This is a genomic window from Nocardioides sp. NPDC047086 (genome assembly GCF_040643685.1).
Classification (GTDB): Bacteria; Actinomycetota; Actinomycetes; order Propionibacteriales; family Nocardioidaceae; genus Nocardioides.
Map to the genome: position 1 here is coordinate 1 of NZ_JBEYUV010000010.1, position 115,343 is coordinate 115,343.

At 69.5% G+C, this 115,343-nt stretch carries 92 protein-coding genes and 2 pseudogenes (1 of these 94 running past the window's edge); 27 read left to right on the forward strand and 67 right to left on the reverse strand.

The genetic code is table 11. The annotated features are described in order from the left end of the window. Positions 1–111 precede the first annotated feature (111 nt). The 20 genes from ABZ796_RS09740 to ABZ796_RS09835 all read right to left on the reverse strand — a co-directional run bounded on the left by ABZ796_RS09740 (position 112) and on the right by ABZ796_RS09835 (position 23,302). Positions 112–1,680 (reverse strand): glycosyltransferase, encoded by a 1,569-nt coding sequence (locus ABZ796_RS09740; RefSeq protein WP_357336500.1) that lies wholly within the window; start codon positions 1,678–1,680, stop codon positions 112–114. Positions 1,681–1,855: 175 nt separating this feature from the next. Further along, positions 1,856–2,812, reverse strand: a complete 957-nt coding sequence (locus ABZ796_RS09745) for a sugar phosphate isomerase/epimerase (RefSeq protein WP_357336501.1) — start codon at positions 2,810–2,812, stop codon at positions 1,856–1,858. Positions 2,813–2,843: 31 nt separating this feature from the next. Continuing rightward, the gene (locus tag ABZ796_RS09750) at positions 2,844–3,851 is read right to left on the reverse strand and encodes a sugar phosphate isomerase/epimerase family protein (RefSeq protein ID WP_357336502.1); all 1,008 of its coding nucleotides are present in this window, start codon (positions 3,849–3,851) and stop codon (positions 2,844–2,846) included. A 29-nt stretch (positions 3,852–3,880) separates the two neighbouring features. Continuing rightward, the gene (locus ABZ796_RS09755; RefSeq protein WP_357336503.1) at positions 3,881–5,251 is read right to left on the reverse strand and encodes a nucleotide pyrophosphatase/phosphodiesterase family protein; all 1,371 of its coding nucleotides are present in this window, start codon (positions 5,249–5,251) and stop codon (positions 3,881–3,883) included. Continuing rightward, on the reverse strand, positions 5,248–6,432 hold the full coding sequence (gene eboE, locus ABZ796_RS09760) for a metabolite traffic protein EboE (protein ID WP_357336504.1): 1,185 nt from the start codon (positions 6,430–6,432) through the stop codon (positions 5,248–5,250). The genes ABZ796_RS09755 and eboE overlap by 4 nt, the downstream gene beginning before the upstream one ends. Next, positions 6,429–7,283 (reverse strand): TatD family hydrolase, encoded by an 855-nt coding sequence (locus tag ABZ796_RS09765; RefSeq protein ID WP_357336505.1) that lies wholly within the window; start codon positions 7,281–7,283, stop codon positions 6,429–6,431. The genes eboE and ABZ796_RS09765 overlap by 4 nt, the downstream gene beginning before the upstream one ends. Continuing rightward, the gene (locus tag ABZ796_RS09770; RefSeq protein ID WP_357336506.1) at positions 7,283–8,035 is read right to left on the reverse strand and encodes an EboA domain-containing protein; all 753 of its coding nucleotides are present in this window, start codon (positions 8,033–8,035) and stop codon (positions 7,283–7,285) included. The genes ABZ796_RS09765 and ABZ796_RS09770 overlap by 1 nt, the downstream gene beginning before the upstream one ends. Then, positions 8,032–8,910: a sugar phosphate isomerase/epimerase family protein gene (locus ABZ796_RS09775; RefSeq protein ID WP_357336508.1), complete on the reverse strand. Its 879-nt coding sequence runs from the start codon at positions 8,908–8,910 to the stop codon at positions 8,032–8,034. The genes ABZ796_RS09770 and ABZ796_RS09775 overlap by 4 nt, the downstream gene beginning before the upstream one ends. Beyond that, positions 8,907–9,755 carry an SCO3242 family prenyltransferase gene (locus ABZ796_RS09780; protein WP_357336509.1) on the reverse strand — a complete coding sequence of 283 codons (849 nt, stop codon included), beginning with the start codon at positions 9,753–9,755 and terminating at the stop codon, positions 8,907–8,909. Before ABZ796_RS09780 ends, ABZ796_RS09775 begins: the two co-directional genes overlap by 4 nt. Continuing rightward, positions 9,752–10,915: an inositol-3-phosphate synthase gene (locus tag ABZ796_RS09785; protein WP_357336511.1), complete on the reverse strand. Its 1,164-nt coding sequence runs from the start codon at positions 10,913–10,915 to the stop codon at positions 9,752–9,754. The genes ABZ796_RS09780 and ABZ796_RS09785 overlap by 4 nt, the downstream gene beginning before the upstream one ends. Next, a complete protein-coding gene (locus ABZ796_RS09790; RefSeq protein WP_357336512.1) occupies positions 10,912–11,727 on the reverse strand; it encodes a ThuA domain-containing protein in 816 nt (271 codons plus the stop codon). The genes ABZ796_RS09785 and ABZ796_RS09790 overlap by 4 nt, the downstream gene beginning before the upstream one ends. Before the next feature lie 66 nt (positions 11,728–11,793). Further along, positions 11,794–12,969 carry a Gfo/Idh/MocA family oxidoreductase gene (locus ABZ796_RS09795; protein ID WP_357336513.1) on the reverse strand — a complete coding sequence of 392 codons (1,176 nt, stop codon included), beginning with the start codon at positions 12,967–12,969 and terminating at the stop codon, positions 11,794–11,796. Positions 12,970–13,069: 100 nt separating this feature from the next. Beyond that, on the reverse strand, positions 13,070–14,107 hold the full coding sequence (locus ABZ796_RS09800) for a substrate-binding domain-containing protein (protein WP_357336514.1): 1,038 nt from the start codon (positions 14,105–14,107) through the stop codon (positions 13,070–13,072). 67 nt (positions 14,108–14,174) lie between these two features. After that, on the reverse strand, positions 14,175–15,227 hold the full coding sequence (locus ABZ796_RS09805) for an ABC transporter permease (protein ID WP_357336515.1): 1,053 nt from the start codon (positions 15,225–15,227) through the stop codon (positions 14,175–14,177). 76 nt (positions 15,228–15,303) lie between these two features. Beyond that, the gene (locus tag ABZ796_RS09810) at positions 15,304–16,863 is read right to left on the reverse strand and encodes a sugar ABC transporter ATP-binding protein (protein ID WP_357336516.1); all 1,560 of its coding nucleotides are present in this window, start codon (positions 16,861–16,863) and stop codon (positions 15,304–15,306) included. Beyond that, on the reverse strand, positions 16,860–18,176 hold the full coding sequence (locus tag ABZ796_RS09815; RefSeq protein WP_357336518.1) for an ROK family protein: 1,317 nt from the start codon (positions 18,174–18,176) through the stop codon (positions 16,860–16,862). Before ABZ796_RS09815 ends, ABZ796_RS09810 begins: the two co-directional genes overlap by 4 nt. Before the next feature lie 195 nt (positions 18,177–18,371). Then, positions 18,372–20,501, reverse strand: coding sequence for a PQQ-dependent sugar dehydrogenase (locus ABZ796_RS09820; RefSeq protein ID WP_357336519.1), 2,130 nt, complete (start codon positions 20,499–20,501; stop codon positions 18,372–18,374). A 155-nt stretch (positions 20,502–20,656) separates the two neighbouring features. Beyond that, the gene (locus ABZ796_RS09825) at positions 20,657–21,862 is read right to left on the reverse strand and encodes an ROK family transcriptional regulator (protein WP_357336521.1); all 1,206 of its coding nucleotides are present in this window, start codon (positions 21,860–21,862) and stop codon (positions 20,657–20,659) included. A gap of 30 nt (positions 21,863–21,892) precedes the next feature. Next, entirely contained in the window at positions 21,893–23,032 is a 1,140-nt protein-coding gene (gene ftsY / locus ABZ796_RS09830; RefSeq protein ID WP_357336672.1) for a signal recognition particle-docking protein FtsY, read from the reverse strand. Positions 23,033–23,050: 18 nt separating this feature from the next. Then, a complete protein-coding gene (locus tag ABZ796_RS09835; protein WP_357336523.1) occupies positions 23,051–23,302 on the reverse strand; it encodes a hypothetical protein in 252 nt (83 codons plus the stop codon). A gap of 169 nt (positions 23,303–23,471) precedes the next feature. Between ABZ796_RS09835 and ABZ796_RS09840 the strand changes: the two genes are divergently transcribed. Together ABZ796_RS09840 and ABZ796_RS09845 are read left to right on the forward strand one after the other, a co-directional pair. Next, positions 23,472–24,464, forward strand: a complete 993-nt coding sequence (locus tag ABZ796_RS09840) for a glycosyltransferase family 2 protein (RefSeq protein WP_357336525.1) — start codon at positions 23,472–23,474, stop codon at positions 24,462–24,464. Positions 24,465–24,489: 25 nt separating this feature from the next. Then, positions 24,490–25,533 carry a methyltransferase domain-containing protein gene (locus tag ABZ796_RS09845; RefSeq protein WP_357336526.1) on the forward strand — a complete coding sequence of 348 codons (1,044 nt, stop codon included), beginning with the start codon at positions 24,490–24,492 and terminating at the stop codon, positions 25,531–25,533. A 93-nt stretch (positions 25,534–25,626) separates the two neighbouring features. On the opposite strand, the gene ABZ796_RS09850 is transcribed toward ABZ796_RS09845, so the two are convergent. The 11 genes from ABZ796_RS09850 to ABZ796_RS09900 all read right to left on the reverse strand — a co-directional run bounded on the left by ABZ796_RS09850 (position 25,627) and on the right by ABZ796_RS09900 (position 38,724). After that, on the reverse strand, positions 25,627–26,667 hold the full coding sequence (locus tag ABZ796_RS09850) for an FUSC family protein (protein ID WP_357336528.1): 1,041 nt from the start codon (positions 26,665–26,667) through the stop codon (positions 25,627–25,629). A gap of 50 nt (positions 26,668–26,717) precedes the next feature. Further along, positions 26,718–27,338, reverse strand: coding sequence for a maleylpyruvate isomerase family mycothiol-dependent enzyme (locus tag ABZ796_RS09855; RefSeq protein ID WP_357336530.1), 621 nt, complete (start codon positions 27,336–27,338; stop codon positions 26,718–26,720). A 67-nt stretch (positions 27,339–27,405) separates the two neighbouring features. After that, complete coding sequence (locus ABZ796_RS09860; protein ID WP_357336532.1) at positions 27,406–30,528, reverse strand: glycosyltransferase; 3,123 nt, start codon at positions 30,526–30,528, stop codon at positions 27,406–27,408. Between the two features lie 119 nt (positions 30,529–30,647). Further along, positions 30,648–31,100, reverse strand: coding sequence for a thioesterase family protein (locus ABZ796_RS09865; protein ID WP_350834662.1), 453 nt, complete (start codon positions 31,098–31,100; stop codon positions 30,648–30,650). Positions 31,101–31,118: 18 nt separating this feature from the next. After that, on the reverse strand, positions 31,119–33,182 hold the full coding sequence (locus ABZ796_RS09870) for an acyltransferase family protein (protein ID WP_357336534.1): 2,064 nt from the start codon (positions 33,180–33,182) through the stop codon (positions 31,119–31,121). After that, positions 33,179–34,918, reverse strand: coding sequence for a glycosyltransferase family 2 protein (locus ABZ796_RS09875; protein WP_357336536.1), 1,740 nt, complete (start codon positions 34,916–34,918; stop codon positions 33,179–33,181). Before ABZ796_RS09875 ends, ABZ796_RS09870 begins: the two co-directional genes overlap by 4 nt. Then, entirely contained in the window at positions 34,915–36,003 is a 1,089-nt protein-coding gene (locus ABZ796_RS09880) for a glycosyltransferase (RefSeq protein WP_357336538.1), read from the reverse strand. Before ABZ796_RS09880 ends, ABZ796_RS09875 begins: the two co-directional genes overlap by 4 nt. Before the next feature lie 215 nt (positions 36,004–36,218). Next, positions 36,219–36,893 carry a zf-HC2 domain-containing protein gene (locus tag ABZ796_RS09885; RefSeq protein ID WP_357336539.1) on the reverse strand — a complete coding sequence of 225 codons (675 nt, stop codon included), beginning with the start codon at positions 36,891–36,893 and terminating at the stop codon, positions 36,219–36,221. Then, a complete protein-coding gene (locus ABZ796_RS09890) occupies positions 36,886–37,431 on the reverse strand; it encodes an RNA polymerase sigma factor (RefSeq protein WP_357336541.1) in 546 nt (181 codons plus the stop codon). Before ABZ796_RS09890 ends, ABZ796_RS09885 begins: the two co-directional genes overlap by 8 nt. 82 nt (positions 37,432–37,513) lie before the next feature. Then, positions 37,514–38,011 (reverse strand): hypothetical protein, encoded by a 498-nt coding sequence (locus ABZ796_RS09895; protein ID WP_357336543.1) that lies wholly within the window; start codon positions 38,009–38,011, stop codon positions 37,514–37,516. Positions 38,012–38,121: 110 nt separating this feature from the next. Next, positions 38,122–38,724: a TetR/AcrR family transcriptional regulator gene (locus ABZ796_RS09900; protein WP_357336545.1), complete on the reverse strand. Its 603-nt coding sequence runs from the start codon at positions 38,722–38,724 to the stop codon at positions 38,122–38,124. A 254-nt stretch (positions 38,725–38,978) separates the two neighbouring features. Between ABZ796_RS09900 and ABZ796_RS09905 the strand changes: the two genes are divergently transcribed. The 8 genes and pseudogenes from ABZ796_RS09905 (at position 38,979) to ABZ796_RS09940 (ending at position 46,614) form a co-directional block, all read left to right on the forward strand. Next, complete coding sequence (locus tag ABZ796_RS09905) at positions 38,979–39,713, forward strand: helix-turn-helix transcriptional regulator (protein WP_357336547.1); 735 nt, start codon at positions 38,979–38,981, stop codon at positions 39,711–39,713. A 61-nt stretch (positions 39,714–39,774) separates the two neighbouring features. Then, positions 39,775–40,197 carry an NUDIX domain-containing protein gene (locus tag ABZ796_RS09910; protein WP_357336674.1) on the forward strand — a complete coding sequence of 141 codons (423 nt, stop codon included), beginning with the start codon at positions 39,775–39,777 and terminating at the stop codon, positions 40,195–40,197. A gap of 27 nt (positions 40,198–40,224) precedes the next feature. Beyond that, on the forward strand, positions 40,225–41,103 hold the full coding sequence (locus ABZ796_RS09915) for an aminoglycoside phosphotransferase family protein (RefSeq protein ID WP_357336548.1): 879 nt from the start codon (positions 40,225–40,227) through the stop codon (positions 41,101–41,103). Between the two features lie 353 nt (positions 41,104–41,456). After that, positions 41,457–42,551 (forward strand): ABC-three component system protein, encoded by a 1,095-nt coding sequence (locus ABZ796_RS09920; RefSeq protein ID WP_357336550.1) that lies wholly within the window; start codon positions 41,457–41,459, stop codon positions 42,549–42,551. After that, positions 42,548–43,018, forward strand: coding sequence for an ABC-three component system middle component 2 (locus ABZ796_RS09925; RefSeq protein WP_357336552.1), 471 nt, complete (start codon positions 42,548–42,550; stop codon positions 43,016–43,018). The genes ABZ796_RS09920 and ABZ796_RS09925 overlap by 4 nt, the downstream gene beginning before the upstream one ends. Before the next feature lie 2 nt (positions 43,019–43,020). Beyond that, complete coding sequence (locus ABZ796_RS09930) at positions 43,021–44,892, forward strand: hypothetical protein (RefSeq protein WP_357336554.1); 1,872 nt, start codon at positions 43,021–43,023, stop codon at positions 44,890–44,892. A 189-nt stretch (positions 44,893–45,081) separates the two neighbouring features. Next, positions 45,082–45,165 (forward strand): annotated as a pseudogene (locus tag ABZ796_RS09935) (SEC-C metal-binding domain-containing protein); the annotation flags it as partial. Positions 45,166–45,228: 63 nt separating this feature from the next. Further along, on the forward strand, positions 45,229–46,614 hold the full coding sequence (locus ABZ796_RS09940; RefSeq protein ID WP_357336679.1) for a hypothetical protein: 1,386 nt from the start codon (positions 45,229–45,231) through the stop codon (positions 46,612–46,614). Between the two features lie 57 nt (positions 46,615–46,671). Here ABZ796_RS09940 and ABZ796_RS09945 read toward each other — a convergent pair whose 3' ends face one another. Then, positions 46,672–48,951, reverse strand: a complete 2,280-nt coding sequence (locus ABZ796_RS09945) for a P-loop NTPase fold protein (protein WP_357336555.1) — start codon at positions 48,949–48,951, stop codon at positions 46,672–46,674. Positions 48,952–49,351: 400 nt separating this feature from the next. Here ABZ796_RS09945 and hrpB point away from each other — a divergent pair, with 400 nt between their 5' ends. The 3 genes from hrpB to ABZ796_RS09960 all read left to right on the forward strand — a co-directional run bounded on the left by hrpB (position 49,352) and on the right by ABZ796_RS09960 (position 54,545). Then, positions 49,352–51,901 (forward strand): ATP-dependent helicase HrpB, encoded by a 2,550-nt coding sequence (hrpB, locus tag ABZ796_RS09950; RefSeq protein WP_357336557.1) that lies wholly within the window; start codon positions 49,352–49,354, stop codon positions 51,899–51,901. A 155-nt stretch (positions 51,902–52,056) separates the two neighbouring features. Further along, complete coding sequence (locus tag ABZ796_RS09955; RefSeq protein WP_357336559.1) at positions 52,057–53,709, forward strand: helicase; 1,653 nt, start codon at positions 52,057–52,059, stop codon at positions 53,707–53,709. Between the two features lie 233 nt (positions 53,710–53,942). Beyond that, positions 53,943–54,545, forward strand: coding sequence for an antibiotic biosynthesis monooxygenase (locus tag ABZ796_RS09960; RefSeq protein WP_357336561.1), 603 nt, complete (start codon positions 53,943–53,945; stop codon positions 54,543–54,545). A gap of 52 nt (positions 54,546–54,597) precedes the next feature. Here ABZ796_RS09960 and ABZ796_RS09965 read toward each other — a convergent pair whose 3' ends face one another. Next, the gene (locus tag ABZ796_RS09965) at positions 54,598–55,545 is read right to left on the reverse strand and encodes an ATP-binding protein (RefSeq protein WP_357336563.1); all 948 of its coding nucleotides are present in this window, start codon (positions 55,543–55,545) and stop codon (positions 54,598–54,600) included. Between the two features lie 53 nt (positions 55,546–55,598). Further along, a complete protein-coding gene (locus tag ABZ796_RS09970) occupies positions 55,599–56,147 on the reverse strand; it encodes a CGNR zinc finger domain-containing protein (RefSeq protein ID WP_357336564.1) in 549 nt (182 codons plus the stop codon). A 26-nt stretch (positions 56,148–56,173) separates the two neighbouring features. Here ABZ796_RS09970 and ABZ796_RS09975 point away from each other — a divergent pair, with 26 nt between their 5' ends. Further along, positions 56,174–56,368 carry a hypothetical protein gene (locus tag ABZ796_RS09975; RefSeq protein WP_357336566.1) on the forward strand — a complete coding sequence of 65 codons (195 nt, stop codon included), beginning with the start codon at positions 56,174–56,176 and terminating at the stop codon, positions 56,366–56,368. 893 nt (positions 56,369–57,261) lie between these two features. Here ABZ796_RS09975 and smc read toward each other — a convergent pair. From smc to ABZ796_RS10050, 15 genes are all read right to left on the reverse strand, one after another. Beyond that, the gene (smc, locus tag ABZ796_RS09980) at positions 57,262–60,801 is read right to left on the reverse strand and encodes a chromosome segregation protein SMC (protein WP_357336567.1); all 3,540 of its coding nucleotides are present in this window, start codon (positions 60,799–60,801) and stop codon (positions 57,262–57,264) included. Between the two features lie 287 nt (positions 60,802–61,088). Beyond that, positions 61,089–62,204: a polysaccharide pyruvyl transferase family protein gene (locus ABZ796_RS09985; protein ID WP_357336569.1), complete on the reverse strand. Its 1,116-nt coding sequence runs from the start codon at positions 62,202–62,204 to the stop codon at positions 61,089–61,091. Between the two features lie 255 nt (positions 62,205–62,459). After that, positions 62,460–62,657: a hypothetical protein gene (locus tag ABZ796_RS09990; protein ID WP_141803713.1), complete on the reverse strand. Its 198-nt coding sequence runs from the start codon at positions 62,655–62,657 to the stop codon at positions 62,460–62,462. Positions 62,658–62,839: 182 nt separating this feature from the next. After that, positions 62,840–63,631, reverse strand: a complete 792-nt coding sequence (locus tag ABZ796_RS09995; RefSeq protein WP_357336571.1) for a DUF6576 domain-containing protein — start codon at positions 63,629–63,631, stop codon at positions 62,840–62,842. An 84-nt stretch (positions 63,632–63,715) separates the two neighbouring features. Beyond that, positions 63,716–64,864, reverse strand: a complete 1,149-nt coding sequence (locus ABZ796_RS10000) for a glycosyltransferase family 2 protein (RefSeq protein ID WP_357336573.1) — start codon at positions 64,862–64,864, stop codon at positions 63,716–63,718. Between the two features lie 47 nt (positions 64,865–64,911). Then, on the reverse strand, positions 64,912–65,718 hold the full coding sequence (locus ABZ796_RS10005; RefSeq protein ID WP_357336575.1) for an FkbM family methyltransferase: 807 nt from the start codon (positions 65,716–65,718) through the stop codon (positions 64,912–64,914). Positions 65,719–65,726: 8 nt separating this feature from the next. Further along, entirely contained in the window at positions 65,727–67,862 is a 2,136-nt protein-coding gene (locus ABZ796_RS10010; RefSeq protein ID WP_357336576.1) for an acyltransferase family protein, read from the reverse strand. Positions 67,863–67,878: 16 nt separating this feature from the next. Beyond that, positions 67,879–72,042 (reverse strand): glycosyltransferase, encoded by a 4,164-nt coding sequence (locus ABZ796_RS10015; RefSeq protein WP_357336578.1) that lies wholly within the window; start codon positions 72,040–72,042, stop codon positions 67,879–67,881. A 97-nt stretch (positions 72,043–72,139) separates the two neighbouring features. Further along, a complete protein-coding gene (locus ABZ796_RS10020) occupies positions 72,140–73,213 on the reverse strand; it encodes a glycosyltransferase family 8 protein (RefSeq protein ID WP_357336580.1) in 1,074 nt (357 codons plus the stop codon). Positions 73,214–73,653: 440 nt separating this feature from the next. After that, a complete protein-coding gene (gene mutM / locus ABZ796_RS10025; protein ID WP_357336582.1) occupies positions 73,654–74,523 on the reverse strand; it encodes a bifunctional DNA-formamidopyrimidine glycosylase/DNA-(apurinic or apyrimidinic site) lyase in 870 nt (289 codons plus the stop codon). Between the two features lie 11 nt (positions 74,524–74,534). Next, positions 74,535–75,233 (reverse strand): ribonuclease III, encoded by a 699-nt coding sequence (gene rnc, locus ABZ796_RS10030; RefSeq protein ID WP_141792610.1) that lies wholly within the window; start codon positions 75,231–75,233, stop codon positions 74,535–74,537. A 20-nt stretch (positions 75,234–75,253) separates the two neighbouring features. Next, entirely contained in the window at positions 75,254–75,439 is a 186-nt protein-coding gene (rpmF, locus tag ABZ796_RS10035) for a 50S ribosomal protein L32 (protein WP_008358292.1), read from the reverse strand. Positions 75,440–75,507: 68 nt separating this feature from the next. Next, positions 75,508–76,062, reverse strand: coding sequence for a DUF177 domain-containing protein (locus ABZ796_RS10040; protein ID WP_357336584.1), 555 nt, complete (start codon positions 76,060–76,062; stop codon positions 75,508–75,510). Positions 76,063–76,103: 41 nt separating this feature from the next. Continuing rightward, entirely contained in the window at positions 76,104–77,483 is a 1,380-nt protein-coding gene (locus ABZ796_RS10045) for a hypothetical protein (RefSeq protein WP_357336586.1), read from the reverse strand. Beyond that, entirely contained in the window at positions 77,435–78,442 is a 1,008-nt protein-coding gene (locus ABZ796_RS10050; RefSeq protein ID WP_357336587.1) for a lysylphosphatidylglycerol synthase domain-containing protein, read from the reverse strand. The genes ABZ796_RS10045 and ABZ796_RS10050 overlap by 49 nt, the downstream gene beginning before the upstream one ends. A 94-nt stretch (positions 78,443–78,536) precedes the next feature. Here ABZ796_RS10050 and ABZ796_RS10055 point away from each other — a divergent pair, with 94 nt between their 5' ends. From ABZ796_RS10055 to ABZ796_RS10075, 5 genes are all read left to right on the forward strand, one after another. After that, complete coding sequence (locus ABZ796_RS10055) at positions 78,537–79,643, forward strand: glycosyltransferase (RefSeq protein WP_357336589.1); 1,107 nt, start codon at positions 78,537–78,539, stop codon at positions 79,641–79,643. A 23-nt stretch (positions 79,644–79,666) separates the two neighbouring features. Further along, on the forward strand, positions 79,667–80,458 hold the full coding sequence (locus ABZ796_RS10060) for a class I SAM-dependent methyltransferase (protein WP_357336591.1): 792 nt from the start codon (positions 79,667–79,669) through the stop codon (positions 80,456–80,458). Between the two features lie 73 nt (positions 80,459–80,531). Further along, positions 80,532–83,294, forward strand: a complete 2,763-nt coding sequence (locus ABZ796_RS10065; protein WP_357336593.1) for a YfhO family protein — start codon at positions 80,532–80,534, stop codon at positions 83,292–83,294. A 147-nt stretch (positions 83,295–83,441) separates the two neighbouring features. After that, the gene (locus ABZ796_RS10070) at positions 83,442–84,494 is read left to right on the forward strand and encodes a glycosyltransferase family 2 protein (protein WP_357336595.1); all 1,053 of its coding nucleotides are present in this window, start codon (positions 83,442–83,444) and stop codon (positions 84,492–84,494) included. Further along, a complete protein-coding gene (locus ABZ796_RS10075) occupies positions 84,491–85,447 on the forward strand; it encodes a lysylphosphatidylglycerol synthase domain-containing protein (protein ID WP_357336596.1) in 957 nt (318 codons plus the stop codon). The genes ABZ796_RS10070 and ABZ796_RS10075 overlap by 4 nt, the downstream gene beginning before the upstream one ends. On the opposite strand, the gene ABZ796_RS10080 is transcribed toward ABZ796_RS10075, so the two are convergent. From ABZ796_RS10080 to ABZ796_RS10115, 8 genes are all read right to left on the reverse strand, one after another. Continuing rightward, the gene (locus tag ABZ796_RS10080) at positions 85,356–86,900 is read right to left on the reverse strand and encodes a phospholipid carrier-dependent glycosyltransferase (RefSeq protein WP_357336597.1); all 1,545 of its coding nucleotides are present in this window, start codon (positions 86,898–86,900) and stop codon (positions 85,356–85,358) included. The genes ABZ796_RS10075 and ABZ796_RS10080 overlap by 92 nt on opposite strands. A 98-nt stretch (positions 86,901–86,998) precedes the next feature. Then, on the reverse strand, positions 86,999–88,753 hold the full coding sequence (locus tag ABZ796_RS10085) for a hypothetical protein (protein ID WP_357336599.1): 1,755 nt from the start codon (positions 88,751–88,753) through the stop codon (positions 86,999–87,001). 658 nt (positions 88,754–89,411) lie between these two features. After that, entirely contained in the window at positions 89,412–91,175 is a 1,764-nt protein-coding gene (locus tag ABZ796_RS10090) for a hypothetical protein (protein WP_357336600.1), read from the reverse strand. A gap of 70 nt (positions 91,176–91,245) precedes the next feature. Further along, positions 91,246–91,944, reverse strand: a complete 699-nt coding sequence (locus ABZ796_RS10095; protein WP_357336602.1) for a class I SAM-dependent methyltransferase — start codon at positions 91,942–91,944, stop codon at positions 91,246–91,248. Positions 91,945–92,049: 105 nt separating this feature from the next. After that, positions 92,050–92,541 (reverse strand): pantetheine-phosphate adenylyltransferase, encoded by a 492-nt coding sequence (gene coaD, locus ABZ796_RS10100; RefSeq protein ID WP_357336675.1) that lies wholly within the window; start codon positions 92,539–92,541, stop codon positions 92,050–92,052. A gap of 54 nt (positions 92,542–92,595) precedes the next feature. After that, entirely contained in the window at positions 92,596–93,159 is a 564-nt protein-coding gene (gene rsmD, locus ABZ796_RS10105; RefSeq protein ID WP_357336603.1) for a 16S rRNA (guanine(966)-N(2))-methyltransferase RsmD, read from the reverse strand. Between the two features lie 9 nt (positions 93,160–93,168). Further along, positions 93,169–95,430, reverse strand: a complete 2,262-nt coding sequence (locus ABZ796_RS10110; protein WP_357336605.1) for an ATP-dependent DNA helicase RecG — start codon at positions 95,428–95,430, stop codon at positions 93,169–93,171. A gap of 13 nt (positions 95,431–95,443) precedes the next feature. Next, positions 95,444–97,078, reverse strand: a complete 1,635-nt coding sequence (locus ABZ796_RS10115; RefSeq protein WP_357336606.1) for a DAK2 domain-containing protein — start codon at positions 97,076–97,078, stop codon at positions 95,444–95,446. Positions 97,079–97,310: 232 nt separating this feature from the next. Between ABZ796_RS10115 and ABZ796_RS10120 the strand changes: the two genes are divergently transcribed. Further along, positions 97,311–98,339: a methyltransferase domain-containing protein gene (locus tag ABZ796_RS10120; protein ID WP_357336607.1), complete on the forward strand. Its 1,029-nt coding sequence runs from the start codon at positions 97,311–97,313 to the stop codon at positions 98,337–98,339. 125 nt (positions 98,340–98,464) lie between these two features. Continuing rightward, on the forward strand, positions 98,465–98,650 hold the full coding sequence (gene rpmB / locus ABZ796_RS10125; protein ID WP_141803692.1) for a 50S ribosomal protein L28: 186 nt from the start codon (positions 98,465–98,467) through the stop codon (positions 98,648–98,650). A gap of 168 nt (positions 98,651–98,818) precedes the next feature. On the opposite strand, the gene ABZ796_RS10130 is transcribed toward rpmB, so the two are convergent. Further along, positions 98,819–99,775, reverse strand: a complete 957-nt coding sequence (locus ABZ796_RS10130; protein WP_357336609.1) for a thiamine-phosphate kinase — start codon at positions 99,773–99,775, stop codon at positions 98,819–98,821. Positions 99,776–99,963: 188 nt separating this feature from the next. Between ABZ796_RS10130 and ABZ796_RS10135 the strand changes: the two genes are divergently transcribed. Then, positions 99,964–100,200, forward strand: a complete 237-nt coding sequence (locus ABZ796_RS10135; RefSeq protein WP_091049571.1) for an Lrp/AsnC ligand binding domain-containing protein — start codon at positions 99,964–99,966, stop codon at positions 100,198–100,200. A 37-nt stretch (positions 100,201–100,237) separates the two neighbouring features. Next, positions 100,238–101,194, forward strand: coding sequence for a D-alanine--D-alanine ligase (locus ABZ796_RS10140; protein ID WP_357336611.1), 957 nt, complete (start codon positions 100,238–100,240; stop codon positions 101,192–101,194). 138 nt (positions 101,195–101,332) lie between these two features. Here ABZ796_RS10140 and ABZ796_RS10145 read toward each other — a convergent pair whose 3' ends face one another. From ABZ796_RS10145 to ABZ796_RS10155, 3 genes are read right to left on the reverse strand one after another with little or no spacing between them, the layout of a single operon-like run. Further along, positions 101,333–102,448, reverse strand: a complete 1,116-nt coding sequence (locus tag ABZ796_RS10145; RefSeq protein WP_357336613.1) for a hypothetical protein — start codon at positions 102,446–102,448, stop codon at positions 101,333–101,335. A 20-nt stretch (positions 102,449–102,468) separates the two neighbouring features. After that, positions 102,469–103,959 carry a UDP-N-acetylmuramoyl-tripeptide--D-alanyl-D-alanine ligase gene (gene murF / locus ABZ796_RS10150; protein ID WP_357336614.1) on the reverse strand — a complete coding sequence of 497 codons (1,491 nt, stop codon included), beginning with the start codon at positions 103,957–103,959 and terminating at the stop codon, positions 102,469–102,471. Between the two features lie 23 nt (positions 103,960–103,982). Continuing rightward, a complete protein-coding gene (locus ABZ796_RS10155; protein WP_357336616.1) occupies positions 103,983–104,720 on the reverse strand; it encodes an alpha/beta hydrolase in 738 nt (245 codons plus the stop codon). 87 nt (positions 104,721–104,807) lie between these two features. On the opposite strand from ABZ796_RS10155, the gene ABZ796_RS10160 reads away from it, so the two are divergent. After that, positions 104,808–105,875: a PLP-dependent transferase gene (locus tag ABZ796_RS10160; protein WP_357336617.1), complete on the forward strand. Its 1,068-nt coding sequence runs from the start codon at positions 104,808–104,810 to the stop codon at positions 105,873–105,875. Here the strand turns inward: ABZ796_RS10160 and ggt are convergent. Beyond that, positions 105,872–107,690 (reverse strand): annotated as a pseudogene (gene ggt / locus ABZ796_RS10165) (gamma-glutamyltransferase). The gene ABZ796_RS10160 and the pseudogene ggt overlap by 4 nt on opposite strands. Before the next feature lie 175 nt (positions 107,691–107,865). Here ggt and ABZ796_RS10170 point away from each other — a divergent pair. Continuing rightward, a complete protein-coding gene (locus ABZ796_RS10170; protein ID WP_357336619.1) occupies positions 107,866–109,518 on the forward strand; it encodes a glycosyl hydrolase family 18 protein in 1,653 nt (550 codons plus the stop codon). Between the two features lie 162 nt (positions 109,519–109,680). Here the strand turns inward: ABZ796_RS10170 and ABZ796_RS10175 are convergent, their stop codons facing one another. Next, positions 109,681–110,694 (reverse strand): NAD(P)H-dependent glycerol-3-phosphate dehydrogenase, encoded by a 1,014-nt coding sequence (locus ABZ796_RS10175; protein ID WP_357336620.1) that lies wholly within the window; start codon positions 110,692–110,694, stop codon positions 109,681–109,683. Beyond that, positions 110,691–111,455, reverse strand: coding sequence for a lysophospholipid acyltransferase family protein (locus ABZ796_RS10180; RefSeq protein WP_357336622.1), 765 nt, complete (start codon positions 111,453–111,455; stop codon positions 110,691–110,693). The genes ABZ796_RS10175 and ABZ796_RS10180 overlap by 4 nt, the downstream gene beginning before the upstream one ends. A gap of 60 nt (positions 111,456–111,515) precedes the next feature. Here ABZ796_RS10180 and cofC point away from each other — a divergent pair, with 60 nt between their 5' ends. Next, complete coding sequence (cofC, locus tag ABZ796_RS10185) at positions 111,516–112,157, forward strand: 2-phospho-L-lactate guanylyltransferase (protein ID WP_357336623.1); 642 nt, start codon at positions 111,516–111,518, stop codon at positions 112,155–112,157. On the opposite strand, the gene ABZ796_RS10190 is transcribed toward cofC, so the two are convergent. Beyond that, positions 112,154–112,894, reverse strand: a complete 741-nt coding sequence (locus ABZ796_RS10190; protein ID WP_357336625.1) for a hypothetical protein — start codon at positions 112,892–112,894, stop codon at positions 112,154–112,156. The two genes, cofC and ABZ796_RS10190, sit on opposite strands and share 4 nt — an antisense overlap. A gap of 251 nt (positions 112,895–113,145) precedes the next feature. Here ABZ796_RS10190 and ABZ796_RS10195 point away from each other — a divergent pair, with 251 nt between their 5' ends. Beyond that, on the forward strand, positions 113,146–114,345 hold the full coding sequence (locus ABZ796_RS10195; RefSeq protein ID WP_357336627.1) for a hypothetical protein: 1,200 nt from the start codon (positions 113,146–113,148) through the stop codon (positions 114,343–114,345). 109 nt (positions 114,346–114,454) lie between these two features. On the opposite strand, the gene leuD is transcribed toward ABZ796_RS10195, so the two are convergent. Further along, positions 114,455–115,060 carry a 3-isopropylmalate dehydratase small subunit gene (leuD, locus tag ABZ796_RS10200; protein ID WP_357336628.1) on the reverse strand — a complete coding sequence of 202 codons (606 nt, stop codon included), beginning with the start codon at positions 115,058–115,060 and terminating at the stop codon, positions 114,455–114,457. A gap of 3 nt (positions 115,061–115,063) precedes the next feature. Beyond that, positions 115,064–115,343, reverse strand: partial view of a 3-isopropylmalate dehydratase large subunit gene (leuC, locus tag ABZ796_RS10205; RefSeq protein WP_357336630.1) — the final stretch only. Its footprint extends 1,133 nt past the window's final position; the window shows 280 of its 1,413 coding nt (coding positions 1,134–1,413); the start codon falls outside the window, past its right edge; its stop codon occupies positions 115,064–115,066.

A 115,343-nucleotide genomic window follows, 5' to 3' on the forward strand; every position in this document is an offset into this window, starting at 1 on the left:
TCGACCCCGCCTGGCTCGTCGCCGTCGCCAACCAGAGCCGGTCGAAGTCCCGCCCTGGTCTCGCCGTCCTTCGACTCGGCGGAAATTTGGGCGGCGACGGGCGGGCCAGGGTCAGCGGACGCCGTTGGAGTAGCCCTCGCGTACGTGCTTGTAGTTGCCCCAGCGGTTGTTGATGAAGTCCTTCTCCCAGTCGTGGACCGCGTTGTCGCGGCTGACGGACTCGAAGTGGAACAGGGTCACGTCGTGGAGCCAGACCAGGCGCAGGCCCAGTGAGCGACGCACCTTGAGGCACAGGTCGACGTCGTTGTAGTTGACCGGCAGCCGTTCGCTGAAGCCACCGGCCTCGAAGAAGACCTCGCGCCGCATCGCGACGCAGGCGCCGGTCAGCGCGGAGGTCTCCCGGTTGATGTGCAGCTCGCCGTGGTTGCCCCGCTCCTCGGGGCGGGCCCGGTAGTAGGCGTGGGTGATGGTGCCGCTGCCGTAGACCAGCCCGGCGTGCTGGATGCGGAAGTCCTCGAAGAGGAGCTTGGGGCCGGTCATCCCGACGTCCGGCTCACGCAGCGGCGCGATCAGGTTCTCGATGACGCCCTCGGAGTAGGCCTCCATGTCGTCGTTGAGGAACACCAGGACGTCACCGGTCGCGTGGGCGGCGCCGACGTTGCACTTGGCGCTGAAGCTGAACTTCTCGGTGAACTCGACGAGCTTGATGTCGGCGCCCTCGATCGCCCGCAGCGCCGCCAGCACCGGCGCCGGGGTCGGGGTGTCGTAGACGATCACGAACTCGACGTTGCGGTGCTTGGTCGAGGCGAGCACCGAGCGGACGGTCTCCACGACCATCGCGCGCTTCTCGCCCCACACGATCGCACTGGTGCCGATGGTCGGGATGATCACGCTGACCGGGGTGTCCAGGTCGGGCTCCCGCTCGACGCGGTAGAGCCCGGGCGAGACGCCGTGCGAGGCCGTGGCCCGGATCCCGAGGCGGTCGAGATGGGCCTGCACGGCGCGTACGCCGGCGTCCCATGCGTACGGCTTGGCCTGGTTGTCCGCGGCTGCGGAGCCCGGCACCTGGCGCCAGTGGTAGAGCGCGCCGGGGACGTGGACGATGCGCCGCGCGCGCTCGCTGACCCGCAGTACCAGATCGTGGTCCTGGGAGCCGTCGAAGCCCTCCTGGAAGCCGCCGACCTCCTCCACGACCGAACGGCGAAACACCGAGAAGTGGGTGCAGTAGTTGTGGTGGCGCAGCCGCTCCGGGGACCAGTCGGGCTTGTAGTAGGCGTCGCGGAGCTCCCCCGCGTCGCTCATCAGGTCCTGGTCGCTGTAGGCGTAGTCCAGGTCGTCGAACCGGTCGTAGGCGGCGACCATCTTCGCGAGGGCGTTCGGCTCGAGCACGTCGTCGTGGTCGAGCAGAGCGATCAGCTCGCCGCTCGCCTCGGCCAGGGAGGAGTTCGAGGCGGCCACGATCCCGCCGTTCTCCGCACGCTCCACGATGCGCACCCGCGGCTCCTGCGCGGCCAGCTCTCGCAGCCGTGGCAGCACCCAGGGAGCCGGCGAGCGGTCGTCGCTGAGGACCCACTCCCAGTCCTCGTGGGTCTGACCGAGAACCGACGCGATCGTGTCCTCGAAGGCATCGGCGGGCGGGTTGTAGACAGCGGTGATCAGCGATACCCGGGGCGATGGCATGGTCTCCAGCCTATGACCCTCACCGAAGGTTCGCGGGGCCCGACACGGGGCGCGCGACCGTTTGGGGGATGGTCGTCATCTCAACTTCTCAGAGGGTTCACCAAGTCTCTGAAGGGCGACGGCAGCCGCCCCGGAGGGAGGGGTGGGGCGGCTGCCGAGTCCGGCGTGGCGTACGTCAGAAGCGCAGGCGACGCAGGTAGGAGTAGCCCACCTCCGCGGTCTGGATCGGGGTGACGTCGGGGGTGTCGTTCTCCACGATGTAGTCCTCGACCTGGTGGGCGCGGAAGATCTTGGAGAAGTCGATGAAGCCGGTGCCGAGGTCGACGTGGTCGCCGGTGGCCTCGTTGCGGTCCTTGACGTGGTACTGGCGGACCTCGAGCGGGGCCCGGTCGACGACGTCGATCGCGAAGTCGATCGCCTCGTCGCTGGACATACCCAGGTTCACGCCGCCGGTGACGGCCCAGTAGAGGTCCACCTCGAGGTGGACGTACGCCGGGTCGAGCTCGCGCATGAACACGTCCCAGGGCGTGACTCCCCCACCGAGATCGGTGGTGAACTCGTGGGCGTGGTTGTGGTAGCCGTAGCGGAAGCCGCGCCGCTTGGCCGCCGCCGCCTCGTTGTTCATCTGGTCGGCCCAGGCCTGCCAGTCGGAGAGCGAGCTGGAGGCCAGGTAGGGCACGTTGAGATAGCGGACCCCGAGGGTCTCGGAGTTGTCGAACTTGGTCTCCAACGCCGCGAAGCTGCTGCTCAGCCCGTCGTGGCTGGAGTTGGAGCGGATCCCGAGCCCGTCGAGGACGCCTCGGATGTCCTCGGCGGTGCGCCCGTAGAGACCGGCCAGCTCGACGCGGTCGTAGCCGATCTGCGCCAGCTTCGTCAGCGTCGCGTCGACGCCGGCTCCGGTCATGACCGACCGCAGCGTGTAGAGCTGGATGCTGATCTTGTCGGCCGGGACCCGGCGACCGCCGTGCCCACGTCCGGAGCTGGCGGCGGCCTGTGCCGGCGCCGCCAGCGCACCGCTGACCCCGAGAGCGGCAGCACCCGCGGCGGCGCCGCGGAGGAGGGAGCGCCGGCTGAGGCCGCGCGCTTCGAGTGAGCGCTGCAGCGCACCGTCACCGTCGAATCCAAAACACATCAGGTAACTCCTTCTTCTTGGGTGTAGCAGGTCAGTCGGCGGTCGAGAACGCCGCGTCGAAGGACGCCTCGGGGGCGTCGAAGGCGAGCCGGCGGACGAACTCGAGCGCCTCGGGGGCACCGATGAGACGGTCCATGCCGGCGTCCTCCCACTCGATCGAGATGGGGCCGTCGTAGCCGATGGAGTTGAGCATCCGGAAGCACTGCTCCCACGGCACGTCGCCGTGGCCGGTGGAGACGAAGTCCCAGCCGCGGCGCGGGTCGGCCCAGGCGAGGTGGGAGCCGAGCCGGGCGTTGCGGCCGTTGCCGGTCTGCAGCTTCGTGTCCTTGCAGTCCACGTGGTAGATCCGGTCGCGGAAGTCCCACAGGAACCCGACCGGGTCGACCTGCTGCCACACCATGTGGCTGGGGTCCCAGTTGAGGCCGAACGCCTCCCGGTGGCCGATCGCCTCCAGCGTCGCGACGGTCGACCAGTAGTCGTAGGCGATCTCGGACGGGTGCACCTCGTGGGCGAAGCGCACCCCGCACTCGTCGAAGACGTCGAGGATCGGGTTCCACCGGTCGGCGAAGTCCTGGTAGCCGGCCTCGACCATCTCCTGGGAGACGGGCGGGAACATCGCGACGTACTTCCAGATCGAGGAGCCGGTGAAGCCGACGACGGTCTTGACGCCGAGGTTCTTGGCCGCCCGGGCGGTCATCTTCATTTCCTCGGCGGCCCGCTGACGTACGCCCTCGGGGTCGCCGTCGCCCCAGATCTTGGCGGGCAGGATGTCCTGGTGGCGCTGGTCGATCGGGTCGTCGCAGACCGCCTGCCCCTTGAGGTGGTTGGAGATCGCGAAGACCTGCAGGTTGTGCTTGGCCAGCAGGTCCAGCTTCGCCCGGACGTACGTCTCGTCCTCGGCGGCCTGCCAGGGATCGAGGTGGTCGCCCCAGCAGGCGATCTCGAGGCCGTCGTAGCCCCATTCGGAGGCGAGGCGGCAGACCTCCTCGAACGGCAGATCGGCCCACTGGCCGGTGAAGAGCGTGATCGGTCGGGTCATGGTTGTCCTTCCACGTGGGGTCAGAGGGTTCAGAGCAGGGAGGCGAGCAGGTCGCGGACCTCGGTGGCCTCGAACCGGTCGCGCTTGACGGAGGCGTCGGAGCAGACGAGCACCGGCCCGTGCTCGGGGTCGTCGGGCAGGCGGCCGTGGCTGCCGGAGACCGGGGCGGGATCGAGCGGCACCACGCTCATGGCGTAGCGCAGCCCGGCCGTCTTGCGGGCCAGCGTGGTGGCGGCACGCAGCTTGACCCAGCGGTCCTCGGGGTCGAGGAACAGCTCGGCGGGGTCGTAGCCGGGCTTCTTGTGGATCTCGACGCCGCGGGCGAAGTCGGGCGCGTTCGCGTCGTCGAGCCAGTAGTAATAGGTGAACCAGGCATCCGGCTCGGCCACCACGACGAGCTCGCCGGCGCGCTCGTGGTCGAGTCCGTACGCCGCCTGGCCGGCGCGGTCGAGCACCTCGGCCACACCGTCGAGACCCTGCAGCAGGTCGCGCACCCGGTCCACGTCGGCAGGGTCCTTGACGTAGACGTGGGCGATCTGGTGGTCGGCGACCGCGAAGGCCCGCGAGGTCCACGGGTCGAGGAGCTCGCCGGTGGCGTTGTGATGGACGTGCAGGAGGCCTTCGCGGCGCAGCAGCCGGTTGACGTCGACCGGCCGGGTGGCGCGGGTGATGCCGTACTCGCTGAGCAGCACGACGCGGACACCTGCGGCCTCGGCGTCGTCGAGCAGCGGCGCCAAGGTGGCGTCGACGTCGCGGGCGGCCTGGGCGGCCTGCGGGCTGTCGGGGCCGAACCGCTGCAGGTCGTAGTCGAGGTGCGGGACGTAGACCAGGGTGAGGTCGTGGTCGGGCATGACCTTGCGGGCGGCCGCGACGATCCATGCCGAGCTCTTGATCGAGGCGGTCGGCCCCCAGTAGGTGAACAGCGGGAACGGGCCGAGCTCCTCGGTGAGGGTGTCGTGGAGCTCGGGCGGCCAGGTCCAGCAGTCTGGCGACTTCTTGCCGTCGGCGTGGTAGGCCGGGCGTGGGGTGATGGTGGTGTCGACGTCGGCGCCCATGGCGTACCACCAGCAGATGTTGGCGACCTTCGCGCCGGGACGCCGTCGGCGGACGACGTCCCAGAGCTTCTCACCCTGGACCAGCGCGTTGTGCTGGCGCCACAGGAGCACCTCGCCGAGGTCGCGGAAGTACCAGCCGTTGCCGACGATGCCGTGCTCGCGCGGCAGCGCACCGGTCAGGAAGGTCGACTGGACCGAGCAGGTGACCGCGGGCAGCACGGTGCCCAGCTCGGCGGTGAACCCCGACTCCCCCACCTGCCGCACCCGCGGCATGTGCCGGAGCAGCTCGGGGGTCATCCCGACCACGTCGATGACCAGCAGCTTCTCGTTCGGGTTCTCGCTCATGCCGAAGCCTCCTGCAGCTGTTCCAGACCGGACTCGAGCAGCCGGTCGCGTGTCCAGGCCAGCTCGGCCGCGATACCCGCGACCAGGCCGGCGTCCCCGTCCGGGCGGACCTGCTCGGGCAGGACCCCCCAGGTGTAGGTCTCGACCTCGAGATGGTCGGTGTGCGCCACCGGGCCGCCGAGGAGCGCGTCGAGCGTGCCCGCGAGGTGGTCGCGGGTGCTGCGCAGCGGCGGGGCCGGGTCGGCGTGGAGAGGTACGTGGAAGTGCACCCGCCACGGATGCTCGGCCGGCAGCGGGCGATGGCCACCGAGCGCCTCGGGCAGGTCGTCGCGGCTGTCCACCCGCGCCCCGCGGGGCTCACGGGTCTGGTGGAGGAAGCGGTCCTCGGAGTAGGAGGCCAGGGCCTCCCGCGTCGCCGGGTCGCTCGGGTCGTCGGCGTGCAGGGCCGCGGAGACCTGGACCTTGACCACCGGCAGCCCGGCCACCTGCAGCCGGTCGAGCGCCTCGGTGGCGTCCTCGAACTGGGTGGCGAGGTGGCAGGTGTCGACGCAGATGCCGAGATGCTCCGGGGCGAGTCCGGCGAGCCGGGTCACCGCGTCCCGGGTGGTCTCCACGACGCAGCCCGGCTCGGGCTCGAACCCGACCCGCACCGGCCGGCCGTGCTCGGCCTCGATGCCGGCCAGCCCGTCGGCCAGCTCCACGATCAGCTCTCGGGCGGCCCGGTCCCGGTCGGTGAACCAGGGGGTGCGCCAGCCCAGCGGGAGGGTCGAGATGCTGCCGCGGGAGGCGTCGTCGGGCAGCAGCGCCGCCAGCACCCGGGCGCAGTCGAGGGTGTAGTCGAGGCGGCGCCGGGTCGACCAGTCCGGGGAGTAGACGTCACGCTTCACGACCGGGGCATGGAAACCTGCGTACGGGAAGGCGTTGAGGGTGACGACCTCCAGGCCGTGGCGGTCCAGGCCGGCGCGGAGCCGGTCGAGGGTGGCCGGGTCACCGGCGAGCTCGTGCGCGGTCGCCGCGGGCAGCCACAGACCGAGACCGAGCCGCTGTACGCCGAGCCGGGCCCGCACCTCGCCGGCGTAGCGGCGCAGCTGGTCGAGGATGCCGTCGACGTCCTCGGCCGGGTGCACGTTGCTGCAGTAGCCGAGGTGGACGACCGTGCCGTCACGGTGCCGGAACCTCATCGCTCACCGCGCAGCAGCGAGTTGCCGGCGAAGGTCGCGCCCTGCTCGGCGGCGGGTACGTCGAGCAGCAGCCGCCCGCTCTGACCGAAGAACTCCACCGGGTTGCGCCACAGGACCCGGTCCACGTCGTCCTCGGTGAAGCCGGCCGCCAGCATCGCCTCGCCGGTCGCCCGGGTGCGCAGCGGGTCGCTCTTCCCCCAGTCCGCGGCGGAGTTGACCAGCACCCGGTCGAGACCACGGCGCTGGAGGATGGCGACCATCCGGTCGGGGTCCATCTTGGTGTCGGGGTAGATCGAGAAGCCCATCCAGGCGCCCGCCTCGTCGACGACGTCGACGGTCACCTCGTTGAGGTGGTCGACGACGACCATCCCGGGCTCGATCCCGGCCGCCTCGACGAGGTCGAGCGTGCGGCGGGTCCCGGCCAGCTTGTCGCGGTGGGGCGTGTGCACCAGCGCCGGCAGCGCGAACTCGCGGGCGAGCTCCAACTGGCGGCTGAAGGCCTTCTCCTCCTCCTCGGTCATCGAGTCGAAGCCCACCTCGCCGACCGCGACGACCCCGTCCTTGGCGAGGTAGCGCGGCAGCAGGTCGAGCACAGGCGTGCAGCGCGGGTCGTTGGCCTCCTTCGGGTTGAGCGCGATCGTGCAGTGGTGGGCGATCCCGAACTGTGAGGCCCGGAACCGCTCCCAGCCGACCAGCGCGTCGAAGTAGTCGACGAACGAGTCGACGCTGGTCCGCGGCTGCCCGAGCCAGAACGCCGGCTCGACCAGGGCCTGGACGCCGGCGGCCGCCATCGCCTCGTAGTCGTCGGTCGTACGCGAGCTCATGTGGATGTGCGGGTCGAAGATGCGCATCAGGACTCCCGGATGGTCTCAGTGGGGGCGGGCAGGAAGGGCAGCGCGTCGGCGGGCACCTCGCGGCCGACCGCGCGCCGCTCGGCGGCGTAGTCGGCGACCATCCGGCGCAGCTCCTCGTCGGACCCGGCCGGCCCGTCGAGGCCGGCCACCAGACGAAGAGGTACGCCGACGAAGAGGCACTTGAGGACGGCCTGGCGCCATGCGGCGGGATCGAGACGAGCGGCGTACGTCCCCAGGGCGGCTGCCACCAGCCGCGGGTCGTTGGTGCGCAGCGCGTCGTGGAGCAGGTCGACCGCGCGGTCGCCGAGCGCATCCTCGAGGTGGCCGAGGCCGAGCAGGACCGCCCGCCGCTCGTCGGCGTCGCCGAAGCGGTAGAGGTCGTGCACCTCGGTGCTCAACGTGTCGGCGTCAGCGGCGAGACCGCGGCCGAGCGCCTGCAGCAGGCTCACGCGTACGTCGTCCTCGACCCGCTCCTCCCCCGGCTCGGTAGCCGTGCCTGGGCTGCGGCCGATCTCGCGCGCCGCAGCCGGGAAACGGGTCCGGATCCGGGTGGGCTCGGCCTCGATCTCGGCGCACCACTGGTCGAGTGCCCGCTCGTCGGCAACCGTGTTGGTCTCGACACGCTCGCTGGCGCGAGGGTCTGAACGAAGTGGCCCTCGACCGACGGGGGCATCGCTGGTCGAGCCGCCGGAGCCGCTAGGCGGAGGCGTGTCGAGACCAACACGTTCACCTTCCGAAGGCCTGCTCATGACCGCACCTCCACGGATCCGGATACCCCCGCGAGCGTGTCGCGCAGGAACGCCAGCGAGCGCTCGGCGACGACCGGGGCGGCGTGGGACTGGCGGGGCAGCTCGAGCGCGGCGAGCCCGGTGTAGCCGATCTCGACGAGGGTGCCGAGCGCGGCGACGAAGTCGACCTCGCCGGTGCCCAGCTCCAGGTGCTCGTGGACGCCTTCGACCATGTCGTCGACCTGCACGTTGGCCAGCAGCGGACCGGCCCGGCGGATGGTCTCGGCCATCCCCCGCGGCTCGTTGCAGACCACATGACCGAGGTCGAGGGTGACCCGCAGCAGCTCCGGGTCGTCGAGGCGCCGGCGCAGCTCGAGCACGGCGTCGAGGGTGTCGACGAAGTGCCCGGGCTCGGGCTCGACGGCGCACACGACACCGCGGCGGCTCGCCAGGTCGAGGACCTGCCACACCCCGTCGCACAGGCGTCCCCAGGCCCGGTCCGCGTCCACGCCGTCGGGCAGGCTGCCCGACCAGAAGGAGACCGCCTCGGCGCCGAGGTCGGCGGCCACCTCGACGGCCCGGTGCAGATAGTCGACGCGACGGCTCGCCTCGGGGCCGGGGTGGAGCAGGGTCGGGTGGTGCTTGCGGAGCGGGTCGAGGATGTAGCGGGCACCCGTCTCGACGACGACCGACAGCCCGAGCTCGTCCAGCCGGCGGCCGATCTGGGCGACGCGGCTCGCCAGGTTCGGCCGATAGGGGTCCAGGTGGAGGTGGTCGAGGGTCAGGGCGACCCCGTCGTAGCCCAGGTCGGCCAGGACGCTGAGCGCGTCCTCGAGCCGGTGGCTGTGCATGCCGTTGGTGCCGTAGCCGAACCGCAAGGTGCTCGTCGTGCTCATGTCGGTGACACCACCTTCGAGGCGGCCTTGACGATCGGGCCGGCGGCCAGCAGCGCGACCGCGGCCAGCGGCGAGCGACGGGCGACGAGCGCGGCCTGGAGCGGGATCATGCCGCGGATCCCGGCGCCGGTGGCCCGCCGGACCGTACCGGCATCCGGCGAGGAGACCGCGGCGAGCTGCGCGGAGCCGACGCTGTGTGCGTACGTCGCGGCGAGGGCGACCGGGAGCGCCGCCCGTCCGTGGCCGGCGGCCGCGGCAGCGGTCGCGACCGTGACGCCACCGGCGAGGCTCGCGGTGAGGGGCCGGGTGCCGTGGACCTCACCCCGGCTGAGCAGGGTGACCCCGGCGGTGTGGGCGGCGAGGAGACCGGCCGGCACCAGCCCGGCCCGCGTACGTCCGCTCGCGCTGGCCCCGAGGAGCACGTCGAGGCCTCGGGCCGCGGCCATCGCGACCGGCCCGGCCGCGGTGTCCTTGAGGACGGTGTCATAGGCCCACACCGTCCCGGCCAGCGCCGCCGCCGTCACCGCGGCCGGACGCCCTCCGGCGAGAGCGGCCAGGCCGACACCGGCCGCGGTCAGCCCGACGGCCACCCCCAGCGCCTGCCGCGGGCCGACCCGGCCCGACGGGATCGGCCGCTCGGGGCGCTCGACGGCGTCGAGGTCGCGGTCGGCCCAGTCGTTGAGCGCCATCCCGGCCCAGTAGAGCGCCACCGAGGCAGCCGGCATCGCCACCGCGCGGGCCCCCAGCGGACCGGCCGCGGCCGCACCGGCCAGGGTGTCGCCCGGGACGGTGAGGGCCGCCGGCAGCCGGACCAGCTCGGCGAAGGCTCGGGCACGAGACGTCATGCGCCCACCCGGCCGACCCGGTCGCACCATGCGATCAGCTCTTCCCACTGCGTACCGAGTCGGTGCTCGGTGGAGCCCGCCGGGTCCTTGAAGAAGAACCCGAACGGAAGCGGTCCCGACTCCCCCACCTCGACGGCCCGCAGGACGAGCCGGGCCAGGTCGAGCACCAGAGGCGCCGCCAGCGCCGAGTCGCAGCCGCTCCAGGTGAACTGCAGCGACATCCGCACCCCGAGGAAACCCTCGAAGGAGACGTGGTCGATGGCGGTCTTCCAGTCGCCGTGGTCGGGGACGTAGTCGATGTGCATCGGCCCCTCCACCGGGTGACCGAGCATCGCCTCCAGCCCCTGGGCCTTGGTGGCGAGCTTGCTCTGCGCGTTGGCCGGGTCGGCGAGCGTGGCGCCGTCCCCGCCTCCGAGCATGTTGTACGAAGCCCAGGCGTTGACCTGCAGCGCCCGCGTCGAGAACATCGGCGCCAGCGCCGACTTCAGCAGCGTCTCCCCGGTCTTGCCGTCCGAGCCCGCCCAGGGGAGCCCGGCCCGCTCGGCGAGCGTGACGAGCACGGGCAGCCGCGGCCCGGGACTGGGCGTGAACGAGACCACCGGGCAGCCGGCCCGATAGGCCGCCAGGACGTAGACGGAGCTGGCTGGCAGCGGCGACTCCCCCGCGGCCAGCGCGGCGTCGAGGGCGTCGGGGTCGGCGAGCGGCCCGCCGGCCACGATCTCGGCCGGCGGCTCGGTGCTCGCCACGTCCACCACGACCACGCGCTCGAGCCGGTGCTCCTCGCGGAAGGCCACGAGGTCGGCGGTCAACCGCTCGACCGCGACACCTTGCGGCTCGGTCCCCGCCGGGTCATAGCCCGTACGCAGCCGCCCCTCGACCTCCTCCAGCTCGGACGCGATCGCCGGCAGGATCCCGGCGGGGACGACCCCGCCCGCGGCGAGCCGCTCGGCCCGCTTGGCCAGGTGCTCACCCGCCAGATCGTGTCCGCCGATCACCAGGTCGTCGAGGGAGGGCAGCCCGGCAGCGGCGATCTCAGGCTGTTCAGCGACCAGCCCTACCCGCCCGGCGAGCCCTGCCCGGACGGCCAGCGCGCCGACCGTCGTCGTGACCCCCACCGAGCCGCAGGCGCCGACCAACCAGAGCCCGACCCGCCCGCTCATCGGTCTCCCTCGCAGCGGAACCGCGCGACCCCGGCGACCATCTGGATGCCGCCGAGCACGTGGGAGAGGAACTCCGGCTCGGTGAACGACTCCGAGGTGTGGCCCATGCCGGTGTAGAAGGCCCGGCCGCCGTCGTAGCGGTGGCACCAGGCGATCGGGTGCGGGTTTCCCATGGCGAACGGGCCCGGGTCGTAGCTGCGCTCGTCGAGGTCGGCGAGGACCCGGATCGAGTCGGCCGGACGGTCGCGGAAGCTGTACCACTCGTCCCAGCGTGTCCACCGCTTCGGCAGCCCCGCGGTCGCCGCGGTGTTGTGCCCGTGCACCTTCACCGTCGCGGTCTGCTGGGCGGGGTGACCGGCGAAGTAGGCACCGACGAGGCCGCCGTACCAGGGCCAGTCGTACTCGGTGTCGGAGGCTGCGTGGACCCCCACATAGCCCCCACCGTGCTGGATGTAGCGCTCGAACGCCGCCTGCTGCCCGGCATCCAGCACATCGCCGGTGGTGGAGAGCCACAGCACCGCCTCGTACGCCGCCAGGTCGGTGTCGTTGAACACCGCCGGGTCCTCGGTGGCGGTCACAGTGAAGCCGTTCTCGGCCCCCAGCCTCTGGATCGCCGCGATGCCGTCAGGGATGGAGCCGTGCCGGAACCCGGCGGTCTTGGAGAACACCAGGACGTCGTACGGCCGCGCCTCCCCGCCCCCGCCGGGGCGGTCGGCGCTCGCGGCCGGTGACAGGCCCGGGGCCATGGCGGCCACCGCCACCAGCCCGATCGCCGCGATGAGTGTCCGGAACCTTCTTGATCCGTGCTTCATGATGCGTATCCCTTCTGTGCTCAACGGTCTGAACAGGCTGGAATCGGCCGAGCGGCCCCGGGTGGGTCAGGTGGGAATCTCCTGCCACGTCCTGGTGTCGGAGCTGGTCTCGACCGCGGCGAGGACCCGCTGCACCTGGAGCCCGTCGGCGAACGTCGGCTCCGGCTCGGCACCCTCGCCGAGCGCCCGGACGAGGTCGACGACCTGGTGGGTGAAGCCGTGCTCGTAGCCGAGGCCGTGGCCCGGGGGCCACCAGCCGGCCACCCACGGGTGCTCGGGCTCGGTGACCACGATCCGGCGGAAGCCGCCCTCGGCGTCCGGGATGGTCCCGTCGTGGAAGTGCAGGACGTTCATGTCCTCGAAGTCGAAGGCCAGGCTGCCCTTCGACCCGTTGATCTCGATCCGGATCGCGTTCTTGCGGCCGGTGGCGAAGCGGGTCGCCTCGAAGGAGCCGACCGCTCCCCCGGCGAAGCGCGCCAGGAAGAGCGCGGCGTCGTCGACGGTGACCGGGCCGCGATCGGCCCCGGCGGTGGCGGAGAGCCCGGAGGAGCTCTCGGCGACGGGGCGCTCCTTGACGAACGTCTCCAGCATCCCGGAGACCTCCAGGATCCGGTCGCCGGTGATGTGCTGGGTCAGGTCGATGATGTGGGCACCGATGTCGCCGAGCGCGCCCGAGCCGGCCTTGGCCTTGTCCAGACGCCAGCTCAGCGGGGCCTCGGGGTCGGCCAGCCAGTCCTGGAGGTACTGCGCACGCACATGGTGGAGCTCCCCGAGGCGACCGTCGGCGACCAGCTTCCGGGCCAGCGCGATCGCGGGCACCCGGCGGTAGGTGAACCCCACCATCGCCCGTACGCCTCGTTCCGCGGCCACCGCGGCGGCCGCGGCCATCCGCTCGGCCTCGGCCACGCTGTTGGCCAGCGGCTTCTCGCACAGCACGTGCTTGCCGGCCTCGAGCGCGGCGATCGCGATCTCGGCGTGGGTGTCGCCGGGCGTGCACACGTCGACCAGGTCGACGTCGTCGCGGGCGATCACGTCGCGCCAGTCGGTGACGCTCTCCTCCCAGCCGAACCGGGCCGCGGCCTCGGCCACGCGAGTCGCGTCACGGCCGCAGAGGACCTGCATCCGCGGGGTCAGGGGAAGGTCGAAGAAGCGGTGGGCACTGCGCCAGGCGTGGGAGTGGACGGCACCCATGAAGGCGTAGCCGATCATCCCCACACCGAGCGTGGCTTTCTGCTCGGTCATCGGAACTCGATCCTGTGTTTCGGTGGTGTCGCTCCGCGCCCGAGCGCGGAGCGACCTTGCGGTCTGGCTCTACCTGGCCCTGCTTGGCCTGTCGGGCCGGTCAGGACTCGAAGGCCGTGGGCAGGAACTCGTCCACGTTCTCCTTGGTGACGACCGGCGCGTCCAGCTGGATGGTGCGCGGCACGGTCACCTCGACCAGGTCGGACATGGCCTTGTCCTGCGCCAGGAGCCGGGCGAGCTTGATGCCGTCGGCGGCCTGGGTGGAGGGGTAGATGACCGTCGCCTTGAGGACGCCCTTGTCCGACTCGATCTCGCGCATCGCGTTGGCCGAGCCGGCGCCGCCGACCATGGTGAACTCGTCGCGGCCGGCGTTGTTGATCGCCGCCAGGACGCCGACGCCCTGGTCGTCGTCGTGGTTCCACAGGAGGTCGATCTTCGGCGCGGCCTGGAGCAGGTTGGAGGCCGCCTTCTCGCCGCCCTCGACGGTGAAGTCGGCGGCGACCCGGTTGTCGACGTCGAGGCCACACTTACCCAGCGCGTCCTTGAAGCCCTGGCTGCGGTCCTGGGTCAGGGGAAGCGAGTCGATGCCGGCGATCTCGGCGACGACGGCGTCCGTCTTGCCGTCGGCCTGCCCACAGACGTACTCACCGGCCGAGACACCCATGCCGTAGTTGTCGCCGAGCACGGTGACCCGGGCGGCGTTGGGGTCGTTGAACTCGCGGTCGACGTTGATGACCGGGATGCCGGCCTCCATCGCCTTGAGCGCGACCGGCGTCATCGCGGCGCCGTCGAAGGGCAGCAGCACGATGGCGTCGACCTTGTCGTTGATGAAGGTCTCGACCTGGCTGATCTGCAGGCTGACGTCGTTGGTGCCCTCGGCCAGGCGCAGGTCGACGTCCTCGTAGGCATCGGCGGCCGCCTTGGCCTGGTCGCTGATCGCACCCATCCAGCCGTGGTCGGCGGCGGGGGCCGAGAAGCCGATGACGACGGTGTCGCCCTTCTCGTCGTTGGAGCCGGCCTCGGCGTTGGAGGTGCCACCGACGTTCTCGGACTTCTCGGGCGTGTTGCTGATGCAGGCGGAGAGGGCGAGCACCGAGAGGCCGGCGACGACGATTCTTGCTGTGGACTTCAGTTTCATGGGAAGTGCTCCTAGATCGTTCGAGGGTGGAGAAGGGTTGAGTCCGAGAGCCGAGGACGTAGGCCGGTCATGACCCGGGCTGTCGTGAGAACCGCTTCTGCAGCAGCACGGCAGCGATGATGATCAGGCCCTTGGTGAAGGCCTGAGCGGAGATCGAGAGGTTGTTGATCACGAACACGTTGGTGAGGGTCGTGAAGATCAGCACCCCGAAGACGGTGCCGACGATGGTGCCGCGACCGCCGGCGAGCAGCGTGCCGCCGATGACGACCGCCGCGATGGCGTCGAGCTCGTAGAGCTGGCCGTGGGTCGCGCTGCCGGTCGTGGTGCGGCTGACCAGCATCACCGCGGCGATGCCGCAGCAGAGGCCGACGAGCACGTAGAGGAGCACCGTGTGGCGGCGTACGTTGATGCCGGCGAGGCGCGAGGCCTCCGGGTTGCCGCCGATGGCCAGGGTGCGCCGGCCGAAGGTGGTGCGGTTGAGCAGGACCCAGCCGATCACGGCCACGACGACGAAGATCCAGACCAGGACCGAGATGCCGAGCACGTCGCGGGAGAACGCGTCGGTGAAGCCCGGCACGCTGAGGATCTGGGTCTTGCGCGCCGAGATGATCTCGGCCAGACCGCGGGCGCTGGCCATCATCGCGAGCGTGGCGATGAACGGCACCACCCCGCCGTACGCCACCAGCAGCCCGTTGATCAGCCCGGCGCCCGCGCCGACCAGGAGGGCGGTGGTGACGATGAAGATCCAGTGGAAGTCGTTGGCCATCGCCTGGGTGGACAACGTCGTGCACCAGACCGAGGAGAGCGCGACCAGCGCACCCACCGAGAGGTCGATCCCGCCGCCGGTGATGACGAACGTCATCCCGATGCTGACCACCCCGATCACCGCGGCGAGGCGCAGGATCGTCATCACGTTGTCGACCGAGGCGAACCGCTCGCCACCGGAGACGACGCCGACCAGGGCCAGCAGCGCCAGCGCCAGGACCAGGCCGAGGTTGTGGCCCGCCCCGCTTCGCAGCAGCCGGCCGACGCCACCGGGATCGGCCCGGCGGGCCGCTTCCTTCTCGACCCGAGCCGTGTCCCCCTGGGCCACAGCAGCGTTCGTGGGCGTGTCGCTCATGCCGCCACCTCCGTAGGGCAAATCTGAGAATACGGACGCGGCGGCCTGAGGCTTGTTGCCGCTCGCTTGCGCTCGCTCATGCGACCTCTCCTTCCATCACGAGGTCCAGGACCTTCGACTCGTCGATCTCGGTGGCGGGTCCCTCGTGGACGACGGAGCCCTCGCTGATGACGAGGACCCGGTCGGCGAGACCGAGCACCTCCTCCACCTCGCTGGACACCACGACCACGGCGACACCTTCGTCGGCCAGGCGGCGGACGAGGTTGTAGATCTCGGTGCGCGCCCCGACGTCGACGCCCCGGGTGGGCTCGTCGAGGAGCAGCACCTTGCAGTCGCGCAACAGCCACCGGGCGAGCACGACCTTCTGCTGGTTGCCGCCCGACAGGTTGCGGACCGGCCGGTCCACCCCGGCCGGACGTACGTCGAGCGAGCGGCTGAGCTCCTCGGCGGCGCGGCGCTCGGCGCCGCTGTCGAGGAAGCTGGCCTTGGAGAACCTGCTCAGCGACGAGACGGTCACGTTGCGGTAGACCGCCTGGTCGAGCAGCAGCCCCTGGCTCTTGCGCTCCTCCGGAGCCAGGCCCACCCCGGCCGCGACCGCGGCGCGGACCGAGCCACGGCGCAGCCGGCGACCGTTGATGGTGACCGTGCCCGTGGTCGAGCGGCGGGCACCGTAGATGGTCTCCAGGATCTCCGAGCGACCGGAGCCGACCAGGCCGGCCAGCCCGACGATCTCACCGGCGTGGACGCGCAGGTCGACGTCGTGGAAGCGGTCGCCGGACAGGCCGCTGGCCTCGAGCACCGGCGCCGCGTCCCGAGCGGGGCGCGTCGCGGGGCGCTCGGGGAAGACGTACTCGATCTCGCGGCCGGTCATCAGCGTGATCAGCTCGCGGGTGGGGGTGTCCTCGACCGAGAGGCCGGTGGCCACCGTGCGGCCGTCCTTGAGGACCGTGATCCGGTCGCCGATCTGGCGGATCTCCTCGAGGCGGTGGGAGATGTAGATGATCGCGACGCCCTCCGCGGTGAGGCCGCGCATCACCCGGAAGAGGTTGTCCACCTCCTCCTGGTCGAGGACCGCCGACGGCTCGTCGAGGATGAGCAGGCGGGTGTCGTGGGACAGCGCCCGCGCCATGCTGACGATCTGCTGCCCGGCCGGCGAGAGGTCGCCGACCAGGCGGTTCGGGTCGACCTCGCTGTGACCGAGCCGGTCCAGGAGCGTACGCACCCGCTGGGTCGCCTCGGCGCGGCGGCTGAACCCGGCGGTGGCGAGCTCGTGGCCGAGGAAGATGTTCTCGGTCACGGTGAGCCCGGGCACCAGGTCGAGCTCCTGGTAGATCGTCGAGATGCCGCGCTTCATGGCAGCGACCGGCGTGGTCAGCCGGACCGGCTCGCCCTCCCAGAGGATCTCTCCCTCGTCGGGCTGGTACGCCGCCGAGAGCACCTTGATGAGGGTCGACTTGCCGGCGCCGTTCTGCCCGAGCAGGCAGTGCACCTCTCCCGGGCGGACGTCGAGGTCCACGCCGCCGAGGGCGAGCACGCCGGGGAACCGCTTCACGATCCCGGTCATCTGGAGCAGTACGTCACCCCCGTCTGCGCTGACGGCGGGGCCGTCCGGCGACGGCTTCGGGGTCTGGGTCATCGGGTTCCTCCGTGCAGTTCGGGCAGGTCGGCGAGGACGGTGGGGTCGGAGAGCACCGGCTCCAGGGAGACCAGTGCGCCGCCGCGGACCGCGGCGGTCGGGCCGAAGGCCGAGATCGCGACCCGGGTGCCGCCGGCACGCGGGGCGAGGACGTCGGCGGCGAGCCGTGCCTCGACGGCCGGGCGCAGCCACTCGCCGAGCACGGCGAAGTAGCCGCTGAGCACGACGGTGCCGGGGTTGAGCGTGTTGACCAGGACGGCGGCGCCGGTGCCGAGCCAGGTCCCGACCTCGTCCAGCGCCGCCAGGGTGCGGCCGTCGGCGAGGCGGGCCCGCTCGACCAGGGTGGCGAGCCGCTCCTCCAGGGTCAGCACGGGGTCACGTACCGGATCGTCGGAGTCGGTGGCCGCCTCGAGCAGCGCCCGCAGGCCGACCACGGTCTCCCAGCAGCCGGTGCGGCCGCAGCCGCAGAGGCGGCCGCGAGGGTCGACCGGGAGGTGGCCGATCTCCCCGGCCCAGCCGTGCCGTCCCGGGGCCACCCGGCCACCGCTGACGACCGCGCCGCCCAGGCCGACCTCGCCGTAGAGCACCACCATGTCGGCGCGGTCGGCGTCGGCGGGGTCCAGCTCGGCGGTGGCGGCCAGGGTGGCCTCGTTGGCCAGGCGCACCGGCGGCACCGGACGCCCCGGCTCAGCCGTGGCGGTCAGCCGGAGGCGTACGTCCTCGGCGGCGTCGATGTCGCGCCAGCCGAGGTTGGGGGCGAGGGTGACCCGCTGCGTGGCGGTGTCGACGAGGCCGGCGACGCCGACGGTGATGCCCGCGACGGCGACACCGGCGGTACGTGCCTCGGCGAGCGCGTCGGCGACGAGACCGGCGAGCTCGGCCAGCACGCCCTCGGGCGGAAGCCTCCGGCCGTCGATGCCGCGGCGGAACTCGGCGATCACCGACCCGGCCAGGTCGACGGCCACGACGGCGAGGTGGTCGACGTTGATCTCCGCGCCCACCCCGCAGACCGAGCCGCCGACGATCCGGACCTGGACGCCGGGGCGGCCGGCGCCGCGGCGACCGGCGTCCTCGCAGGAGACCAGCCCGAGCTCGGCGAGCTCGTCGACCAGCCCGGTCGCGACGGTGCGGGTCAGTCCGGTCTCCTCGGCCAGGCGGCCTCGCGAGCGCGGCCCGCGCTCGCGCAGCGAGCGCAGGAGCAGCCCCATCCGCGCGCTCCGTACGGCGGCCGGGTCGGCGGTGGCGGAGACCCGCACGGTGATGTCTGCGTCGCGCACGGTCGCCTCCTGTCCCGGCTCATGGGGATCACCCATCACAGACAGCCTGTGATGGCAGTCACAGAATTCCGTGACCGAGAGACAAACTAGTGACCCGACTCACGTTGTACAACCCTTTCGCGGCGGTTTCTGCAAAGTTTCTGTCGAACTTTGAAAAGTAATTGGACAAAGTAGCCGAAAGGGGCACCGGCCGCGGTTGGCCGGATGCCCCTTTCAGGTCGATCGCGAGGGTCACTCGCTGGGTGCGATCACCACCTCGTCAGTGCCGGTGAGCGCCGGGATGTCGCCGTCGCCGGGGTCGGTGTACTCCGCCACGAAGACGGCGTTGAGCTCGTCCTGCCCGGGGTCGTGGCCACCGGGGACGGTCGTCACGATGGAACCGCTGCAGCCGTTCGCCGTGGTCTGCGGGTGCCCGTGCTCGTCGTGACCCAGGACGTACGTCACCGAGACCCGGGAGCAGTCGACGGCCTGGTCGTCGGTCACCTCGACCTGGAACTGGACGGTGTCACCGAAGTGGAACGCCTCGCCCGGCGCCGGGCTGGTCATGAGGGTCACCACCGGCACGTCGTTGCCGACGATCACGTCGACATCGGCCGAGGCGTGCTTGCCGCGTCCCGCCTTGCCCTTGTCGGTGACGGTCAGGGTCGCTCGATAGGCACCCGGCTCCTCGTAGGTGTGGGTCGCGGTCTTCCCGGTGGCGTCGAACCTGCCGTCACCGTCGAAGTCCCACTGGTAGACGAGCTTGTCGCCGTCGGGGTCGGTCGTCCCGGCACTGTCGAAGGCGACGGTGAGCGGCGGCTGGCCTGCGGTCTTGTCGGCGCGGATCACCGGCTTCGGGCTGTGGTTGCCGGTGCGGGCGATGTAGTCGATCCGGGAGACCTGGGCCTCCTCGTTCTCGCTGAAGAACCCGTCGCCGTACTCGAGCATGTAGAGCGAGCCGTCCTTGCCGAACTCCAGGTCCATCACGTTGTCCGTGGCGAAGCTGGAGAGCAGGGACTCGATGCCGGTGAGCTCACCGTCGGCGTCGAGCCGCATGCCCTTGATGTAGTCCCGGCCCCACTCCGCGAACAGCGGGATGCCGTCGTAGTACTTCGGCCAGGCGCCGGAGAGCGGTCCCTTCGTGGCCGACTTCTGGTAGTCGTACGCCGGACCGGCCATCGGGGCGATGCCGCCGGTGCCGAGCTCGGGGAACTCCTCGGACTGGCTGTAGGTGTACCAGACGGTCGGCTGCGTGACCGGCGGGAGCTGGGTCAGACCGGTGTTGTGCCGAGAGTCGTTGACCGGGGCGTCACAGTCGAAGGCCGGCCCCGAGGTCCCGGTCGCGAAGTCGTAGTCGCGATAAGGCATCTCGGCGGTCGCACACAGCGGCCAGCCGTAGTTGGCAGGCTTGCTGACGACGGTCCACTTGCCCTGGCCCGCCGGGCCACGGTCCGGGTTCGCCGAGGAGGCGTCGGGCGAGTAGTCGGCCACGAAGACACGGTCGGTCTTGGGGTCGATCTCGATCCGGAACGGGTTGCGCAGACCCATCGCGTAGATCTCGGGGCGGGTCTTGTCGGTGCCCGGCGCGAACAGGTTCCCGGCAGGGACGGTGTAGCCGCCGCCCGCCTTCGGCTTGATCCGGAGCAGCTTGCCGCGCAGGTCGGCGGTGTTGGCCGCCGTACGCCTCGCGTCGAAGGCGGGGCTGCGGTTCTCCCGGTCGTCGAGCGGGGCGTAGCCGTCGGACTGGAACGGGTCGGTGTCGTCGCCGGTGGCGAGGATCAGGTTGCCCGCGGAGTCGAAGACGATGTCGCCGCCGACGTGGCAGCAGCGCCCCCGGTCCACCGGTACGTCGATGATCTGCTGCTCGGTGGACAGGTCGATCTTGCCGCCGGCGTACTGGTAGCGCGAGAGCCGGATCGCGCCCTTGAACGGCTCGAAGTCGGCAGGGGTGCCGAACTCCGGGGCGTCGCCCTCGTTGACGTCCGGCGTGGCCGGGTCGTCGACAGGGGTGTTCATCGGCGGTGAGTAGTAGACGTAGACCCACTTGTTGGTGCGGCCGTTGTACTTGGGGTCCAGAGCGATGCTCTGCAGACCCTCCTCGTCGTGCTGATAGACGTCGAACTCGGCGGCGACGCTGTTGACGCCGGTGTCGGCGTCGTTGAGCCACACCTTCCCGGCCCGGGTGGTGTGAAGGACGTCCCCATTGGGCAGGACCGCGAGGTCCATCGGCTCACCGGGGCGGTCGTTGAGGGTCACCTTCTCGAAGTCGGTGTCCGGCGGCGGGGCGGCCGTGGGGGCCGCGTCCGCGGACGTCGTGAGGGGGAGAACGAGGAGCCCTGAGACCACGGTCGTGGCGACGCTCCAGAGGGTGAATCTGCGCACGGTCCATCTCCTTCTCTCGCTGTCATGGAGGGGAGCGAGATCGTCCGCGAACGTAGCGATGTGACGCCGGTCACGTCAAGTGACTTGCCTACTTTCGCAAGAAGATTTCGAAAGATGGGACAAAAGTGCGCCTCTGGGGCGGTCGGAAGCGGGGTCTAGGCCTCGCCGCTGCTGGGGGCGTAGACCGAGGCGCTGATCAGGTGGGCGGCGCCGATGACGCCGCCCTCGTCGCCCAGCTCGCTGAGCACGATCGGGAGGTTGCCGGTCGCCAGCGGCAGCGAGCGGCGGTAGGTGACGCTGCGGATCTCGGCGAGGAGCCCGTGGCCCAGCTTGCTGACCCGGCCGCCGATGACGATCAGGCCCGGATTGAAGAACGAGACCAGGCTGGCGAGCACCTGGCCGATGCGGTGTCCGCTCTCCCGGATGAGCTGGACCGCCTGGGCGTCGCCCCGCGCCACGGCGACGGCGATGTCCTCGGCGCTCAGCTCGCCCTTCTCCGCGAGCAGTTCGGCCAGCACCGGGGAGCGCCCGGAACGGGCCGCGGCGAGCGCCTCGCGAGCGAGGGCCGCTCCCCCGGAGAACGCCTCCAGGCAGCCGGTGTTGCCGCAGGCGCAGGTGGGCCCGAAGTCCTCGACGCGGATGTGGCCGATGTCGCCGGCACAGCCGTCGACGCCGCGGTAGAGCTCCCCGTCGACGACGATCCCGCAGCCGATGCCGGTGCCGATCTTGACGTAGAGGAAGTCACGAGCGGTCCGGGCGACGCCGGCGTGCTGCTCCCCCGCCGCGAGGACGTTCACGTCGTTGTCGAGCACGACCGGACAGCCCAGCTCCCGGGCGACCGCGTCGCGCACCGGGTAGCCGTCCCAGCCCGGCATGATCGGCGGGGAGACCGAGACGCCGCGGTGGAAGTCGACCGGCCCGGGTACGCCGATTCCCGCCCCCATCGGCTCGGCGACATCGTGCTCGTCCAGGAGTGCGCGGACCTCCTCGAGCGCGGTCGCGAGCACCTTCTCCGGGCCGCTGCGGATGTCGCACGCCCGGGTGCGGGTGCCGATCACCGACAGCCGACCATCGGTGAGGCCCACCGACATGCTGGTCGCGCCGATCGAGATGCCGACGAACCGGATGTCCGGCGCGAGGTCGACCAGGGTCGAGCGCCGACCGCCGCGGGAGGCCGCCGGCCCCACCTCGTGGGCCATGCCCAGCTCGGTGAGCCGGCCGACCTCGGCCGCGATCGTGGTGCGGGAGACGTTCAGCCGGTCGGCGAGCTGAACCCGCGACAGCGGGCCCTCGTCACGGAGCTGGGCGAGCAGTCGTGCCTGCATGGAGGTCTCGGCCCGGCCGGCGAGTGAATGGCGCATAGCCGCGATCTTGCCATGCGGACGGGCGACCTAGCCCAGGAGCGCGTCGACGAATGCCTCGGGAGTGAACGGGGCCAGGTCGTCGGGGCCCTCACCGAGGCCGACGAGCTTGACCGGGACGCCGAGCTCGCGCTGCACGGCGACGACGATGCCACCCTTGGCCGAGCCGTCGAGCTTGGTGAGGACGATGCCGCTGACGGCGACTGCCTCGCTGAAGACGCGGGCCTGGATGAGGCCGTTCTGGCCGGTGGTGGCGTCGAGGACGAGCAGCACCTCGGTGACCGGGGTCTGCTTCTCGATGACCCGCTTGACCTTGCCGAGCTCGTCCATCAGGCCGGCCTTGTTCTGCAGCCGTCCTGCGGTGTCGACGATGACGGTGTCGACGCCGGTGTCGAGGCCCTCCTTGACCGAGTCGAACGCGACGCTGGCCGGGTCGGTGCCCTCCGGGCCGCGTACGACCTCGACGCCGACGCGCTCACCCCAGGTGGTGAGCTGCTCGGCGGCGGCGGCACGGAAGGTGTCGGCGGCACCGAGGACGACCTTGCGGTCCTCGGAGACCAGGATCCGGGCGAGCTTGCCGGTGGTGGTGGTCTTGCCGGTGCCGTTGACCCCGACCATCAGCACCACGCCGGGGGCACCGTCGGCGCCGCTGACCTGGAGGCGGCGGTCCATGTCGGGGTCGACCAGCTTGATCAGCTCTTCACGCAGCGCCGCCTTGGCGTCGACCTTGCCGCCCTCGACGCGCAGCCGGGTGCGCAGCCCCTCCACCAACTCCTGGGTCGGGGCGACGCCGATGTCGGCGGTGAGCAGCAGATCCTCGATGGACTCCCAGGTGTCCTCGTCGAGCCGGTCGGTCGAGAGCAGGTTGAGCAGCCCACGGCCCAGCGCGTTGGAGCCGGCCAGGCGCTGGCGCAGCCGCACCAGGCGCGACGCGGTGCTCTCCGGCTTCTCGATGACCGGGGCCGCCGGAGCCGTCTCGGGCTCGGCCTCTTCGACCGAGGGCTCCTCGACCGTCGGGGCCTCTGGTCGGGTGATGACATCGGTCCCCGCCTCGGCCGGCAGCGTACGGTCCTTGCGGCGCCGGGTGCTGGTGACCAGACCGGCGATGCCGCCGCCGATGATCGCGACAGCGGCGACCGCGATGATGACGATGAGGGTGACCATGTCCATGGCCCTCATCCAATCAAACTACGCCTTCTTTTCCGTAGTTCCTGGCTCGCGCTCACCGAGCAGCTCGGTGAGATGGTTCTCGCGGCGAGGCTGCAGACGCGTGGCCGGACCGAGCGTGGGGGCCGTGTCGACGGCCCGCTCCATCGCCTCACCGAGCTTGGAGGCGTACGGCATCTTCTGTCCGCGGTGGGGGAAGACCGTGTAGACGATCACGAGTCCGGCCAGCGTGACGATGAGCAGCATCGCCACGAAGATGACAAGGATGGTCAACACTGGCTCGGCCAGCCCCCTTCTGGATACGCACGGACGGCGCCAACCCTCGCACACCTCGGGTCCGGAGCACACAACGGCACGCGGGCACGAGCGCCCGCGCCACGGGCGTCCCGTCGTACGGCGCGGGATATCGACAACGTCGACCGGACCGGTAGTGTTTCACGGCATGAGGATCATCGGGACAATGATGGTCCGGGACGAGGTCGACATCGTCGCCGCGATGATCGAGCACCACCTGGACCAGGGTGTCGACACGTTGATCGTCACGGACAACGCGTCGGTCGACGGCACCACCGAGGTGCTCGAGCGCTACGCCGCGACGGGACGGGTCGAGCTCCACCACGACCCCGTCCACGAGAAGCAGCAGGGCAAGGTCGTCACCTCGATGGCCCGGCGTGCCCGCACCCACTTCCGCGCCGACTGGGTCCTCAACCTCGACGCCGACGAGTTCCTGGTGCCCAAGGACAAGGGCCTGACCGTACGCCAGGCGCTCGAGGCCACTCCGCTGTCGCTGAACGCATTCACCGTCGAGGTGGAGAACCTCGTCGGTCCGCCGGCCTGGAAGGGCGGCGGCATCAACCGGCTCCAGTGGCGAGACCGGCGCCCCGACGAGCGGCTCGAGGCGGTCGGGCTCCACGCCCACCCCACACCCAACGCGGTCCACCGCGGCGAGTCGGACATCAAGGTCGTCCAGGGCAACCACTTCGTCTCGCTGCGGAGCAACGGCCAGCCGGCCGACGAGGTCGCTCTCGAGGTTCTCCACCTCCCCTGGCGCTCCTGGGCCCAGCTCGAGCGCAAGGTGATCAACGCAGGCAAGGGCTATGAGGCCAACCCTGACCTGAAGCCGAGCCCGCGCCACCACGGGATGCGCGACTACCAGCGCTACCTGAACGGCACCCTGCAGGATGCCTACCTCGCGCGCACGCCCACCCGGGCCGAGCTCGCCGCCGGCGCGTTCTCGGGCGACTACTCCTTCGACGACTGGCTGACCAACCACCTGCACATCGTGCTCGGCCGCTCGCTCGTGGCCGATCTCATGCGTGACGTGCTCGACCCCGAGAACGACAAGGCCGTACCCGACGACGAGCACGCGCTCGGTGCCGAGCGCGGCCGGGCCGCACTGGCCGCCGAGCCCTACATCCCACCCCGCAAACGCTGAAACTCACTTCTCAGGAGGACCTGTCTTGCCCACCTTCAGGGGCGCCGTACGCCGCGGCCTCGCCGCCGCGGGTCTGCAGACCGTCCGTGCCGCCGATGCCGAGGCCGCGCGCCTGCACGGCCGGATCGACGAGCTCAAGCAGCGCAACCAGAAGCTGCGTACGAAGGTGGAGGGGCTGCAGGGCGACCGAAACCGCACCACCGCCGTCCCGGCCATCCCCGGTCTGGACCGGCTCGAGCTGCGTCGCGAGCAGGTGCTCGCCGGGGTCAAGCCCGACGCCCTGATCCTGGAGATCGGCCCCGCGCACAACGCGATCCTGCCCAAGCGGGACGGCTATGACGTACGCATCGTCGACTATCTCGACCGCGAGGGCCTGGTGCAGCGCTACTCGGGCTTCTCCCAGTACGACCCCGCCGACATCGAGGAGGTCGACTACGTCTTCCGGCCGGGAACTCCCTGGTCAGAGGTGATTCCGGAGCGGTTCGACCTGATCGTCGCCTCCCACGTCATCGAGCACACCACCTCGATGATCGAGTTCATCAACGAGTGCGAGAAGCTGCTGCGTCCTGACGGGGTGCTGGCGCTGGTCATCCCCGACCACCGCTACTGCTTCGACCGGTTCCGCGAGCGTGCCTCGCTCTCGCGCGTCATCGACGCCTCGCTCTACCCGACGTCGGTCCACACCATGGGTGCGGTCATCGAGGAGCGGCTCAACGCGGCCAAGCACGGCGGGATCACCGCCTGGGGTCCGCGCCACAAGGGCGACTACACCTTCGCCAACTCCTTGGAGACGGTGAAGGCCAACGGCGCTGAAGCCCAGCGCGGCGAGCGCTACATCGACACCCACAACTGGGTCTGCACCCCCCACCACCTCCGCCTCCTCCTCCAGGACCTCGCCGACCTCGACTTCATCTCGATGCGGGAGACGTCCTTCCACGACACCGTCAAGCACGAGTTCTTCATCAACCTCTCCCCCTCCGGCGAAGGCACCGGCCTCACCCGCGAGGAGCTCGTCGTCCTCGCCGACGACGAGCGCCGCGTACTCGACCAGGCAGTCTTCGAGAAGTAGCCGAGAAGTCAGTTACGTCGGGCGAGACGTCAGTTAGGTCGGGCGACCGGGCAGGGCGTGACGTCTCGGCCGACGTACGTGACGTCTCGGCGGTCAGCGGCGGCGGTACTCGCGGAGCGCGAGTGCGGCGGCGAGGCCTACGACGACACCGAGGAGGGTCTCGGCGAGGCGGGACCAGAGCAAGGCGTCGACCGGTTGCGGGTGGCCGAGCTGGACCATCAGCAGCGAGAGCGGGGTGATGACGACGAGGGCTAGACCGTAATGGCGTCCGACGAGCAGCTCGGTGACCGCTTGGAGTGCGGCGACGACCACCGCGAGGACGAGGGCGGGGAGAGCGATCGAGAGCAGTACGGCCGCGAGGAGCAGACCGACCAGGGTGCCGACCACGCGTTGCAGTCCGCGGGTCGTCTGCGCCAGCAGCCCGGTGACGCCGAACGGCACCGCCGCGGCCACCATCGCCCAGTAGGTGTGGCTGAGCCCGAGCGCGGTCGAGATCGTACCGGCGACCACGACCGCGGCGACGACCGCAGTCGCGTGGTCGAGGCGTACCTCACCACGACTCGCCTCGACCGCGGCTCCGCTGCCGACCAGCCGCTCCTCGAGCAGACCGAGCAGCACGGCGATCAGGGCCGCGGCGGCGGCCACGGCGACGGCCACCGCGACGCCCGACAGGGTCACCGGAAGCGCGGCACACGTCGCGACGGCGAACACCGGGAACATCGGTCCCGGCGGTCGCAGCACGAACCGGTCCGAGAGCATCGACCCGACCGCGGCCCAGATCGCGGCGACAGGGATGACCAGCCAGGCCCGGTGCGAGGAGGTCGCCACGAGCGCGCCGCACAGGACCGCGACACACATCAGCGCCCCGGCCGCGGTCTGGGTCCGCCACCGCCCTCGCAGCGGCTGGCGACGACCGTAGATCGAGGCGAAGGTGCCGAAACAGGCGTACGCGGCCAGCTCGATGTGTCCGGTCAGGGCCAATGCCACCAACCCGACGAGCAGCGTCACGCTCGCGCGCCAGGCGGGCGAGTGGCTCCCCGGAGCCGGTGAGACCCTGACGGACTCCTGCATCAACCGCTCGAGCCGACTCCCGTCGCTTCCCAACCCGTCTCCCCCATGCTGCTGTGCCGTCATCGCCAGCCGACACCTTACGGCGACCTGGACGAACCAGTTGGTTCGGAGTCTCAGTCCAGCCGGCGCCGGAGCTCGGGAACGCCCTCTCCCTTCAGGTCCTCGAGCACCTCGCGCCGTCCGGCCATCGCCATGACCAGGTCGAGCAGGCGGCCGCTGACCTCGAGGCCGTCGCCGGCGGCGTACTCCGCGTCGACCGCTCGGAGCCGGAGGCCCTCGACCAGCGACTTGCTGTTCACCGCGAAGTCCTTGGTGGCGAAGAAGGTCGCGACCGCGAGGAGTCCTTCGCGGTCGGGGTCGCGCTTGATGCCGAGCGGCCGCCGGATGTCCTCGCTGTGCACGATCATCTCGCCCAGCCCGCCGACGCTCTCCCGGCGGGGCAGCCTGATGGGACCGATCCCGGCGAACCTCGCCAGCGTGTCCTCGGGAGAGGATCCGCGGAACTCTTCGAGGCGCCTGCGGTTGTGTACGTCCGGGTCGAACCGTGCCCCGATCATGCTGCGCAGCCAGCCCGGGAACGAGAGTCGTGAGGCCGCGCCGAGGTGCGCCACGACCTCCTCCACGTCCCACTCCCCGCAGAGCGTGGGCGACCGCCACCGGTCGGGCGAGAGCGACCTCAGGTCTTCGACCAGCGCGTCGCGCTCGCGCGACTGGATCACGGAGAGCTTCGTCATGCGGACACTCTGACAGGTTCGGGCTCCGCGGGCAGTGACACCTCGGCCGACGTACGTGACGGCTCGGCTATCGCTTGGCGCGCTCCTCGAGCGCGATGTCGAGGAGGGAGCGGGCGCGGGCGTCGAAGCCGTGGTCGCGGTGGATGCGGGCTGCTTCGGCGCGGATGTGCTCGTCGGTGCCGAAGACGACCGAGGGGTCGGGCATGGAGGACCACTTCACCAGGTCCTCGGGGGTCTCGTAGACCTGCACGGTGTCACCGAAGACGTCGCGGAGGCCGACGACGTCGTCGGAGATGACGCGGGCGCCGGAGGCGACGGCGTCGAAGAGCCGGTTGGAGATGAATCCGTAGTCGCGCATGTCGGCCCAGTGATCGTTGAGCACGACCCCGGCGGCTCGGTACTCGGCACCGAGCTGGGTGTTGGACATGTGCTGGGCCTTGACGAAGTGGCGCGGGATGTAGGGCTCCCAGCCGTGGCCGTAGACCGAGAGCGGCAGCCCGACCGAGACCGCGTCGTGGATGATCGGGCGCTCGACATCGCGCGAGGTGCCGACGAAGAGTACCGGGTGACCGGAGTCGGGCAGCGCCCGGTCGGGGTTGAACAACTCGGGGTCGGTGGCCTGCAGCAGCGGGTCGATGCGGATGCCCCACCGTGCCGACATCCGCTCGGCCCAGGCCGGCCCGGCCGCCAGCAGCCGGTCGAACCCTGCCGCCTCGGCGCGGGTGACCGCGTCGGGGTGGGAGATCACCCAGCCGATGTTGATCCGGCCGTCGGGCGCGGGAAAGTAGCGCGACAGGCCGCGCAGGGTGACCACGACGTCGTCGTCGAGGGCGCTCGGCCGCTCCCACTCGTAGTGGTGGTCGACGACCGCCGACTGGCCGAGCTTGCGCAGCGAACGGGCCAGCGCACGGGCGAAGTGGGTGTCGCCCCACCGCTCGCCCTCCGGCGCTCCGGGCGCGGAGATCTTGATCGACCAGCGCAGCTGCGGGATCCCCTCCACCACCGACACCCGCGGCAGGGGCGCGATGATCGGGCGGGTGGCGGCGTACGTCTTCGCAGGTCCGGTCGGGTCCCCGGCCGTGGCCCGGCCGACGACCTGGTAGCCGCAGGCCGTCCAGGCGGCCACGTCGTCGCGAGGCTCGGTGCGCCCGACCCAGCGGTCGAGGTAGATCAGCCGGTTGCGCGGTGCGCGGGCGAAACGGCCCTTCGACTTCGACTCGTGGTGGACGACCTCGGCCGACGTCACCACCCGGAACGACCCTGGTCGCAGCGAGGCGAGCCGGTGGCACAGGTCGACGTCCTCCATGCCGTTGGTGAAGATCGGGTCGAACCCCTCGCAGGCGACGACGTCGCGGTAACGCATCACCAGCGCCGCGCCGGTCAGCGCCGAGAACCGGTGGCCCTCGAGGCCGGCAGCATCCTCGGGCGGGTACTCGGCGAGCATGTTGTAGGGCAGCCCGCCGTAGGGCGGGAAGACGACCCCGGCCGACTGCACCGACCCGCTCGGGTAGAGCAGCAGCGGCTGCACCGCGAGCACCTCGGGGTCCTCGAGCGCCTCGACCAGCGGCGAGAGCCAGCCGGCCAGCGCTGTGGTGTCGTTGTTGAGGAAGACGACGGTCTCGCCGGTGACGTACGGGATGGCGAGGTTGTTGCCGAGTGCGAAGTTGTGGTTGACGGTGCTGTGCACCACCTTGACCTCGGGGAACCGCAGCGGCAGCGAGTCGAGCACCGCCGAGACCCGGGCCGAGGAGCCGTTGTCCCAGACCACGATCTCGAGCCGCTTCTCCCCCGCGCCGTGCTCCATCACGGCCTCGACCGCGCCCACGGTCAGCAGCGAGTCGTCGTAGGTGGGGATCACCACCGAGACCACGTCCGGGTCGGGGGTGCGCGTGCCGAGCGCGGCCCAGTCGATGAACGTCCGGTTGCGTACGACGTCCTCCCACGACTCCACGTCGAAGGGGTCGAGCGCGAGCCGGTCCTGGCGCGGACGGCGCGGGTTGATGCCCTGGCGCCGCTCGACGCCGACCTCGGGGACGACCTCGACCGCCGCCCTCGAGGTCAGCCGCAGCGCGAGGTCGTAGGCCCAGCCGAAGCCGATGTCGTCACGAGGACCACCGACCTCCGCGAGCAGCGGCGCCGAGATCAGCAGTCGGGAGAGCAGGGTCCGCATCAGCGGACCCGGCACGTCGGGCCCCGGCGAGGTCGGAGGTACGTCCACGGCGAACCGCTGCTCGGGCTGCCACGGCCGCTCCAGCACGTCGGCGACCAGCGGCCTCCCGGCCTCGGCCACCGAGACCAGCCGCGCGAGACGACCGGGCTTCCAGATGTCTCCCCCGGCGACGTACGCGACGAAGTCGCCGCTGGCCTGCGCGAATGCGGCGACCACGCCGGGCTCACCACGGTCCGGGTCGCCGAGCACGATCCGGGCGTCGGGGATGGCATCGGCGACCGACGGGGTCAGGCCCCGGTCGATGACGATGATCTCGGTGCTCACGCCGCTCTGGGCGGCGACGCTGGCCAGCGTCGCCCGGGCGTGCTCGTCGGAGGCGCCGAGGTCGACGATGACGCTGACGGTGCCGACCGGCTCACGACCGGTCGGCACGGCGCGGGCAGGATCGATGGCCGGCCGCCAGGTCTTAGGGCCGCCCTGCCGGGCCTGCCATTCCGCGCGCCGGTCCCGGATCCAGTCACGCAGGTCCGGAAACCGGCCGTCGACCTGCTCCATCCAGTCGTTGGCCCGCCGCCCGTTGCGGGCGCCCCGGTCGACGTAGTGCCCGATCGCGCCGCCGTAGAAGTTCTCGGTCTTGCGGCGCTCGGTGTAGCCGTCGGTGTCGAAGAGCGGATGGGTCGGCTGCAGCCACAGCTCGGCGCGCAGCCAGTAGAGGAACGGGTCCTGGTCGCCCATCTGCTTGCGCAGCCGTGGGGTCAGCCGGGCGAGGAAGAACTCCGGGTCGAAGAGCGGGCTGGGCTGGGCCAGCGGCTTGGTGGGGTCCTGCTCGAGATAGTGCCGGGCGGCGCGCTTGCGGTCGAGGCGCTGGCCGACCTGCTCGGCGTACCACTCATGGTCGAACAGCGGGCAGTCGACGAGCAGACGCACGTCGTCGGCCCGGCTGTAGAGGGGCGAGTCGTTGTAGACCTTGCGGGCAAGGTCTCGCCCCCTACGCAGTCCGCCACGTGCGATGCGCTTCAACTCTTCGTCCACTAAAGGTCCCCCAAGACGCTCCAGGTCGTGCTTCGGCAGTGCGTCAGACTGTCACAGTGCCGTGTAGGGGTGAACAGGCACCACGCACGTTCACCCAACTGTCAAGGTCAATTCTGCCGCCACAGCGGCAGGACTGCCTCCCGGATCTCATCGGGCATCGGCGTCACCGGACGCGACGGGTCGGTGTTGTCGACGTAGACGTGCACGAACCGGCCCTCGGCGGCGGCTTCCTCGCCAGGCCCCTGGAAGAGCCCGATCCGGTAGATGACCGACGAGCTCCCGACCTTGTCGACGACCAGCCCGGCCTCGACCGGCTCGGGGAACCCGATCTCGCGCAGGTAGCGGCACGAGGTCTCCGCGACGATCCCGATCTTCGGCAGCTTCCGTACGTTCACACCCGTCGTCTCGAACAGGTAGGCGTTGACCGCGGTGTCGAAGTACTCGTAGTAGGTCGCGTTGTTGAGGTGACCGTAGGCGTCGTCGTCGCGCCAGCGGGTGGTGATCGTGCGCCAGTGCACGTAGTCGGCGCGGGTCGGGGCCTTGCGGTCAGGAGTGCTCATCGCGGCTGATCTTAGATCCTAGAGCTCGTCCTCGACCGCGCGGACCAGATAGGGCGCCAGCGTCATCGAGAAGGTCGCGGTGATGTGGCTCTGGTCGCGATAGGCCTGCACGTGGCCGACCACCAGGGGACACCGGTCCTCGTCGCAGTAGGCCGCAGAGAGGTCTATCAGCGAAGCGCCCGGCCCTGCCAGGCGGACCGCCTCGGCGAGCGGGTCAGAGGTGGCGTACGCCTCCTGGCGGGTCATCTCGCACGCGCCGGCGTCCGCGAGCGTCTCGATCCCGTCGAGGCAGGTCGCCGCCTCGGGGGTGAGGTACGGGTTGTCGGCGAGCGCGACGATCTTCGTTCCCCGCGCGAGGATCGGCTTCCATGCCTGCGCGAGCTGCTCGGCGACCGGGTCCGGCTCGCCGGCCGCGAGGTTCGGATTGCGGCGTTGGGTGACCAGCACGACGTCGTACGCCTCCTGGTCGAGCTGCTCGATCAGCGCCTCGCGGTAGGCGCGGCGCGGGTCACCCGCGGTGGCCGGGAGCAGCCCGCCGCCGTTGGCGACCAACGTGTCGACCGACCATCCTGAGCTCTCGGCGACCCGGGTCAGGCCGGGGATCAGCGAAGCGCCGTGCGAGTCACCGACCAGCGCGACCCGGAGCGCATCCGGGTCGTCGGAGCCGAGGTGGCAGACCTCGGGGCGGGCGTCGGCGGCGTACGTCTCGATCTCGGGGAGATAGCACCGGTAGGCCCGGCCGGTGTCGTTCTTGCGGGCGATCGGCGCAGGGAGAAGTACGCCGTCGAGCTCCGGGTTCCGGCACCCCTCCATCAGGGCGGCGGCGCCGAAGCACTCGGTGTCTCCCGATCCGAGCGCCTCAGCCTGGGCGCGACTCTCCTCGACCATGTTGCGTCCATGCAGGATCCCGGGGACCGCGACGGCGGCGACCAGGGCCGCTCCGAGCACCGCGAAGAGGAAGGCCCGCGGGGTGGTCCCCAGGATCGGTCCGGTGCGGAACGGCGTCTCCACGAACCGGTAGGTCAGGGCCGCGAGGCCGATGGTGACCAGGAGGATCAGCGGCTCGCGGAGCCAGGTGCCGAGCACGGGGCCGGTCTCGGGGAGCACGACCACGAGCGGCCAGTGCCACAGATAGAGCGAGTAGGAGACCGTCCCGATCCACTGCACGACCGGATGGCCGACGACCCGAAGCCCGAGGCCGCGGGGCGCGCCCGCCCAGATGACCAGCGCGGTGCCGCCGACCGGCAGCAGCGCCACCCAGCCCGGGAACGGCAGCGAGTCGTTGAAGAGCAGCAGCGCGCCGAGCATCCCGAGCCAGCCGGCCACTGCTGCGTACGGCGCCCAGCGCTCGGGCACCCGCGCGAGGGAGAGCGGCAGCACAGCGATGAGACCGCCGACCGCGAACTCCCAGGCGCGCACGTAGGTGACGAAGTAGGAGTCGGCGCCGTCCGTCGCGGTGACATAGACCGAGGCCACGAAGCTGACCACGAAGACGGCGAGGAACACTGCCCGGATCGCCGTCAGCCGCACATTCGGCCGTCGCCGGGTCAGGAGCGACACCGCGACGACCAGCAGCGGCCAGATGAAGTAGAACTGCTCCTCGACCGAGAGCGACCAGTAGTGCTGCGCCGGCGATGGCGGGTCCTCGGCGGCGAGATAGTCGACCGCCGCCCAGGACAGCTGCCAGTTCTCCACATAGAACGCGGCCGCGACCGTCTCGCGCAGGAACTGCTGCCACAGTGCCTCCGGCACCAGGACGTACGTCGCGCCCGCACCGAACACGAGCACCAGCAGCGCCGCCGGCAGCAGCCGCCGGATCCGGCGGGCCCAGAAGGCACCCAACCGCACCCCGCCGGGCTTGGCGGCCTCGCGGACCAGGTGGGAGGTGATCAGGAAGCCCGAGATGACGAAGAAGACGTCGACCCCGGCGTACCCGCCCCGGATCGCCCCCGGCCACAGGTGGAAGAGGACGACACCGAGCACCGCGGCGGTCCGCAGCGCCTGGATCTCCACCCGCTTGTCCCGGACCGGCGTCGACGTCCCGGTCTGCTCGGCGGCGGGCGCGACGACGGTTGCGGTCATCGGCGCACCCGACGGACGATCCGGCCGGCGACGCGGCGGGCCTTGCGTACGCCCCGCTCGCCGAAGCTCAGCGGGATCTCGATCCCGTGGCGCGGGCGGCCGGCGAGCTGGACGATCTGCGCCCGGTCGCCGATGCGCTCGCCGATGACGTCCTCGTGGATGATCACCGGACCGTCGAACTCGCCGAGCGCGTCACGGCCCTCGAACCGCACCCGCCAGCGACCGCCCGAGAGCGCGGCGGTGGGCAGCGCGACCTCGAGACTGCCGGAGGCGAGCTCGGTGGCGTCGTAGTCCAGCGTCCGGCGCCGACGGTCGTGGAGAAACACGACGCGGAGCCTAACGGACTCGACCATCGTGTGAGCCAGGTGAAGGTGGGCACGGCCGTCGACGAGCGAGAGTGAGGTCGCGGTCACCGGATCGGTGGCACCGGAGACGACCTGGCGCAGGAGCTCGGGTCCGTCCTCGAGGGCGGCCATGATCCGGCCGAGCCGCCAGGCGGGAACCCCCTCGGCCCCGACCGCCTCGGCGACCACGGTGAACAGGTCGCGGTGCTTGAGCACCAGGTCGGCCAGATCGTCCCCGACCAGCGTCTCGTCGCCCAGCGAGACCGACGCGACCGCGTTGACCAGCGGCCGCTGGAGCGTACGCAGCGGCACCACGCCGCTGTCGGCGACCAGCTGCAGCGTCTCCAGGATGTCGGCGACCGTCCGGTCGCCCCAGCGGACGCCGTCGCCGATCAGCCGCGCGGCGGTGGCCCACTGGCCCGACGCGACCAGCCGCCAGCCCCACCGCTTGTCGCGCTCCAGGTCGTCGATCAGGTCGTCGACGACTCCGTCGTCGAAGAGCGCGACGAGCTCGGCGACCAGCGCGCGAGCCGGCTCCAGGGCCACCGGGTCGATCACCGACATGCCTCGCAGCGCCCGGACGATCGCCATCCAGCCGTCGGCGTCGAAGATGAGGGAGGCGTACTCCGCGCGCACCTCCGCATCGCCCAGCGCGACGATCCGGCGGGCGCAGCGCAGCTCCTGCTCCAGGTAGCTGATGATCCCCGCCGGCGAGTGCGACCTCGCCGTCATCGACCCCGGCCCGGGCCGGTCGCGGTAGACGTAGACGGTCTCGGTCACGATGTCGAAGCGGGCCGTGGTAAGCGCGTGCACCATCGGCTCGATGTCGTTGGAGCGGGAGGCGTCGGGGAACGTGATCCCCGCGGAGTCCCAGAAGTCGCGCCGGAAGATCCGGTTCCAGCAGGCCCGGTTGCGCAGGGCGGACGGCGCCTCGGCCAGCCTCACCAGGGTGCGCTCCTCGTCGAAGGCCGGCCAGGCCCGCACCGGCCACCAGACCCGGTCGCTGAAGAGCTTGAAGAACCGGCCGACGACCATGTCCGAGCCGGTCTCCCGCGTCTTGCGCAGCATCGTGGCGTACGCCCCGCGGGGCACCAGGTCGTCGCCGTCGGCGAACGCGAGGAAGCGGCCCCGCGCCAGCGAGACACCGTGGTTGCGCGCCTGTCCCCCACCCTTTCCGGGCGAGCGGACCACTCTCAGACGCGGGTCACGGGCGGCGTACGCCTGGGCGATCTCGAACGTGTCGTCGCTCGAGGCGTCGTCGACGACGATGACCTCCAGATCCACCGGGTCGGAGGCCGTGGACTGGTCCTCGAGGATCGAGGAGAGCAGCTCGCCGACCCACAGGCCGACATCGTGCGTCGGGACGACGACGGAGAGCTCGGGTGTGGTCATCGGGCTTCTTCCTTCCGGTCGCCGGCCAGCCCGTCGAGCAGCCGCAGGTAGTCGCGCGACATGTCGTAGGGCGTGTACGTGCGGGTGAACTCATGAGCGGCCCGATGCCGCGACTCCTGCCCGTCGAGGGCCTCCAGGATCGCCGCCGCCAGGGCAACCGGCTCATCGGGCTCCGGGGCGTACGTCACCACCCACGGCTGGTCGGCGAACTGCCGCGCGACCGGGGTGTCCTCGGGGATGAGGGCGGTGCGGCCGAAGGTGCCGGCGGCCAGCAGCGAGCCGGAGTTGAGGATGCGGCGGTACGGCAGCGCCACCACGTCGCTGGCCCGCAGCCAGTCGGAGAAGTCGGCGGTCTCGACGAACCCGAGCCGCTTGACGATGTTGGGCGCCGAGAGCATCTCCTCGACCGTCTCCACGTCGGCGGCGGGCACCACCTTGCCGGCCACGACGAAGGTCAGGTCGGGCACCTGCTCGGCGGCGATCTCCACCGCACGGCAGAGGACGTCGAGCCCCTTGTACGCCCGGATCTGACCGATGAAGCCGACCGTCGGCACTCCCTGCGGGACCCCGATGCGCTCGCGCGAGGCGGCGTCGTCGCCGCCGTCGGGGTAGACACCGAGGTAGGACGAGTGCGGCAGGTCGACGACCTTGTCGGGAGGGAGCGTGTAGTAGGCCGCGGTCTCCTCGACGGTCGCCGGGTTGAGCTGGATGATCCGGGTCGCGTAGCTCGCCAGCGCCTTGGCGACCGCCAGCTCGACATCGACGTAGTCGGCCTCGTGGGCGATCGAGTTGTGCACCGTCCACAGCACGTCGGCACCGCGGTCGCGCAGGCCGCTCAGTACGTCCTCGAACCGGGCTGCGTTGACCCAGGCATCCTCGAGGCTCTCGCAGCCGGCGGTCACCGGCGAGGTCCAGTGGACGTGGAGCACGTCGCCCCGCCCCATGTGCTCCGCGCGTGCCTCGAGCCGGTGCAGGCCCTGCACTCCCTCGACCACGTCCCAACCCGCCGCCCGCGGTGCCACGGTGAGCATCGTCAGGTAGGGATTGCTCCGGTAGTAGGGGAACGACAGCAGGGTCGAAGGCATGTGTGGGGGTCCTCAATTACGTAAACCGTGACGATCCCCCGAACGTCGAGACCACGTCTCGCCGGTGCCCCGGTTGGCCGGTGACCGAAGGATTCTAGGCAGCCGAAAAGACCCACTTTGACCACTCGAAGGCCTTCTCCGCGTGCCTTCATCACGGGTTCATCGACGGTTCACGGAACCCACCCCTCCTGGTGGTCGAACCGGTCGAGACCGGCTCAACGGCGGAGGTTCGCGACCACGGTCGGGAGCCGGTTGCCGAACATCTCGACCCGGTCGACGGAGCGGATCGGCACGTCGACGGTGGTCCCCCAGGCCCCGGTGCCGTCTCGGACGGTGCATGTCCCGAGCCACCGGGTGCGCCCGTCGGTGCCGACCAGGCGTACGTGGTAGGTGCCGTTCGGGGCGTCCTCGACGGACATGAACAGCCAGGACGGTCGTCCTTGGTAGGCGAAGACGCTTCCGGCGCCGGCACCGTCGATCGTCAGGTCCGCGGCCCGCAGATAGCTCCCGTCGGCGGTGGAGAGCACCCCGCGGTAGTCGTCGGCGACGTCGCGGTCCTCCGCGCCCCGCCACCAGGTGAGTCCGGCGGCGAGAGTCGCGACCAGCACCATCGCCGCCGCGACGAGCAGGCCGGTGCGGAACCTGTGCCGGGGAGCATGCTGATCCAGCGCCGCCAGCACCTTGGCGTCGAACCCGGCCGGCGGCTCGCGCTCCGGGACGAGCAGCAGCAGGGCATCGACGGTGGCCGAGACGTCCTCGAGCTCGCGTCGGCAGCTCGCACAGCCGGCCAGGTGCGCCAGCCCCCGAGCCCGCGCCTCGCCGGACGCGACCCCCATCGCCAGCTCCGGGATCAGCTCTCGCACCTCCCGGCAGCGCTCGGACTCAGGCATCGCGAACCCCCATTCGTTGCCGCAGCTTCTCCAGGCCCCGGCGCACCCTGGTCTTCACCGTGCCCGCTGGTACGTCCTCACGGGTGGCGATCTCCTGGGCGGTCAGCCCGAAGTAGGTCATCTGCACGATCGGCGCGGCCATCTCGTGCGGGAGCTCCGCCAGTGCCTGCCGCAGCGCGAGGTTGGTGTCCAGGTCATCGCTCTCCCCGCTCTCGTCCCGCACCGTCAACAGCGCCACCAGCAGATCCGGGTCCATCGGATCGTCGTGGCGGTAGCGGATCGCGTCGATCGCCGCGTTCCGGGTGATGCTCAGCAGCCAGGTCGATGCCCGCCCACGTCTCGCGTCGTACGTGGCCGCGTGCCGCCACGCCTTGACGAAGGTGTCCTGGGCGACGTCCTCGGCGAGAGCGGGCAGCCGGACGATGGTGAGGGCAAGGCCGTAGACGCGAGCCTGATGGCGGCGTACGAACGCCGCGGCCGCATCCTGGTCACCGCCAGCCATCGCGGCCAGCAGCGACTCGTCCGACACGGCCCCCACGCCGGCCCTACCCTCCGGCCGTACGACGGCTGGTCATCCCCGCGGTCCCGCGTCGCGATGCCACGAACTGACCGTACTCCCGTCAGTAGCCATACCCGCCGCCCCCGTTGTCCTCCGGCGTCGACGACTTCGACGGAGTCGAGGACCCGTCGCTCCGCGCCGCCACCCACACGAACTCGGTGCCCTGGAAGTCATCCGTGAACCCGTCCCCCTTGAGCTCACCGGCCCCCTCCTGGGCGAACGTGTACAGCGGCAGCCCGTCGTGCGTCAGCTGGGTATCTCCGTCCGGCCGCTCCACCGTCCCGAACTCGCCACCCAGCGCGGACTTCGCCGCCTTCACATCACCATCCGACGCCACGACCGGCACCCAGAACTTCGTGCACCCGTCGACACAGTGGATCTGCCCATCCTTCTCGACCTCCGCGCTGTAGAGCGTGTGCCCCTTCGCATCGGCAAGCACCTTGGTCCCGTCGACCTCGGCCACCGAGACCGGCGCCGACCCGCCCCCACCGGCATCCGATCCACTCCCGCCGTCACCACTGCCGCACCCCGCTGCGAAGAGCACCGTCGCAGCAACCACAAGCACGGCCCTTGCCAAGTACGAAGTCGAAGCTCTCATGCCAGTTATACGGGCCGACCCACCCCGCGGGATTCATCGAATCAGGACCGCTTGTGCGACTGCATGTGGGATCAACGACCAGCTTGGACCGACTCGGGCAGCAGTTCGTCGGCGGCCGTACGAGCCGCCTCGATCGCTTCGTTCGACGCGCCGCACACTCGTAAACATGCGGCCGCCACGTTCTGAAGTTCGCGCTCGGTGACGACCCGCTTCTCGGCACGGGTGCCAATGACGCTCTCCACGAGCTCCATGACGATCCCGCCCAGTTGAGACCTGCCCACCGTGGCGGTCACTACCTCGGACGCGCACGAGACGGCAAGCGACCTGTAGACCTCTCGCAGCTCGCCCCGCGCGTTGGCGTACTCCCGAGCTTCCGGAGTCTGGGCAACGTCCGGGCACCGGGGCAGCATCCCGATGTTGTGCATGAGCCCGGCGAGGGACTTGGCGTCGTGGAGGGCGAGGAGGTAGAGCGCTGCCTCGGGACTCTCGATCTGGTCGAGGTCTACGACCCTGTCCAACGCTGGACGGATGGTCATCTGCAGCAGCTCGCCGAGGATCGCGGGCTTGCCGGCGAAGTGGTAGTAGAGGCTCGCCTGACGCATCCCCACCGCGTCGGCGATGTCGCGGGTGGAGGTCCCGGCATAGCTCCCGGCGACGAACAGCCGTGCCGCCACGGCAAGGATCTGGTCCTTCGGATCGGCCGCGGTATCAGCGGCCGGGATGTGCCGGGGTCGTCCCGGGCGAGGGCGTCGATTCTCTGCGGAACTCATGGTGCTCCGTCGCAGTTGTTGGCGAGTTGGATCCCGGGACGACCGCTTACGGAGGAGACCCTTCAGTCGCCCCGGGCTCTCTCAGTTTCGATCGACTCGCGGGGACGACAACACCTCGCTATAGGGACATTGAGGGACACTCATGACAGAGTTCTGGCATGGGTAATGTCCGCCTTCGCAGTGCGATGAACGCGCTCGGGCTCTCACCTGCTCGCCTCGGCGCTCTGGTCGAAGTCGATGCCAAGACAGTCGAGCGCTGGATCACTCAAGATCGGATCCCTCGACCCAAAGCGCGAGCCCGGGTCGCCGCCGAACTGGGCAAGGACGAGACGTACTTCTGGCCTGTCCTTCTCGGCACCGACCATGCCGTCAACCCAACTACGTCAGAGATCACCCGGATCTGGCCCACTCGCTCATCCGTGCCCCCGGAGGTGTGGCAAAGGCACTTGGACAACGCACGTGAGCGCATCGACGTCCTTGTCTACGCCGCCATGTTCCTCACCGATACCCACCGGCTTCCTGAGACGCTCGCCCGCCTGAGCAATGCCGGCGGCAGGGCACGCGTCCTCTTGGGTGATCCGACGAGCGATGTCCTGGTGCAGCGTGGGCTCGGTGAAGGGATGCCGAACGTCCCCGGTAGGGCAGCTTCCGCGTACGAGTTCCTCGCAGCGTCCGCGTCGCTGCCCGGTGTCGAGATCCGCCTACATGACACGACCCTGTACGCCTCGCTGTACCGATTCGATCAGACCCTGCTTGTCAACGTCCATAGCCACGGACTTCCGGCAAAGGACTCCCCTGTTCTCGAACTGGCCGATGTTCCTGGTGGTCACCTGCACAGCTACTACATGGGCGCCTTCGACCGCGTATGGAGCAGCGCTCGACGCCCTGAATAGGCTGGACGCCATGCCTCGGACCGACTGGCACGACGACCCAGCAGCCCCACCCGTGAACAGCATGAAGCCAGCAGCAGCAGCCTTCGTCGAACGCGATGGCGAGATCCTGCTCATCCAGCGCAGCGACAACGGCAAGTGGTCCATGCCTGGCGGCACCATGGAGTACGGCGAGAGCATGACCACCTGTGTGGTCCGGGAAACGCTGGAAGAGACTGGCATCCAAATCGAGTGCACCGGCCTTGTCGGCGTCTTCACCGATCCACTCCATCGGATCGAGTACGACAACGGCGAAGTCCGGCAACAGTTCGCCATCGTCTACCGAGCCGACTATGTCGCCGGAGAGCCGACCCGCAGCCCCGAGAGCCCGCGGGTCGAGTGGATTCCACGGACAGACACCCCCGGACTCACCATGGATCCGAGCCAGCGCATGCGACTCGACTGGGCGATGGAACATCCCGACACGGTTCGACTCGACCCCGCCTAGCCCGGACGTGTTGTGAGCGCGGCATCGATGCGCAGCGCGAACCTCGACGTGCTGCGAGAGGCAGCTTCGCAGGTCGGGCTGAACGCAGAGAACGCCCACTTGCTGAGGAACGGCTCCAACGCGATCTATCTGTTGCCGAGTGCCGGGGTCGTGGCCCGCGTCGGACGCCCCGGAACAGCCGAGAATGGCGCCCGCCAGGTGCAGATCGCGTCATGGCTGTCCGCCGGCGGGATCGAGGCAAACCTCCCGATCGACGGCCTGGATCTCGTCGTTGTCGCCGAGCGACCCGTGACCTGGTGGACACCGATCCCCGCGCACCGCCACGCCACACCGGCAGAACTGGGCGCCGTACTCCGCAAGCTCCACGCCCTCCAGGTGCCCCCCACCATCGACCTGCCAAACCTCGACATGATCAGGTACGTCGGCGAGCGCATCACATCAGCCCGATCGCTCCCAGCCTCCGACCGTGAATGGCTCCAGGGCCGCCTCATCGGTCTCGACGCCGGCCTCACATCCACAGTCGCCCTCCGATCCCGACATGTCGTTCACGGCGACGCATGGCAAGGCAACCTGGTGGTACCCGACGGCGGCCAACCGATCCTTCTCGACTTCGACAACGTCTCAATCGGACACCCAGCCTGGGACTTGATCCCACTCGCCGTCGACCACGAAGACTTCGCCCGCATCGACAGCGACGCCTACGCCGCCTTCGTAACCGCCTACGGCAGCTACGACGTACGCGACGAACCCTGGTTCCGAACCCTCGCCGATCTACAAGAGCTGCGTTGGACCGCGTTCGCCGCCGGCAAAGCAGCAACCAGCCCAGAGGCAGCGGCCGAGGCCTCCCATCGGCTCGCATGCCTACGAGGAGAGATCCCGCGGCCCTGGAAGTGGTCTGCCCTCTGAACGAGGCAGATTCCCGTCAAGTAGCCAGCTAGGCGCCTGACGATACTCAGCGCACAGCGTCGGGATGTGCGGCGACCAAGTCCCACCCTGTCCGCCGACACAGCATCTCCGACCGGCCGCCTACTGACGGTCGCCGACCTCGACATCCTGGCGACCGCGCCACAACTACGAAGTGCCCACGACCATGATCTGCGTCCACAGCGACGTGTCATTCCGCCCAGAATGACGTGACGAAAGTTGATCGCGAGTTAGCGGGCGGGCACGGCGATCGGTGCGAACATCCCGCGCGGCAAGTGGCGCCCCACTAGAGTGCTGAACCAGCAACGGTTGACGGCGCAGAAAGGGTGCTCTGGGTGACTGCTTCGACGTCAGGGGTAGTCCTCTCAGACCTACCCGAGCCCGTAGCCTGCCCGCCACTCGCTCTCGCTGGACCTCCGGTTCCGCCTGCTCATCGCATCTTCTTCTACTCCAGTGGTGAGTGGGAGGAGTTCATCAAGGAGTGGGCCCTCGGACTAGAGGAGACCTACGTTCAGGTCAAGCGGCTCGGCGGGAGTGGCGACGAGGGCATCGATGTCGCCGGGTTCAAGTCCGAACAGCAGTTGGAAGGGCCATGGGACTGCTTCCAAGGCAAGCATTATGCTGACCCGATTGGGCCCTCAGACGCATGGCCAGAAATTCTCAAGGTCTTCCTACATGTGGTCGCCAGCGACTATGTCATGCCAGATACATACAGATTCCTAGCACCGAAGGGCTGTAGTACGACGCTAAACCGGTTGCTGAGCAAACCGTCGAAACTGCGAACGAAGTTCCTCGAGGCGGTGGCGGACGGCCACTCCTTGGTGAAGGGCATCGATGCGGAGATATTGGGCCGGGTGCGTGGCCTTGCGCAGGAAACCGACTTCTCGCTGTTTAGATCCGTGGAACTGCACGAGGCGCTTGACACGCACAAGAAGACCCCGCACCACATAGCGCGTTTCGGCGGCGTACACCTGCCCACACCATCGGCCTTCTCTGAGCCGCCAGATGAGTTCGGAGAGCATGAGGCCACCTTCATCTCGGAGTTGCGCAAGGTCTATGCAGAGAGCTGCACAGATGACCTCTCCGACGCGAGCGCGCTCGGAGCGCACCCGACGTTTGGCGCGCACTTCAAACGGCAGAGGTACTCGTTCTACGCCGCTGAGTCTGTACGGATGGACGCCCGCGACGCGGTACCCGACGGCACCTTCGAGAGACTTCAGAATGACGTATATGACGGCGTGATTGAGACCGCTGCGGCGCAGCACGACTCGGGCATGACGCGTCTAACGGCCGTGCTTGAGCACTCGACGGTGGTCGACCTGAGTTCGCATCCCTTGGTGTCATGGGCGGCCCCCCAGGCCAGGAGAGGCATCTGCCACCAGTTGGCCAACGACGAACGCCTGACCTGGACCCCCAAGGAACAGTCGTGAACCCGCTCAACAGCCCTCTCGAAGTCGGCCTGCGGGTTCTGATGCTGCTGCAGGAGGTATTTCCGCAGCATTTGGACCTGAATCAGCTTGTTCTTCTCGACCACTCACTGCTGCACAGTGCCGACCTCGGGGGGCCAGATAGCCTTCATCCGGCCGCCCCGATTCGTGCCGGTGAACTCGGCGTCAAGCGCGAGGCGATCGAGGCAGGCTTGGAGGTCATGGTTCGGGCCGAGCTCGCGCAGGCTGGCGTGGGTGACAGCGGTATCGAGTTCTGGGCAAGCGAGTCCGCGGACGGATTCACCAATCTTCTGGAGACGGCGTACGCGAGCCAACTCCACCTCCGAGCCACCTGGGTCGTGGACTACTTCGGCACGCTTGACGAGCAGTCGCTCCGCTCGGCGCTGTCGTCGGTCGTGACGCACTGGTCGGAAGAATTCACGCCGCTTGTCGAGGAAGAGTTGTACTGAACATGCTCCAGTTGAGACTCCTTCACCTGACCTTCATCGGTGCGAACGTCGAGCCTGCGAGTGTCGCGTTCGGCCCGGCAGTGACGGTCGTGCGCGGCCCATCGGATACCGGCAAGTCGTTCATCGTCGATGCCATCGACTTTATGCTTGGCGCGAACGCACTAAAGGAAATTCCCGAACGCGCGGGCTACTCGACGGTGCTGCTTGGGCTCGAGTTGCCGGACACGACCGTGGTCACCCTGAGGCGGTCGGTCGACGGCGGAAACTTCGGAATCTATTACTCGGATGTCCGCGAGGTTCCGCTCGGTGTTCCAGACGACACGTTGGCAGCGAAACACAACCCGGTTGCGATAGGAAACGTCTCTCGTTACCTGCTGAACGCGATCGGGCTCGACGGGCGCAAAGTTCGGAAGAACGCGCGGAACGAGACGGACAGCTTGAGTTTCCGCAACGTTGCCCACCTGTGCGTAGTCGACGAGACTCAGATGCAAGCCGAAGTGCCGCCAGCGCTGACCGGCAGTTACGTCACGAAGACAAAGGAAATGTCCGTCCTGAAGGTGTTCCTTCAGGACGAGGATGACTCAAGTCTGATTGCGGTCGAGTCGAAGTCTGAGTTGGCGAAGCTCAGCAAAGCCAAGGTAGACGTTGTTGACCGGCTGCTTCGTGAACTCGAGACGCAGCTTTCCGATACACCCGATGCCTCTGAACTGCGAGATCAGTTGGCCAGGCTCAACGCCTCGATTGACCGGCAGAGTGGCTCCGTCAGCCAACTGGTTGAGCGCCGCGCCGTCGTCACAAAACAACTCGGCGACCAGCAGAAGCAGGTAACTGCCTACGAGGCGGAGTGGAGCGACACGCACGCGCTCAAGAACCGGTTCGAGATCCTTAGCCGGCGGTATGCCTCGGACCTCGCTCGCCTCGCCACGGTTCGGGAGACCGGCGTGCTGCTCGGCTACTTCACGGCCGGCACCTGTGTCTTCTGTGGCGCCGAGCCAGCGCATCAACACAAGAACACTGCGTGCGAGGGAGACACGACCAGTTTTGGCGCCGCGGTCGATGAGCAAACCCGGCGCACCCGTGCTCTTGCTGATGACCTTCAAGCCACAATCGCCGATGTCAGCGACCGGCGGCGTGAACTCCGACGACTCGCCGCCCGGGCGAAAGCATCGTGCGAGGAACTCGAGTCGAGCCTGGCTAACCTTGAGGAGTCGCTGGCCTCGGACAAAGGCGAGCTCAAGGAACTCGTGGGCAAGCGGGCATCTATCGAGCGGTCCCTGAGTCTTTATGACCAGGTGGAGTCGCTTGAAAAGATGAAGCGCATTGTCGTGGACGAGTCGACCGCTGAGACGGCTGCTGTTGCGGCGAGCGTGAGCTTGCGGGCTCAGCGCGAGTTCTCAGCCGAGTTGGCAGAGCGCCTCGCAGCGTGGGGATTCCCCACGCCGAACGAAGTGCGATACGACGCATCGTCGCAGGACGTCGTAGCAAGGGATCAGTTGAGGTCGTCACACGGCAAGGGTGTTCGCGCCATCCTCCACGCAGCGTTCACGCTCAGCCTGGCCAAGTACTGCGCTGATCGGGAGATTCCACACCCGGGTTTCGTGGTGCTTGATACGCCGGTGCTGACCTACCGACCACCTGACCAAGACCCTTTAGTCGACGGCGAGCCGCCCCGACACGTCGTCGATGGGTTCTATCGCGATATCCAGCGGCAGGCGACAGGGCAAGTCATCGTCATGGAGAACACCGACCCGGACGAACCGCTGGACGAACAGACGGTAGAGATCGTCTTCACGGCCCGGGACTACGGCAGGTACGGATTCTTCCCGGTCGGCGGACTCCGAGGCGCGACGATGCAGAGCGGCCCCCGCACCTGAATCACGAACCGCGTCATTTCGCCGCGTCGAATGCATTCGGATCCCGAGATCCGAGCGCGGCACGGTACACAACTCCGCCCACCATGACGCTCAACCGGATGACACTGGATGACCGGCTGGCGCGTCACCGTCTACGGCAACCGTGTGGGCTCGCGAAACGCAGATCATCTGCGAGAATCTTGCTCTGTGATGGGAGTAGATCTGCTGGCACCGTATGGACGCAATGAGCCATGCTGGTGCGGTTCGCGTCGAAAGTACAAGGCCTGTCACGGGATGCAGCGGCCACCCTCACAGCCGGGGGCCCCTCTGCCGCCAGACCACGAAGGAAGCAGGTTCTTGAGTCCATCGACGTCGATAGAGATGGACGCGATGATCGACTCAATGCCCGCTGGGACTGCATTTACGATGCCGCCGACGGGCCCGACTCCAACGTCGATCTCGTACACGAACTGGGAGGCCGATCTCGCGGGAGCGTTGAACGGTGGCGAGGACGCGCTCAGCGTGGAGGCACTCGGAGGCCTGCGAGTAGAGGTCCTGCGTCGGCTGGCGGGGATGCCAGCCAGCGACGATCCGCCATCTGACGACATCGCAGAGGCCGTATTCCAGCTCGCCGCAGAGACGGTTCGAACGGTGGCTCAGGTAGCGAACAGGACTCCGCGACCAGCAATGCTGTGGAACCAAGAACTCAATGTTACGAAGTTCCTCGGACGTACGCTGCTGCTCGCCGACCATGTGTTGTACCCGGACCATGTGTTCATTACTTTGCGCGGCAAGCCGACAGTTCGTAGGTTGAGGGAGGTCGCATCGGCCGAGCTTGTGAACGCCGAACTGCTCGCTGGCGGTATCGCGATCCCGGTCCCCGACGGCGTGGCGATGGCGTCCCAGGGGCCAACGGCTCAGGAGCTGACCGCGAAGGACTTAAGCGTCCCCGCGTTGGTGGCATGGGTTCGTAGCCAACTAATCGTGGAGGGACCGACAGCACGCGAGGCGCTGTTCGTCCGCGCCGCGGACGACCTGGCCCATGAGGCTGCCAATTTCTGGCTGCATGGACATATCGACCGGAACTCGCTCGACAGTGACAGCGGCAGTTTCACGACGCTGATGCTGCAGCCATACGACCCATCGTTCAACTATGTGCCGTGGATTAGCCAGGTGATGGACTCGGCCGTCGGGGCGCTGGTGCAACGCACGAACGAGCGTGTGGTCGCAGCGGACGTGTTCGGCTCGGAGTATGTGTCGGCGTCGCTGTTCGAAGCACGGCTCCTCCGCACTAGAGAACGCGATGCGCGGATGAGCCGATCACAGGCTGCACTGTGGGCTGACATCCCGGAGTTGCCCTCACTGGGCAGCCCGGATCTAGTGAATCTGTTGAAGAACGAAGACGCAATCGAAGACCTACGGCGTCAGGTACGCGCCTCCCTGAAGACCGCCAGAACCGATAGCGACAGGATCGACGCGATTACAGAACTGACTCATCAGCTGGAGGCCTCATCCCACAAGCTTCAGAAGACGGCGCGCAGTGATCGCGCATGGCAGGCGGTTATCCCGGGCGGTCTATCTGGAGCTGCCTTGATCGTCGGCGGCGTCAGCGGAGGCCTGTTGGGTGCGGGGATGGGTGCCGTAGGCACCCTAGCGACGCTCGCTCCGTACTTGAGCACTCGTCTCAGCAAGAGGCGCGAAGCCGCGTACCTATTCGTCGCTGCCCGGCGAGCCCGAAAATAGCCACCACCTCAAGCTAGGGCCTCGACGGCGACTGCTGACTATTCCCGCCCCATTGTTTCACGACGGATCGCCGTCAGGCCCGGCGTCGGCCTCCTTCACGCTCGAGTCAGTCGTATGCTCCGCAGTCATCCCCGTGCTCTTTACATACTTAGCAGCGAACCGCCGCCGGCGAGCCCAACTCGTGTCGGCCCACGTCTCGTGCTCGTTGTGGTCAGTCGAATCCGCCGCCACACCTGTGACCTTGGTGAACAGTTCACCGGCAAACGCCGCACTCGATGGAGCCGCACCCACAGGGCCACCCACAATATATGCGAAACTAACGAACCGGGCCGCGACATCTGCGACCGTAAATTCCTCGGCCGCGAGGCCAGCCTGAAGCTCCGCCTGCAGTTCCGGGAGCCGGCCGGCGTCATGGACCACCGAGTAGAGAAACGAACCACCGATGTCGGTATCACCGTCATCCCCCAACCGAAGGTCGGCGACCAGCAAGGGGATCAGCCGGTCGGCCTCATGGGTCAGCGCGGCCAGAAGCGCTTCGCGGGTGTCATTGTCGACGCCGTCCAAAGAGCCTGAAGCGGCCGAGACGACATGGGCGCGCCGCCTAGTCCTGGTGCACACCTCAAGGGCTGCGTCGACCCCCGTATTCGGGTCGGCGTCCAGAAGACGACGCAGCAAGTTTGCCATCCAGTACGTGGTCTGCTCGAGGGCTGAGGTCCAGGAGCCGGGGCGATCCGGAAGTTCGTTGACCAAGGCCATTCCAGCTGCCAGGAGCTCCACGCTGGCGGGGCCCTCAGGTGCTTGGTCTCGCATCCACTGTTGGCCGATATCGGGGTAGCGAACGCGAATCTTGCTTAGAGCGAGGGTGACCTGCTCGTCGTCCTCAGCGAGGATAAGGGTGCGGAGAACTTCGGAGTTCCCGGCGGCGGCCTCGGCCAGCGCGCGGGCAATTACCGCATCAGGAATGTCGCCCTCGGGGATCGACTGAGCGAGGTAGCGATCGAAGTAATCGGGGTGCGCGAACCGGCCTGCAGCGGCGCGCGCCGGGTTCCTCTCGGCTACGGCGGGGAACAATGCCTCGAGGGCGGCGCGGGCGTCCTGACGGTCCTGAACATCCTCGACCTTTTGGAGCAACTCGTCCCAGTTCGGGCCGGATTCGTTGCGGCTGGGATAGCTGATCCAGTCCGTCGCGCCGCGGGTGAGCTCGGTTCTCCAACGTTGCAGTTGCGCGAACAGGTCGGGGAACTGCACCCGAAGGAATGTAGCCAGAATGAGGTCGAGATCGTTCATCTCATTGAGGTCGTGAATCCGGAACTGTTCGCGAACCTGGGCAAGAAACCGTTCGATGGCTCGCGGGGTGGCCAGTTGGGAGGGCATCGTCGTGAGGACGATGCGGCCGAAGCGAGGCTTGTCGAAACCCCTCTCGACCCGTTCGGGTGTGATGATCTCAGTAAGCCCAGCGTCGAGCATCTTGACAATCTTGCCTGTGAGCAGCGGCGGCATGCTCAGCGGATACTGGACTATCTTCTCCATGAAGGCCCGTGCCCGTGCAGTGGAGACCGTCCCGCGAGCAGGGTCCTGAAGGGTCTCAACGAGGGTCTGCTCGTCATAAGCGAGCAGAAAGTCGACGCCCGGGAATCGACCGAGCAACCGGACAACCCTGAGCAGATCCAGCAACTCGACCGGCTGCAGCCGGTCGATGTCGTCGACGACAATCAGAATCGGCGTCCCGAGCTGGCGAAGTGCATCGGCGACCTCTGCGAATGCGATGTTCCACGGCTTGCGGAGGCGTGCCTCGACCGTGCGGCTGGCCTCGACCAGACCATTGCCGACACCCGGGATGAGCGCGGCGATCGGACGGGCGATCTCGGCGTATCCGGTGATCTTGTCACGCAGTCCCTGTGCCGCGCCGGCCTCCGGGACCGCTGCCGTGAGGGCTGCAAAAAACTCTGCGAGAAGCGCCTCCGATCCCGACGTTGCCCACGGCGTGAAAGGCACGACTCGCCAACCATCTTCCTTCACCCCGTCCCCCGCGCCATCGGTCGAACTCTTGGCTGGGACCAGGAACGCGGTGATCATCGTGATCACCGACGACTTACCACTCCCCCACGGCCCTTCCAACCCGTAGACGACACTCGAATCCACCGTGTGCGTCTCGGCGATCAGCCGCGCCGCATGCTTAGCGAACGAAGCACGGCCGAGCCGGTCCTGGTCGAGCGAACTAATAGGGTCGTCGTGCCAGCCCGGTCCCCGGCTCGACAAAATGCTCGAGTCGGCGTTCGGCCCACGCGATAGGCGCCCAGGGTCTAGATGTGCGGTCGGCTGCCGGTCGATGGTCACGACACGGAGTCTAAAGCTCGGCGCCGACAACCCAGATCGAGCGCAAACCGCCTGAGCCTCGTGACGCCGTCGCGACTCGGCGCTGATCAGTGCGTCATATCGGCGCCAGTGGGGCGCACCAACTGTGTCGAGGCTTGAGGCTGTGGTGGACGGAAGTGCGAGTGGCCGATGCTGCACCGATCGGCTGGAGCGCTGCGGACACCGGATAGCGACCGGCTGTGGACGCGACGAGCCCGAGACACATGGCCCTTTCAGAACCGCTTCCCACATCCGCCAGTCCCAGATCGTCACCTCCGATGCGATGCGTCGGACGATGGGCTCGTCTGCTCGGGCGTCGTCGTGGTGACAGCCCTCAGCGCCGACGCGACACCGGCCGAGGCACGTCAGGCACACTGCAGGAGTGTCCGACCCTCTGCGCAATCTGCTCGCCGCGCCGCCCGATCTCCCGGTCACCGCCGGCTTGGCCGCGCTCGACCAGGCGCTTCGTGCCCGCGGAGCTGCGGTGGTCCACGCACCGCCGGGCACCGGCAAGACGACCTTGGTCCCGCCCGCGGTCGCCGAGGTTGTCGCCGGACGGGTCGTCGTCACGCAACCCAGCCGCATCGCAGCCCGTGCTGCTGCCCGTCGGCTGGCGCACCTGCTGGGGGAACCGGTTGGTGAGACGGTCGGATACTCCGTGCGCGGAGACCGGCGCAACAGTCGACGTACCCGTGTCGAGATCGTCACGACCGGCCTGCTGCTCCGGCGGATCCAGCACGATCCCGAGCTGGCCGGGGTCGGGGCCGTCGTGCTCGACGAAGTGCACGAGCGCCACCTCGACGCCGACCTGACCTTGGCGCTGCTCATCGACGTACGGGCCCACCTGCGTGAGGACCTGTCCCTGGTGGCGATGTCGGCCACCATCGAGGCCGAACGGACCGCCGCCCTGCTCGGTGGGGCCGAGACCGCTCCGGTGATCCGCGTCCCGGGTGCTCTGCACCCGGTCCGAGCGGTCTGGTGCCCGGCGCCTGCGGGGGTACGCCGCACCGACGAGCGGGGCATCACCCCGGCCTTCCACGACCATGTCGCAGCGACCGTACGTCGTGCGCTCGCCGAGCACGAGGGTGACGTCCTGGTCTTCGTGCCGGGTGTCGCGGAGGTCGAGGCGACCGTACGCCGCCTTGCCGGCGTGGACGCGTCCGTCCACGCCCTGCACGGACGTCTGTCCGGCGCCGAGCAGGATCGTGCGCTCAGCGAAGGCCCGCGCCGACGAGTGATCGTCTCGACCGCGGTCGCCGAGTCCTCGCTGACCGTACCTGGGGTACGTGTCGTGGTGGATGCCGGATTCTCGCGCGAGCCACGCACCGACCACCGTCGCGGACTGGCTTCCCTGGTCACCGTCGCGGTGAGCCGGGCAGCAGCCGAGCAGCGGGCGGGTCGGGCCGGACGGCTGGGGCCGGGCGCCGTGCTGCGTTGTTGGTCCGAGGCGGAGCACGCACATCTGGCCGCTCACCCGGAGCCCGAGATCGCGACTGCCGACCTGACTGCCTTCGCCCTGGAGGTGGCGTGCTGGGGCAGTGACCACGTGCACGACCTGGCGCTCCTCGACCAGCCACCAGCGCATGCGTTGTCGGCAGCCAAGGAGGTGCTGGTGGATCTGGGGGCGATGACCGAGGAAGGGAGAGCCACCCCGCGGGGCCGGGTGATCGCCGGCGTACCGGCCGATCCCAGGCTGGCGCGTGCCCTCATCGACGGGGCTGGTCTCGTCGGGGCCAGGCGCGCTTCAGAGGTGGTCGCGATGCTGAGCGAGGACGTACGCGCTCCCGGCGGCGACCTGGTTGCCGCGCTCCGGTCGCTCCGTGGCAACCAGCGTGCGGGCTCGTGGCGCAGCCAGGCCACCCGCCTGGAGACGATCGTCGAGAAGCAGGGCACCACGGGTGGACGGAGCAACGCGTCGGACCATTCCCGAGCAGCCCGCGCACTCACCGATGACGTGGCGGTGGGCCTGGTGGTGGCCCTGGCGCATCCGGACCGGATCGCGCGCAAGCGTTCGAGCTCCGCGAGCTACCTGATGGCGTCCGGGACGGGCGCGGCGCTCGATCCGCGTGCCCCGGGGCCCTTGGACGGGCTGGAGTGGCTCGCGGTCGGAGACGCGGAGCGGCGGCCCGGGCAGCGTGAAGCCTGGATCCGAGCGGCGGCCCCGCTCACCGAGGACCTCGCGCTCGAGGCGGCCGGGTCCCTGTGGACCGAGGTGGACGAGGTCACCTGGACCGGAGGGCGGGTGCTGGCTCGCCGACGTACGCTGCTGGGCGCCATCGAGCTCCGCTCCGTGCCGCTAAGCGATCCACCGGCCCACGCCGTGACCGACGCGATCCGAGAGGCGGTGGCGAGGGAGGGAATCGCCCTCTTCGCCTGGCCGGACGCGGCCACGGCGCTGCGCGCCCGCCTCGACTTCCTGCACCGTGCGCTCGGTGACCCGTGGCCCGATGTGAGCGACGCGGCGCTGACGCAGAACCTCCAGTCGTGGCTCGGGCCGCAGCTGGCGCGGGTTCGCTCGGCCCAGGATCTTCGTCGCGTCGACGTGGCAGCCGCGCTGCGGGCGATGGTGCCGTGGCCGCAGGCAGGCAGGCTCGACGATCTGGCTCCCGAGCGAGTGCAGGTCCCCAGCGGGTCGAGCGTGCGGATCGACTACTCCGCCGAGCAACCGGTGCTCGCTGTGCGAATCCAAGAGGTCTTCGGCTGGACCGCAGCACCGGTCCTCGCGGACGGCCGGGTCCCGCTCCTGCTGCATCTGCTCTCCCCCGCGCGACGCCCAGCAGCCGTCACGGCAGACCTGGAGTCCTTCTGGGACACCGGCTACCCCGGCGTTCGTGCTGATCTGCGCGGGCGCTATCCCAAGCACGCCTGGCCGGAGGACCCCCGCAGCGCACCAGCCACCGCGCGTACGAACAACCCCCGCCGCCGAAGGTGAGCAGCGGGTCGACTCGCCGGCCGACGTGGGCGAGCCATCTCTGCACATGCAGGAGACCTCGATAGCGTCTGGGTGTGGCCAGTCCTCGCCGATCCAGTGCTCGTCGCCGCAGTGGGCGTCCGCGCCGGAGCGGGACGCGACATCCGAAGCGGCCGTTGCCGGCCGTCGGCCCGGGCGAGCGGCTGTGGGTGCTCGACGTCCCTTACGGCACCCAGGTCGAGGGCGCCACGTGGCACCCGGAAGTCAAGACCCACCTGTACGTCGGGCGCGTGCTGCCGACGCACCTCGCGCCCTACGCGCCGGGTCCCTACACGCTCGGTCGGTTCATCGAGAGCACCCTCAATCCCGACATGCCGACGCAGAGCCTCGAGCCGACCGACGCGCTCGAGCCGCGGCAGATTCAGTACGAGGCTGCTGACGCCATCGCGGCGCGCGCTGCGGCGGGTGGACGGCAGTTCCTGCTGGCCGATGAGCCCGGCGTGGGTAAGACGATCTCCGCGGTTCTCGGGGCGACAGCGGTGGGCGACCTCCGCGGTGCGCGACGGGTGCTGGTCGTGGCCGACCGTCCTGCCGCGATCACGATCGGCCACTGGTGCCGCACGATCGCCGCGCTGGGCGACGGCGGTCTCGAATGGGTCGTGATCACGTGGGACCGCCTGGAGAAGGTCAAGGATCACGCGTGGGACGTGATCATCGCGGACGAGGCACACGCGCTGCGACGTACGACGACGAAGCGGTGGAAGCTCTGGGCGCGGATCTCGGGCCACGGGCGGCCGCACGACAAGGCGCCCTTCGTCATCGCGACGACCGCGACGCCCGGGCACACGCCGCTCGACCTGCCCTACCTCGCCCCGGCCTATGCGCAGGTCCTCGGCGAGCCGATGCAGGAGTGGACCTCGGCGACCCAGCCCGGTGCAACGTTCGCCACCGCGCTCGAGCGCAACGGCGTCGGGGTCGAGCGGGGACGCTACGGCGCAACCTGGACCGCCGACCCGGCGCGCCGCGCCGCCGACCTCAAGCTGGTACGCGGCTGGCTCGAGGACGAGCGGCCGCCCGCGATGCTGCACCGCGCGGCGCCCTGGGGACCGGTGCCGATCTCCGGCATGCCGGTGGCACTCACGCCGTCGGAGCGGGCTGCGTACGAGGCCGAATGGGGAGAGTTCTGCCGCGAGATGGACATCGCCCGGCGTGGCCGCAACGTCGCGAAAGGGCGGGCAGCGCTGCTGCGCTTCCGGCAGAAGGCCGGGCTGATACGCGTCGACTCCACGGTCGCCTGGATCCTCCAGCAGGTCGAGGCCGAGCGACAGGTGGCCTGCTCGGTCGAGTTCGTCGCGACCGCCGCCGACCCGATCGCCGACCGGCTGCGTGACTCCGGCCTCGACGTCGCCACGATCTATGGCCGCGACCGGTTCGACGCAGAGGCCGAGCGGCTCCGGTTCCAGACCGGACAGGCGAAGGTCTGCGTCTTCACCACGGTCGCCTCGATCAGCCTGCACGCCGGCGAGACCCTCGCCGACGGCCGCCGGGCGAGCACCGAGCCGCGGGTCGGCGTCTTCCACCAGGCCCGCTTCTCGGGCATCGCAGGACGGCAGGTGACCGGCCGCACCCACCGCGACCACCAGCTCTCGCCGTGGCACATCGCGTACGCCGAGGGCACCGTCGAGGAGCAGGTCGGCAGGGTGATGGTCGAGCGGATCGCTGCGGCCTCTGCCACGGTGGGAAGCGACACCACGGGCCTCACTGCCCTCGCCCAGCTCCTCGGCGCCGACTGGCTTCCCTCCGCCACCCTGACCGAGGACGGCGCCTGACCTCTCGGCTCATGCAAGGCGCACCGGCACCGTGGAGAACCCCTTGGCGGTGGCGCGTCACTCCGCCGCGAGCGGACCTCCAAAGAGATCTCCATCAGCACAGACGAATGTCGGCCAGCCCGACGGGGCCGAGAACCACAGCTTGGGTATGGCATCGCTGCGCCCCGAGGAGTAGACAGGGAAGACCGGCGGTGCCGGTCCGGGCACTGCCCTGTCTCAGAAAGGAGCGGGCTGTGTACGCACGTTCCACTACGTTCCACGGGAGTCCCGGCAACATCGACGCGGGCATAGCTTTCGTCAAGAACGAGGTCGGGCCCATGCTCGACAGCGTCGAGGGCTGTCGCGGCCTCTCGATGCTGGTCGACCGCGAGACCGGTCAGTGCATCGCAACAAGTTCGTGGGAGGACGAGGCGGCCATGCGCGCCAGCGATGAGCAGCTTCGCCCGCTACGCGATCGGGGGAAGGACATCCTCGGCGGCTCCATGCAGGTCGACGAGTGGGAGATCGTCGTCATGCACCGTAGCCAGCACGGCGAGTGCGCCCGAGTCAGCTGGCTGCATGGTGACCTCGACGCCATGGCCGAGACCTTCCGGGTCGGGATCCTTCCCGAGCTCGAGCAGACCGCTGGATTCTGCAGCGCCAGCCTGCTGGCGAACCGGTCCTCCGGCCTGGGTTGCGCCACCACGGCCTGGGAGTCCCGCGCCGCGATGGAAGCCAGCCGCCCGGCGGCCGACGACATGCGCGGCCGAGCCGCGAGCGACGCGGGCGGCACGATCGTCGACGTGCACGAGTTCGACCTCGCGTACGCCCACCTGCACGTCCCCGAGATGGCCTGACGTCACGTCTCTTCGCCGAGCCCGCCTCTGACCGGGCTCGGCCGGCCATCCGTCATCTGGGGCCGCCTCTCGCCCGCACCCATTCCTCGTACGGCACCGGGTCGGCGTCGCTCTCCGCCTGGCCGACGATGCTCTCGGTGAACCAGGTTCGTAACGACACCATCTCCGGCGTGGAGCGCAGGGTGAGCAGCTGGTGGGTCTCGCTGATCTCGTCGGCCAGGTTGTCCGCGGCCAGCAGCTCAGGGAGCAAGGGCGCCATCTCGCGGGGAAGGGTCATCTCGATGTCGACGTACTCCAGCCCCGCCGCGGCCGCGTCCAGTGCGGTTCGGCGACCCAGGTGGCGCGCGAAGGCCGGTCGGGTGACCAGCCGTTCGATGAGCTCGCCGAGCTCGCGCGGCGGGGTCGGGCCGTCCTCGGAGTCGATGAGCTGGAGCTCACGGACCAGGTCGTCGAGGCGCTGGTCGATCTGGAGCCCGAGCTGCACCGGGCAGGCGGGCAGCTGGACGGTGACCCAGTCCGCGGGCAGGGCCGCCGGCTCGGGCATCGCCTGATCGCCGTAGGCCACCGTCGGAGGTCGTAAGTCGTGCTCGACGCCATCACCGGCGAGCTCGGCCCAGATGCGCCGCCCATCGACACGCTCCTCGATCCCCCACGACTTCGCCAGCACCGACACGATCGCCAGCCCCCGCCCGGTGGTGCCCTGACTCGCGACGGGCGGCGGGGCGACGGCAGGGAGCGGGACCAGCGCGCCGTCGTCCTCGACGCTGAGCCGTACGCCCGGCTCGAGGTCACGCAACCGGACCTGCATGTAGGGGCTGCCGCTGTGCAGGGCGGCGTTCGCCGCCATCTCGGTGACGCACAGGGCGGCATCGTCGACGAGGTGCCCGTGGCCCCACTCGGCCAGCCCGTCGGTGACGAATCTGCGCGCACCGGGCACGCTGACGGTCTCAGCGGCAAGGCGCAGCCGCAGCTCACGGCCTCCGTCCGGCACGGACTTCATGGGGCCAGTGTGCCCCGCGTCCACCCCGTCCGTCAGCGAACTCCGCAGGCCGATCAACCGGCGGTGACGGAGCGTCGGGCACGGTGCCGGCGGACCGCGGCACGGTTGGCGCAGCGGACCGAGCAGTAGCGCTGCCGTCCGTTGCGGGTGACGTCCACGACCACCGCCGAGCACGGGTCGCCCTCGACGTCCCCCGCGGCGCACCGGCCCAGGCGGTGGATGCCCCGGGTGGTCAGGTGCAGCGCTGTGCCCACGCTGATCACCGCTCGCAGCACGTCGGGAAGCGAGTCGTTGGTGTCGTCGCGGAAGTGGAGGTGCCAGCCCTCCCGGTCGTGGTCGGTCAGCCGCGGATACGCGGTCGCCTGCGCCATCAGGTCGTTGAGCAACCGCGCCCTCTCCCCCGGCTCGGGCGCATCGACGACGCGAAGCCACTCATCGATCACCTGCCGAGTGCGCCCGTGGTCATCCGGAGATGCGGCGAAGGCCATCGTCATCCCGAACTCCCGGGTTCGCGCCTCGATGCCGGCCCGGTCCGCCGGCCAGTCGTCGGCGAGCGAGGCGGCCATGAGCACGGCGTACTCCCCGTAAGGGTTGAGATGCATAAGACCATTACAGCAGAGTGGCGACCATGACCGACAGCGCAACAGAGCAGTCCCAGCGCGAGGACACCCTCCACGAGCACGGCTGGCTCACCGAGTCCAGCCATCAGACCTCGGAAGGCCTCATCCTCTATGTGCGCTGCGCCCACTGCGGCGTACGTCGCGTCGACCTCCTGCCTCATCCGTTCCTGCCGCCGCGGGCGCTGAGCCGCGAGCACGGGTGAGCGGAGGGGCGTCACTCTGCCGCGACCACGTGACGGGCGTCGTCGCCGGCCACATGACGATGGCGGCAAGGACGAGGAGCACGCCGGCGGGAGCTTCAGACCAAGGGGCCGTGTCGTGGGAGACATAGCCCGCAGCGATCGGGCCAACGAGGAGGTATGTCGGGAACACGGTCGTCGCCGCGATCAGCAGCGCTGTCACCACCATGCTCACGGGCCGTGCGGCAGACGGCCGGTCTTCGGAAGCCTCTGGCCACCCATCCGGGATGTACCCACCCGCTGCGATCGCGGCAGAAATGATCAACGCGGTGGGCCACAGCACGCCAGCGACAATGAGAGCCGTCAGGTCGAAGCCCGGAACCGAGACCGTCCTGCCCGCGATCCCAGATGCCAAGGCCAGCACGCCGATGCCTGCGAGCACGGCAGCCGGGATCACAGCGAGCGGCCAGAGGACGAGGCGACGAAAGGCGGGCATCAGCAGAAACGGCAGCGCGAACGCCGCGAGGGCCAGCAACAGGACCGAGAGCCCGTAGAGCTCGGCCGCATGCCCGATCGGACGCCACGGGCTGGCCGGCCACTGGTAGTCGTAGAGGTGGTCCTGCCGCTCGAGGCAGGCAGGTTCGTCGAAGCCGCCACGCGGGCACACCCCAGACCAGCGTTGCCACGCTGCCAGGTAGGCGAGAACCCCTGACCCGGCGAGTGCGGCCGAGGTGAGTGCGCGTACGCCGCGGTGTCCCGGCTTCATGCGCTCATGGGAACATGCCATTCAGGCGTTTGAGGTCGGTGCAGCCGTACCTCCTCGATGTTGAGGACGGTCTCGCAGTCGCCGCTGGTCGGCCCTTCAGGATCAAACGTCGTGCTCGCTCACCGCCCGTCGGCTCGACGAGCCGTAACACTCAGGCAGGCTGGGCGTCGCGCAGCCGCTGCGAGATGACGGTGGTGACACCGTCGCCGCGCATGGTCACGCCGTAGAGGGCGTCGCCGACCTCCATGGTGCGCTTCTGGTGGGTGATCACCATGAGCTGGGAGTTCTCGCGCAGCTCTTCATAGATCTCCAGGAGCCGGCCGAGGTTGGTGTCGTCCAGCGCCGCCTCGACCTCGTCGAGGATGTAGAACGGGCTCGGCCGTGCCTTGAACAAGGACACCAGGAACGCGACCGCGACCAAGGACCGCTCGCCACCGGAGAGCAGCGAGAGGCGCTTGACCTTCTTGCCCGGCGGACGCGCCTCGACCTCGATGCCGGTGGTGAGCATGTTCTCGGGGTCGGTCAGGACCAGGCGACCCTCACCACCCGGGAAGAGCCGAGCGAAGACGTGGTCGAAGGCGACGCGTACGTCCTCCCAGGCCTCGGTGAAGACCTGCTCGACGCGGTTGTCGACCTCCTTGACGATGTCCATGAGGTCCTTGCGGGTCTGCTTGAGGTCTTCGAGCTGCTCGGTGAGGAACTTGTTGCGCTCCTCCATCGCCGCGAACTCCTCCAGGGCGAGCGGGTTGACCTTGCCCAGCGCGCGTAGGTTCTTCTCTGCGATCTTGAGCCGCTTGGCCTGCTCGGCCCGGACGTACGGGATCGGCTCGCGCTCGTTGCCGTCCTCATCGGGGTGCTGCGGGACCAGCTGGTCGGGGCCGTAGTCCTTGACGATCGCCTCGGCGTCGAGGCCGAGCTCCTCGAGGATCCGCTCCTCGAGCTGCTCGATCCGCATCCGCTGCTGGGCGCGGGCCATCTCGTCACGGTGGACGGAGTTGACCAGCTCCTCGAGCTCCTTGCCGAGGTTGCGCAGCAGCGAGCGGCACTCGCGCAGCGCCTGCTCGCGCCCGGCCCGGGACTCCTCGATCTCCGTGCGGGCCCGGGCGGCCTGCTGCACCGAGACCTCCAGACGGTCCAGCGCGTACGCCACCGCGGTCCCGACCGCTCGCGCGGCCTCGCCCTCGCGACGCATCTGCTCGCGACGGGCCGCCGCCTTGGCACGCTGTTCCCGCTCCTGCCGGGCCGCACGGAGCAGCCCCTCGGCACGGCCGGCCAGCGCGCGGGCGCGCTCCTCGGAGGTACGCAGCGCCAACCGCGCGTCCATCTCGCGCTGCCGCGCGTCGCGGGCGGCCTGGGCCAGCTCCTCGCGGGCGCTGACGTCGGGCTCGTCCTCGGGGTCCTCCTCGGCCATCGCGAGGCGCTCCTCGAGCTCGGCGAGCCCGGCGACGGCGTTCTCGCGCGCCTCCTGAGCCTGCTCGACGGCCGCCAGCAACCGCTCGGCCTCACCGCGAGCCGCGCGCGACTGCGCACCGAACTGGCCGAGCTCCTCGGCCACCGCTGCCAGGGTGGCATCGGACTCGTGCAGCTTGGCCAGCGCGACGTCGACCCGCTTCTGCGCGGCCAGCCGCTCGGCCTCCAGCCGCGAGGTCTCGAAGGTGGCCCGCTCGGAGACCGCGTGGGCCTCGGCGAGCTGGGCGGTGGCCTCGTCGACCGCGGCCTGCACCTCGATCAGGCTGGGCACGCTGGAGGAGCCGCCGGAGGCGAAGTGGGCGCCGATCAGGTCACCCTCGCGGGTCACCGCGGTGATGCCGGGCTCCGCAGCCACGAGCGCCTGGGCGGCGGCGAGGTCCTCGACAACCGCGACCTTCTCGAGCAGCCGAGCCACCGCGGGCCGCAGCACCGGCTGGCACTCCACCACGTCCAGGGCGTACGCAGCATCGGCAGGCAGCGAGGGCCAGCCCCCTGTCTCCTCGGGCGACCCGCCCAGGAGCAGCCCGGCACGGCCGAGGTCCTCGGTCTTGAGATGCTCGATCGCACCGACGGCCCGCTCGGCGGACTCGACGACGACCGCGTCCGAGGCGGTGCCGAGCGCGGCGGCCACCGCCGCCTCGTAGCCCGAGCGCACCGCCAGCAGCGACGCGACCGAACCCAGCACCCCGGGGAGGTCGGAGCCGAGCAGCGCCCCGGCGCCGTCCTTGCGGTTCAGCCCCATCTCCAGCGCGTCCTTGCGGGCGGCCAGGGTGGAGCGGTCCCGGTCGGCCTGCTGAGCCTCGGCCTGCAGCTTGGCCAGGCGCTCCTCGATGTCCTCGAGAGCGGCGGCGGCGGCCTCGTGCTCGGCGTCGAGGCCCTCCTCCCCCGCGTCCAGCCCGGCAACCTTGGTCTCCAGTGCGGTGAAGTCGCGCTGGGCCCGCTCGGCGCGGGCCAGCGCCTCCTCGCGCGCGGCGGTCAGGCGCCCGACCTCGTCGTCGGCGGCTGCGGCGCGCGACTTGAGCGCGTTGACCTGACCGGCCAGGCGGGCCAGCCCCTCGCGACGGTCGGCGGCGGCGCGCTCGAGCCCCTTGACCCGGCGCTCCTCCTCGGCGGCAGCGTCTTCAGCCGACTTGCGGGACTCGACCGCCTCCTCGAGGGAGTAGCGCAGCTCCTCCACCTCGGCGTCGGCGGTCTCCTCCTGCTCGCGGGCGACCTCGGCCTGGGCCTCGAGCTCCTCGGGGTCGCGCCCCTGACGCACCTCCAGGTCCTCGGAGCCGGCTGCGTTGCGGACCCGCTCGGAGGCGAGCGACTGAGTGCCGCGCAGCCGCTCGCGCAGCGAGTTCAGCGCGAACCAGGTCTCCTGCGCGGCGGCCAGCGCCGGCAGGTCCTCGCGCAGCGCGGCCTCGAGCACGGCCTCCTGCTCGCGGCCCTCCGCGATGGTCTCCTCGACCTCGGCCCGTCGGGCCAGCAGCGCACCCTCGTCAGCGAGCTCCTTGTCGAGCTCGGTCTTGGCGGTGACCAGGTCGTCGGCGTAGATGCGTGACTTCGCATCGCGTACGTCCATCTGCACCGTCTGCGCCTGCCGAGCGACCTCCGCCTGTCGGCCGAGCGGCTTGAGCTGGCGGCGGATCTCGACGAGCAGGTCCTGGAGCCGGTCCAGGTTGACCTGCGTGGAGTCGAGCTTGCGCAGCGCCTTCTCCTTGCGCTTGCGGTGCTTGAGGACACCGGCGGCCTCCTCGATGAAGCCGCGGCGGTCCTCCGGGGTCGCGCGCAGGATCGTGTCGAGCTGGCCCTGGCCGACGATGACGTGCATCTCGCGGCCGATGCCGGAGTCGGAGAGCAGGTCCTGGACGTCGAGCAGCCGGCAGGGGCTGCCGTTGATGGCGTACTCCGAGCCGCCGTTGCGGAACATCGTGCGCGAGATCGTGACCTCGGCGTACTCGATCGGCAGCGCGCCGTCGGTGTTGTCGATCGTCAGCGAGACTTCGGCGCGGCCCAGCGGGGCACGCCCGGAGGTGCCGGCGAAGATGACGTCCTCCATCTTGCCGCCGCGCAGGCTCTTGGCGCCCTGCTCACCCATGACCCAGGCGAGCGCGTCGACGACGTTGGACTTGCCCGAGCCGTTGGGGCCGACGATGCAGGTGATCCCCGGTTCGAGCTCGAGGGTCGTCGCGGAGGCGAACGACTTGAAACCCTTCAGCGTCAGACGCTTGAGGTACATCGGCTTCTCCCCCGGCTCAGGACCACGTGGTCGTACACAGTTCGCAACACATCAGCGTGGCTGAGGTGAGCCAGCAAATCTAATCGCCGCTGCTCAGGGGAACCCCAGCGGGTCGAGGATAACCCGCCGGGTGTCGCGATCGGCGGACCTCGGCCCGAGCCGCCGGTCGAGCCGCCGTAGCCGCTAGGCGGAGGCGTGTCGAGACCAACACGGTCGGCTCGGCGCTCGAGAGGACCGTGTTGGTCTCGACACGCTCGCTGGCGCTCGCGGCTCGACCAGCGGGGGTCTCAGAGGCCGAGCGTCCGCTTCACCTCGGCGCGCAGCTCTCGCAGATGGGCGTCCGCGGCCGTACGCAGACCGGCGACCGCCTCCGGGTCCGGGATGACGCGCTCGGTGAACCTCTCGGCCAGGTCGGCGGCGTCGAAGGCGGAGACGTTGGCCTCCAGCCCGATGCGCTTCATGAAGTTGCGGTTCTTGTTGGTCGCGATCATCACGATCGACGGCACGCCGTACATCGTGGCCACCACCGAGCCGTGGAACTTCATGCTCGCGAACGCGGTGCACTCCCCGATCGCCCGGGTCAGGTCGTCGAGCGACTCGGTGTAGACGACCTCCTTGCCCGCGATGTCGAGGTCGTCGGCATTGGCCACGTCGCGGCGGCCGACGTCCATCGTGCCGAGGATGAGATGACGTACGCGCCATCCCTCCGCGATCGCCTTGCCGGCCATCTCCTCGACGCGCGAGTAGTCGTCGGGCTCGTCCAGGTTGGGGCGGTAGCGGGTGACGACGCCGAGGATCGGCGCCCCTTCGGGCTTGGTCGCAGGGGGAAGGTCGAGCGCGCAGACCATGTCGGGGGCGACCTCGATGTCCAGGTCGGCGGAGATGTTCGCGAGGACCCAGTCGGCGGTCGGCTGGTCGCGTACGCCGATGAACTTCACGTTCGGGTGCTCGAGGAACCGCCTGTGCTTCTCGATGATGTGGGGCTTGATCTCGGTGTTGCGGTAGATCGGCACCCCGATCCCGACCACGAAGACGGGCTTGGCCAGCATCTTGTGGTTGAAGTAGCGCGGGTCCGCCTGCCACGGCTGCAGGATGTCCCCACCGCCGATGAGAATGGCGTCGACCTCGTCGACGATCTCTGCCAGCGGGCGGTCGTAGTACGGCTTGGTCATGTTGTCGGCGAGCACCCGCAGCTCGAACTCCTCGCCGAAGTACTGCTGGTAGACCGACAGGAACAGCTCGTCGCCGTAGTTGCCCGCCCCGAAGAACCCGGCGAGCCCGATGACCGGCTTGCGGCCGCGTCGCTCACGGCGGGCCAGCGCCGCCTTGATCTGCTCCTTGAGCGGGTCGGGTAGGCGGCGAGCCGCGGACCGCAGGACCGGGTGGTGGCGCAACGAGGACAACGGAGAGCTCCTGGGGGATCACGAAACGGGCCACCGGCGGTGGCGAACCGCGCGAGCGTAGCGACGCCGGGAAGTCCGCGGCGCCCATCGGCCGAACCCGAGGTGAACGCTCGGCGACCATCTACATGCGGTGGTCGAGCTCGTCGAGACCCCCGAAAAGGTCGAAACCGACCCTGAGTACAGAGTCGGTTCCCCCTGAGCGAGGCCAGCCTTGAAAATAGCGCTCGCTCGTGGTGTTGCAGAGTTGCCCGCAGGTCAGGCGGGCTGCATCTCCTGCATCGAGGTGTCCAGGTCTGCGGTGTGAGCCGCGACCAGTGCGTCGTTCTCCGTCTTCAGAGTGAGAACGAGATCCTCGAGCTCACGCACACGTGCACGCAACCGAGCATTCTCGGCGGTGAGGTGGGCGGGAGTCCGCAGGTCGCTGCTCATGTAACCGATCAGCGCCTTCGCCATGAATACGTTTCCTTCGTTGGAATCACTAGAAGTTCCCGCGATACCGGGCCGTCTACAAGGGTGACACCGTTATCGACAAGCGTCAACGTCACGCGTCCAAAGCCGGGACCTACGTCCATGCATTCCCCGCGAATACGGCCGAAACCTGAGTGGATAACACTCAACTTCGGCTCGTTTCGGCCTCAGCCGCGGCGCCGGCGCTCCCGCAGCTGCATGAGCTCCTTCTTCTCCTTGCTGGTCAGCGAGTCAGCACCCTCGGCGTGGATCTTCTCGAGGAGCTCGTCCATCCGCTGGTCGTCCTTGGAGACGGTCGAGGACTCCCAGGGACCGGTGACCACGGTCGGGCCCGACTTGCGCTTCTTGGCCTTGGGCGCCTTCGGCTGCCCCGGCCCACCGGCCACCTGCGGGATCCACGGGAACCGGTCGAGCAGCCCGAACTGGCGCGCCACGAACGCGTTGATGCCGAGGCCGACGACGAAGACGAGCAGCATCACCCAGCTGCGGTAGCCGAGGTACTGGATCAGCTGGATGCCGACGAGGATCACACCGAAGAGCCAGGCCGGGATGTTGAACATGAACATCCGGTCCGGCCACTGCGCGATCCACAGCAGCACCACCATCATCTCGAGCATCCCGAGACCGAAGAGGGCGTACGAGGGGTCCAGCACCGCGCCGAAGAGGACGGCCAGGACCGAGAGCACCGCGGTGAACGCCACCAGCAGCCAGGCGAACCGGACCCGGCCGAGCTCGTTGCGCTCGAGGTCGGACCCGAAGTACCAGAAGAAGAAGATCGCCAGGACGTCGAAGATGCCGAACTGCGGGTAGGCGAACGGCCAGGTCAGCAGCGTCCACAGCTTGAGCTCGGCGATGTTGGGCTGGATCAGCGCCAACCCGGCGACGCCCGCGCCGCCCAGCACGGCGAAGAGGATCAGCCCGACGATGCTCGCAAAGACCACGAGCCACGTCGTGGTCACCCCCAAGGACCCGATGTGGAACCAAGGCTCGTGGGGGTGTCGGCCGCCAGGGGTCAACCGGAAACGTTCTCGCACGGGCCGAGCCTATCCACGCATTGGTTGCCGCGTCAGCAGGGCACTCCCACCGACTTTCTCGATGTTGCCCAGATCCGGGGGCAGCGCCGGATCGTTGCGCCACGGATGCCGCCCAAAGGCTGCCCTGGCGCCGTACCTGTCGATCATCGCGATCAGCGCGACGAGGTCCTCGGCCCGGTCCTGGGCGACCAGCCAGGCCATCAGCCGTTGAGCACGCGGAACCGTCGTGTGCTCGAACGGCACCCCGGCGTCGTACCAGAACTCCAGGACGGCGCCGCGCAGCAGCTCCCAGTAGCGGCTCGGCTCCTCGGTGTCGGGGTGAACGGCCGCACGGAAGTGCTCCCACATGTCGATCGGCAACACCTCGGCGAGCAGGGTCTCCATGAGCTTCGCCGAGCCCGCCGCGCGAACGAGGTCGATGGTCTGGCGCTTGGTGTCGATCCGCTCGACGAGGTTCGCGATCTGCGCCCGCCGCTGCGTCGCCGAGGACCGGTCGGCGCGGACCTGCCAGTCGTAGACGATCTCCGTCATGACGTCGAAGGAGTTCGCGGCGAGGAACACCTGCGTGAGCGCGACCTGATCCTGGTAGCGGGTGCGCTCGGGGAAGGCGATCGCGTTCTCCGTCCAGAACGAGCGCCGGAAGATCTTGTTCCACACGAAGATGTCGGCAAGCATCAACGGCGCATCCTCGATCCGGCACCGGAGCCGTTCCTCGGCGTGGTTGCGGCGCATCAGCGGTGTCATGAACCTGCGCTCCACCCCACCCTCGACGGCGACCCGCTCTGCCGCGCCGACCGCGAAGTCCGAGCCCGTACGCCGCAGCGACCGCACCATCGCCGACCAGGCGTCCTGCGGAAGCGTGTCGTCGGGGTCGACGAACGTCAGCAGCTCTCCGGTCGCCGCATCGATCCCGGTGTGGCGCGCACGCGAGACCCCCGAGTTCGGCTGGGTGATCACGGTGACGCAGCCCTCCTCGGCGGCCACGCGTCGCAGGATCTGTGCCGACCCGTCGGTCGAGCCGTCGTCGACGACGATCACCTCGAGCCTCGCGATCTCGCTCCGCGGCTGGTCCAGGATGCTGCGCAGGCTCTTCTCGACGTACTCCGCCACGTTGTAGACCGGCACGACCACGCTGAGCGTCGGCCTGCCACCCAGCATCGCTCTCGCCCGACGGACCCCGGCGTCCGTCCGCCGGCGCCAGCCCGTCACGCCGATCCGTTCTCGTACGCGCTGATCCGGTCACGAAGCGACCGCTTCAACGCATTGAGGCGGTAGATCTCCTCGGTCGCCGTCACCAGCGCGGCGCCCACCTCGGCCTCCTCCGGCGTCCCCGCGGCAGGGCGGAAGACATGGGTCGGCGTGAGGTTGTAGGTGCCCGTCTGGACGTAGCCCATCCGGCTCATCCACGAGGAGACCTTCTGATATCCCGTCAGCGTTCCGCACTCGACGTACAGGAGAGGGCGGTCGCGGCCGATGAGCTCGACCGCGCCCTCGAGCACGTCGATCTCGGCCCCTTCGACATCGATCTTGAGCGCCGCCACGCGGGCCGGAAACTGCTCCTCGTCGAGAGCGACGACCGCGAAGTCGCCCTCCTCGTCCGCGACCGCGACGGACTGCGCCCCCAGGTTCGTCGCATCGAGGTCAGCAAGCGTGCCGCGTGCGGACGTGGCGTGGACGCCGACGTCCCGGACGACGACCCGGTCACCGAGGTCGTTGGCCTCGAGGCTCGCGGTGATTCCCGCGACCAGCTCAGGATTCGGCTCGTACGCGACGACGCGGAGCCCTCCGACCACCGCCAGGTACAGGGTGTGGTTGCCGATGTTCGCCCCGACATCGACCACGAGGTCTCCCGGCTCGAGGGCAGCGACCATCGCCTCGAGCATCTGTTCTTCATAGGGGCGGCCGGTGCGTACCAGGTTCGACTGGATGTAGTCGATCTCGGCGTGTGGCACACAGACCGTGTAACTCCGCCCTGCGACCTCGAGCTTCGTCATCTGGGCCGGGGATGTCATGCCGTCAGTCATTCGTCGTTCTCTTTCGCAGCGCAAGGATGGACCCCAGCTGGCCTATGGGACTGCGGGGCAGAGTCTTTCGACGAGGCGTCACTACAAGTCATCTCGATGCGTTCGAGCGGGCCGAGTCGCTCGGCGAGGTCCTCGCCCACATGCTTCGCCCAACTCGCCGTTACGTGGTTCAGATCCTGGTAGAGGATCGATTCTCCAACGACCAGCGGGCAGCGTCGGTTACACATCAGGCCGACCGTCGGAACGAAACGAGCATCGGTCCCCTCGACCGCACGTCGGGTCAACTGGTTGCGTTCCACCTCGACACCGGCGGCTACGGTCACACACTCGTCGAGCCGGTCAGCCGACGCGAGGCAGTCGGCAGGATCCGGCCGCGAAGGGATATCGGCCAGAACCCGCACATCCGCCGATATCCCCGTCAGTCGATCAACGACGCTCCTCACTCCGGTCTCCCACTGCTCCCCGAGGTCCCTGGGATCACCTGGATGCGACTTCAGCCCGGCTCTGGTGCCGACGATGATGGTGTCGGGCTGGATCTTCGCCAACCGCCGCATCGTCCACTCACGGAACGCGTCGCACTCCGCGTCAGGCATTTTGTCGCTGGTCGTGGCAACGTCCCACGTCGGGCACGAGTGTTTGATGATGGCAACGAGCCGTACCCGCTCTCGCTGGGCGATCAGATCCAAAGCCGGCAGCCACATACCTGCGTGCGAGTCGCCGACAACGGCAACGACTCGATCAGCCTTCGCGTCGCCGTAGACGCAGTAGCGCGAAACCGTTTCCCCGTACGTCGCAGCACACCCGTAGCCGCTCCTAGCCCAAACATCGTCGACATCGACGGCCATACCTGGCGGAACCGGCGCACCCCTGTCGGCAAGCCCCAGGGCCGCGCGAAGCTGCGCACGCAGGGGCGCACTCTCATCGACGGCGTACGCCGCGTCGTCGTTTTGGAACCACGCCTCGGCCGCTACCGCACGCTGGTCGGCACGAAAGCCGGAGTAGGTCTGCGCGCCGAGTCCCGCGACCAGCGCGATCACCAAGGCAGCCGGCCACAGAGCCAGCGTTCGGGGTCCGCCCCTGAACACCGGGAGGCGTCGCTGCAGGAACGGCTGCTCGATCCAGTGGTAGCTCGCCATCGACAGCACGAGCACCAGCACGATCTCGACCAGCGCCACCGGCCAGCCACCGCCAGGCAGCAGCTCGGGCACCAGGATGAGCACCGGCCAGTGCCACAGGTACAGGGAGTACGAGAGATCTCCGAGGTACCTCAACGGCGCGACAGAGAGGATCCTGCCCGTCGGTGTCTCAGGACCCGCAACAAGAAGTGCTGCAGTGCCGATCACCGGAACCAGGGCCAGTGCGCCCGGGAACGGCAGGTGCTCGCTGAAGGTGACAGCAGCGAACACAAGCGCGCCGGCACCCAGCACGCCGAGGACCGCACCGACATGTCGGTTCAATGGCCCACGTCGCCTGAGCAAGCAGGCGAGGAGCGCTCCGACGGCGAGCTCGTGCGCACGCGCGAAGGTCGAGAAGTACGAGGTCGCGGGGCTGATCGCTGTGGCGTAGATCGACCAAGCGACCGACGCGACGACAACAGTCGCCGCCATCGTTGCGACCACGGTGGTGGCCGAGGCCCTGGTCGACGCCCGGACCAGCAGCGCGGCCACGAGGACCGCCAGCGGCCACACGAGGTAGAACTGCTCCTCCACCGACAGCGACCAGTAGTGCTGGAGCGGTGACGGCGCCTCGGTGTTGAAGTAGTCGACCGCATCCAGCGCGAAGTGGACGTTCGCCATGAACGCGGCCGACCACACCGAGTCGCCGGCGATCGACTCGGTCCGGTGTTCCGGTAGCAGGAGCGCGCTGGCCACCAGGACCGAGACCATGGTCACCGTCGCGGCCGGGAGAATCCTGAGCGCGCGCCGGACGTAGAACCTGGAGATGCTCACCCGACCGTCGCGATCGATCTCGCGCAGGAGCAGACCCGTGATCAGGAACCCCGAGATCACGAAGAAGACATCGACTCCGATGAATCCGCCAGGGGTGCCCGGCACTCCGGCGTGACCGGCGATGACCAGGCCGACGGCCAGTGCACGCAGCCCCTGGATATCGAGCCGTCTGAACGAAGACATGACGGTACGGTCCCTGCTAGATCAGCGGCGCCGTGTCGATGTCGTCCGGGCCGATCATACGACCGTCCTCCGCGACACCTCGGATGCGCTGCAGCAGGGCGTCGCGGGAAACGCCCAGGGAGTTCTGGACATGGTCGAGAACACGGTTGAGCGCCGCATCGTTGCCGCCTTGGAAGCTGTTCGCTCGCCACAGGCCCACCGACTGGACTTCCTCGATCGTCTCGTAGCCGGCCTCCTTGCGCGGCATCCACACCGGATAGCCGTTCATCGTCGCCATGACCTTGAGCCACAGGTCGTCCGCGCGCAGCGACGTGCTCTGGATGGCATCCACGTCGAAGGCTGCCTTTGGCAGCGCGCCCGGCGGATAGAGCACGCCGGCGATTCCGGTCGGCAGCAACTGGTAGGACTGCGTGCCACGGAGGAACTGGCAGTTGTAGATCCATCCGTCGTACTCTCGCAGGCTTCCGTCGGGTCGGAACATGACGAGGTTGGCGCGCTCGCTGATGATGGCGCGGGGATTCTCGAGGTGACCCTGATAGAGGCTCTCGACCAGGTTCTCGCTGTAGACGACATCGTCGTCGACAGTGATGACGAGAGCGTCGGGATACTTCTGCATCGCGTAGAAGTACTTCTTGTGGGGCGCGATGTCACCGTCGACCCAGGCTATGCGGAAGCCGTCGCCGACCCGGCCCACCAGGTCCTGGGGCAGGTCGGCTTCCTTGCGCGGGAAGTTCTGCGTCGAGAGCCAGAGCACCACCTGGTCTGCCGGCATCGTCTGCTGCAGCAGCGAGTCGATGCAGGTCCCCAGGACGTGGGTCCGCGTCGGGATGGACGTGAGGGAGACAATCAGCTGGGGCCGGTTCCGGACACCAGCCTTCGGCGACTTCGCCGCCACCTCGAGTCTCGCCCAGTCGCGTCGTCTACCGACGGCTCCCGCCTCGATCCTGCGGTTGAACATCGCTCCCAGGTCTCGGTGATACACGTCCATGCTCGCGCGCTCGTCGTACGAGCGGCGCGACGCCGCACCCATCGCGCGGACGCTCTGCTCGTCCTTGTCCATCATGGCGATGAAGGCGTCGCGGAGCGCCTCGACGCTGCCCGACTCGATCACCAGACCGTTGTCGTCATCGACCACGTACTTCGCGCCGACGTTCTCGGTCACGATCAGGGGCTTCGAGAGCATGGCGCCCTCGAGTGCCACCAACGAGAACGACTCATCTCGCGACGCGACCACAACCGTGTCCATCCGCGAGAGCAGCTCGATCTTGCGGCGCTCGTCGGAGACGAGTCCGTGGAAGTGGATTCCCTCATCGCCCTCGATCTGGCCGAACAGGTACGAGCTGAAGCTCGAACCGCTGTTGATGAATCCACCGGCGAAGTGAAGCTCGGCCCGCTCGCGGTAGGTCTCAGGAAGCGACTTGTACGCCGCCACGAACAGGTCGTAGCCCTTGCGATGCTCGATGGTGCCGAGCTGGATGAACCGGTGCTTGCCACCGGCCTCGAACTCGTAGGGGCCGGCGAGCTCGGCGACGTCCTCGACGCTGTTGTGAACGACCTCGATGGGGCCCTCGGCATACTTGGCGACGGCGGCCGCGGCGTACTCGCTGACGACGCACACGCTCTTGCTGTGCCGCAGGGTCTCGCGACGTTCCGGGTTCGACCTGAAGAAGTCCGGGAGGTTCGAGGCCTCACGCACGTACCAGACGACCGGGACCCGGCCTTCGAGTGCGCGGACATAGTCGTCGGTGACGACGGTGTTGCACACCACCAGCTCGACGCCATCGGGAAGACGGTTGAACACCTTGTTCGGTCGAGCGGGGTTCGTGCGGACGACCTCGACCCGGAAGCCGTATGCCTCGAACTCCTTCGCGAACGGCCCGGGCTTCGCCGTCCAGACGACCGGCTCGAAGCCCTGGGCCGCTGCTACCTTACACATCCGGAGGAGGCTGCGTGGCGCACCGGCATAGATCATCTCCGGCGAGATGAAGACGATGCGGCGCGGCGTGGCGGACTCTGCCCGCTCCAGCACTCCGGTTACCCCAGCGGCTGGGATCGCCAGTGGGTTCGACGTCGTCGCGCCGGGGAGGGAGAAGAGATCGCCGAAACGTTCGGTGTGTGTCTCCTCGCCGAACAGCGCCGGTGTGGCGTCGTAGATGAAGTCCTTGTAGACCTCGTACAGGTACGCCTCGTTCTCGATCGCGGCCCGAAGCGGATTGAAGGCGACGTACGGCGAGACCGGCCGGATGTCGGCGTGAGCACCGGAGTAGGCGCGGTAGGCGGTCACGAAGTCCTCGATGCCGCGCTGCATCTCAGAGATCTGTTCGACATTGCGGGGCGCATTGTTGCCGCGCAGCGCGATCGGGTTGCCGTCCTCGTCGAAGCCGTAGCCGACGACGCTGGACGCCACCTCGGTGAAGAGATACTCCAGCGGGTGGTGGAGGAGGTCGGTGCGGCGAACCGCGTTCCGACCACCCGGCATCATGAACCGGGTCAGGTCCATGTTCGCGAACGGCGAGTAGACATAGGGACTGATGAACCCGTCCGCGACGGCGTCGGTGAGCTGCTCGGAGCGGCTCGTGCACATCAGCGCGCCGAACACCTCCAGCGAGCGATCGGCCATCGCCGTACGGAAGAAGTGCCGCAACGCGGTCAGGCACGTTCCGCTCCAGCCGATGTCGACGATCAGCACGCGCTGAGCATCGCCGACAGCGTTCTCGAAGTAGCGCTTGGCGGCCTCCTTGCTGGTGCGGTTGTGCTCCTCGATGACCGCCTTGTGGTCCCAGAAGAACTGCTCGAGCTTCCGGCGGTTGGCGCTGGCCGGGAACAGGAACCGTTCGATGTCAGCCTGCTCCAGGTAGGGCACCAGGTAGTCAAACCCGGTGTCGCACATGAGCTGCTCGATGGTCTTGGAGTTGCGCGACTCGCCGAACCAGCGGAAGAAGGATCGGCCGATGTAGTCATCGAAGTTCAGGTCCAGCGTGATCCCGGAGACCGCATAGCGCGAGATGTCGATGTAGGCGCTGTCCACGCTGCCGTAGTCACGCTCGTAGACGCGGGAGAGGACGTCGCAGTCACGACCGCAGAACAGGACCTTGTCCACCGACTTCTCGCGAACGACCTGCTCGATGAACTCACAGAATCCCAGGGCGAGGATCCCGCCGACGCGATAGCCGTGCGTGTAGTGGAGTCCCTCGGTCCAGGTACCAGCGCCGAGGGTGTTGTCGACCAGCGCACCGTAGAAGCTCCCGGCGAGGTTGCCCATGTCCGGTTCCCGCACGAGCTGGTGCTGGTCGGGGTTGTAGACCGCTGCGAGCCCGGCCTTGACGGACTTCTCGACGTCCGCCTCGTACACGTCGCCGACGTGCACGATGGACGTCTCGCTGCCGTAGTTGTCGATGAGCACCTTCTGCAGGGTCCCGTCGCCCTTGCGGCGCAGATACTCGTTGGAGACGTAGACCTTCTCGTAGCCGGTGAATCCGTTGCGTACGAGCATCTGTTCCAGGACGTCCCGCGGGAGGTACATGTCAGACATGAACACGATGGTCTTGTCCATCGCGATGAGCCGGTCGAAGACGGCCTTGATGTACGGGTTCGCGCGGGAGACCTCGACCTCGAGGGCCTGCTCCATCTCCTCCCATGCCGGGGGCGCGCCGTAGCGTTCCTCCATCACCGCGTAGATCTCACGGAGGGTGACCTCCCGCGTGCCGTGGCGGCGGCCCTTCTCCATGCGAGCGTGGCCTTCGGCGTTCTTGCGGATGCGCGCGAACCTGTCGATGCCCAGCCGGGACCCCATGATCCGAAAGACGTCGTTGGGACGCTCGACGGTTCGGTGAAGGGCGGTGTCGAAGATGTCGAAGGAGATCACGTCGTGCTCGGCCAGGGTGGCGACCATCTCATCGATCCCGAGCCGCTCCTCGCTGTCGGGCTTCACGTAGTAGGGCCGATCGAGGGCCGAGTCGTCGGCGAGAGTCTCCCCCAGCCGGCCACGCAGACGCTCGACCTTCGTCTGCAGCCGCGTCTGCTGGTCGAGCAGCCGGGTGTAGCGGGATACGACCGGACCGCCGCTGGTCGGGCGACCGAACAGCACCAGCTTGTGTTCGCCGTCCACCTCTGCGACGCGCACCATCCGATGACGCAGCCCGAGCTTGTTGGTCGGCTGCTCGCCCATACCGGCAGGCATGGTTCCTCCTTGTGTTTCTGGGGTGACGACAGTGCGGGCGGACCCGCGGTTGGTCTGGTTCCGATCGAACCGGCGCATGAGCCGCCGCAGCATCGGGCTACTTCTCGACGACGCGGGCCCGCTGCTGTGGCGGGCGGACATCTCGCTTGAGCGAGTTGCGGATGACGCGGGGTCCGGACGTCATCAGGGACCCGATCCTGAAGGAGACCGAGCCACGGGTGTCGGCGAGCTCCTGATCACGACCCTGGAGCTCCTGCTCGAGGGTCACCACCCGGCTCCTCAGCCGCGTGCGGACGGCCGAGGCGGTCCCAGCTGCCGCGGCTACCGCGTCGGCCAGGTAGGTGGCCACGATCTCGGCGCACATCGGGCTCATCGCGGCGTACTGCCACCATCGCTCCGCGAAGTCGGCCGAGACATCCATCCACGGCTTGCGCTTGTCCGCGAAGTGGATGATGACCGGCGAGCTCATCGCCTCGTCGTACTCGTCTCGGGACCAGACCCGCTGGACCGCCGGCCTGCTCCAGAACTCCTCGACGTTCTTGGGGCCGTACTTCGTCATCAGGTTGAAGCGGAGCGGAAGATGGCGGATGCCGTCGTAGCAGACGATGTTGATGATGTCCTGATCGTCGGAGTCGAACTCCTTGGCGGAGAGCTCGAGGAACTCCTCGACCAGGCCGTGCTCACGCATCTTCTCCAGGTTCATCACCATGACGCCGGAGTTGACGTAGCGCTGGAAGGACGGGAGGCCGATCGCCTGAGCGGCCTCCGTCGAGCGGAGGTGGTAGACGGCAGCCGGCACCGCGGCGACGTAGACGTCGTGCACGTCCTGCCCGTAGAGCGCCGACAGATCGCTCTCGATGACGGTGTCCACGTCGAGGTAGATGATCTTGTCGACGTCCTGGAAGAGGTCAGGCAGCTTGAGCCGGAAGTACGCAGGTGCCGTCAGGTGCGAGGTGCTGACCTTGACATCGGCGAAGTCGTCGACGACGACGAACGTGATCGTGTGGCCCGGATAGCGGGTCTCGAAGCTGAGGATCTGGTCGCGCACGCCCGCCGGGTACTCCTCGGCCACCAGGATCTTGAGGTCGTAGCCGGTGTCGGGCCCTGAGTTCTCCAGCAGCGACGTGATTGCCACCGACATCGGCTTGGCGTAATTGAGGTCGGCAGCCATGGCGACCGGGATGGTCCGCGTCCGCTCGGCCTGAGCGTTGGCTACACGGGGTTGGGGTAAGTCCAGATCCTGCGAGCGCTTCGTGGGCGCTTGACCGGATACGGCGAGCTTGTGGGGAGCCACCTGTTGTCCTTGTCGAGCTGTTGACCAACCGATGGCAGGGAGTGGTGGTTCACGCCTGTGCCGTTATGGGTGGGCCGTGGTTTGTCTGTCCCGAGATCCGGATGACCACGTCGCCACCCGGCTGGACCGCCGGCCCGAACACAGCGGTGTGTCGTCTGCCCCCCGGCAGGTGCAGCGCGCTGCTCCCAGGACGAACGGCAAAGAGATTAACCCACCCGAATCTGGATTTCTTAACTAACGCTGAGGATCGTCGGAACTGTCATCGGCCCGCAATATTCGGGTGACCCGAAAGGGCCCCGAGCAATAGCCCAGATGGGCTAATTGGCCTGGATTCGCCTGGCTCGAGGGGCTGGTTGGCAGGTGGGACAGAAGTAGGAGGAGCGGTTCATGAAGGCGATGCGGCGCATCGGGGAACCGCACCGATCACAGGCCTCACCCTCACGTCCGTACGCAGCCAGCGACCGATCGAAGTAGCCCGACTCGCCGTTCACGTTGACGTAGAGCGCGTCGAAGGAGGTGCCACCCTGACCCAGGGCCTCGGTCATCACGTCGCGTACGTGGCCGAGCAGCTCGCGCACCTTCGGGCCGGTCAGCCGGTCCCCCGGCCGCTCGCCGTGCAGCTTCGCGCGCCACAGGGCCTCGTCGGCGTAGATGTTGCCGACTCCGCTGATCACCGTCTGGTTGAGCAGGATGCGCTTGATGCCGCTGGTCGATCTCCGGACCCGCCGGACGACCGCCTCGGCGTCGAAGGCGGCCTCGAGCGGGTCGGGGGCGATGTGGGCGATCTCGGGCGGGAGCTCGGCTCCCCCGGGGCTGATCGCGAGGCCGCCGAACATGCGTTGGTCGACGAAGCGGAGCTCGCGGCCCTCCGCGGCGCCGTCGAGCCGGAGGCGGACGCGCAGGTGCCGCTCGTCGGGCGAGGACGGAGGCTGGACGAGCATCTGGCCGCTCATGCCCAGATGCGCCATCAGCGCATCACCCGAGTCCAGCGGCAGCCACAGGTACTTGCCACGGCGGCGAGCGCCGATGAGCACGCGGCCCCTCAGCTCCTCGGCGAAGGCCGAGGCACCGGCGAGGTGGCGGCGCACGGGCCTGGGGTGCAGGACCTCGACGGCAACGATCCTCGCGCCCAGGACGTGGCGCTCGAGGCCGGCGCGTACGACCTCGACCTCGGGGAGCTCAGGCACAGGTCAGGCCCTCAGGCGGAGGAGGCGGCGGCGGCCTGGATCTCGCCGTAGGCCGTCTCCGCGGCGGCCTGCTCGGCCTCCTTCTTGGAGCGGCCGACGCCGTTGCCGTAGAGCTGGTCGCCGACCCGGACCTTCGCGGTGAAGGTCTTCATGTGGTCGGGGCCCTCGTCGGTGATGACGTACTCGGGCACACCGAGGGCGCGCTCGGCGGCGAGCTCCTGCAAGGAGGTCTTCCAGTCGAGCCCGGCACCGAGGTCGGAGGCCGCCTCGATGAGGGGGTCGAAGAGACGGTGGACGAGGACGGTGGAGACCTCGATGCCACCGGAGAGGTGGACCGCTCCGATCACCGCCTCGACGGTGTCGGAGACGATCGACGCCTTCTCGCGCCCACCGGTGGCCTCCTCGCCACGGCCCAGCTTGATGTGCTGGCCGAGTCCGATGGCCTGTCCGACCTCGGCCAGGGCGCGGGCGTTCACAACTGCCGCCCGCAGCTTGGCCAACTTGCCCTCGGGCAGGTCGGGGTGGGTGCGATAGAGGGTCTCGGTGACCACGACGCCGAGCACCGAGTCGCCCAGAAACTCCAGGCGCTCGTTGGTGGGCAGGCCACCGTTCTCGTAGGCGTAGGACCGATGGGTCAGCGAACGCTCAAGCAGCTCGGGGTCCAGGATCGGATCCCCGAGCGCTTTGCGAAGCTCGGCGTAGTTGGTCAGGAGACTAACCGCGTGTCAGATCAGAGGACCTGGCGACGCTCGGCGCGAGCGCCGTACTGGCCGCACTCGCCGCACGCACGGTGCGGGATGTGCTTGGCGCCGCAGGCGGGGTTCGCGCACGTCACCAGGGTCGGCGCAACGGCCTTCCAGGCCGAGCGGCGGTGACGGGTGTTGCTGCGCGACATCTTCCGCTTCGGAACAGCCACTGTTATCTCCTCATAATTCGACCGGCCGGATCTCGACCGGCTACTGAAGCCTGTTGTGCTGGATTACCTTAGTTGCTGGAGTCGTCTTTCAACGAAGCCAGCCCCGCCCAGCGCGGGTCGACCTTGTCGCCGTGGTCGTGCCCGGGATCGTCCGCGAGCCGCGCCCCACACTCGGGGCACAGTCCCGGACAGTCGTCCTGGCACATCGGCTGGAACGGCAGTGCGAGCACCACCGCATCCCTGAGCACCGGCTCGAGGTCGATCAGGTCGCCCTCGGTCCGGCTGGTCTCGTCGTCCTCATCAGGGTCCTGGCCGTCACGAGAGTCGTTGTAGACGTACAGCTCCTGGATGTCGACCTCGGTTTCGTCCTCGATCGGCTCCAGGCACCGCACGCACTCGCCCTCGAGGACAGCGAAAGCCGTCCCCGTGACCAGCACGCCCTCCATGACCGCCTCGAGCCGCAGGTCGAACTCGACCGGCGAACCCTCGGGGACGTTGAGGACTTCGATACCAAGATCCGCCGGCGCCGGCACCGTCAGCTCCACGTGACGCTCGGACCCCGGGCGGCGGCCGAGCTCGCGTGTATCGAGCACGAGCGGCGCTCTCGGGTCCAGGGCGGTCATGTTTCACTTCCGGATGAGGGCACGACAGATCAGATGAGATCTTACCGGGACCGGGCGACGGCGACCAAAAGGACGCTCACGACAGCGGCCACGCCCGCGACCCCCGCGACGCCCGTCGCTGCCCAGGCCGCCGACTGGAAGACCGGCGCGGTCGCCAGGTCGCCTCCGGCGGGGTTCGGCGGGGCGATGTGGGCGGCGAAGACCGCGAACGTCGCCGCCGCCCAGATCGCGACCGCGGGCCCCGCCAGCCGCGGAGTGGCGGCGAGCCCGAGCGCGGTGAGCAGGCTGGTCACGACGGTGAGCGGGATGAGATATCGCCAGTACGCACCCCCGCCACCCGCCGCATAGTTGAGCTGGATCCCGACGATGACCACGGTCAGGGCGAGCAGCAGCAGCGCCGTCGCCACCCGGACGGGCTCTCGCCGGTGCCGGGAGAAGGCACGGAGGCCGACCACCAGGCCGAGCACGAGCGGGGCGATGGTGAGCACGGCGCCGATGGTGACGTGCTCCTGGAGCGCCGGCGGGATCAGGAGCTGGCGCCAGATGTCCGGGTCGGCGGCGACATCGAGCACGGGGCGTACCTCTCGGTCGTGCAGCGGGCCGCCGGGCTTGCCGACCAGGTCGGTCTGCATGCCGGACCAGTTGCCGGTGGCGCGGAAGTTGCGGACGTAGAACCATGCGTTGGCGGCGACGGCGAGGAGCACCGCGACCCCCAGGCGCAGGATGCCCGCCAGGTCACGGCGCGGGCCGAGGAGCCAGACCAGACCGAGGGTCGTCGCGCACAGTCCGATGAAGACGACACCGGGGAGCCGGGTGCCGAGGGCGGCTGCGGCGTACAGACCGAAGAGCACCAGCCCGCGGGTCCGGGGCCCGTGGCGGAGCAGCCAGACGGTCTGCCCGACCAGGAGGGTGGCCCAGAGCACGAACAGGTTGTCGTTGAAGACGACGCCGCCGAGCCTGGTCAGTGCCGGGCTGAGCGCGGTGACGAGGCCGGCCGCGACCGACACCTCGGGACGGGTGGGGACGATCAGGCGCGTCGTCCACATCACCGCGGCCACGACCAGGCAGGTGATCACGACGGAGATGCCGCGCGCGGCCATCCCGGCGGCGAGCAGGTGGCCGGCGTCGGTGAGCGGTCCGACCACGGGTGCCAGCACCAGGTAGAAGAGCGGCGGATGCTGTCCGGTCCAGTCGAAGGGCAGCGTGTAGCCCCAGATCTGCGGCATCCGCATCGGGTCGCCGATGCTGATCAGGGTGCCGTGCCAGAGCTGGTAGGCGTGGTCGACGTGGGCCACCTCGTCCTTGGTGCCGTAGAGCGGCGAGGAGAGCGCGTAGCCGGCGCACACGCCGGCGCAGGTGATGAGGTTGGCGATCAGGCCGGCGGTCCAGAGCTGCGGTGCGGTGGGCCGTGCGGTGGGCACAGGGATCTCCCGAGTGGTTCGTTGGCTTGGGACGGGGCGGGTGTTGGAAGGTCGCCGGCGCGTCGGGTCAGGAAGGCGGCGACCAGGGCGACGGCGACGTCGGTCAAGACGGCGATCCCCCGGGCCAGCAGGGCGACCAGCAGCGCCAGCCCGGGCGAGAGGACGCCCGAGAGTGCGACCACCAGGACCGCCTCGCGCAGCCCGGCACCGGCCGGGAGCCCGATCGCGGCCATACCCAGGCTGAACCCGAGCGCGTAGCCGCCGACGCTGGCCAGCAACGAGGGCAGCGGGTCGCCGCCCAGGCCGACCACGACCACCCAGATCTGGAGGCCCAGCAGGAGCCAGACCAGGCCCTGCAGCGCGAGCGCCGTGCCGATGCCCCGCCAGGTCGGCAGCACCTCGAGCGGCTCACGTCGCAGCAGCCTCAGCACGGTGTCGACGGCCTTCGCGAAGACCGGCGGATGCAGCGCGACCAGGATCAGCGGCAGGAGCAGGACCGCCCACCAGTAGCGCGCGAACGTCTCCTGCCCCAGGAACGGCATCAGCAGCACCGACACCATCACCCCGGCGCCGACGGCGATCGCCAGCACGAGCACCCCCTGGGTCAGAGACGTACGCCGCGGCACCCGCTCGGCGCGGGCGAGCTCCATCTGCCCGACGATCGTCCACACCGAGCCGGGCAGGTACTTCCCCAGCTGGCTGACGTAGAAGATCCTGGCCGCGGGCACCAGCGGCAGCGGCGAGCCGAGATCGGCGAGCACCACCCGCCACATCAGCAGCGCCACGCCCTGGGCGAGCACGGTCAGCAGAAAGGCGACCCCGAGCACCCACAGGGGCAGCTCCTGGAAGCCCCGCACGAGCGCGTGCCAGTTGCGATGGATCGCGTACGCCGCCACGAGGACGACGATCCCGACGACCACCGCCTTGAGCGGCACCGCCTTCGTCCAGCCTCGGCCCACAGGTCCTCCCTGGCAGCACTTTTCGGGTGCCGACATCTCAGATGCGGGGTGTGCTGCTCGATCTCTCCTTGCCCTCGACCCTAACGTTGAGGTGATGCACATCGTCGCCTTCGGCACCTACGACGTGGCCTCCCATCCGCGGGTCGCGGTACTCATCGAGGGCTTACGAGCCTGTGGCGCGGAGGTCACCGAGGTCAACCGGCCACTCGGTCTGGACACCGCCGCGAGGGTCGCGATCCTGCGACAACCGTGGCGGCTGCCGCTGCTCGTGCTGCGCCTGCTGACCTGCTGGGGCGGCCTGGCCGCGGAGTCGCTGCGCCGGCGCCGGGACGGGCGTCCTGACGCCGTCCTGGTCGGCTATCTGGGTCACTTCGACGTGCACCTGGCCCGCCTCCTCCACCCCCGCTCCACCATCCTGCTCGACCACATGGTCTCGGCGGCCGGGGTCGCCACCAACCGGCGGCTGGCCGGCTCCGGCGGCCTGAAGCTGCGCCTGATGAAGGCGATCGACGCGATGGCGCTGAAGCGGGCCGACGTGGTCATCGTGGACACGGTCGAGCAGCAGCAGGCACTGCCCGAGGACGTACGCAGGCACTCGGTGGTGTGCCCGGTGGGGGCCACCACGGAGTGGTTCGACGCGGGTGCCCGGGCGCTCGAGCGGCCGACCGAGGCGCCGTTGCAGGCCGTCTTCGTCGGCCTCTTCTCCCCCACCCACGGCGCTCCGGTGATCGCCGACGCTCTCGACCTCCTCGCCGACGACGAGCGGATCGAGGTGACGATGGTGGGCCAGGGCCAGCAGTACGACGAGGCCCGGCGCCTCGCCGCCGGCAACCCGCGCGTCTCCTGGGTCGACTGGGTCGACGCCGAGGACCTGCCCGACTTCGTCGCCGGGTTCGACGTGAGCCTCGGCATCTTCGGCACCGTCCCGCAGGCACGCCGGGTGGTGCCCAACAAGGCGTTCCAGGGCGCCGCCGCCGGCGCGGTCGTCGTCACCTCCGACACCGCGCCGCAGCGACGGATGCTGGAGAGCGCGGCCATGCTCGTCTCCCCCGGCAGCCCCGAGGAGCTCGCCGCCGCCCTGGCGAAGCTCGCCGACGACCCGGACGACGCCCAGCGCCTGCGCGAGGCGGCGTACGAGCAGGCGCGGGAGCACTACACGCCGCGGGCCGTCGCCTCCCCCATCCTCGAATGTCTCCACTGACCCGATCTCGACCCAGGAACCAGATGACACCACTCACCGCCACCGACCGCCCGCTGCCTCCGCTCGCGCCCCGGGCCTGGCTCCGCTACGACGTCGTCAGCCGCATCGTCGACCGGCTGGCTCCGGCGACGGCGCTGGAGATCGGCTGCGGCCAGGGCGCGTTCGGCGCCCGCCTGGCCACACGCGCCGACTATCTCGGGATCGAGCCCGACGCGGACTCGTTCGCGGTGGCGTACGAGCGGATCACGTGCCTGGGCGGCACCGTGCTCAACACGATGTCCTCGGAGCTGGAGACCGGGGTGGCGTACGACATGGTCTGTGCCTTCGAGGTGCTCGAGCACATCGAGGACGACAAGGGAGCGCTGGCCGAATGGGTCACCCACCTCCGCCCCGGCGGGCAGCTGGTGCTCTCCGTCCCGGCCTTCCAGGAGCGGTTCGGGCCGATGGACCGCCATGCCGGGCACTTCCGTCGCTACAGCCCCGAGGAGCTCACCCACCGGCTGGAGGAGGCCGGTCTGGACGAGGTCGACATCACCGTCTACGGCTGGCCGCTCGGCTACGCGCTGGAGGCGGTCCGCAACCGGATCGACGCCAGGAAGCTGGCGAAGGTGGGCGACCTCACACCCGAGGAGCTCACCCGGGCGACCGGGCGTACGTTCCAGCCCAGCGGGCGGCTCAAGGGAGCCGCCATCGCCCTCGCGACCAGCCCCTTCATGGCCCTGCAGCGGCTCCGGCCGGACACCGGCACCGGTCTGGTGGCCGTCGCGACCAAGCGCGGCCTCTGCGTCGACCCGGACGGCGGAAAGACAACTTGACCGACCTACCGCGCGCGCTACCGGCACCCGTTCCCGACTACTCATAGATTTCCGGCTTGTGCCCTCCCCTGTTGTGACTGCATCCGATCGGTGGCGCTCGGGCGTCGTCCTGGCGCTTCTGGTCCTCTTCGTCGCGGTGACCTTCGGTCCCGCACTCGTGGGTCAGGGGATGCTGCTGGACACCGGATGGCTGCACGCGATGATGCCGTACGCCGCCGACGGCCCGATCCCGCAAGGGACGCTCTGGTGTCGCGGCGACACCTGGGACTACTACCTGCCCGGTGTCGAGAACATCGTCGAGGGCGTACGCCACGGCAACTGGCAGACCTGGGCGCCCTACGAGGTGGGCGGCGCACCGCTGGCCTCGCTGCCGAACCATGCGGTGCTGAGCCCGGTCTCGTGGCCCTACTGGGTGATGCCGATTTGGCTGGCGCCGGCCTGGGTGAAGCTGACCGAGCTGGTCCTGGTGCTGGTCGGGATGGTGCTGTTCCTCGGACGTCTCGGGGTGCGGCGCAGCATCGCGCTGGTCGCCGGGACGGTCTTCTTCACCTCCGGCTTCATGATGATGTGGACCAACTGGCCCCACACCAAGGTCGCCTGCCTGGTCCCGCTGCTGCTGTGGGCCCTGGACCGTGCCGTGCGGGAGCGCGGCGCGCGCGACCTCGCCGCCGTCGGCCTGGTGGTCGCGGCGATGCTGCTCGGCGGGTTCCCGGCGGTGACGATGTTCGCGCTGACCCTGGGCGGGATCTACGTGGTCGTGCGCGCGCTCGCGCTGCGCGACGTGCGCCGCACGCTCGTCGCGGGCGGCATCGCCGCGGGCGGGGTCGGGCTCGGGGTCGCGCTCTCCGCGGTCCAGGTGCTCCCCTTCGCGCGCAACATGAGCGCTCTCGGGCTCGACGAGCGCGTCCCCAACCAGGTCAAGCCCGCCAGCCTCGCGCTCACGACCGTCGCCCCCGACGTCTACGGCACCTGTGTCGACGGGCTGTGGGCCGGCAAGGACAACCCGATCGAGTCGATCTCGTTCGTCGGCGTCGCGGCGCTGATCCTGGTCCTGTGCGCCCTGGTCGTCAGGCTCCCCGGCGGTCGCCGCCCCTCGACGCCCGCCCTGCTCGGGGTCGTGCTGGCCGCGATCGTCTGGCTGCTGTGGATCGGTGGGCTGCCGCTCGAGCTGCTGCAGAAGCTGCCCGGCTACAGCTCCAACAGCTTCGGGCGGGCGAACTCGATCTTCGGGTTCCTGTGTGCGGTCCTCGCCGGGATCGGGCTGGAGCGTCTCCTCCAGCGGGCCGAGGGCTCGCCGTCTCCTGATGGGGAGGGTAGGTCCCGGCGTCCGCGGGTGGTGGTGGCGCTCGTCGTGCTGCTGGCGGCCGTCGGGGTGGCTGCGTACTTCCTGTACGCGGCCTACGCCTACATCGACGGCGCTCCGCGGCCGATCCCCGACGTCGCCGCGAAGCTGCGGGTGCCGGCGCTGCTGGGAGCCGTCTCGGTCCTCGCGGTGGCGGCGACGCTGCTGCTGCGGGGCAGGCTGCGGCTGCTGGGCCCGCTGGTGCTCGTGCTGGCGGTGCTCGCGCAGAGCACGATGTTCGCGCGCGAGGTGCTGCCGCTCACCGATCGCGACGACTTCTATCCGGTCACGCCGGCCCACGAGTTCCTGAAGGAGAACCTCGGCGAGGAGCGCTACGGCGCCTCGGGCTGGGAGCACTCGGGCGTCGCCGACCACTACCGGCTGCGTACGCCGACGGGCCATGAGTTCACCTCACCGGAGTGGAAGGCGCTGATCGCCGCGGTCAGCCCGGACGCACAGCTGTCCAGGACCTACAGCGACTTCCCCGCCAACGTGCCCTCGCCGGGGCGACAGCCGGTGCTCGACCAGCTCTCGGTCCGCTACTGGGTGACCCAGCCGCTGGAGGTCATCGGCACCTCGGAGCCGACGCCGGTGCTGCGCGCGCAGCGGCAGCCGCTGACCGTGATGCCCGGCCAGCAGGCGACGTGCCGGGTCCCGCAGGGCGACCTGCGCGGGATCGAGGTCACCGTGCCCGACGGCCTGAAGCCGCGGGCGCAGACGCCGACGATCGTCCGGGTGAGCGTCGGGACCGGCGCCGAGAAGGTCACCTCCGAGCGGGCCATCGCCGTGAACCGGCCGCTCGGGCGCGGCGAGAAGATGCGCGTCGCGGTGCCCGACCACCGCTTCACCGCCGGACCGGTGCCGGTCACCATCTCGTTCGCGGGGAAGCGGAAGCCCGTCCGTCTCGCCGGCCGCACCGACGGTTCCGCCGTCTGTGCCGCGGTCCGGCCGGAACAGGGCGACGGCCTCCGGGTGGTGCACGCCTCGGCCGGGGCGGTCGTCTACGAGCACGCGAGCGCGCTGCCCCGGATCCGCTGGGCCGGCACCAGCGAGGTCGTCACCGACGGCCCGACCCGGGTCCGCCGGCTGACCGAGGGCGTCGCGCCCGGCACGGTGCTCCTCGACGACGACTCGACGCCGGCCGCGTCCGGCTCGACCGCCCGGGTCGACGTACGCCGCGACGAGGCCGAGACGATCTCGGCCGAGGTCACCGCGGACGGAGCCGGCTACCTTGTGGTCGCCGACTCGATCGCCCGTCCGGGCTGGTCGGCGACCGTCGACGGCCGCTCGGTGGACCTGGTCGCCGGCAACCACGCCTTCGCCGCGGTGCCCGTCCCCGAGGGAACCCACACGGTCACGCTGCGCTACGAGGCCCCGGGGCTGCGTACGGGTGCCGTGGTCTCGCTCCTCGGCGCGCTGGTGACGCTGGGGCTGCTGCTCGTTCCTCGGGTGCTGGACCGGCGCCGTGGCAGACGCCGCGTGGACCCGTCCTGAACGCCAGGTTTCCTTAGCACATACGCCCGATGACACCCGCGAGGGGGCGTGGGGCCGCGGAATCCACGCGGTAATGTGGCGGCTCAGAAGCCCCTCACGAAACCCCCGAAACCTGTGTTCGGTCCCACTACTTGCCCTGAGGTCCCTGTGAAGCTTGTCGTTCAAGTCCCCTGCCTCAACGAGGAGGAGACGCTCCCGTCCGTCCTGGAGTCGATCCCGAAGCAGATCCCCGGCATCGACGAGATCGTGATCCTGATCGTCGACGACGGGTGCACCGACCGGACGGTCGAGGTGGCCAAGGAGCACGGCGTGCGCGAGTTCGTGCACCACGCCCGCAACCAGGGTCTCGGCCGGAGCTTCCACGACGGTGTGGTCCGCGCGCTCGAACTGGGCGCCGACATCGTGGTCAACACCGACGGCGACAATCAATACCCGCAGGACCGCATCACCGACCTGGTCCAGCCGATCATCGACGGCCAGGCCGACATCGTCATCGGCGACCGGCAGGTCGACCGGATCGAGCACTTCTCCGGGCTGAAGAAGAAGCTGCAGAAGGTCGGCTCGAAGGTGGTCAACATGGCCGCCGAGACCGACCTGCCCGACGCGGCCAGCGGATTCCGTGCCTACTCGCGCGAGTCGCTGATGCTGCTCAACACGGTGACCCGCTTCTCCTACTGCATGGAGACGATCATCCAGGCCGGCAACAAGCGGATGAAGATCGCCTCGGTGCCGATCGAGACCAACGCCAAGACGCGTGAGTCGCGGCTGTTCAAGTCGATGCCGGAGCACATCATGAAGTCGGGTGCGGCGATCGTGCGCTCCTACATGATGTACAAGCCGTACGCCATCTTCGTCTGGCTCACCGCCTTCTTCTTCGTCCTCGGTGCGATCCCGTTCGTGCGCTACCTGGTGCTGTGGCTCAGCGGCGACAACGGCAACCACATCCAGTCGCTGCTGCTCGGCGGCGTGCTGATCAACCTGGCCTTCATGTCCGCGATGCTCGGGGTGATCTCCGACCTGATCCGCACCAACCGGGTGCTCATCGAGGACGACCTGGAGCACACCAAGAAGGCGCGGTTCGGCAAGTCCGGCACCGAGATGCTCCGCGACCAGACCTCGGTCGCCGAGTTCGATCTGCCGCACACCCAGGCCCACACGGCCTCGGCCCAATCCGGCGAGACGTGGACGACCAGCCTGTGACAACGACCCACTCCGACCCGGTCTCCGCCACGGAGACCGGGTCGTCGGCTACGCCCAGCCCTGCCAAGCGGCTGCTGAAGATCGGTCTCGCCCTCGTCGTCGTGCTCGGCGGCGCCTACCTGGTCTGGCGCCAGCGCGCCGACCTGGCCACGGCGGTCCAGGAGCTGAGCCTGGGCCGCGTGGCGATCGCCGGCGTCCTGGCGATCGTCGGCACCATGCTGATCGCTCAGATCTGGGTCGCCCTCCTGCACGGCATGGGCATCCGGCCCTCGCTGCGCGACTCCCACTCGGTCTTCTACGTCTCCCAGCTGGGCAAGTACCTGCCCGGCTCGGTGTGGCCGGTCGTCGCGCAGATGCAGTTCGGGCTGCGCTGGGGCGTCGCGCGCCGGACGATGCTCGGCGCCAACATCCTCTTCATGGGGGTCGTTGTCGCCAGCGGCATCGGCGTCGGCGCGCTCTTGCTTCCCTGGTCGTCGTCCGAGGGGCTCAGCCGCTACTGGTGGCTGCTGCTCCTGCTGGTGCCGCTGGCCGTCTGCCTGCACCCGCGCGTCGTCCCGGGCACGCTCGACTGGCTCTTCGCCCGGCTCGGGAAAGAGCCCCTCGGCGTACGTCTCACCGCGCGGGGGCTCTTCACCGCCATCGGCTGGGCGGTGCTCGCCTGGGTGGCCTTCGGCCTCCATCTGGCCGTGATGATGCAGTCCTACACCTCGGTGGGGCTGCTCGAGGTCGCGGCCGCGACCGGTGGGATGGCCCTGGCCTGGGCCGCGGGGATCGCGTTCATCCCTGCCCCGGCCGGCGCCGGGATCCGGGAGGCACTGCTCGCCCTCACCCTGGGCCCGATCATCGGTGTCCCCGAGGCGCTCACCGTCGCGCTCGCCTCGCGCGTCCTCCTGCTCCTTGCCGATGTGGTGCTGGCTGGTCTGGGAGCGGTTCTCGGGCGGCGTACGTCCTGACGGGCCGGGCCGCGAGGCAGACGGCCAGCACGCCGCACGCCACGCCCGCGGCCACGACGAGCTCGGCGCCTCGCGACTCGGAGTTCGGCAGGCGACCGGCGTAGACCGCCGAGCTGACGAACCAGTCGAAGATCAGCAAGGCGTACACGCCCAGCGCGAAGGTCGTCACGGCGGCCATCAGCTGAGCCCGCGACTCACCCGAGCCGGCGGGGATCAGGTCGACGAGCGCCAGGACGCCGACAGCGAGCGCCGTGGCCAGCAGGGGCATGAGCGGCATCAGATAGCGGTCATTCGGGTTTCCGCCACCCGCGACGAACCCGACCAGGTTGGCCAGGATGACGGCCGCGTGGACGGAGAGCAGCAACCATCCCGCCGCCGAGGAGGGCTGGTCCGCCGGCCCGGCGATCATGCGGCGTACGACCAGCGCGATCAGTCCTGCCACCGCGACGAGGGCGAGCACATCGACCACCACGACGTAGCCCTGCGCCGACACCGGCACCCACAGACGTTCGTACCAGTCCTCCCAGAGCGCACCGTCCGTCAGCACCTGCCACCAGGTCCCGTTCGACTCCCGGTCGAACTTCTCCAGCAGCGCACCGGTGGCGGTCGGATCGCCGTAGAGGACGATGTTGCGGACATAGAACCAGCCGGTGACGAGCGCCGGAACACCGGTGGCCACGGCCGAGACCGCCAGTGCGCGGATCACGCCGCGGCGGGAGTGGTCCTCGAGGAGCAGAGCCAGCGCGATGGCCGCACCGCACAGGACGACGGTCAGGACCCCGGGCGCCTTCGCCCCTGCCGCGGCGGCCCCGGCCAGCGCGACCAGCGTCAGGCGCTTCGGGGACAGGCCGCGGTTCAGGATCCGGATCGTGGCCAGCATGGTCAGCGACGATGCCGCGACTGCCACCCCGTCGTTGGCGATGTGCCCGCCAGCGCTCACCAGCACCGCACACGAGGCGCTGATCCCCGTGGCCAGGAACGCCGTCGCCGCCCGCCGGGTCACCTCGAAGGCGATCAGACCCACCAGCAGTACGCACAGCGCGGAGCCGACGGCGTTGATCATCCGCATCCCGACGACCATCACCTGAGGTGCGTCGAGCACCCCCGACGCGGCCACGAACGGCAGCGACATCAGGTAGTAGAGCGGAGGATGGTTCGCGGTCCAGATGTGGCGGTGCGGCTCATCCGCCATGGTCCCCAGCCCCTCGACGACCTGGGGGTAGCGGCGCGCGTCCGTCGTCACCGGCGTATCGATCGTGGGCAACCGTCCCGAGGCCAACTCCACCGCGTAGCCGGCGTTCGGTCCCTCGTCGCGGGTCTGGTACTGCAGCGACCGGGTCAGTGCGACGTAGCTGCTCAGGCTCAGCGCGAAGAACGCGACCAGCACCATCGCCGCCAGCAGCCGCTTCGGAAGCCGTACTTCGACACGGTGCTCGTGGGTGGAGCGGAGCATTCAGGACCTTCGGGTGGGCTTGCGGGCGGATGGCGAGCCTATGCCAGGTTCTCCCGTGCTCTCGTCCCCTGGTTGCGTGTCCCTCGAGTTGGCCCCGGCTAGGACAGTTTGCTGAAGGTTCTGGTGCCGTCGGGGCGGACCGTGACAGCCCGCCTCTCGAACGGCTCGAGCGAGCGGTGCGCCCAGATGCGGAAACGCCGGTGCTCTTCCGCGATCCAGACCTCGGCGCAGGGCTCGTAGTCCTTCTCGATCGCGGTCTCCACCCAGCCGCCGCGGGCCATCGCGGTCGTCTGCAGCACCACCGGGACCTCGCCGCCGGCCATCATCGCGGTCAGCTGCTTCTCGTTGCGGCCGAAGTCGTAGTGGAACAGGTAGAACGGCGTCGGGTTCTCGACATCGAGGGCGTCGTACAACGACAGCTGGTTGCCCAACACGAAGGCGGTGCGGCCTCCCTTCAGGCACCGTGTCATCTCAGGTCGTATCGCGTCTCCCCAGACATCGGCAGCCTCGAGCTGACGGCTTTCCCGGCTCAGGTCATCGACGTGCTCGACGGCTGAGGCCAGGGGAACCACGCCCAGGACGAGGCAGGCACCCGCGGAGACGGCGACCAGCCTCGCCCGCAGCCTCGTGCCGATCATCATGACGCTCACCACCAGCACGAGGATCACTGGGCCGACAAGGCTGCGGGCACCGAAGCCGAACGCCAGAGCTGCTCCCACCCACGCCGCCCCGGTCGCGAACCCCACGATCGCGGTCACCAGCTGCCGGCCGGACATGGACCTCGGCGGGCTCGGCAACGAGATCCGGTCCCGGCGGTCGTACACGTCGCAGAGGGCGAAGATCAGGGCCGCGAACACCAACGCACTCACGGTCTCGGCGTGTCCAGGCCCGGGACGACGGACGGGGACGGTCGCGAGAAGCAGTGCACACAACGCGAGGAACCGCGTCGGGTCGCTCGCCAGACGCCAGATGACCGGCACGAACATCAGCAGCAGAAGGAAGGGATAGACGGCGACGATGAGGTAGCCCTCACCGTCGGACGGCACCTCGAAGAAGGGCCAGCCGAAGTGGTTCGGAAACTGCTGGGCCTGACCGAAGACGACCTGGCGGTTGAGCTCGGCCAGGCTCATTCCGTAGCCGATCCGGTAGAACAGCACCTCCGAGACGAATCCGGCCAGGATGCCGACGGCGAGGGCCGCACATCGTGTCACTCTCTCCCGCACCGCTGCCTCGCGCCGCCCGATGAGCTCGTACAGTCCCGCCGCACCGGTCAGCAGGATCGCCAGCTCGACGTGCTGCCAGAAGAGGGCCGCCGGCACCAGCAACCGCACGACCAGCGACCAGCGTCCGGCGTCGAGCCGCCCTCCGGGCAGGAGGATGAACGCGAAGACGACTGGGAGGACGTACTTCACCTGAGCGGGCGATGCGAGCATCAGGACGGCCAGCGCCATGGCGACCATGGCAGCCGGATGCAGGCGTCTGCGCAGCCCCATCGCGGCCACGAGGATCGCAGACAGGGTCACGGCAAAGAAGCGACCCAACAAGAACTCCCACCACAGAGGATCGCCACCGGCCAGCCGATAGACCAGGGCGTTCACCCACCATGAGCCGGCGTTCCAGCCGTGCTGGAAGTCGACCAGCGGTACCGCACCCTCGGCCGTGAGCTTACCGAGGTAGTACTGCGCTCCCCTGTCCCCGGTCAACGGCTCCATCTGTGCGGTGAGGGTGTACGCGGCACGTACGACGGCGACCACGACGATCACAGCGAAGGTCGCCCATCTCACCAGGCCGACGGGTTCACGCACTCGGCGTGCGGGCGAGGGGGTTGCCGGCGTGGCCGCCGCATCGAGCATGCTCCGAAAGTACGCGCTGTCGCAGGCAACCGGGGCGGAACTGTGGGACGCGTCAGATCTGCTCAGCGCGGCTTGACGCTGCGGGGCTGGTCTGGGCCGCCGACCCTGTCCTCGAGTGTTTCTCGCCCTGCCCCGGAGTAAAGGACGGCCTGCGGCCGCCGGCTACGCCGGTCGCCTGCGGCGATCCTTGACACCGGAGCACGTCGAGAAAGATTTGGCTGGCTATCAGGGGCGGCGGCCCCAGTGTGGCCCACGGTAATCGCTCCTCGGGAGATGGACGCCCCACGGGGAACGAAAATTCATTCACCCCCTGCAGAAGTCGACGCTCCCCGGGGTGAACGAAAGTTTCTTCACCCCACCCCGCCGAACGAATTTTCGTTCACCCCAGCTAGGCACCACCCCACAGCGGCATCGGCGTGAACGAAAATTCGTTCACCTTCAGACCCAAGCCCCTGCCCAACCCACATCGCCGCACCAAACCCCTGCCGCCGGCCCGATAGCCAGCCAGATCTTTTCTCGGCGACGGCCGGTGTCAAGGATCGCCGAAGGCGACCGGCGTCAGCCGGCGGCCGCAGGCCGTCCTTTACTCCGGACGCCGCCGAGAACACCCTCCAAGCAAGGGTCGGCGGCAAACGCCAACCCCAAAACACAACAACCCTCACCGCGTCGGAACAAGCTCCCCACCCCGAACACTGAGATCCCGCTGCTGAACATCACCGCGAGACTTGTGGGTCCAGATCGTGACAGTCGTCGCCTGCTTCTCGATCCTCACGACCGAGCACGGCACATAGTTGGCGCGGATGCCGTCGGTGAGCCACGGCTGCGGCGTGTGCAGCGGCATCGTCTCGATGATGACCGGGATCGAGCCGTCCTCGAGCTGAGGCACCAGCACGTCCTCGTACTGCGCGAAGTCGTAGTGGAACAGGTAGTAGGGCGTCGGGTTGGTGATGTCGAGGGCGTCGTAGAGCTCGAGATAGTTGGGCATCACCAGCGCCTCGCGGGTGCCGCCGCTGCAGCGCTCGTACTCGGGGCCCGCCCAGCGGGCGATCGCATCGGTCACCTGGAACGACTTCGCGTCGCGGCGCATGTCGTCGAGGTGGTCGACGGAGGCGAGAGCGGGTACGCAGGCCAGCACCACCAGCGCACCGGCCGAGACCGCCGCGGTGGCTCCTCGGAGGAACGCTCCTCCGAGGACCGCCCCGGCGATGGCCAAGGTCACGACGAGGACCGCGCCGAGCATGCTCTGCAGGCCGAAGCCGATCCAGAGGGTGGCGGCTGCCCACGCGGCACCGAGCACAGCGAGAGGTAGCGCGATGGCGGACCGTGTTGGTTTCGGCTCGGATTCGCTCGTTCCTCGCGATTCCGGCTCAACCGACGTCAGGGCGCCGCGCTCGTAGAGCTCGGCCACCGCGAGGACGACGGCGAGGAGGACGAGGGCGGAGACGGTGGTGGTGTGCGGGTTGTCGACGCGCCGGATCGGGACGACGACGAGGACGAGCCCGGCCAGCGCGATCAGCCGGGTGGAGTCGGAGATTCGCTGCCACACCAGCGGCACGAAGGGAATCAGCAGCGCGAACGGGTAGAGCGCCAGGATGAAGAAACGCCCCGACTCGGTCGGCAGGTCGAAGAAGTTCCAGACGGCGTACTGCGCACCCTCGTGCGTCTCGGTCTGCCCGAGGATCACCTGCCGGTTGAAGTCGGCGAAGGAGAGGCCCCACAGGACCTTGTACGCCACCGCCTGGATCACCAGCCCGAGCACGAACCCACCGGCCAGCTGCACACAGTTGTGGACCCGGGTACGCCAGGGCACCGAACGGCGCGCGAACAGCTCGAAGAGCCCCGAGGCACCGGTGAGGAGCACCGCCAGCTCGACGTACTGCCAGAAGACGAGGGCCGGGAGGAGCACCCGCGCGGCGGCGGCCAGGCGCGGGCGTGACTCCAGCGGCCCCACCGGAAGGAGGAGGAAGACCCACAGCAGGCAGACCGTGTACTTGATGTGCAGCGGGGTCGCCAGCAGGAGCACCCCGAGCGCGACCGCGATCATCACGGCCGGGTGCAGTCGCAGCCGGAGCCCGATGGCGGCGGCGAGGACCGCGCCGAGGCCGGCGCCGAGCAGGCGGCCCCAGAGGAAGTACCAGAGGGTCGGGCTGCCGCTTGCGATCGCGTAGAGCGCCGCGTTGACCCAGAACGAGCCTGCGTTCCAGCCGTGCTCGAAGTCGACCAGCGGGATCGCGCCGTGGGCGGTGATCTCGGCCAGGTGGTACTGCGCGCCGAAGTCCTGGGTCAGGAACGAACCGTTCTGGGCGCCGACCGAGTAGGCCGCCCAGACCAGCGCCATGACGCAGACACCGGCGAACGTCGCCCACCTGATGATCCCGACCGGCTCGGTGTGATCAGTTCTCGAGTCCCCAGGTGATGCCATGACGGCGACCCTATGAGAGCGAGCGCCCGGCGTGGATCATCCACGCCGGGCGCCCGTGATGACCTGGGTCTCAGCCCTTAGTGAGCACCGAGGTGCGCTCGGGGTAGGGCAGGGTCGGGGTGAGACCGGCGTGGATGGTCTCCTTCATCCCCGAGGCGGCGATGGCCTCGACGTACCGCTTGCGGCGGCTGTTGTCGAAGACGATGATCCCGCCGGGAGCGAGCCGGTCCTTGGCCTTCTCCAAGCACGCCTCACGGGCACGCCCGTCGACCACCACGAGGTCGAACTCGCCGTCGACGTCGTCGATGGAGTTGACGTACGCCTCGAAGTCGAGGCCGGCGTGGCCCTCCTTCTGGGAGGGGACGACCGGGTTCGACGACTCGACCGGCTCGATGACCCGCAGCGAGATCTTCTCCTCGCCGGCGAGCTCGGCCTGCATCATCTCGCCGAAGCCCTTGTGGTGCTCGACGGAGTGGATCTCGTCGGCGCGACGGGAGAGCCAGATGGTGGAGGCACCGGAGCCGTACTCATAGACCCGGATCGGGCGCTCACGCTCGCTCAGCCAGGCGTCGACGGCGGTGATCGCGTCGTAGGTCCACCACGGCACGTCGAGCTTCGCCATCGCCAGGGAGTCGTAGACCTTGGTGAGCGAGTGCGCCCAGTGACGCCAGCGCTGCTCGACCGGCGGTGCGGTCTCCTTCGCGAGTCCCGTCTTCGTCAGCCCGCGACCGACGGCCTTGAGGGAGGCGGCGTAGGACTGCTTGGCCAAGGAAAGCGGTGAACGGCCTGAGGTGGACATTGATCTCCAGAGAAGGGATTGTCAGGGAGCCCTGGGAAGGACTACCCAGTGAACGATACCGGCGAACGGTGCCCCTTACTCGGAACGTTCTGCCAAACGCTTGGTGAGTCGTGCGAGAACATCCGGCGGCAGGAAAGCCGACACATCCCCACCGAAATGGGCCATCTCCTTGATGAGCGAAGAGGAGACCGCCGCCCAGCGCGGGTCGTTGAGCAGGAAGACGGTCTCGACGCCGGTCATGTGGGCGTTCATCTGCGCCATCGGCGCCTCGTACTCCAGGTCGGGCGCCCCGCGCAGCCCCTTCACGATCGCCTGGGCGTCGATCTCGACACAGAAGTCGGTGACCAGCCCGGTGAACCCCTGAACCCGTACGTTGCCCAGCGGAGCGGTCACCTCGGCGATCATCTCCATCCGCTCCTCGGCGGTGAACAGGCGCTTCGACTTCGACGGGTTGACGCCGACGGCGACGACGACCTCGTCGAAGATCGCCGAGGCGCGGGTGAAGATGTCGAGGTGGCCGAACGTGGGCGGGTCGAACGAACCCGGGCACACCGCACGACGCGTCATTGTCATTCTCTCTCTTTCGGTCGGTCCGGCTCTGGGCTCAGTCCGGCTCTGGGTTCAATCCGGCGCGGTGCCGTACCAGAGCGTGGTCTCGCCGTACTTCTTCGACTTCTGGTCGGTGAACCCGTCCGGCCAGACCGGTTCGGGGCTCCGCGCCGACCGCTCGACGACGATCAGGGCGCCGGGAACCAGCCAGCCGTGCTTGACCAGCAGCGCGATGTCCTCGGCGACGGCGTCGTCGGAGAGCGGGTAGGGCGGGTCGAGGAAGACCATGTCGTAGGGAGCCGCCGGCGGCGTCACCAAGGTGCTCGCCACGGTGGCCGCGACCACGTTGGCCCGCGGGAAGCCGAGCTCCTTCGCGTTCGAACGGATCACCCCGGCCGTACGCCGGTCCGACTCGACCAGGGTCACCACCCCGGCGCCGCGCGACCATGCCTCCAGCCCGACCGCGCCGGTGCCGGCGTAGAGGTCGAGGAAGCGCAGCCCGGCCAGGGAGCCGTAGGAGGACTCGATCGCCGAGAAGAGCGCTTCGCGGACCCGATCGGTGGTCGGACGGGTCCGCACCCCCTTGGGAGCGAGTAGGCGCCGCCCTCCTGCGACGCCACCGATGATCCGAGTCATTGGGATACCTTAGGACTTTTCCAAGTAGTCGGCGGAGGCGGACTCCTCGATCTCGGTGACCCGCTCGGCCAGGAGCGGTGCGGTCGTGAGATCGCGGTCCGCCTCGAGCAGTGCCTCGGCCGCCTCGCGCGCCTCCAGGATGGTCTCCTCGTCACGGAGCACGCGCAGGCTCTCCAGGCTCGATCGGCGCCCCGACTGGGAGGCGCCGAGCACGTCTCCTTCGCGGCGCTGGTCGAGGTCGACCCGGGACAGCTCGAAGCCGTCGGTGGTCTGGGCGACCGCGTCGAGGCGGGTCCTGGCCGGGGTGCCGGCCTCGGCGTGGGAGACCAGCAGGCACAGCCCGTGCAGCCCACCACGGCCGACCCGGCCGCGCAGCTGGTGGAGCTGGGAGACCCCGAAGCGGTCGGCGTCGAGGATGACCATGGTGGTGGCGTTGGGTACGTCCACACCGACCTCGATCACGGTGGTGGCGATCAGCACATCGATGTCACCGGCGGCGAAGGCGCTCATGGTGCGCTCCTTCTCCTCGGCGGGGAGCTTGCCGTGGAGCTTGGCGACGTTCAGCCCCTGCAGCGGACCGGTGGTCAGCTCCTCGGTGACCTCGTCGACGGCGGAGAGCTGGGCCGGAGCGGCCTTGACCTCGTTGCCGTCGGCGTCGAAGTCGCGCTGGTCGCTCTCCCCCTGCTCGGACTCGTCACCGCTGATCCGCGGGGCGACCACGTAGACCTGATGGCCCTTCTCGACCTCTTCCTTGACGCGCTCCCACACCCGTTGGATCCAGCCCGGGTGGTCGACGAGCGAGACCAGGTTGGTCTGGATCTCGGCGCGGCCGGCCGGGAGCTCGGTGAGCGTGGAGACCTCGAGGTCGCCGAAGACGGTCATCGCGACCGTGCGCGGGATCGGCGTCGCGGTCATCACCAGCAGGTGTGGCGGGGTGCCGGCCTTGTCGGTCAGGGCGGCCCGCTGCTCGACGCCGAAGCGGTGCTGCTCGTCGACGACGACCAGGCCGAGGTCGTCGAACATCACCTGGTCCTGCAGCAGGGCGTGGGTGCCGACGACGATCCCGGCCTCGCCGGTCGCGATCCGGCTCAGCGGACCCTTGCGCTGGGTCTTCGTCATCGAGCCGGTGAGCAGCTCGACATGGGTCTGCTCCTGGTCGCCGGCGAAGAGCCCGCCGGCCAGGCCGCTCGCGGCCAGGTCGCCGAGCATCGTGGTGATCGAGCGGTAGTGCTGCTGGGCGAGCACCTCGGTCGGCGCCAGCAGCGCTGCCTGGCCCCCGGAGTCGACGACCCGCAGCATCGCGCGCAGCGCGACCAGCGTCTTGCCGGAACCGACCTCACCCTGGAGCAGCCGGTTCATCGGGTGGGGCTGGGCGAGCGCCGCCTCGAGCTCCTCCCCGATCGTCTCCTGCCCCTTGGTGAGGGTGAACGGCAGCCGCTCGTCGAAGGCCTCGAGCAGATGATGGACCCCGCCGGTACGGGCGGTCGTGCCCAGCGCCTGGAGGGCCCGTCTCCGTCGGCCGAGGACCAGCTGCAGCCCGAGCGCCTCCTCGAACCGGAACCGGCGCTGGGCGTCTCGGACGTCCTTCGGTTCGCGGGGCGCGTGAATGAGGTCCAGCGCGTCGCGCAGCCCCGGGACGGCGTACGTCTCCCGGAGCTGCTCGGGGAGAACGTCGGTGACGTCCTCGACGACCTGCCGGGCGAACCGCACGGCGCGCATCACGTCCCAGTGCTGGAGACCGGCGGTGAGCGGGTAGATCGGGAAGAGCTCGGTCAGCTCCTCGACGGCCATCTGGTTGTCGGCCGCCTCGGCGGCGTTCTCGGCGTCGTCGTCGCCGAAGACGACCATCTGCGGATTGGCCAGCTGCCACTCGCCGCGGAAGGACCCGGCCTTGCCGACGAAGACGCCGCGGACGCCCGGGGCGAGCACGCCGCGGCGCCACTCGGCGATCCGCTGGGACTTGGAGAAGAAGGTGAGCTGCAGGTCGGCGGTGCCGGCCTTGAGCTGGGTCTCGACGCGGTAGGCGGGCCGGCCGGTGCGGCGGTCGGTGTGCTGCCGGACGACGCTGCGGACCACCTCACCGAGCACCGTGAGCATCTCGCCCTCGTGCAGCTGCGGTGTCTGGCTGAGGTCGGCGGTGCGCAGGTAGCGCCGCGGGAAGTGGTGGAGCAGGTCGCCCACGGTGCGCAGCCCGAGGCCCTTGGTGAACTTCGTGGCGTGCTTGCTGTTGCCCAGCACGGCCTCGATCGGGGACTCGAGGGTGATCGGCACCGTCTCTTCTCCTCTACTCGACCGACATCAGGAGGGGGTAGCGCTCCTGGCCTCCGTCGTACACCATCACATCAACGGCCGGATGGTTGGCAGCCAGCCACGCCGCGACCCCTTGGGCGAGCTCACCGTTGGGGTCCTCGAGGCCAGAGACCAGCGTCACCAGCTCGCCACCACCACCGATGAGCCGGGCGAGCACATAGGTCGCGCATTTCTCCAGGTCCTGGCCGACCTTGACGAAGTCTCCGTCGAGCACCCCGAGCGCGTCACCCGGCATGCACGGCCCGGCCATCGTAATCGCTCGGGTGTTCGAGATCGTGACCGCACCATGCCGCGCGTGTCGCGCGGTGGCGGTCATCTCCAGCACGTCCTTGTCGAACTTCCGGCCGGGCTCGTGGACCGCGATCGCCGCCAGCCCCTGCACCTGGCTGCGGGTCGGGATCACCGCGACGCTGATGTCGAGGTCGTCCTCGGCGGTGCGGGCAGCGGCCTCGGCCGACTGCCGGGTCGGGGCGTCGTTGGGGAGCACGATCACCTCGACGGCACCGGAGGAGGTGATCGCCTCGAGCAGCTCGGAGGTCGTCGGGCGCCGGTGCGGGCCACCCTCGATCACGATCGCGCCGGCACCGCGGAAGAGCTCGGCCAGCCCCGGCCCGGCGGCGAACGCGATCACCGCTCGGCCGCCGCGAGTGGCGTGACGGTGGGCCTGGCCGGCGATCTGCTCGGCGAAGTGGGTCACATGGATCCGGTGGGGCCGCCCGGCGTTGATCCCGGCCTCGATCGCCGCACCGACGTCGTCGACGTGGACGTGCACGTTCCAGATGCCCTCGCCACCGACCACGACCAGCGAGTCGCCCAGCGGCTGGAGCCGCTTGCGGAGGTCGGGGATCGCGGCGTCCTCGGCGTCGAGCAGGTACATCACCTCGTACGCCGGGCCACCGGGCTCCAACGCATGTCCGTCGGCCGCACCCATGTCCGCCGGGATCGGGATCGGGATGTGCGGAGTAGGTGCCTGCGGGCTGGGACGACGCCCGGTGAGGGCGGTCTCGAACGCGTCGAGGAGCACGCAGATGCCGCGGCCGCCGGCATCGACGACCCCGGCGGCGGCGAGCGCGGGCAGCTGCTCCTGCGTACGGGCGAGGGCGGCGCGGGCCGCACTGGCGGCGACCGACATCACGTCGCGGGTGCGAGCGGTCTCGTCGATCTCGACGCATGCCTCGGCCGCGTCCGCGGCGGCCCGGAGCACGCTGAGCATGGTGCCCTCCTGGGGCTCCCCCACCGCGGCGTAGGCGGCGTTGCCGGCGTTCCGCAGGGCGTCGGCGAAGACCGTGGCGGTGCGCTCGTCCTCGGTGGCCTGGACCAGCCGGCGCAGCAGGGCGCCGATCATCTCGGCCAGGATGACGCCCGAGTTGCCGCGGGCGTTCAGCAATGCGCCCCGCGAGAAGGCGCGCAGGCCCTCGCGCCAGTCGGTGCCGGTGAACTCGCGCAGCCCGTCGCGGGCCGCGGCGATCGTGAGATAGAGGTTGGTGCCCGTGTCGCTGTCGGGCACCGGGAAGACGTTGAGCGCGTCGATCTCCTCGCGGTGCGACGCGAGCGCGTCGGTCGCCAGGTCGCCGAAACGACGGAACAGATCGAGCTTGACCTCGGCCACGCTGCCCTCCCTACTCCTCGCCCTGCATGCACCAGACACCGTGACGCCGGACACACTTCCCGGTATCGCGGCACCCAGGGTAGGCGGTGTCCGGGTACGGGGTAAACGACGGGTGAACAAATCCGAGGCTGCAGCGAAGACACGAACGAGTAACAAGTTCTGCCGCGTCACGCTCCGCCCCGTGGCGATCCATCCCTAGTGTGGAGACCTCCCTACGCCGAAGGACTTGCGGATGTCGATCCCGACCACGACCCCACGCGCCCGTCGCGTCGCCGAAATCTTCGACTTCTCCACCGGCCGCGGCCTGGAGATCGGGCCACTGCACAGACCGCTCGTCCCCCGTGATGCCGCGGACGTGTCCTATCTCGATCTCTACGACCGCGACCGGCTCTACGAGTCGTACGCCGAGCATGCGCAGGTGAACCCCGGCGCCATCCCCGAGATCGACTATCCGATGTGGGACGGCACCCGGATGCGTACGCTCGAGGAGGCCGCCGCGGAGGGGGCTCCGTTCGACTGGGCGCTGGCCAGCCACGTCGTCGAGCACGTGCCCGACCTGGTCGGCTGGCTGGCTCAGGTCGAGGCCGTCGTCGCCCCCGACGGGGCTCTGGTCCTGGTCGTCCCCGACCGGCGCTACACCTTCGACGCCCATCGCCCGCCGACCACGATGGGCCAGATCCTGCAGGCCCACGAGGCCGGCGACACGACCCCGTCCGTGCGAGCGGTCTACGACCACCATCGCTGTGCGGTCAACGGCGACCCCAAGCGCCTCCACCTCCACGGCCCGAGCGAGGCCGAGACCTGCATCCACGACCTCGGCTACACCCAGGCCCAGGTCGAGCGGGCCCGCCGCGGCGAGTACGTCGACTGCCACGTGTGGACCTACACCGACCGCTCGTTCCCCGAGATCATCGCCGAGCTGCGCCGCCTGGGCCTGACCGGCTGGTCGGTCGAGTCGCTGGTGCCCGTACCCGAGAACGACATCGAGTTCTACGTTGTCCTGCGCCGCGGCCTCTCCCCCGACCTTCCCGCGGTGCCCGCCATCCCGGACTGGGTCGAGCAGAGCATCGAACTGCGCGACGAGGTCGCGAAGCTCCGGGAGGTCGTCGCGGACCAGCGGCGGCGGCTCGAATCGCAGCGCAAGCAGCTCGCCGGCCAGCGCTCCGAGATCGACGATCTGCGCGGGTCGAAGCGGTGGAAGCTGGCCACCGCGCTGGCCGCACCACTGGACAGGTGGCGGGATCGCCGCTCGGAGGAGTGACGATTTCGCCGGGCACAGCCGGACGGGCTACGCTTGTTCGGTTGTCTCGGCAGGGCAGCCGTTCATCGCGCCCGCCGACACTATCCAATCGACCTCGATCATCTATTCAACCTCAGGAGTTCACGGTGGCTGCCGTCTGCGACATCTGCGACAAGAAGCCGGGCTTCGGCAACAACCGGCCGTGGTCCAAGAAGGCGACCAGGCGCCGCTTCGACCCCAACATCCAGCGCGTCCGCGCCGTCATCAACGGCACCCCGAAGCGCATGAATGTCTGCACGACCTGCATCAAGGCCGGCAAGGTCGCTCGCTGAACTGATTCTTCGTCGAAGGCCGCTACCCCTCGGGGTGGCGGCCTTTGTCGTCGGCGGGTCGTGGTGTTGGTTCGTCTAGGTATGCAGGGAAGCCGTCACTTCCCAGGAGGAGTTCCACTCGGGAAGTGACGGTTCGGCTGCATACCTAGACGAACCGTCGCGCGATCCTCAGAAGTGCGTCCACCCCGTCGACCCCTCGTAGACCTCCCCGTCGACCGTGACCGGCTCGCCACCGGGCTCACCGATCGTCCCGATCACGGTCCACCCCTGCGGCAGCTCGACATCCGGCGGGAACGCGGCGAGCAGGGAGTGGTCCTCTCCCCCGCCCAGCACGAACGCGAGCGCGTCGGCCCCGGTCGCCGAGGCGACGGCGTTGAGCTCGTCGGGGACGGTCAGCGCGGCGGTGTGCACGTCGATGGAGACCTCGGAGGCATCGGCGATGTGCCTGGCCTCGGCAAGGAGACCGTCGGAGATGTCAATCAGGGCCGAGGCACCGGCCGCCGCGGCGGCGGGACCGGCTGCGTACGGCGGTTGCGGGCGGCGGTAGGCGTCGACCAGCACGCGTGGTGACCGGAACCCTCGCTTGAGGATCGCCAGGCCGGCGGCGGCCCATCCCTGACGGCCGCACAGCGCGAGTACGTCGCCGGGCTCAGCGCCCGAGCGCAGGACCGGCGCCTGGGCGACCGCGCCGATGGCAGTCACGGAGATGACGATCTGGTCGGCGCCGGTGACGTCACCGCCCACGACGGAGGCCCCGACCAGCGCACACTCCGCGGCGAAGCCCTCCGCGAAGTCGACCGCCCACTCGGCCGGGAGGTCGGAGGGAACCGCGAGCCCGAGGGTCATCGAGTGGGCGACACCGCCCATCGCGGCGATGTCGGCGAGGTTCTGGCCGGCCGCCCGGTGGCCGATGTGGGACGCCTCGGCCCAGTCCCGCCGGAAGTGGCGGCCCTCGACGAGCAGGTCGGTCGAGACCACCACATGACCCTGCTTGACCCGCACCAGCGCGGCGTCGTCGCCGGGGCCGACCAGCACCTGCTCACCCTGGGTGAAGTGCTTGGTCATCTCGGTGATCAGCCCGAACTCACCGATGTCGGCGAGCGTCGTGTCCCTCGGAAAAGCCATGGCTCCATCCAACCCTCCTCGCGACCCGCGGAGATACCGGGACACGCATCACGGCGTCTTCGTGCTCCGCGCGGTCACCGCCCCGGTCGTCTTATCACCAGGGTCGGTGTAGGTCGATCGATAGATAACGCGATAGGTTACTGGCCTGACGTTGTGCCAAGGAAGGCACGGAGAACAGGAGCAGCACCATGGTCGTACAGGCGTACATCCTCATCCAGACCGACGTCGGCAAGGCCGCGGAGGTCGCTACCGAGATCGGCAAGATCCAGGGCGTGACCCTGGCTGAGGACGTCACCGGTCCGTACGACGTGATCGTCCGCGCGGAAGCGCGCAATGTCGACGAGCTCGGCAAGCTGGTCGTGGCTCGCGTCCAGAGCCTCGAGGGCATCACCCGCACCTTGACCTGCCCGGTCGTCCACATCTGATTCACGGCTGCACCCGGCCGTCTGTTACAACGAACTCATGAGCACACCTCCTCTTTCCGGACCTGTCGCCGTCATCGCCGGCGGGTTGAGCCACGAGCGCGACGTGTCGCTGGCCTCGGGCCGCAACCTCGTGCGCGAGCTGTCGGCGCTGGGCGTGGAGGTGGCTGCGTACGACTTCGACCGGGCGCTGCTGCACAACCTCGAACGCGACAAGGCGGTCGTGGCGCTGCCGGCTCTGCACGGTCAGTTCGGTGAGGACGGCGAGATCCAGACGCTCCTGGAGCTGATCGGGATCCCGTACGTCGGCACCGTCTCCACCTCCTGCCGTGTCGCGTTCGACAAGACGGCCGCCCGCGAGCTCCTTCGCCGTGGGGGGATCCCCGTGCCGGACTCGGTCTCGCTGTCGTCCACGACGTTCCGCGATGTCGGCGCGCCGGTGCTGATGGAGCACGTCATCTCGCGGCTCGGTGAGCGGGTCGTGGTCAAGCCCTCGCGCGGCGGCTCGGCGCTCGGCGTCACCGGCGTCGACGGCCTCTCCGCCCTCCCCGCCGCCCTGGTCAAGACCTACGCCTACTGCGACGAGGCGCTCATCGAGCGCTTCTACGGCGGCATCGACGTCTCCGTGGTCGTCCACGAGACCGATGAGGGGGTCAAGCCGCTGACCCCGATCGCCATCGACTTCAGCAAGGGCCACGAGTTCGACTTCGCCGCGCGCTACACCGCCGAGTTCGTCGGCTTCGGCCGCCCCGACCTCCCCGGCGCGCTGATCGCCGAGCTCGGCGAGACCGCCGTACGCGCCCACGAGCTGCTCGGCATGCGCGACTTCTCCCGCACCGACTTCATGGTCACCCCCAACGGCAGCTTCGTCGTCCTCGAGGTCGCCATCACCCCCGGCGCCACCGAGACCAGCGTCTTCCCCTTCGCCGCCAAGCACGACGGCACCTCGATGGGCGAGGTCACCCTCGCCCTCCTCAAGCGCGCCCTGTCGCGCTGACCCGCCCGCCCGCTGGTCGAGCCGTGAGCGCCAGCGAGCGTGTCGAGACCAACACAGTCCCCTCGGTGCTCGATAGGACCGTGTTGGTCTCGACACGCCTCCGCCTGGGGGCTCCGGCGGCTCGACCAGCGGAGGACCTCAGCTGAGGCCGGTGAGCTTGCCGGCGATGCCGCCGGCGGCCTTGAGGGCGACGCCCTCCTCGAAGTTCCGGGTGACCTGGGGGACGTGCTTCTCGGCCTCGGCGATGGCGCTGGTGAGCACCTCGGAGGCGGGGGTGTCGGGCCACAGGTAGAGCGAGAGGGCGCCGGGGATCGAGTTGACCTCGTTGATGAAGACCTCGCCCTTGCCGTCGGAGAGGAAGTCGATGCGGAGGATGCCGGTCAGGCCGGTGAGCTCCACGACGCGTACGGCGAGGTCCTTGATCTGCTTGGTGACCGACTCCTCGACCTGGGCCGGGAACTCGCGCGGGGAGGAGGAGAGACCGTCGGTGTGGACGTACTTGGCGGAGTAGTCGTACATCTTCGCCTCGTCCGAGCGCAGCGGGCGCTCGACGTCGCTGACCGCGATCTCGGGCGCGGTGCGCACCGAGGCGTTGAGGTCGAAGAGGTCGGGGCGGTACGGCTCGACGACCGCGCCGGCACGCAGGTGCGGCGAGGTGTTGAGGAGCGCGAGACCGGTCTCGTAGTCGTCGACGACCTCGATGCCGATCGAGGAGCCGCCGAAGCGCGGCTTGACGATGTAGGGGCCCTCGAAGGACGGGGCGGCGTAGCGCGAGAGCAGCTCGCGCTGCAGCGAGGGGAGGCCGGCGTTGAGCATGACCGCGCCGAAGGCGAGCTTGTCCATGCCGAGCGCGGCCGCGGCCGGGGTGGCCCCGGTCGCCTTGAGGCCGGCGAGCTCGAAGAGCCACTGGATGCCGCCGGCCTCGCCCGCGCCGCCGTGGAAGGCGGAGAGGATCGGGCCGGTCTCCAGGCGCTTGCCGCCACCGAAGCCACCGGTGGTGTAGAACCCGTCGCCCTTCTCGGCACCGAGACGGAACTCGACGGCCTTGGAGCCCTTCGGCTCGCCGCCGAGGAAGTCGCGCGCCTCCTGCTTGGCGGGCACCAGGAACCACTTGTCGGAGCGCGCCCAGTAGAGGCACGTCACCTCGACGCCGGCACCGGAGAGGACCCGCTCGGCCTGCAGGCCGGTGAGGATGCTGATGTCGTGCTCGGCGCTGGGACCGCCGAAGACGATGGTGGCCTTGGTTACGCTCATGGTGAAAGCTCCTGGGGGTCCTACGCGTAGTGGTCGGGGAGGTCGTTCTCGTACAGCACCACGTCGCCCTCCTTGGCCGCGGTCAGCGCATGATCCGCTGCCAACTTACGGCTCTCGAACGCAGTGGTTCGCGCAGGCTCCCCCGCCTGCAGCGCTTTTCGGTTGGTGCGACCGACGATGCACAGCCGCATCTTGTCGGAGGCCGTGGCAGCCTGCGCGAACTCGATGTTGCGCGCGGCCTGCTCGGTGCCCAGCTCGACCATACCGGGCGTGATGGTCCACACCGTGCCCGACTCCCCTGCCAGCCGCTTGGCCTTCGCGAGGGCCGCGGCTGCGCCGGTCGGGTTGGAGTTGAAGGTGTCGTCGATGACCCAGACGCCGCCGGGTGTCTTGTTGGCCTCGGCGCGGTGGGGGGTGCCGGGGACCGACGCCAGCCGCTGGGTGATCGTCTCGATCGGGACCTCGACCGCGAGGGCGAGGCCGACGGCGATCGCCACGTTGATCGGGTGCCCGACCTCGTCGGGCAGCTGGACGGCGTACGTCTCGTTGTTGATCTGCAGCTGACCGTCGGCCACCACGACCTCGGCCACGGTGCCGGGCACCGCGGAGCAGGCGATGACGCGCTTGCTGGCTCGGAGGTTCTCGGCGATGAGGGCGAGCTCGGGTACGTCGATGTTGAGCACCACGGTCGAGGCCTTCGGGAGGATCTCCGACTTGGCCTTCACGATCGTCTCGCGCGACTTCATCCGCTCCAGGTGGGCCTCGCCGATCGTGGTGATGGCGGCGACCTCGGGCGGGAAGATCTCGGTCAGCTCGGCGATCTCGCCGGGGCCGTAGGTGCCCATCTCGGCCACGAAGATGTCGGTGCCGGGCTGGAGGCGGTCGTTGACCGCACGGGAGAGGCCCATCGCGTTGTTGAAGCTCGCCGGCGAGGCCAGCGTCGACCAACGGCCCTGCATCAGGTGGGTGGCGTAGTTCTTCGTGGAGGTCTTCCCGTAGGAGCCGGTGATCGCGACGATCCGCGGGTTGACCTTCTTGATCGTGGCGGCCGCCTGGACCTGCCACTTCTTCGCCATCGACTTCTCGATCGGCCACATGATCGCCAGCGCCGCCTCGGCGAGCGGGACCGCGAGGATCGGGAGCAGGCCCGCAGCGGCCGGGACGACCAGCGCGATCACGACGGTGACGACGGCGTGCAGCACGAAGAGCACACCGGCCAGGCGCTTGACGCGGTCGGTCCACACGAGCCGCTTCGCACCGGTGAACGACATGCCCACGGGCCAGCCGATGAACAGCAGCGCGCCGACGAGCGCGCCGTAGGGCAGCACGAACGAGGCCAGGCAGACCACGACGACCGCAGCGAGCAGGACCGCCTCGACCGGGCGCGCCTTGATCCAGATCCATTCGATCGCGAACAGCCGCGTCGGCTCGTAGTGCTCACGCTGAGCGACCCGCAGCCAGCGGTAGTAGGAGACCAGGGTCAGCGCGGAGGTGACCAGGACGATCCACATGCTTCTTCTTCAGCCCCTCAGATTCAGTTCGTACGAAGTTCGTCGATGGCGCCTCGAAGGCTCTTGACCAGCGCCGCGTCGAGCAGGTGGGCGGAACCGGGGACGATCTCCAGGGTCGCGTTGTTCCCCAGGATCTCCATGGCCTCACCGGGCATCCAGACCGGTGCGGCGGTGTCGTTCTCGCCCCAGATCAGGCGGACCGGAAGGTCGTTCGGGATGGCCGCGAGCTGGTCGCCGTAGGACTCGTTGACGACCTTCACGAAGATGTCGCGGATGATGCCCTTGGCGTTGCGGTAGTCGGTCGAGCCGTACTTCTCCCGCAGCGCCTCCATCCTGGCCTCGGGGATCAGTCCCTTGGCGTGGAGCCAGCGGCCGATCCGGTAGGCGAGCTTGGGCTTGCCGCCGGTCTTGGGACGGAACAGCGGTACGCCGGTGAGGATCACGCCCCGGACGAGCTCCGGGCGGGTCGCGGCGAGCTGGACGGCCACCCGGCCGCCGAAGCTGTGGCCGACGAGCACCGGTCGGTCGAGGGTCTCGAGGATCTGAGCGAGCCAAACGGCGTAGTCCTCGGATCCCCAGGCCTCGTCCGGCGCCGGCGTGGCGCCGAATCCGGGCTGGTCGAGCGCGAGCGCGTCCAGGCCCTCGAGCGTGGAGCCCCAGTCGCTGCGGTTGCGTGCCCAGCCGTGCAGGGCCACGACGGTGGCAGCATCCTTGCCGTGCTTCTCACCGAAGGCACGTCCATCCAGCAGGGTCGTCAACACGGCCGCAACCTTATCCGGGACCATGCCCGGACCCGTAACCGCGCGGCGCGTGAGGCGCTGTCGTCGAGGGGGCAATAGGGTCGAATCATGGATCACAAGCCCGCCACGATCGCCGTCCACGCCGGGCGGCCGGCCCACGAGCCCGACCAGCCGCTCAACGTACCGATCACGATGGCCTCGACCTATGTGGCCGGCGGGGACAAGGAGTACGGGCGCTACACCAACGACGCGTGGGTGGCGTTCGAGGAGACGCTCGGGAAGCTCGAGGGTGGGCGGGCGCTGTCGTTCGCCTCCGGGCTCGCGGCGATCGCGACGCTGCTCGATCTGGTCAACGACTCGGTGGTCGTGGCGACCGAGCAGAGCTATCTGGGGACCATCGGCCAGCTGGCCGACCTCGAGGGGCGCGGCCGGCTGACCGCACGCCTCGCGGACTTCTCCGACACCGCCGCGGTGGTGAAGCTGCTCGAGAAGCTCGACGGCGAGGTCGCGCTCGTCTGGGTCGAGACGCCGACCAACCCGGGGATGCAGCTCGCCGACCTGCCGGCCGTGATCGCCGCCGCCCACAAGGCCGGCGCGCGGGTCGTGGTCGACAACACCTTCGCCACTCCCCTGCTCCAGCAGCCGCTCGCGCTCGGCGCGGACATCGTCATCCACTCGGCCACCAAGTTCATCGCCGGCCACTCCGACGTCGTCATGGGCGCGGTCGTCGTCTCCGACGACACGCTGTGGGACGTACTCAAGGCCCGTCGCGACCTGCTCGGCGCGATCCCCGGCCCGTTCGAGGCGTGGCTGGCGCTTCGCGGTCTTCGTACGCTGCACCTGCGCGTCGAGCGCTCGGCTGCCAACGCGGCGATCCTCGCCGAGCGCCTGGGCGCGCACCCGGCGATCGCGGAGGTCCGCTACCCCGGGTTCGGCGGCATGCTGGCGGCCGTCCTCCCCACCGCTGAGCAGGCCGACCTGCTGACGCACTCCACCTCGCTGTGGGTCCATGCGACCTCCCTCGGCGGCGTCGAGTCCACGTTCGAGCGCCGTCGGCGCTGGAAGACCGAGTCGGCGACGGTGCCAGACGGGCTGGTGCGGATGTCGGTCGGGATCGAGGACGTCGACGACCTCTGGGCCGATCTGGCCCAGGCGCTGGACCAGATCGGCGGCTAGTCGACCGGGTCGAGCGGGCTCACCACCAGCGCCGACCCGCCACCGCGTCGCCACGGCTCGGCCGTCGAGGTCAGCAGCCCGTCGGGACCGATCTCGACAGCCGTGGCCGCGCCGAGCTCAGCGGTCGGGGCGAAGCTGTGCCCCAGCGACGTCAGCGGGCCTCCGTAGGCCTCGATGAACGCCGGCTCGGCGCCCGTGTTCGCCGCGTTGCGCTGGGAGACCCGCGGCGCGGCCATCGCCTCGGGCAGGGTCCGGTCGCGCGCGAACCGCTCGACGAGGACCTGGAGCACCGTGGTGATGATCGTCGAGCCGCCCGGCGAACCGACCGCCAGCACCGGCCGGCCCTCGGAGAGGACGATCGTGGGTGACATCGAGCTGCGCGTTGGGCTCGATCCGGTTGGGATCGTCGGCCCGGTAGGTCGTCGAGAAGTCGGTCAGCTCGTTGTTGAGGAGGAAACCGCGACCGGGCACGGCGATCCCGGACCCTCCGGTCTGCTCGATGGTCAGGGTGTATTCGACGACGTCGCCCCAGCGGTCGACCACGGTCAGGTTGGTGGTCTCCAGGTTCTCGGTGTCCCGGGCGGTCTCACCGACGCCGGCCGGGTCGTCGCAGACGCCGTCGAAGTCGTACGCGTCCCCGGCCGCCACCGGCTTCGGCTGGGCGGCTGCCGGGTCGATCCCGCAGGACCGCTCGGCGGCGAAGGTGTCGTCGAGGAGTGCCTCGACAGGCACGTCGACGTGGTCGGCGTCGCCGAGGTAGGCGCCTCTGTCGGCGAAGGCGATCGCGCTCGCCTCGAGCAGGTGGTGGTAGGCCTCGGTGACGCTCATCCCGGCCAGCTCGTAGCGCTCCAGGATGTTGAGGGCCTCACCCACCGAGGTACCACCCGAGGACGGCGGTGCCATCCCGTAGACGTCCAGGTCCCGGTACGTCGAGTGGGTCGGCTCGCGGAAGGGGGCGGTGTAGGCGGCGAGGTCATCGGTGCTCACCCAGCCGGCCGGGACCGGCAGGTCGGTGTCGTCGCTCTTCGGCGGCTCGGCCACCGTCGCGGCGATCTCCTTGGCCAGCTTGCCCCGGTAGAAGGCCTTCACGCCCTTGCGTCCGAGCAGGTCGTAGGTCGCGGCGAGGTCGGGGTTGCGGAACCTGGTCCCGAGCTCGGGCGCGGATCCTCCGGGAAGAAATAGTTCCGCAGTGGAATCGATCGCTGCGAAACGTTCCGCGTTGTCGACGGTCTGCTGCCGGAAGGTCTCGTCGACGACGAACCCCTGACGGGCCAGCCGGGCGGCCGGCCGGAGCGACTGGCCGAGCGAGCGCGTCCCCCACCTCTTCAGCGCCTTGTCCCAGGTCAGCGGTGTCCCCGGCACTCCGACCGAGGCGCCGCTGGTGACCATGTCAGGGAAGAACGGATACTCCTTCTCGGTTTCGGGGTCGATGAACGCGTCGTGCGGCATCGCGGCCGGCGCCTTCTCCCGTCCGTCGATCGTCTCGACCTCGCCGGTGCGTGCGGAGTAGTGCACGAAGAAGCCGCCCCCGCCGATCCCGGCCGAGTAGGGCTCGGTCACACCCAGCGCGGCAGCCGTCGCGACCGCCGCGTCGGTCGCGTTGCCGCCCTTGCGCAACACCTCGAGCCCGACCCGGCTCGCATCAGCGTCCACGCTCGCCACCGCGCCTCCGTAGCCCACCGCGGTGGGCACCTTCGGTGGTGGCGCCGGCCTGTCCTCCGCGGCGGCGGCCGGCCCGGCGTACGGGACCAGGGTGGCCAGCGCGAGCGCCCCTCCGGTCAGTGTGGCGACAACTGCAGAGCGACGTCCGAGCATGGCGATCTCCCAGAGATTGGCGGCCCGTCGAAGGTACTACCCCAGCGCCCACCTCGAATTACGTTCTGAAATTCCTTAATTAGTAAGGGTTGCTTACAAACAAACCGGCTGCCACCATCGAATGGCGATTCGGGCGCCTGATGCCCGAGCCAGCCATCACCTCGGAGGTGTCACCATGCATGTCGCCTTGCCCCCTCGAAGATCACGCCGGATCCTCGCCCCGCTCATCGGCGCACTCGCCGGAGCACTCGCCCTCACCGGCACGCTCGCCCTCACCAGCACCCCGTCCAGCGCCTCGCTGAAGACGGCCGCCGCGGAGCCGACCGCGATCAACGGCTACCGCAACGTCGGCTACTTCGTGCAGTGGGGCGTCTACGGCCGCGCCTTCAAGCTCAAGCAGCTGGAGACGTCCGGGGTCGCCGACGACCTCACCCACCTCAACTACGCCTTCGGCAACATCCACCACCAGACGCTGACCTGCTTCGAGGCCAACAAGGCCCAGGGCGAGGGGCCCAACGGCTCCGACGGCGCCGGTGACGCCTACGCCGACTACGGGATGTCGTACGCAGCCGACGCCTCCGTCTCGGGCACGGCCGACACCTGGGACCAGCCGCTCGCCGGCTCCTTCAACCAGCTCAAGCAGCTCAAGGCGAAGCATCCCGACCTGAAGGTCCTGCTCTCGCTGGGCGGCTGGACCTGGTCGAAGAACTTCTCCCTGGCGGCCGCGACCCCGGAGTCGCGCCGCACGTTCGTCTCCTCCTGCATCGACCTCTACATCAAGGGCAACCTGCCGGTGATCGACGGCCGCGGTGGCACCGGCGCCGCCGCGGGCGTCTTCGACGGCTTCGACATCGACTGGGAGTGGCCGGGATCGCCCAACGGCAACACCGGCAACCACGTCGACCCGGTCAACGACCGCGCCAACTTCAAGGCGCTGCTGGCCGAGTTCCGCTCGCAGCTGGACGCCCTGGGCTCGACCAACGGCAAGGACTACCAGCTCTCGGCCTTCCTCCCGGCCAACCCGCAAGACATCGAGGCCGGCGGCTGGAACGACCCCGCGATCTTCAACTCGCTCGACTTCGGCAACATCCAGGGCTATGACCTGTGGGGCGCCTGGGACCCGACGCTGACCGGACACCAGGGCAACCTCTACGCCGACCCCGCCGACCCGCGCCCCGACGGCAAGCGGTTCAGTGTGGACGAGTCGGTCCGGGAATACCTCGACTCCGGGGTCTCACCGTCCCAGCTCGGCCTGGGCATGGCGGCGTACGGCCGCGGCTGGCAGGGTGCCACCTCCTCGGCCCCGTGGGGCCCGGCGACGGCAGCGGCCCCCGGGACGTACGAGGCCGGCAACGAGGACTACGACAAGCTCAAGTCCCGCGGCACCGACCACTACGACGCCGCGACCGGCGCAGCCTGGCGCTACGACGGCAACCAGTGGTGGAGCTACGACAACACCCGCACCATCGCCCAGAAGGCTTCCTACGCCATCTCCAAGCGTCTCGGCGGAGGCATGTGGTGGGAGCTGTCCGGCGACCGGCAGGGCGAGCTGATCGGCACCTTCGCCGACGCCATGCGCAACGGCACCGGCGGACCGGTCGAGGAGCCGGACCCGACCGACCCGCCGACCGAGGAGCCCACGGACCCGCCGACCGACCCGCCCACTGACCCGCCTGCGGGCGCGGCAGCATGGTCGGCCACCGCGGTGTACGTCGCCGGTGACCGCGTCACCTACGGCGGTCACCTGTGGGAGGCCAAGTGGTGGACCCAGGGCAACACCCCCGGCACCGAGGAGTGGGGTCCCTGGAAGGACCTCGGCACCGCCTAGACCGTCGGTCGAGCCGCCGGAGCCGATGACCGCTCCGCTGGTCGAGCCGGGAGGCCGCCTGCGGCCGAGCGTGTCGAGGCCAACACAGTCGCGTACGCCGCTGTGTTGGCCTCGGCACGGATTCGCTCGTCCCTCACGAATCCGGCTCGACCAGCGGATGGACTACTCGGTCTCGGCCTTCGTCGGCCGCTCGAGCATCTCGTCCATGATCTCGCTGACCGTCTTGGCGCCGGAGACGACGTCGTCGACGTACTGCGCCAGCGGCACGTCCACCCCGACCTTCGCGGCCAGCTCGCGCAGCGAGTGGGACGACTTGGCGCCCTCGGCGACCTGGTGGCTGGAGGCGAGGATGTCGGCGGTGGTCATGCCCTTGCCGAGCTTCTCCCCGAACGTACGGTTGCGGGAGAGCGGCGAGGAGCAGGTCGCGGCCAGGTCGCCGAGGCCGGCCAGCCCCATGAGGGTCATCGGGTTGGCGCCCAGCTGCATCGCCAGTCGCGCGGTCTCGGCGAGACCTCGGGTGATCAGGGACGCCTGGGTGTTGTCGCCGAACCCCATCCCGGCGGCCATCCCGGTGGAGATCGCGACGACGTTCTTGTAGGCCCCGCCGATCTCGCAGCCGACCACGTCGGTCGAGGTGTAGGGGCGGAACGCGGGCGAGTGCACCCGCGCCTGGATCGTCTTGGCGACCTCCTCATCAGCACACGCCACCACACCGGCGGCGGGCTCGCGACGGATGATCTCCTTGGAGAGGTTGGGGCCGCTGACGACCGCGATCCGCTCCGGCCCCGCCCCGGTGACGTGGGCGATCACCTCGCTCATCCGCTCGAGGGTGCCGAGCTCGACACCCTTCATCAGCGATACCAGCGGTACGTCCTGGGGCAGGAACGGCGTCCAGTCGGTGAGGTTGGCACGCAGCGTCTGCGACGGCGCCGCGAGGACGACCAGCTCGGCCTCGTGGGCGGCCTTCTCGATGTCGTGGGTGGCGCTGATGTTGTGCGGCAGCTCGGTGCCCGGGTGGTAGTCGGGGTTCTCGTGGGTGTCGTTGATCGCCGCCGCGACCTCCTCGCGGCGCGCCCACATCGTCACCTCGTTGCCCGCGTCGGCGAGGATGACCGAGAACGCGGTGCCCCATGAGCCCGCTCCGAAGACCGCTACCTTGCCGCGACGCTCACTCAATTGCTGTCCTTCTTCTTCGTCTTGCGGGGGTCGCCGGTCGCGTTCACGCCGGCCTTCTTCGGGTCGAAGAGCTCGCTGGGCGGCTCCTCCTCCCGGATGTCGGCCACCAGACCGACGATCGCCTTCATGATCCGGTCGGTCGCCTGGTTGACGACCGCCGGCGTGTGGTCCTGGACCTCGAGATCCTTCAGATCCACCGGATCACCGATCTTCATCTGGATCATCTTGCGACCGATCAGGTGCGGCTTGAGAGAGTACGCCGGAAGCAGCTCCTGGGCTCCCCACTGTCCCACCGGGTAGACCGGGGCACCGGTCGCGAGCGCGATCCGTGCTGCACCGGACTTGCCGCGCATCGGCCAGCCGGCCGGGTCCTTGGTGATGGACCCCTCGACGTAGACGACCACGATGCTGCCCTCGTTGACGGCCTTCACGGCCGCGTCGAACGCCGACGCGCCGGCCGTCCGGTCGACGGGGATCTGCCGGGCTGCCCGCAGGAACTTGCCCAACGGCCCCTTGAACAACGCCGCCTTGGCCAGGTAGCTCGGCCTACGTCCGTAGTCCCACACGATGTGCGCGGCGGTGAACGGGTCGATCTCGGAGACATGGTTGAGCGCGAACACCGCTCCCCCGCTCTCGGGGATCTTCTCGCCGCCGTCCCACTGGTGCTTGGTGGTTGCGAGCAGGACGGGCTTCACGATGCCGACGGCCACGACCCACGGCCAGCCGAGCCTGCCCTCCTGGAACTTCCGGTACTTTCCCACGCAGGGCAGGCTACCGGGCCGTCACCTCGAGGTTGTGAGATACCTGTCAGGATCTACCCTGTGCCTGCACCTGCACCCGGTTACGTCGTCCTGCTGCCCGTCAAGCCTCCGGCGCGCGGCAAGTCCCGACTGGTCGGCATCGAGTCCCACGAACGGGCCGACCTGGCTCGCTCGTTCGCCCTCGACACCGCCGAGTCGTGCCTGGCTGCCTCCGCCGTCGGCGCCGTGCTGGTGATCACCGACGACTCCTTCTTCGCCGCCGACGTCGCCCGCCTCGGCGCCGCCGTCATCCCCGACGGGGTCAGCGGAGACCTCAACGAGACCCTCGTGCAGGGTGCGCTCGAGGCCCGGCGCCGCTGGCCGGACCTTCGCCCCGCGGCCCTGTGCGGGGACCTGCCCGCGCTCCGCTCCGCCGACCTCGACGCGGCGCTCCGCGCGGCGCACGGGTTCGGGGCCGCGTACGTCGAGGACGCGGCAGGCGGGGGCACCACCCTCTACACCGCGCGCCACGACCGGTTCCGGCCCGCGTTCGGGCCCGGGTCGGCCGCCGCCCATCACGACGGTGGCGCCCATCCGCTGGCGGGCGACCTCCACTCGCTGCGCCACGACGTCGACACCCTCGAGGACCTCGAGAACGTACGCAGGTTGGGACTCGGGCCGCGTACGGCTCTCGCGTCGGTGCGGGTCGGCAGCCTCGGCTAGGAGTCGTCGGACGGCGTCTCGGTCCCGGTGGCCGGGGTCGCCGAGGTCCCGTTCCCCGGCGTCTTCTTCGCCGTAGTCGTCTTCTTCGCCGCAGTCGGGTTCGCGGGGGCCTTCTTGGCCGTCGTCTTCTTGGCTGCGGTCGTCTTCTTCGCTGCGGTCGTCTTCTTCGCTGCGGTCGTCTTCTTCGCTGCCGTCGTCTTCTTGGCCGCAGTCGATTTCTTTGCGGCAGTCGTCTTCGCCGGGGTCGTCTTGGCCGGGGTCTCCGTCGCAGGGGTCTCCGTCGCAGGGGTCTCCGTCGCAGGGGTCTCCGTCGCAGGAGTTGCCGCAGCGGGGGTTGCCGCGGCGGAGGTCTTCTTCGCCGCAGGAGCCTTCTTGGCGGTCGACTTCTTGGCAGCGGTCTTCTTGGCGGTGTCGCTCTTCGTGGCCGTCGTCTTCTTCGCCGCCGTCGTCTTCTTCGCAGGGCTCTTCTTGGCCGCGGTCGTCTTGGCAGCGCCCGTCTCAGCCGTTGTCGTCTTCGCCGGCGCGGGCTTCGCGGCCGGGGTGGCAGCCGCCGGGGCGGCCTTGACCGGCTCGGCCACCGGGTCCGCGACGGGCTTGGCGGGCGACTCGACGACCGGCTCGGCAGCCTTGGCCGGCGCCTTGCGTCCGGGCCTCGGCACCTTGACCTTGGGAACGGAGGGGAGCTTGACCTTCCCGGTCACCACATCGGTGACCAGCTTGCCCGCCGTCTCCTTCACCGCGCCGACTACCTTTCCGGCCTGCTTGCTTGCATCAGCTACTCGTTTTCTCACCACCCGATCGACCTTAGGCCATGCCCGCACGTTCAGGACATACCGACGGGATGTGAAAACGGATTGTTCACCTGATCTCTCCTGATTCCGACACCCCGACGTGGTTACCGTGGAGAGACTCGGGGCACGTCGGCAGCACCGCTTCGACATCGCAAGCCTTCGGGTGACAGGACGAGGAAGGTACGACCATCACCGACGTGCACATCGACGAGGAGCAGCCCACCGTGGTGCTCGAGGAACCGCAGACCACGGTGAGGCCCAGCCGCGCCGGGATCCTGTTCTCGGCCTGCATCATCCTCGCCCTGATCGCCTCCGTGGCCTGGCTGGCCGTCCACACGACCCGGCTCGCCGAGGGCCGCACCGGCGCCGACGTACCGACGCCGGCACCACCCGCTCCGACGGTCCGCAACAGCGAGCCGGCGATCCCGGCGACGTACGCCGATCTGCCCGTCGGCCCAGCGACGACCCTACCGTTCGTGGACCGGGACGGCCGGCTCCAGCTCGGCGCGAAGCCGCAGAAGGTCTTCGGCTCTCGGATGAGCGTGGCCGGATGGACGGTACTGATGTACGAGCGCGCCGACAAGCCCGGCCCGGTGTGGATCGCACGGCGCGGGTCGACCATCCAGGTCCCGGGCCTGTGGACCCAGCCGGTCCTGAGCAAGGACGGCAACCTGCTCTTCGCGCTCCAGCAGACCGGCGACGCGGCGTCCGCCCTCGTCGCCGTCGACACCACGACGGGCGAGGAGGCCGACCGGCTCGTGCTCGAGGGCACCCCTGCCGCCACCGCGGTGCTCGGCACCGACCGCACCCGCGCCTACTTCCGCACCGGCATCGTGCCCACCCCGCCGGCCGTGCCCGGCAACTACGGCGAGCTGACCGTCTCCCGGCCGCCGGTGACCGCCTGGAACCCCGGCGAGGCCACGCAGCGGATCTCGCTGCCGCTCGGCTACCAGCAGCTGATCCCGCTGCGGCGCGGCGTACTCCTCCACAACCCCAGCGAGTGGGAGGCCCGCTTCGCCGCCATCGAGGCCGACGGCAGCCTCACCCAGCCCGGCGTCCACGCGCCCCTGCCCGGTTCGGTCGCCGACTCCCCCGACGGCTCGATCGTCGCCATCGCCCGCAACCCCAGCGACCCCGGGATGATCAGCTACGGCGCCGAGCGCGGCATCGCGGTCAACATGAGCACCTCCGAGCACATCGACCTGCGCGTACCCGACTCCGTCGAGAAGGTCTACGTCGCCGGTTTCGAGTCCGACCGCAGCGTCGTCCTCTACACCGCGACCGTGGCCGATTCCTGGTACCTCCGCTGCTGGGTCGACACCGGCTCCTGCGACCGCATCACCGACTCCCAGCGCGGCGCCGACGGTCGCCAGATCCGCCTCCCCGGCCTCCCCTAGCCCGAGACGTCAGCCGCGTCGGCCGAGAACGCAGTTGTGGGCGACGAGAATGCACTCTCGTCCCCCACAACTGACGATTCGATCTACCTAACTGACGCCTCGGCGGGGCTCAGGCGTGCTGGGTGACCGGCTTGAAGGAGGGCCGGGTCGCCTCGTACGTGGCGATGTCGTCCTCGTGGGAGAGCGTGATGCCGATGTCGTCGAGGCCCTCGAGGAGGCGCCAGCGGGTGTAGTCGTCGATGTCGAAGGAGTCCTCGATGGCGTCGGAACCCTCGCCGGCACGGACGGTGCGCGACTCCAGGTCGACGGTGATCTGGGCACCGGGGTTGTCGTCGAGGTAGTCCCACAGCTTCTGGACGACCTTCTCGTCGACCTTCGCCGCGAGCAGGCCGGCCTTGCCGGAGTTACCGCGGAAGATGTCGCCGAAGCGGCTCGAGATGACGACCCGGAAGCCGTAGTCCATCAGCGCCCAGACGGCGTGCTCACGCGAGGAGCCGGTGCCGAAGTCGGGGCCGGCGACGAGAACGGAGGCCCCGGCGTACGCCTCGTTGTTGAGGACGAAGGTCGGGTCGTTGCGCCAGGCGGCGAAGAGGCCGTCCTCGAAACCGGTGCGGGTGACGCGCTTGAGGTAGACCGCGGGGATGATCTGGTCGGTGTCGACGTTGCTGCGACGCAGGGGTACGCCGACGCCGGCGTGGGTGGTGAACTTGTCCATGGCTCAGGCTCCAACGGTGACGAGGTCGGCGGGCGAGGAGAGGGTGCCGCGTACGGCGGTGGCGGCAGCCACCTCCGGCGAGACCAGGTGGGTGCGACCGCCCTTGCCCTGGCGACCCTCGAAGTTGCGGTTGGAGGTGGAGGCCGAACGCTCGCCGGGGGCGAGGGTGTCGGGGTTCATACCCAGGCACATCGAGCAGCCCGCACCGCGCCACTCGGCACCGGCGTCGAGGAAGATCTTGTGCAGACCCTCCTCCTCCGCCTGGAGGCGCACCTTCGCCGAG

Excerpts from the sequence above, each read along its gene's own strand:
- ABZ796_RS09740 (WP_357336500.1), bottom strand. The coding sequence starts at position 1,680 with ATGCCATCGCCCCGGGTATCGCTGATCACCGCTGTCTACAACCCGCCC.
- ABZ796_RS09745 (WP_357336501.1), bottom strand. The coding sequence starts at position 2,812 with ATGTGTTTTGGATTCGACGGTGACGGTGCGCTGCAGCGCTCACTCGAA.
- ABZ796_RS09750 (WP_357336502.1), bottom strand. The coding sequence starts at position 3,851 with ATGACCCGACCGATCACGCTCTTCACCGGCCAGTGGGCCGATCTGCCG.
- ABZ796_RS09755 (WP_357336503.1), bottom strand. The coding sequence starts at position 5,251 with ATGAGCGAGAACCCGAACGAGAAGCTGCTGGTCATCGACGTGGTCGGG.
- eboE (WP_357336504.1), bottom strand. The coding sequence starts at position 6,432 with ATGAGGTTCCGGCACCGTGACGGCACGGTCGTCCACCTCGGCTACTGC.
- ABZ796_RS09765 (WP_357336505.1), bottom strand. The coding sequence starts at position 7,283 with ATGCGCATCTTCGACCCGCACATCCACATGAGCTCGCGTACGACCGAC.
- ABZ796_RS09770 (WP_357336506.1), bottom strand. The coding sequence starts at position 8,035 with ATGAGCAGGCCTTCGGAAGGTGAACGTGTTGGTCTCGACACGCCTCCG.
- ABZ796_RS09775 (WP_357336508.1), bottom strand. The coding sequence starts at position 8,910 with ATGAGCACGACGAGCACCTTGCGGTTCGGCTACGGCACCAACGGCATG.
- ABZ796_RS09780 (WP_357336509.1), bottom strand. The coding sequence starts at position 9,755 with ATGACGTCTCGTGCCCGAGCCTTCGCCGAGCTGGTCCGGCTGCCGGCG.
- ABZ796_RS09785 (WP_357336511.1), bottom strand. The coding sequence starts at position 10,915 with ATGAGCGGGCGGGTCGGGCTCTGGTTGGTCGGCGCCTGCGGCTCGGTG.
- ABZ796_RS09790 (WP_357336512.1), bottom strand. The coding sequence starts at position 11,727 with ATGAAGCACGGATCAAGAAGGTTCCGGACACTCATCGCGGCGATCGGG.
- ABZ796_RS09795 (WP_357336513.1), bottom strand. The coding sequence starts at position 12,969 with ATGACCGAGCAGAAAGCCACGCTCGGTGTGGGGATGATCGGCTACGCC.
- ABZ796_RS09800 (WP_357336514.1), bottom strand. The coding sequence starts at position 14,107 with ATGAAACTGAAGTCCACAGCAAGAATCGTCGTCGCCGGCCTCTCGGTG.
- ABZ796_RS09805 (WP_357336515.1), bottom strand. The coding sequence starts at position 15,227 with ATGAGCGACACGCCCACGAACGCTGCTGTGGCCCAGGGGGACACGGCT.
- ABZ796_RS09810 (WP_357336516.1), bottom strand. The coding sequence starts at position 16,863 with ATGACCCAGACCCCGAAGCCGTCGCCGGACGGCCCCGCCGTCAGCGCA.
- ABZ796_RS09815 (WP_357336518.1), bottom strand. The coding sequence starts at position 18,176 with ATGGGTGATCCCCATGAGCCGGGACAGGAGGCGACCGTGCGCGACGCA.
- ABZ796_RS09825 (WP_357336521.1), bottom strand. The coding sequence starts at position 21,862 with ATGCGCCATTCACTCGCCGGCCGGGCCGAGACCTCCATGCAGGCACGA.
- ftsY (WP_357336672.1), bottom strand. The coding sequence starts at position 23,032 with ATGGACATGGTCACCCTCATCGTCATCATCGCGGTCGCCGCTGTCGCG.
- ABZ796_RS09840 (WP_357336525.1), top strand. The coding sequence starts at position 23,472 with ATGAGGATCATCGGGACAATGATGGTCCGGGACGAGGTCGACATCGTC.
- ABZ796_RS09850 (WP_357336528.1), bottom strand. The coding sequence starts at position 26,667 with ATGACGGCACAGCAGCATGGGGGAGACGGGTTGGGAAGCGACGGGAGT.
- ABZ796_RS09855 (WP_357336530.1), bottom strand. The coding sequence starts at position 27,338 with ATGACGAAGCTCTCCGTGATCCAGTCGCGCGAGCGCGACGCGCTGGTC.
- ABZ796_RS09865 (WP_350834662.1), bottom strand. The coding sequence starts at position 31,100 with ATGAGCACTCCTGACCGCAAGGCCCCGACCCGCGCCGACTACGTGCAC.
- ABZ796_RS09870 (WP_357336534.1), bottom strand. The coding sequence starts at position 33,182 with ATGACCGCAACCGTCGTCGCGCCCGCCGCCGAGCAGACCGGGACGTCG.
- ABZ796_RS09875 (WP_357336536.1), bottom strand. The coding sequence starts at position 34,918 with ATGACCACACCCGAGCTCTCCGTCGTCGTCCCGACGCACGATGTCGGC.
- ABZ796_RS09880 (WP_357336538.1), bottom strand. The coding sequence starts at position 36,003 with ATGCCTTCGACCCTGCTGTCGTTCCCCTACTACCGGAGCAATCCCTAC.
- ABZ796_RS09885 (WP_357336539.1), bottom strand. The coding sequence starts at position 36,893 with ATGCCTGAGTCCGAGCGCTGCCGGGAGGTGCGAGAGCTGATCCCGGAG.
- ABZ796_RS09905 (WP_357336547.1), top strand. The coding sequence starts at position 38,979 with ATGGGTAATGTCCGCCTTCGCAGTGCGATGAACGCGCTCGGGCTCTCA.
- ABZ796_RS09910 (WP_357336674.1), top strand. The coding sequence starts at position 39,775 with ATGAAGCCAGCAGCAGCAGCCTTCGTCGAACGCGATGGCGAGATCCTG.
- ABZ796_RS09915 (WP_357336548.1), top strand. The coding sequence starts at position 40,225 with ATGCGCAGCGCGAACCTCGACGTGCTGCGAGAGGCAGCTTCGCAGGTC.
- ABZ796_RS09930 (WP_357336554.1), top strand. The coding sequence starts at position 43,021 with ATGCTCCAGTTGAGACTCCTTCACCTGACCTTCATCGGTGCGAACGTC.
- ABZ796_RS09965 (WP_357336563.1), bottom strand. The coding sequence starts at position 55,545 with ATGAAGTCCGTGCCGGACGGAGGCCGTGAGCTGCGGCTGCGCCTTGCC.
- ABZ796_RS09970 (WP_357336564.1), bottom strand. The coding sequence starts at position 56,147 with ATGCATCTCAACCCTTACGGGGAGTACGCCGTGCTCATGGCCGCCTCG.
- ABZ796_RS09975 (WP_357336566.1), top strand. The coding sequence starts at position 56,174 with ATGACCGACAGCGCAACAGAGCAGTCCCAGCGCGAGGACACCCTCCAC.
- smc (WP_357336567.1), bottom strand. The coding sequence starts at position 60,801 with ATGTACCTCAAGCGTCTGACGCTGAAGGGTTTCAAGTCGTTCGCCTCC.
- ABZ796_RS09990 (WP_141803713.1), bottom strand. The coding sequence starts at position 62,657 with ATGGCGAAGGCGCTGATCGGTTACATGAGCAGCGACCTGCGGACTCCC.
- ABZ796_RS10000 (WP_357336573.1), bottom strand. The coding sequence starts at position 64,864 with ATGCTGGGTGGCAGGCCGACGCTCAGCGTGGTCGTGCCGGTCTACAAC.
- ABZ796_RS10005 (WP_357336575.1), bottom strand. The coding sequence starts at position 65,718 with ATGACATCCCCGGCCCAGATGACGAAGCTCGAGGTCGCAGGGCGGAGT.
- ABZ796_RS10010 (WP_357336576.1), bottom strand. The coding sequence starts at position 67,862 with ATGTCTTCGTTCAGACGGCTCGATATCCAGGGGCTGCGTGCACTGGCC.
- ABZ796_RS10015 (WP_357336578.1), bottom strand. The coding sequence starts at position 72,042 with ATGCCTGCCGGTATGGGCGAGCAGCCGACCAACAAGCTCGGGCTGCGT.
- ABZ796_RS10020 (WP_357336580.1), bottom strand. The coding sequence starts at position 73,213 with ATGGCTGCCGACCTCAATTACGCCAAGCCGATGTCGGTGGCAATCACG.
- ABZ796_RS10040 (WP_357336584.1), bottom strand. The coding sequence starts at position 76,062 with ATGACCGCCCTGGACCCGAGAGCGCCGCTCGTGCTCGATACACGCGAG.
- ABZ796_RS10055 (WP_357336589.1), top strand. The coding sequence starts at position 78,537 with ATGCACATCGTCGCCTTCGGCACCTACGACGTGGCCTCCCATCCGCGG.
- ABZ796_RS10060 (WP_357336591.1), top strand. The coding sequence starts at position 79,667 with ATGACACCACTCACCGCCACCGACCGCCCGCTGCCTCCGCTCGCGCCC.
- ABZ796_RS10080 (WP_357336597.1), bottom strand. The coding sequence starts at position 86,900 with ATGCTCCGCTCCACCCACGAGCACCGTGTCGAAGTACGGCTTCCGAAG.
- ABZ796_RS10085 (WP_357336599.1), bottom strand. The coding sequence starts at position 88,753 with ATGCTCGATGCGGCGGCCACGCCGGCAACCCCCTCGCCCGCACGCCGA.
- ABZ796_RS10090 (WP_357336600.1), bottom strand. The coding sequence starts at position 91,175 with ATGGCATCACCTGGGGACTCGAGAACTGATCACACCGAGCCGGTCGGG.
- coaD (WP_357336675.1), bottom strand. The coding sequence starts at position 92,541 with ATGACGCGTCGTGCGGTGTGCCCGGGTTCGTTCGACCCGCCCACGTTC.
- rsmD (WP_357336603.1), bottom strand. The coding sequence starts at position 93,159 with ATGACTCGGATCATCGGTGGCGTCGCAGGAGGGCGGCGCCTACTCGCT.
- ABZ796_RS10120 (WP_357336607.1), top strand. The coding sequence starts at position 97,311 with ATGTCGATCCCGACCACGACCCCACGCGCCCGTCGCGTCGCCGAAATC.
- ABZ796_RS10130 (WP_357336609.1), bottom strand. The coding sequence starts at position 99,775 with ATGGCTTTTCCGAGGGACACGACGCTCGCCGACATCGGTGAGTTCGGG.
- ABZ796_RS10135 (WP_091049571.1), top strand. The coding sequence starts at position 99,964 with ATGGTCGTACAGGCGTACATCCTCATCCAGACCGACGTCGGCAAGGCC.
- ABZ796_RS10140 (WP_357336611.1), top strand. The coding sequence starts at position 100,238 with ATGAGCACACCTCCTCTTTCCGGACCTGTCGCCGTCATCGCCGGCGGG.
- ABZ796_RS10145 (WP_357336613.1), bottom strand. The coding sequence starts at position 102,448 with ATGAGCGTAACCAAGGCCACCATCGTCTTCGGCGGTCCCAGCGCCGAG.
- murF (WP_357336614.1), bottom strand. The coding sequence starts at position 103,959 with ATGTGGATCGTCCTGGTCACCTCCGCGCTGACCCTGGTCTCCTACTAC.
- ABZ796_RS10160 (WP_357336617.1), top strand. The coding sequence starts at position 104,808 with ATGGATCACAAGCCCGCCACGATCGCCGTCCACGCCGGGCGGCCGGCC.
- ABZ796_RS10170 (WP_357336619.1), top strand. The coding sequence starts at position 107,866 with ATGCATGTCGCCTTGCCCCCTCGAAGATCACGCCGGATCCTCGCCCCG.
- leuD (WP_357336628.1), bottom strand. The coding sequence starts at position 115,060 with ATGGACAAGTTCACCACCCACGCCGGCGTCGGCGTACCCCTGCGTCGC.